The organism is Endozoicomonas sp. ALC013 (assembly GCF_049310205.1).
Classification (GTDB): domain Bacteria; phylum Pseudomonadota; class Gammaproteobacteria; order Pseudomonadales; family Endozoicomonadaceae; genus Endozoicomonas.
Window position 1 is genome coordinate 1 of sequence record NZ_JBLYNS010000006.1, and the last position, 92,775, is coordinate 92,775.

Genomic DNA, 92,775 nt, shown 5'->3' on the forward strand with positions numbered 1-92,775 from the left:
TCAGGAGTCCCGGACAACTCATGGGACTTCTGACTGATTACAGCCAGTAAACACCTCCCGGAACCGGAATTTGCATCCTCAGATTCACAGGGTTGCTTTATCATCTTCCATATAAAGGCGCGGCTCTCTTTCCAGCTGAACACCAAACTTTTCATTTACTTTCTGCTGAACCTGCCTGGAGAAAGACAGCACATCCCGACCAGTGGCTCCACCGTGATTTACCAGAACAAGAGCCTGTTTCTGGTAAGTCCCCACACAACCCTCTCGCTCTCCTTTCAGCCCGGCCTGATCAATCAGCCAACCAGCGGCCAGTTTCCAGTTCTGCCCAAGGGGATAAGCGACGATATTCGGATATTCCTGCTTCAGGCGATCCATCTCTGACTTTGATACCTCCGGGTTTTTGAAAAAGCTGCCAGCATTACCCACCTCAGATGGGTCCGGCAACTTTTCCCGGCGAATATCACAAACAGCCCGACTGATATCCAATGCGGAAGGAGCCTGATCGCCCAGACGTCTGGCAAGCAGATCACCTAACTGGCCATAGCCCAGGTTGGGTTTTAATGTTGCATCAAGATCCAGGGTCACAGCGACAATAATGTACTGATCACGCTTTTCCCTTTTGAATACCGAATCGCGATAACCAAAGCGGCAACTTTGCCGGTCAAAATACTCAACCTGCCCGGATTCCAGGTTCATCGCCTCCAGCGACACGAAAGAATCCGTTAACTCAACACCATAGGCACCAATATTCTGGATAGGTGCAGCGCCAACGTTACCCGGTATCAAGGAGAGGTTTTCCAGTCCATAGGCCTGATTATCCAGAGACCATAAAACAAACTCATGCCAGTTCTCTCCCGCCTCGGCCCTGACCCGAACACAATCCTGATCACGACTCAACACCGTTTTTCCCTTGAGATTAACGTGCACAACCAGGGCATCAAGAAAATCACCAAGCACCACATTACTGCCACCGCCCAGGGGAATAACGGGCAACTGCTTTTGCCTGGCAAAAGCCAGTGCCGACTGCAATTCAGCAACCGTATTTGCCTCAGCGTAGTATCTGGCAGTAGACGGCAACCCCAGGGTATTTCTCTCCACCAGGGAATAGTTGTCGAAAATCTTAACCGGGAAGTTCATTAATAGTTGATTCAATAGAAATTGGAGACAAAACGGAGATACTATTTATGGGTTTTCTGCAAATGATCCAGCAACGCAACCCCACCCAGCTCAACCAGATTAAGTACCCGCTCAAACCCTTCGTTACCACCGTAGTAAGGGTCCGGAACTTCAGAGACTGGCAGGTCAGCAAAATCAAGAAAAAGCTTCAATTTACAGGCATGTTCCTGCGGGCAGATCTTTTGCAGGTTCTTCAGGTTCTCTCTGTCCATAGCCAGAATATAATCCTGCTCAACAAAATCAGCAGAGGTAACCTTGCGGGAGCGAATAAATGAAAGGTCATAACCGTGATCCGCAGCCTGCTGCATGGAACGGCTGTCTGGTAACCCGCCATCATGCCAGCCACTGGTGCCCGCTGAATCAACTCTGATACAGTCTGACAACCCTGCTTCCGCCACTTGATGGGCAAACACACCATGGGCAGTGGGTGACCGACAGATATTTCCCAGGCAGACGAACAGTACTTTTGTCATTCTGTTTATGCTCTGACCATGGTTTCATTGGGCTCAGAACTGTCCAGTTCCTGCTCTCTTTCAAGCAATGCACGAACTGCCTGCAGATCCTGTTCCGTATCGACACCATGGGGCGGCGTTGCCACCGCTTCAGCCACATGAATACGATAGCCATGCCACATCAGTCGAAGCTGCTCAAGAGACTCCATACTCTCAATCGGGCTGACACCCCAGGTCACATAATGATTCAGGAGTCCAACCCGATAGGCATAGATCCCAATGTGACGCTGAAAGCAGGCATCTGCCGACACTCTCTTTTCCTCCGTGGCAAAATCGTCCCGCGCCCAGGGAATGGGCGCACGGCTGAAATAAAGCGCATACCCCCGGACATCAGCAACCACTTTGACAATACCGGGATCGAAAATCTGCTCCACCCGGGTCAACGGGCTGGATAACGTAGCAGCCCCTGCCTCAGACGACAGCTGCAGATTTCTGGCCACCTGATTGATCACAGAGGGGGGGATAAGAGGTTCATCACCCTGCACATTGACAATGATTTCATCATCCTTCAGACCATAGATTCTGGCCACTTCCTGCAACCGGTCAGTGCCAGAAGGATGCCCCGGCAGCGTCATGCATACCTCTGCGCCAAAACCGTCAGCCACCTTCAGGATACGCTCATCATCCGTAGCAATGATGACCTTCCGGGCGGCACTGACCAGTGCCCGCTCATAAACATGCTGCACCATAGGCTTGCCCGCAATATCAGCCAGAGGCTTGCCCGGCAAACGACTGGAAGCAAATCGGGCAGGTATTACAACGGTGAAGTCAGAGCCTTCAGCTGTATGAGAGCCTTCAGTGGAGGGAAAGCCCTCAACCGATAAAAAGCCTTGTGCCATCAGGACGCCTCATCCAAACGTTCATCAACGGTCAATGTGCGCGCCTCACCTTCGAGCATGACAGGAATACCGTCACGAACCGGATAAGCAAGACCGCAGGGTCTGCAAACCAGTTCCTGACGCTCTTTATTTGGCCGCACTTCCCCTTTACACAGTGGGCAGGCCAGAATTTCAAACAGCGTTTTATCCATCATTGTTCCTCTGCCATCAGCCAGCAAATACCGGCTTACGAGCTTCAATCATTGCTACCAGCTGCTCAATACATGAGTCCGATACACGGGTCGTCACCGGCAGATACCAGTGTCGGTGATCGGCAAAACCACTGCATTTAACGGCATCCTTAGCCGTCATAATTACCGGAAGATCGTCGTTAAAACAGATATCTTCCGGTGCAAATACGTGGTGATCCGGATAAGGATGCCCAATAACATCGTATCCCAAAGCGCGCAGTGTATTAAAAAAACGCTCCGGATTACCAATTCCTGCAACACCATGAACCCTGGTTTTATCGGGAATTGGTTGCGAAATCCCCGTCATGCTGACCAGCGCCGAAGGTTCAAGGGAAAAACAATACAGTTTTTCCCGCTCCAGCGTGGTCAGCCCAAGCGAACTTTCTACTTCCTCAGCCTTCGCTGACAGAGAAGCATGGTTGGTGTTGACCAGAATCATATCCACCTGGCTCATTCTTTCCGGTGGTTCCCGAAGCGGGCCTGCGGGCAGACACAGCTGGTTGCCAAGCAACCGGTCACCATCCAGAACCAATACTTCAATATGCCGTTGCAGATTATAGTGCTGCAATCCATCATCTGCGATGATCAGATTGCAGTCTGTCTGATCACAGAGATAGCGGGCCGCCTTTACACGATCAACGTCAACAATCAAAGGGACATGCAGCTGTCGGGCGAGCATCACCGGCTCATCCCCTGCCTTTGCCGGGTCTGAATCCGGCCGCACCGACAGAGGCATACCTCCGGTTTTCGCACCAAATCCACGACTGATAATCCCAGGCCGGTAGCCCCTTCGCTGAAACTCCCGTACAAGGGCGGCAACCAAAGGGGTTTTACCGGTTCCCCCTACCGAAATATTACCCACCACAATGACCGGCACAGGCGAAGACCATCGCGCTGCCTGCAGTAAACGTTGCTTTCTTCTCGCAGCCAGAAAGGAAAATAACCAGCTAAGTGGCTTGAGACAGCGGGTCCAGCCACCGGCAGGAGCATACCAGGAGTCTGTGACCGACTGGCTGAAACGGGGCCAGAGCTTCACTGATCAGACTCGGTATCTTTTCGGGTGGTCATGCTCAGGTTGGTAAAACCCAGCTGCCCGGCAGCATCCATTGCCGTAACAACCGCCTGATAAGGCGTATTGGCGTCAGCGGTAATAATCAGGGGTATCTTGCTGTCTCCCTGGCTTACTTTACCCAGTGCCCGCTTGAGTGTATCCAGCTGACCATTGACCAGTCCCTGACCATCAACGGCAAAATCTCCGGACTTGCTGATGATGATCTCAATCTGCTTTGGCTGCTGCTGCAACACCTCGCCGGAGGATTCCGGCAAGTCAATGACCAGATGCGTCTCCTTGGTGAAGGTGGTTGAGACCATAAAGAAAATCAGCAGCAGGAATACCACATCAATCAGGGGCGTCAGGTTGATCGACACCTCTTCCTGATTTATCTGTCGTCGGAAGTTCATTTTTTCCTGGCCTCACTGCCCGGAGCGGATGAAGAGCCCTTGCGATCACCCTGCAGCACTTCCACCAGCTTGATGGCATCCTGCTCCATGGCAACCACCAGCTCATCAATGCGCCGGGTAAAATAGCGATGGAAAATCAGGGCCGGGATAGCTACGGTAAGACCGGCTGCTGTGGTAATGAGAGCCTTGGAAATCCCGCCAGCAAGAACACCGGCATTACCGGTGCCTTCAACCATCAGCACAGTAAAGACATCAATCATACCGATCACGGTTCCCAGCAAACCCAGCAGCGGAGTAATCGCGGCAATGGTCCCCAGGGTATTGAGATAACGTTCAAGGTCATGGATCACCTTGCCCGCCTGCTCTTCAATACTTTCCTTCATGATTTCCCGGCCGCTGCGGGCATTGGTCAGACCAGCGGCCAGAATCTCTCCCAGGGGCGACCCGGCTTTCAGCTGGTCAAGCTTGCGATTGTCCAATCCATTACTTTTGATCCACCTCCATACTTGAGACAGGGTATTTTTCGGTGCAATGCGTGAGGGTCTCAACGTCCAGAGCCGCTCGAAGATGATTGCCATGGCAATGACTGAAGACAACAGGATAGGCACCATCAGCCAACCACCGGATTTCACCAGTTCGAACACAATAATCTTCCCTTATAATGACAAATTCATGATATCTGGCCCGGTTAATGTCAGGCATATCAGTTCCCGGCCAGTATGACTGTATCACAGAGATTAGCGCCATTTAAGCAGTAACTGATCGCTTTGGCAGAGCGTCAGCGCCACCAATAGCGGGTGTGTGTTTTGCGGTAGGCTGAAACGGTCATATCACCGCTACCGAGCGTAAAGGAAAGTGAGCCGTCCGCAGCGGTATTAAAAATTTTCGCCCCCGAGCTTTGCGCACGGGCTAATGTTTCAGCGGCCGGATGACCGAAGCGATTGGCAAAGCCGGAGGAAAAAATAACCGCCCCGGGCTGAACCGCAGAGAGAAAGTCAGAACTACTGGAAAACCGGCTACCATGGTGAGCGGCCACCAGCACACTGGATTCGAGCTCAGCGCCCTGCTCAATTAACCGTTTCTCAACCCGTCCACTAATGTCTCCGGGCAGTAAAAGACTGTCTGACCCTGCTGTCACTTTCAGGACACAGGATGCATCATTGCTGCGCCGATATTCACCACCGGCCAGCACCTGAAAATAAACCCCATCCCACTCCCAATGATCTCCGGATTGGCATTTCACCCACTCTTGCTCAAAACCGGGCAGCCTGGTACCACTGATAACCGGTACATTCGGGTATCTGGACAACAGTGATGGCAAACCACCTGAATGATCCTGATCACCATGAGAAATGATAATGCGATCAATTTGGGTCACGCCGGATTTGGACAGCGCCGGAAGAATCACGCTTTCTGCCGCTGACAATTTTTCCGAGAACCGGTCACCAGTGTCGTATACCAGAAGGTGCTGACGTGTTCTGATAAACACAGACAACCCTTGCCCTACATCCAAAACAGTGACCTCAGCCTGACCTGCCAGTACCTCAGGTGTTTTCGGGAACAACGAAGGCATCAGCATCACCGGGGCAAGCCAGCGCAAACGCAGAGTTGCTGGAGCGATCAGCAACAACATACCGGCCACAGCGAACAACAGGTTAAGCCAGGTCAGGGCCTGCTGTGGTGGAATAAGCACCATCAAACCGGACACCCACTGCAGCCCCCATTGAAACCCTGTCACCAGATAATCCAGCCCGGCCATAATGAAACCGGCAGCTTCAGGCAACACAAACTGCACAATGGCGCTGAACAGCAGCAAGGGAACGACGGCAATGCCAATTAATGGAATGGCCAGAAGATTCACCAGGGGAGACAGTGGTGATACCGGCTGACCATTAAACAGCAGCAAAGGCATCAACATTGCAAACACCAGCCATTGCGGCTTAAACAGGGTTACCGGCCAGCCAGCCCTCTCTTTTCGGCCAACCATACCGAACAGCAGTGCGCCTGCGGCAATAAACGAGTACCAGAATCCATTGCTGGTTATGGCCAGGGGGTCAATGGCAAGCACTGCCGCCAAAGCCAACAACCAAAGTGTTGCGGGAGAGGCTCTGATACCCAGCAAGGGTGCCAGTAATGCAGCAAATGTCATAACCAGGGCCCGTTGCACCGGCACACTAAAACCGGCCAACAGGGCATAAAACAACGCAAACAGCATACCTGTCAGCGCCTTGACCACGGGTAAGGGTACGCTCCGAAGTGGAATCCCCCCCAAGCGCCCAACAATGGTGGCAAGGGAAAAGCCCAACCAGGCCATAAGACCGATATGCAGGCCGGAAATCACCATCAAATGAGTGGTTCCCGTCTCATTCAACATCTGCCATTGCTGAGTGTTGATTGCGGTTTTATCACCCAGCAGCAGTGCCGAGAAGATTCCTCTGTTGTTATCCGATACCGTGGAGTACAACCACTCTCTTAAAAGCGCCCTTACCTGATGAAGGCGATATATCCCGGTAACACTATTGTCGAGCAGTGATCCGGACTTCACATACCCCGTGGCCTGTATCCCCTGACGCAGCGCCCAGGCTTCATAATCGAACGCACCCGGGCTTGAAAAACCATGGGGCTGTCGCAACCTGACCGTTAACTGCCAGGTCTCTCCAGCCTGCAAATCCGGCGGTTCATACCAGCTGAGCCTGACCTTTTTGGCGTACAGACCAACCCCTGCATGACTGACTGCGAAATCAAAGCGCGCTGCCATGCCGTCTATCACCGGCAGACTGGCAATCTTTCCTTCGATTTTGATATCCCGCCCATGTATATAGCCATCAAGGCGAGTGACAACGTAATGCGATGCATACCATGAGCTGACAAGAATACCCGCCAGCAGAGGCAGCAGCCACCAGCGGACCCGGGAAGCTCCGGCTGTCGATAATCCCCACAGAAACAGAATGAACAGCGGCAGGCTGATCGACAGCAGTACTGACATGCCAAATGTCAATGAAACAAAACCACTGGCAAGTACGAAGATAAGTAATCCCCTTGCCGGTTTTATGGTCGTGTGCGTGTTATCCACGTAGTCTTGCCTACCATTTCAGTGCATAATCCAAGGCTTTACCTCATTCAAGGCACTGTTCTGCCCTGCCTTGAATGACCGCAATTGTGCTGTGGCATAATCAACCATTCTTTATTTGAAAAGTGGCATGCTATGGCCGATGAAAATCAGCAAGCATAGATGAATTTCAGTCTGGAAAAGCCAATCCCGAATCGATTGAAGGCAACTGGCAAGACTTCCATACTGGAAAACTGGCAACCTCTGCAAACCATGAACTAAAGTCATAGCTCAGAGCATAATGAGTTGATGTCATGATAGCGGTAAGATAGTGAAAGGATATGGCGAAAAAACTGATTAAAAGGTATTTGCCGGAACCAAAAACCATCAAGGAACATCGCCACCTGCGGTTTCTGGGTTCTGCATTATATGATGCAAACCTGTGGCAACTGAATCGCCGCTCCGCTGCTGCCGCATTTTTTGTCGGCATATTTGTTGCGTTTATTCCCATGCCTTTCCAAATGATTCTGGCGGCATGTCTGGCCATTGTTTTCCGATGCAATCTGCCTCTTTCTGTGGCACTGGTCTGGATAACCAACCCATTGACCATGCCTGCCATATTCTATTTTACATACAAAATTGGCTGTTTTATCCTTCAGACACCGGTAAGTGAAGCTTCCTTTGAACTCACCGTACAAGGTCTGGGTGCCGGACTTGCCCGTGTGTGGAAGCCTCTTTATCTGGGATCGCTGGTATCAGGCGTTGTGCTCGGCTTTATCAGTTACCTGCTGATTCGGGCGGCCTGGCGCTGGAATGTTGTCATCCACTGGCGCCAGAGAAACAAACGTCGCTCCCGACCCGGTCCTTTCAACTAACCGCTATTCAAAAGTCTCTAGAGATAACAGCCCCATGCAAAGAAGTTTTCAAAAACGCCAGCCAAAACTGGAAGGTCGTGGTCTGCTTGAAGCTATCAGCACCGATGGCCCTCACAGCGACTGGCTGGGGATGCCGGATTACTATATCCATACCCTGACGGTTGCTGGTGAGGATTACAAATACCTGGCGGCCGACAAGCAACTGGATGTCAATGTTGGTGATACGGTGGTCTTCAGATATCAGGAAGTCGGCAAGACTGAAAACAAGGAAAAGCGCATTGATAAGCGCTCCCTTGGTCTCTACATTGACCCAAGCCAATACCTTCAGGAAACGCCCTGAAGCCTGCCTGCCGGGCCGTCTGACCGGGTAAACCCTGTGTCCGGACGGCTGGTAACTGCCAGCAAAATCACTCTGAATTGGAATATCACCTCTGGTGCATCAAGCCGCTGCTTTCCAGACTAAAAACCACTTTTGAATGGTTGACTGAAACCAATTTCAGCAACATGCGGAACTATATGACTCAAAAAGCAGACTAAGTGTTTATTGACGATGTTTTATGAGTACCTGACAGCAGCAAATCCCTGACAATATACAATTTCGAAATATCAATTTTAAAAAATAAAATTCATAACATTTAAATCAATCTGTGGTTGACCAGATCTCCGGTAAAAGTGACCATTAACCATGTTATTTAATAGAAAACACACAGGCAGCCATAAGCAAAAGCATACAGGCCCTCGTTATATTAAGTTGATTGTCGGGCTCGCCATTGCCATTGCCGTTTTAGCCACAAAAATGGCCTACTGTGACATTGAGCATCCGCAAAACAATAGCCTGAGATATTCTGTCGCCAAGCGTGCAGTCCCCATATTAACCGAGACGCTGTTTTCAATTGAGAGGCTTCATGAACAATCACCGATGCTGTCATGGGTGTTTAAAAGCAGTCTGCTACAGGCATTTCAGGCAGCATCTCGAATCAACAATTTGTATATCATCTCTTACCGGGATATCAAGGCACTTAACGATTATGCCAAAACCACTAAACACGGTTATTACGAGTTATCCTTCAAAGGCAAAAGAATTTATTTCATCGCTAATGCAGATATCGCCAATCAGATCATCGCTCTTGAAGGACAAGAGCACAACGTTCATACCCACAGAAGACTGTTGAGTGCACAAAACTGGTTTCTGCTGGAAAACAATCCTGTAGCTGCAAGGGATATGCATCACCATAGCTATGGAAGCAAGCAGGCAGCACTCTTTCAGCAGGCGTTTGAAAGGCTGCAACAGCTGCCCGATACTTCTGTGTTATTAACAAACCAGCAAACCTCGGACTTCGTATATGGCGAGAAAGCTGCCGATCTGATCAGCAATCTGCTAACCCAGATATATTTTCAAATACTGTTTTCCAATGTCTCTCCACAATACCCCGTTAACAGAAACATTCAGCAGCAGGTTAATCAACATTATTACCCGATAAAGCGGCTTTACGACCAGCTTGAAGTGCATACCGGAAAATACGATTTAAAAGCCAATCATTTCATTCATGGCAACAGCTCATTTGTAAAAGATCACCCGTACACCAATATTCAAACATTAGAACAGTTTTACAAAGTGCTCTGTTATTTATATGACGAGCCCCTGATGCCGAGCATTCACTCTGGCAACCACCAGTCCACCAGAGAAACTGTGGCAACAAGAACAGTCGAGCTATTAAGAAAAAATAATGCAGCCGTGCTACCCGTATTTGCCCCCTCCCTGACTCTGGACCTTGAAGAGGTGTCACCAGAGGAAGCCATCAACATTATTTTCAATTTATTATCCTGGATTGATAATTCATTGAACATCAGCAATACAGCGACAAATTTTGTTATTCACATCGCTGAACATCATCAAAACCAGCACCTTATTGATATGCATCAGCTATTTGCTGATGAAGTCCACAACCTGCGCGCCCTGGCAACGCTGTTTCCCAGAAAAGTGAACCGCCCCTTCCGGGTAACAACCAGATCAGAAACAGAAAGCCACCAGATACATTTTCAACCGGATGATATGATACTGATAACCAACGCCATCAAAGGGCACGCCTTTGGCTATGAGCCCAGAAAATGCCCATCAAAGCCCTACAGTGTTTATATTCTTCCTGAGTTTCTCCAGTATTTTTTTGCGAATTATCACGCCCGATATGCTGCCCGCTCAAAACTGATTCCAAACAGTACAAGCTGGTTCTGGAATAAACTGGATGTTGCTCCATTAGTTCTGGAACCAGCGTTTAATGTAACTGAGCAGTAATTTATCAGGCTGTCTCAGTTACTATCCATGCAAACTAACCTGAGCCAGATCCATTAACTCACGATTGGCAACGGCAAACATGGCCAGGTCGGCCTGTGGCGCACTGCGTATTTCGGCCAGCATGCTCTGCCAGCGGGCTACCAGGGCATGGTTATCCATAATCCATTTATCGATGGTTTGCTCAATGGGTACGCCATCCTGCGCCATGGTGATGAGCCCTTCGGATAATTTACGCTGTTGCCAGCTCAACTCGTCCCTGGCGCTGTCCCGTGCCAGAGACTGCCAGTGATTAGTCACTTCCAGTTGCGACAGGGCATTACCATACCAGTTCAGCTCCAGGCGAGAACCTATGGTAAAGAAAGTCCTGATGGCCACCTCCAGGGGAACCCCGGTTTCGTCGGCTACCCTGATCACGGGCAACACACTCAACAGATAACGCTGCCCGGCAACCACCAGAGCCAGCGCCTGTGGAACGCCTTGTGCAACCATACTGTCAACGGCCTTGTCCAACTCTGCCTTTTCTTCTTCACCGAGGGATTCGGTAAAACAGGAGAGGAATTTCTCCACCCTGGGCCCATAATGTTCAACACACTCGGCCGGTATCAGGTCCTGACGCTTCAGGCGGATAAACCAGCGGGTAGTCCGCCTCGCCAGCTTGATCAATGCGCCCATCATCCGGTACTGCAATGCACTGGAAACCTTATGATCCAATTGCTCAATCATCATCCAGTAACGGGAAACATTAAACACATCACGACTGGCACTGAAGGCACGGGCGATCTCGGCCGATGACGCACCCGTGGTCATTTGCAGCCGATAAACAAAGGTAATCCCCATCATATCAATCAGATGATTGGCAATCTGGGTAGAGATAATCTCCTTGCGCAGACGATGTTTTCTGATCTCCTCCGGAAAGCGGTCCACCAGAATCCGGGGAAAGGCACTGTATAATTCCCGGGTAAGATATCGATCATCAATCACTGTCGAGTTCAGTAACGCTTCTTTCAGGTCAGCTTTACTGTATGAAATCAACAGGGACAATTCCGGCCGGGTTAACCCCTGCCCATTAGCGGCCCGTTCGGCCATCGCTTCATTATCTGGCAAAAACTCAATGGTTCTGTCCAGCTTACCCTGCTCCTCAAGGTGCTGCATAAAACGACGATACTCGCCCATTCTTGAGGCAACGTCCGATTCAACCACAGAAATCGCCTGGGTCTGACGGTAGTTATTGGTCAATACCAGGGCGGCCACTTCATCGGTCATGCTTTCCAGCAGCTGGTTTCGCTGTTTAATGGTCATATCGCCATTGGCGACCATATCATTCAGCAGAATCTTGATATTGACCTCGTGATCAGAACAGTCAACGCCACCGGAATTATCGATAAAGTCGGTATTCAAGCCACCGCCCTGCAGCGCATATTCCATACGCCCCAGTTGACTCAGCCCAAGATTCCCCCCTTCCCCGACCACACTGGCCTGAACTTCACAACCATTAATTCTCAGTGGATCATTGGCCTTATCCCCCACGTCGCTGTGGGTTTCGTTCATTGACTTGATGTAGGTACCGATACCGCCATTCCATAACAGATCAACCGGGGCCCGTAACATACAGCGAATCAACTCATTGGGTGGCAGATGACTGGCGGTAATACCAAAGCGTTCCTTCATTTCAGGACTGATGGCGATTGACTTTGCCTGGCGGGAAAAAACGCCCCCGCCCTTAGAAATAAGACTGGTGTCGTAGTCTGCCCAGCTGGAACGAGGCAAATCAAACAGACGACGGCGCTCGGCAAAACTCTGATAAACATCCGGATTGGGATCAACAAAAATATGCAGATGATTGAATGCACCAATTAAAGCAATGGTTTCGGAGCACAACATACCATTGCCAAAAACATCTCCGCCCATATCGCCAATACCAATGGTAGAGATCACATCCTGCTGGACATGTATCCCTTTTTCCCGGAAGTGTCTCTGCACCGAAACCCAGGCACCTCTGGCGGTAATCCCCATCTTCTTGTGGTCATAACCCACACTGCCCCCGGAAGCAAAGGCATCCCCCAGCCAGAAGTTGTAATCCTGTGCAATGCCGTTGGCGATATCGGAAAACGTTGCCGTGCCTTTATCCGCGGCCACCACCAGATAACTGTCACTGTCGTCATACATCACCACGCCATCCGGATGAACCACGTCACCTTCCACCAGGTTATCGGTGATATCCAACAGTCCTCTGATAAAGGTTTTATAACAGCGAATCCCCTCTGCCATTATCGCTTCCCGGCTGCCATCAACCGGTAACTGTTTGGGCACAAAACCGCCTTTGGCACCAACGGGGACAATAAGCGCATTTTTCACCTGCTGGGCCTTGACCAGTCCAAGAATTTCCGTTCTGAAATCTTCCACCCGGTCAGACCAGCGCAAACCGCCTCGGGCCACTTTGCCCCCTCTCAGGTGAACACCTTCGACAATGGGCGAGTAGACAAAAATTTCATACAGTGGCACCGGTTTGGGAATGTCCGGTATCTCCCTTGCCGCCATTTTCAGGGAGATATACCACTTGGCACTGCCTTCGTCATCCTGCTGATAAAAGTTGGTTCGCTGTGTTGCCTTGATCACATCCTGATAACACCGGATAAGCTTGTCTTCACTCAACACTTCCACCTGATCAAGCCCATGGAGAATTTGCTGCTGAATATGCTGCTGGCGAGCAAGCCGCTGGGTTATGGACAGCTTCAGCATGGGGTTGAAGCGAACCTCAAACAACGCCACCAACAACCGGGCAATCTCAATGTTATTGCACAACGTTTCGGCAATATAAGTCTGACTGAAACCGACACGAATCTGCTTCATATAACGGGCATAAGCCCGCAGCATGGCAACCTGCCGCCAACTCAGGCCAGCAGATAATACCAGCCGGTTGAACCGGTCATTTTCCGCCTCCCCGAACCAGATTTTTTCAAACGCTTCCCGGAAGGTAGGACCCACTTTTTGCAGATCAATGGTAATTCGTGAATCGAAACTTAATTGAAAGTCATGAATCCAGATGGTCTCACCGGAAGCGGTGTTAATCAGATAGGGATACTCACCGAGCACTCTCAGCCCCAGGTTTTCAATAATTGGAATCTGGTCAGCTAACGGCAGGGGCTCGATAAAATGGTACAGTTTCAGGTGAACCAGCCCGGCGGCATCGTCCAGTGACTGGTAAAATCCCATGGCCAGCGGCCGGTCATTGTCCATTTTTTCGAAATGGCGAATATCCGTCACCGCAGACTGAGGCTTGAACGCTTCCTGATAGGCGGCACTGAACCCATCGGAGAACCTTGCCAGCAGTTTATTCCCTCGCACCTCCCCAAAGGTTTCCAGCACCTCTGTCCTGAGGTCATCATTCCAGGATGATCCCGCAAGCATAATCTCCCGGGTAATCACATCCAGATTGTAATCAATCCGCCCTTTCAACTTGAACACAAAATGAACCCTGGCCAGGATCGACTCGGAAAAATAGGTGGTAAACTCGCTGTCTTCTGCCTCCAGCCGGTGACAGAGAATGTTTTCCACCCGCCGACGGAAGCGGGTACTGTAGATATCCCTTGGCACATAGACCAGCGCTGAACAGAATGGCCCGTAGGGATCCTGGCGGATAAAGACTTTTATCTGTTTCCGCTCCTGCATTCGCAGGATTGACATGGCGGTCTGAAAAAGTTCGTCCTGACTGGTCTGAAACAGTTCATCCCTGGGGAAAATCTCCAGTATCTGCACCAGGTCTTTGCCATGATGGCTTTTGGGGTCCAGACCAGAGCGTTGCAGGATTGCCGACACCTTATTACGGATATAGGGAATGGCGTAGGGCGTCTTGCGATACACCGGAGAGGTGTAGAGACCAACAATACGCGCCTCACCCACAATGCGCCCCTGCTCATCAAAGCGTCGCACAGTAATAAAGTCAGGATAGGCTGGCCGGTGAACACTGGAACGGACAGAAGCTTTGGAGAACGAGAGCCGTTCGGTCAGCTCAAACAGATCATGTTCAATAAAGGGTTCCAGTGACAGCTGACCGGGCTGACCTTCATTGACAGGTTTCAACAACCCAAACAGTGACTCCGACGGTCTTCTCAGACGACGACTGCCTTCATGTTCTGTGACAATCAGTTCTTCGTAACCCAGGAAGGTGAAATTATCATCCAGCAGCCATTCCAGAAAGGCCTGAACCTCATCGTCTTTTTTCAGCAAGCCTCCCGGCATAGCCCCCGGCTCTCCGGCCATAGCCGCCAGCCTTTTCACCCGTCCGGTCATTTCACCGAAGTCATCGACAACACGACTGACATCTCTCAGCACCGCATTTAATTGGCTTTCCAGCTGGTCCAGTTGACTCTGGTCTTCACAACGGTCGATTTCGAGATAAACAAAGGCCTCCTGGCAAACAAATTCACCCTCACCCCGTTCATCCCCAAACTGCAGGGTCATGTCTGCGGCACGCCGGGAATAGAAGACGCCATTGCGCAATAAATGAATGGTCGAGCCATAATCGTTCAGCTTCATCCTGAGCGAGTCCACCACAAAAGGCATATCCCGATGGAGGATTCGGATGACGGTATGGGTTGAGTGCCAGCCGTGCATGTTATATTCCGGATTGATCACCTCAATGCGCGGCTGGCCCGGATTATGGTATTGAATAAACTTCCAGAATGAATGAGTAGCGCCCAGCAGTTCCTGCCAGTTGCCGGATACCAGATCCTCATGGGTATCCAGTGAGTAATACCGGTAGACAAACTCATGAAAGCTATCCAGCTGCTCTACCGGAATATGGGCAGCCAGATCACTGATCAGTTTATCCAGAGTTTCTTCACGCTCCTGACTATTTAACTGCCCCATCCCTGGCCTCTCCATTTTGAATAGATATCTGTTTTAAAATCCATGTACTAGACCATCGGCCCTGGCAAACCTATATTGAAGGGCACTGTCGAAAATAAGGTCTTTAGTTAGTTAACCGTAAAGCATTCGACAAGACAAAGGGGTGGGGCTTATCAATAGCGCAAATGACTTGTAGAATTTCCAGACTGAAAAGTGGTGCCATGCACTCTTTTTAAAGACGCAGACAGATTGCCAGGTTGAAAAAATGTCATCAAGCCACTGTTTTACCCAATTCAGTCAGCTGAAAAACTACCTTTCCAGCACCATCATTGGCCAGGAGCATCTGGTTAACCGCCTGTTAATCACCCTGCTGGCTGACGGACACCTGCTGGTTGAAGGTGCGCCCGGCCTGGCCAAGACCAGGGCGGTTAAAGCACTGTCCGATGGCCTGGATGCCGACTTTCACAGAATCCAGTTTACCCCTGACCTGCTGCCTGCCGATGTCACCGGCACCGACATCTATCTGCCGGAAGATGGCAGCTTCCGGTTTCAGCCCGGCCCGATTTTTCACAACCTGATTCTGGCGGACGAGATCAACCGCGCACCGGCCAAAGTTCAGTCTTCATTATTGGAAGCCATGGCCGAGCGGCAGGTCAGTGTTGGCCAGAAAACCTACCCATTGCCTGAGGTCTTTATGGTGATGGCCACCCAGAACCCCATTGAGCAGGAAGGCACTTACCCATTGCCGGAAGCCCAGCTGGATCGCTTTATCATGCATGTCCGGGTGGGCTATCCCGATGTGGCAGCAGAGCGGGCGATTCTGAAACTGGCCAGGGGAGAAGCCATGCAGACACCGGTTGAGCGCCCCCAATCCCCGCTTACCCAGGAAGAAATTCTGCAGGCCCGCCAGGCAGTGCTGACCGTGCACATGGAACCATCGGTTGAGGAATACATTGTCCAGTTAATTAATGCCAGCCGCCACCCGGAACGTTACAGCGATCAACTCTCAGGATGGCTGGATTACGGTGCCAGCCCCAGGGGTACCATTGCTCTTGATCGCTGCGCCCGCGCTTATGCCTGGCTGGATGGCCGTGATTATGTCACCCCTGATGATGTCCAGTCGATCGCCCACGACGTGCTGCGCCATCGCCTGCTGCTGACCTTTGAAGCAGAAGCCGAGGGTAAGGATGCAGACCAGATCATCAACCAGCTATTAGACATCGTTCCCATCGCCTGAACTGATTCACACATGCATATAAAGGGCTATCAGAGACAAGCCATGAGTGGAGCCTACTGTACATTACAGAGCCTGGTTAATCTGCGGTTGTCGGCCAGGGACCTGCCTTTGTTTCGCCAGGGACGCAGCCAGCGGCAGATGCTGGGTAACTCCCGCTCCCCGTTCAAGGGCCGTGGTATCGACTTTGAAGAAGTCAGGGCCTATCAGTTCGGGGATGATATCCGTTCCATCGACTGGCGGGTCACGGCCCGGAGAATGAAGCCGCACACCAAAGTATTTCAGGAAGAGCGGGAGCGGCCGGTGATGATTTTGCTCGACCAGAGCCATGCCATGTTCTTTGGCAGTCAATTGAACTTCAAATCCGTCACTGCGGCGGAAATCTCCGCCCTGATTGCCTGGGCCACCCTTAACCATGGTGACCGGATTGGCGGTGTTATTTTCAATGAACATGAGCTGAATGAAACACGACCAAAGCGTTCCAGAAAAACGCTGATGCACTGGCTTAATCAGATGGAACGGATGAACCGAAAACTCCGCCTTGCCTCCATAGCCAGTATGGATGCAGAACATGGGCTGGCCAGAACCCTCAGGCACACCCGGCGAGTGGCACACCCCGGCACCCAGATATTTCTGATCAGCGATTTCAGTCATGTTAATAAAGAGTCCGAACAGCATCTGGCTCAGCTGGCCCGGCACAATGAACTGATGGCGATTAAAGTGAACGACCCTCTGGAACAGCATCTGCCAGCTCCGGATCAATACCGGATAACCGATGGCATGCACAACCTGTCAGTGAACACCGGCCACCCTCAGCTGCGCCAGCAGTTCCATCAGCAGTATCTGGTGCACCATGAACAGCTGAAGCAGATGCTGGCACGGTATCGTATCCCGCTGCTGGAGATTAATTGCGCCACACCCTCCGCGCAGCAGTTGTTGGGGCTGTATGGTGTCAGGACGAACAACAGGGAGCTGGCTCAGTGAAGAGATATTTGGTGGTTAACGCCTGTTTTGAGCTTACGGCACCTCAGGGGACTTAGTTATGGACCTGCAAAATCCTCTGGACCAACTCCGGCCGAACCATCTCCCGGACCCTGTTGGATTATGGCCACCCGCCATTGGCTGGTGGCTTCTGGCGTTGATTGGTATTGCCCTGATGGTTCTGGTCACCGTCTATGGCTGGCGTCGCTGGCAGAAAAACCGTTATCGCTCAGAGGCACTGCTGCAAGCCAGGAAAATTCACGCTGACTATCAGGTTCATCAGTCGCTGCACAGACTGGCCAATGAATCCAATGAACTGTTAAAACGGGTAGCCCTGCACGCGTTTCCTGCAAACAAGGTTGCCGGGCTGAGCGGGGCTTCCTGGTGCCAGTTTCTGGCGGATACCGGCGACATGCCCGACTTCCTCAACCACAGCGCCTTCAATAACCACCGCTATAACCCGCAGATAGCGCTAACGCCAACCCACGGCACTCCTGACGAGATGCCAGCAAACGTGTATAAACTCACCCGGCAATGGATAAAGAAACACCATGCTTGAGCTTGAATGGCCCTGGATACTGATTGCCCTGCCCTTACCTCTGCTGGTTTATCGATGGGTCAAACCAGCCAGCAGCAATAATGATGCCGCGCTGTATACCCCTTTTTATGGCAAGCTGTCGTCCATAGTGGGGGAGCAACGGGCAGAACAGGAAACGCCTTCTGGCAAACGAATCATTCTACCCGGTGTGATTTGGCTACTGCTGCTTGTTGCTGCCAGCAAACCGGTCTGGCTGGGAGACCCCGTTGAGATACAAGACAGTGGTCGTGACCTGATGATGGCCGTTGATCTCTCAGGCAGCATGGAGATCAAAGATATGGTGCTCAATGGCCGTCAGGTTGATCGGCTGAGCGCCACCAAAGCGGTGATGAATGACTTTATCCAGCGACGTCGTGGCGACCGGCTTGGACTTATCCTGTTTGGTACCCAGGCCTATCTGCAAACTCCGCTGACCTTTGACCGGGAAACGGTCAGAACACTGATGAATGAGTCGGCTATCGGGATGGCGGGCAACAAGACAGCGATCGGAGATGCCCTGGGTCTTACCGTTAAACATCTTCGTAAGCGCCCTGAAGACAGTCGGGTGCTTATCTTGCTGACCGATGGTGCCAATACTGCCGGAGAGATCTCGCCACTGCAGGCTGCCCAGATTGCCCGGGAAGAAGGCATCAAAATCTACGCCATTGGCCTCGGGGCTGAAGAGATGGTGGAGCGCAGTTTCTTTGGCTCCCGCCGGGTTAATCCATCGGCGGACCTGGACGAGCAAACCTTACAGGAAATGGCAGAACTGACAGGCGGTCAGTATTTCCGGGCCCGCAACATTGATGAACTGAATAAGATTTATGCGCTGCTGGATCAGCTTGAACCTGTCGTTCAGGAAGAAGAGGTGTTTCGCCCCAGCAAGAACCTGTTTTTCTGGCCACTGGGGCTGGCGCTACTGCTAAGCCTGATCCCGGCAATGATAAGTATCAATTTCCCCAGCGCTCTTAACCACTGGAAAGCTGACAAAGGGAAGGCTCACCATGATTGAATTTTTCTCTTTGTTTATGGATCAATTCCATTTTCTCAGACCACTCTGGCTGCTGATGCTACTGCCCTGCATCACCCTGGTATTCCTGCTCTGGCGACAACATCGGGATCGGGGCAGCTGGTCTAAAGTCATTGCCCCTGCTCTCCTGCCCTGGTTATTGGAAGGAGAGCAGCAGAAACCGGCTCGCTGGCCGCTGATGCTGGTATGGACTGGCTGGGTAATCGCCTCTCTGGCCCTTGCCGGGCCTGCCTGGCAGAAGGAGCCGGTACCCGTCAGTAAACATCAACAGCCCTGGGTGGTTGCCGTTGATCTCTCCTATCACATGTACGCGGCGGATCTTTCCCCCAACCGCCTGACCCGGGTGCGTTTCAAGCTGCAGGATTTGTTCAACCAGCGCAGTGAAGGGCTCTCTGCCCTGGTCGCCTACGCTGGCTCTGCCCATACCGTAGCGCCACTGACAGACGATAGTCGTACATTAAACAACCTGACCAAAGCCCTTGGCCCTGACATTATGCCCGTACAGGGTAACGACCCTGTAGCAGCAGTGCGCCTGGCAAAACAGCTCCTGACTCAGGGCAGCAGTGAGTCCGGCGATATTTTGCTGGTTACCGGCTCCATGACCGCAGCACAGGCGGAGGAGATTTCCAGTCTGCTGCAGAACAGCGGTATCCGTTTATCCATTCTTGGTACCGGAACGGAACAGGGAGCACCGATTCCCTTGCCTGATGGCGGTTATCTGAAAAATCAACAGGGAGCCATTGTCGTCCCTCAACTGGAACAGTCCCGTCTGCAGTCACTGACTCGGGCCAATGGCGGTGGATACCAGACCATGACCGTTGCAGCTACCGACCTGCAAGCCCTCCTGCCAACAGGCAACATCAATCCACTATTCGGTGAACAGATATCAACTGAGCGTGAGTTTGATCAGTGGTATGACGCCGGTTACTGGCTGGTATGGCTGCTATTACCTGCTGCCCTGCTGGGCTTTCGCCAGGGTTGGTTAGTACTGCTCATGATCTCCCTGCTGCCGGTCCCCCGGGATGCCATGGCATTGAGCTGGAATGACCTTTGGCAGACACGGGATCAGCAGGGGCAAAAAGCGCTTCAGGAGGGGAATCCGGAGCTGGCAGCCAGCCTGTTCAATGATCCGGCCTGGAAAGCGGAAGCTTTATTCCGGAATCAGCAGTTTGAGGAATCTGCAACAACCCTGAACTCTCCTGATGATCAGACGATTGAGCCCATATCGGCTTACAACCGGGGCAATGCACTGGCCAGGGCAGGCAAACTTCAGGAAGCCATTGACGCTTATGACCAGGCAATATCCCAACAACCCGATATGGAGGATGCCAGGTTCAACCGTCATCTGGTTGAACAGTTATTGCAGCAGCAGTCCGATCAATCGCAGCAAAATCAGGGAAACGACAGTCAGCAAAATAGCACCCGACAAGAAAGTGGCCAGGGTGAAAATAGCCAGCAGCAGTCCCGGAGCGATAATAACCAATCCAGAAACAACAACCGGGATGACGCTGCTCCTGAAAATGACCAGACCGGTGAAAACACCAGCGCGCAGGAATCTTCAGCGCAACAGCGCCCACAGAACAACCCACCCGTTGATCAGAACCAGCAGCAAGATCAACAACAAGCCCAATCTGAACCGTCTGAAGATAAGGACAGCACCAGTCCATCGCAACAGTCTGCTCAGGCCGAAAAAAATAAAGTTGATGATAAAGCTCCGGAAACAACGGCCAGTGCTTCGGATGAAGGGGAAGATGAGCAGCCACTTTCTGCCGAACAGCAGGCTATTGAAAGCTGGTTGAGAACCATTCCGGATGACCCGGGTGGTTTATTACGCAGAAAGTTTCTGCATCAGCAAAAGTCTCAACAACTATCTCAACAACAGCAAAACAGAACGGAGGAGGCATCATGGTAAACCGAAAGTCATTTTATTTGATGTTGACCGCATTGATCAGTCTTTCGGTTTCCATGATAGCCAATGCCGCATTTACCGCCAGTGTTAACAGAACATCACTGGCCAGCCATGAAACCCTGGAACTCACCCTGCGCACGGATGAAAGTTCCAGTGACGCTCCAGACCTGAAACCCCTGGAGTGGAGTTTTGACATACTGGGCACCCGGCAACAGAACAAGACCAGTATCATTAACGGCAAAAGGGAGTTTACCCGCGACTGGGTGGTTACCCTGGCTCCGAAACAGCAGGGAACACTGGTGATTCCACCGATCCAACTGGGTGACCGGCAATCTGAAGCGGTTACCATCACCGTCCGCGATAACCGACCCGATGACGCAACAACGGATACCGGCCCAATCCTGATGAACGCCGAGGTCAGCAGTAACAGTATTTATGTCCAGCAGGAGCTGATCTTCACCCTGACCATTCTCTCCAGAGTCCAGCTGTATGATGATAACCGGCTGAGTGCCCTGGATATCAGTGATGCGTTGATTCAGCAGCTGGGGGAAACACGGAAACTGGATACCATTATTGAGGGTATCCGCTACCGGGGATTTGAGTTGAAGTACTCGATTCATCCCCAATCGGTGGGCGAAATAATCATACCATCACTGACCTTTACCGGGGTGGCGGCCGAGCCCCGGGATCCATTTGGCAGTTTCTTTTCCAGTGGTGGCAAACCCGTACTTGCCCGCTCCAGGGAGATACAAATTGAGGTAAAACCCAGACCTGAAAACTACCCTGCCAGTGACACCTGGTTACCCGCGCGAAAGATAACGATTCAGGAGCAATGGAGTCAGCCACCGGACAGTTTGCAGGTGGGGGATGCCATTACCCGAACCATCACCGTCAATGCCGACGGTCTCAGTGCCGCACAACTGCCACCTATTCTGATGACTCAACCAAAGGGAGTGAACAGCTACCCGGATAAATCCGGGACAGCAGACCGGGAAACGGCCAATGGCGTTCAAGGGCAGCGCACAGATTCCATAGCCATGATTCCAACCCGCCCCGGAAAAATCACGTTACCCGCGATTGAATACACCTGGTTTGATACAGCAAGTGGCGAGACTAAAACCTCCAGACTGCCTGCAACAGAGATAAAGGTATCCGCCAATCCAAACGCGAATGCCTTAACCGTGGCCTCCCCGACCACATTGCCAACAGACAAGCCTGCTGAATGTCCGGATCCTGCGAGAGTCAGCGATACGACACCGCTGGAGCCTGCCAGCATCTGGCAGACACCTGTCTTCTGGCAGTGGTTAACCGCTTTTTTTGCACTGTTATGGCTGGTGACCCTGGGGCTCTGGCGGTTCAAATCCAGTGCCGCAACAAAGTCAGATCAACCCATCATTAACATGGGTGGTCGTCATCAATCCGGGAAACACGCATCTGAAGCAGAAGCATTCCGGCAACTGGAAGCTGCCTGCCTGCAGAACGATGTTCGGTTGACGCTGAGTGAACTGAAAAACTGGTGTCGTATATATCTTAACAACAACCTTAACAACGAGAACCGGACTTCATTGACCGACTGTCTCAACCAGCTTGGCTCAGAGGAACTGAGCGATATCTGCAACCAACTGACCGCCAGTCTTTATCAAACTCAGGCAGGAGGGGCTGCCACAGCTGCTCAAGAAGAGCAGTTGACAGCATTGCTGGCAGTGTGCAAAAAGCTCAAAGGTACAAAGTCTGGTCGGAAAAAAGATCAGCAGCTCGGTGAGCTGTATCCCGAATAGATCCGCTTAACTTGCTGGGAGCATCCTCTCAGCAAATTCATTTTATGTCATTTTGCCCCTGGCCCAATACGTTCTGCCTAACCGTCTAACAATAAATTGCAATCAGGTATATTTAACAAAAGCCGTCACTCCCGCCTGACCAACTGAAACTGAAACTGAAACTGATCGCATTTAAAATGGAAAATTTTTCTATAATACAGTTTAAAAAAATCAGGATAAATTAATTAAGAGAACTTTTAGAATGCCATTGCCTCCTATGAACATTGATGAACGGGTACATTATCCAGAGCCAGAAGTTTCAGGATTGCCTGTCACTCCTCATGTCAAAAGCGGCTATGTACAAAACCCGGCTCCATTAAATTGCGAAGCATTGATGCCCTGTTGTCCTAATTCATATCCTTTTCAAACTACAGATATTTCTTCAAGGGGCATCCTTCCCGTTTCAACAGTTCCAGTTCAATTTCTGGCAACAACCCAAATGACCGGTCAGCCGGTTGCTGCCGTATATTGTGGAAATCAACCTGTCATTCCATTTCCGCAACAACAACCAATCAGTATGAACACACTGCCATTGGCAATAGAGCCAGACACTTACGATGCAACATTCCGTCCATTTCCCGGGCAGGATTTTGTGGCAGTAACTTCTGATCAAGTGTCAGGCTGGCCACCTTCTTGCCCGGTTGAGAGCCTTACGCATGATAAAGCGCTTCGCCAGGGATTTGAGAGCAAGACTGCTCAGCCTGAGGCAACCATGGTGAAAGCGGATAGACAAATAGCAATAACGACAAAGGTTAATCTGGATCCGGAAGCAAACGAGTTCGTGCCAAAAACACTGCAATGTTCTAAGGAACAGGTATCCCGGAGGGATGACAGACAACCGGCAAACGCTTTTGCCAGCAACAATGAAAAAGCATGCCCATCCCAACAGCTGCAGGCAGAGGATGAAGTACCAGTGGGAGCTATACCACTCCCGCAGGTTACAGGTACGAAATCTAATGAGGCCGGTGCTGAGTTAACGCCTTCATCAGCCCCGGATTACGCGAATAGTCCCGGGACATATTTTTCAGTCCAACAAGTCCTGCAACTCAGGCACCCCGGGGCTGCCAGAAAAACACCCTGGGCACTCAGGCTGCTTTACCTCGAATGCTTCGATTTTCATCAGAAAATGCGCACCGATAATAGCTTTGATAAACAGGGGAACAGGATAAAGCTTTCCAGGAGCGAGTTAAAAAAACAGCACAAGACACTACAAAACCAGCTGAGGGAAAATAACAGCACGGTAAAACTACCTCCGTTACATAAAATAAAAAAACTGCCATCGACTGATATACTTTTGGTCAGACCAACAACCCATGCAAATATTCACCCACTGAGCAGTCAATTAAACCATACTGCTGCTTCATTAGACCCGGATAAGTTTACTCAGAGGGAAAAAGTAAGAAACAGTCTGGCCGCGCATTTGGCATTTTATAAGTGTTCTGGCAAAGAGATGAACCAGCTGAAAGAAATGGCCAAAACCGAAGAGGTAAGAGGATACGTGGAAAAAATAGAAACAGATGATCTATGGAATCTGGATTTTACCAGCATGTACTACTACCCCTATTTTGACCAAAAGGTTTTTACACTCAAAGCCCCATTCATCAGGTCGGCAGAGACGATTTACTGCCATCCACGTTTGTCCAGTCAACCATTGTTACAATATGGAAAAAAACTTTTTGCTATCAGTGAAACACAGCAAGCCATTAATGAAAGCCATGATAAACAATCAGCGGACATTATCAATACCATCACGTCATTAGCAAAAACCCTGAGTATCAAGCTGAACCAGCAGGCGGATAACAATACACCTGCCAAGGTGCCAGAAACTTTTTCCAGGCAGTGCATTCAGTGGCATATACAATTTACCTCTGATCTTGTTTACAAAATGATTAAATTGGGTGAGGAAAATACACAGGAAATTGGAGATGCTACTGCCTACTCAATGGATGCTCTTCTTGTGAGTATTAACACACTGTCTGACTATTCTTCAATATTTACCGAAGAGTTCATAATGCTTACTGAATCACTGTGCCTCTTGCTGCAAAGTCGCCCGCTTCAGCATTTACTGGTGCAACAGGTAGCACAAGTACCCGGCAACGTTAAAAGCGCTTGGCTTAAATCTATAGAACAACTGGAAAGTACGACCCTGATGATTCTGGTAAAATCATTGCAGCACCCGGGGCTGTTAAACACCACCATGTGCCTCCTTAAAACGCTATCTGACCATGAAATATTTCGAACGGGACAAGCTGGCAATAACAAAATATCCATGATTCGATTAGCCAGAGTAGCAACAGAGATTACTAATAGTTTATTAACAACACTGACTAATAATTTCCTGGATGACCTTTCGACACATAATCAATTTATACAACAACTGAACAGTTGCTGCTCGATACTCAATCAAGTGCATCAAAAAGTCATTCAGAAATCCAACCTTGTTCACACTGAGTCACAAAATCTGGAAGCTTGTATAAAGACTCTCCATGAAGCGTGTAAAATTCGACTCACTGAAATTGACAGGGTACGTCAGGATTATCTTAATGAATTTGAGAGTGAGAAAAAAAGCAATCATGACATATTACGAGAAAATATGAAAAAAAGGGAGCGGGCAAAACAGAAACAGGAAATAAGAAACAAAAGAAAACAGCAGCTTCAACAGGAGATTACCAGAGTAAAATCTGAGCCACAGGAGAAAGAACAACCGGAATCAGATCATGCAAAGCTGGTTAATAGCATGAGTAAGCGACTGCAACTGTTTAATAAAAATCTTGAGTACGGTGAAAACTATGTTAACGAACTGACGACAGTCGATTCTGTATTTCCTGAAATACAGCAATCCCCCGTATTGGCTGTCTGGGTTTATGGTGATCTTGCCTACAACCTATGCAATAAGTGTACGGATAAATTTAACCGGGCCACACTTTTTGTCGAGAAGTTCGACAAAATGAGAGCCTTCTGTGATGATGCTCTTAAGGAAGCTGCTCAACATCCATGGCAGTATGACGCCCAGTGGCTATATGATAGAAATCCAAATCAGCCAATCAGCATCAGCAGCATCAATTTCCTTACGCGGTTATCTGATCCAGAGCAGATTCAGGTCCTGATCAAACGTGCATTCACCAGCGCTTCCCTGTATCAGTCAGCCCTTGATCGAGGCAGAGATGCCGCCCATCAACTGACTCAGGATATGATGGTCGGCCTGGCAAGTGAGGAAAATGATCTGCAAATGTATCACCTGCAGCAAAGGGTAGCGTTTATCATTGAAGAAATGAACGATGTAAAGCAGTACCTGAAAGACCTGCAACCGGTGCCTGACATATCTCATCTTTTAGCTACAAGAAAGCAGCTTTTTAAAACACTTAAAACAAAAGAGGTTACCAGTGTGCCAGACGTCGGTAAAGCAGATCAGGGCAAAGAAGCAAAGGACGCCGTTTATAAAGCACTGCTGGAGAAATCAAAAAGGGAGTGGAAAGTTGACAGCTCAGTTTGTGATATGCGCAATTCTGCCGAACAGCAGCTTGAGCAAGTCATTAAAGGTTTTACAGAACTTAAAACACAGCTGGGAGTCGTACAATAGTCTTTTTCAACTAACCAATATCCGGATTAATAGCCTTAGCCAATCTTTATAATTGGCTGACGTAAATATCAAATGGGCTGTATCAGAGTTGAACTTTCATAATGAAGGAGTGGTCTCAGGGTGTAATTCAATAGTTCAGTAATGTAATGTACAGGTTTAGCCCGGACTCAACTGTCTTTTATGGATCTCCTTGTTTACAGGAGTTGCAAAAAAATCCCTTGCTATTACTGGCGGAGGTTTCAAGCTCACAACTCAGCGGGTTCGGTTATCCTGTACAGATACTTAGGCAGTCCCATTCTGGATATTTAAAACAACAATTACCGAATCAGGATACACCCGGTTCTTCACGTGCTCTGAGTATTTTTTCAACGTTCCATTTACCTCCCTCTGTACATTCAACAGTTACTTTTTCCCAGCCACCACCACGCTCCATTGCGGCAGTCAGTCCGTTGATCAGGTACACTCAACAGCAGGCTCCTGCCAACACTGTTGAGTTTAAAGCAACTGAATCTTCCGGTTACGGCGAACTTCTGCCCCCCACTCCTGATCTGCCCCAGGCACTTAAGACACTGAAAGAGGTGAGTGAGTCCGATAAACGCAACGCGACCAGAGCCAGATATGCTGCATCCGAAAAAGGCAGGAAGGCCATAGCCAGGGCCAAAGCTAAATATCAGGCATCCAATAAAGGCAAAGAGATCATGGCCAGGGCCAGGGCTAAATACATGGCATCCGATAAAGGCAAAGAGACCATAGCCAAATACACCGCATCTGATAAACGCAAGACGTCAAGGGCCAAATATGCTGCATCCGAAAAAGGCAGGAAGGCCATAGCCAGGGCCAGGGCTAAATACATGGCATCCGATAAATGCAAAGAGGCCAGCGCCAGAAGGTGGGCCAAATTCGCTGCATCTGATAAAGGTAAGGCAGACCAGCCCATAAGGTATACAAGGACAACAACCTATCGATTGGCTATAAAACAAGGCTTGAGTGAAGAGTTGGCGAGGGAAAAAGCAGAGCTGGCAGCTGAGGCAAAAAAAGCAGAATTAACATCAGTCCCCCCCACTTTTCAGTCAACAGACTGAAGGAGCATTACCAATCCGGAAGCAAAGTGCATCTGATGTAACGCCCTGTTCGTTATGTGAGTTTATTTACTCAACCAAATCTGTGAGATGGTTGGATTGGAATGCAGGCATGTTTCCCTAACCTTCAATTGCACATCAGAATTGGTGGCAAATGCTGAAAGCACCATAGATCGGACGATATTGTTTGAAATCACCTCAGCCTGTGAATCATAATCATTGTATAAATCCACTTTTACCAAATCGCTTCGGCAACCATACGGACCAATAGTACGGTCAACTTTGAAGTAAAAAGTTCTGCTTCCCTGGGCATGGGCACCAACACTGATTATCTTCAATCCGGTTTCCGTACCGGCCACAACAGTCGTTGATATAATTGATAACAATAGTCCAAGTATGCTAATGAATATGCGCATTTTTTTCCCCTTTTCAGTCAACCTTCCGGCCGCTATTCAGTACCTGTGTAGTTGTCCCCATGATTTTACGTCCGAGTAAAATAGAAGGTCTGTATGGATGCAGTACCGCAGACAAGCCTGAAGGGTTATAGTCATCATCCGCAGGTTTCTGGTGACCTGTGCCTCCGGCATCGCCACAACTGTGATAACAGCAGGGGGTATGTATCCATACGTGGCTGTTGCCATCTCCTGCCACGATTGCCACGATTGCCAGGACAGTTACCGCAGCGACAGCTACACCGGAGAAGATCAATTCAGATCCATGTCTTGGCAGCTCATAGTACAGGCGTGAAATACAGTTGAAAGTCTCTCGGGCGGGTTTGATGGTATATTCCAGCAGGCTTTTGTGTGGTTTTCCACGGATCGCATCTGTGGCCATTTTCCCAATACCATAGACAGCACCTCCGGTGGCAGCGAGCCCGGTAACAGCCACAGCGGTAACGTAATAGGCAGCAAAAACACCGCCATTTACCACCGTTGAGGCAATGCGAAATGGCATGACACAAGCCTTTGCAGCAGCTTTGCCGATACTTGACCATACGGAACGACGACCGCTTCCCTCCATGGCAGGAGCATGAAATTGGGTCTGACTGACATTAGTCGAAACTGGAGCAACACCTGGATAGCTCATAAAACCACCTCCCTGTTGATATAAAAATTAAGGTAATGCTTTATCAGACCCGGAATTTACCAGGGTATTCAGTTTGATTGACTAACAAGATGGTTAGGAATAGTGTCATTCAGCCTGATTAAAGTGCCTGAAAGTAAATGTAAAGCACCATAAGCACCAGTTGGCGACAAAAGAGACAACCAGCGCTGGGAATAACACACTCTGGAGAGTGATAGCCCGATTTGACTCTGGAAAAACCATCACCCTCGACAACAGAAAGGGCTGGTAACCTGATGCCATGCTTACCCGGCAGAAGAACCACATGGCTGAGGGCCAGAAACTTGGCCACATGTTTTCGGGTTTCAGCTGGCAAATCAAGGCTCCAGAAACCCGCATCTGAATATTCTCCCGACGCTTCAGCCTGAGCAATGCTTTGTTTCACCCGGTAAAGGCCTGCGTTATAAGCAGCAATGGTTAACATCCAGTCACTGGTTCTTTTATAGAGGTACTCAATATAGGTCAATGCGGCATCAGTGGCTTTTTCCAGGTCAGTTCTTTCATCACACTTTTTCGACACCTTAAGTCCGTAAGCCCTGGCTGTTCGGGGCATCAACTGCCACAGCCCCATCGCCCTTGCCGATGAACGTGCTTTGAGGTCAAGCTCGCTTTCAATCAGCGGTAGCAGGGCCAGCTCTGCCGGCAGACCTTTTTCCTGAATCTTCCTGTTCAAATAAAATTGATACACCAGGATTCGTTCGGACAGACGGTTAAAATAATATTGGGGAAATGCTTTCAGCTGCTCTTTGACCTTCGCATTGTGATAGTAGGCCATTAACCGAAAACCATGGCGTAACGACTGCCAGCCATCTTTTGGGTCATGAATGCAGACCGGCCGGTAGGGCTTATCCATTTGACGCTTTTCCGTCTCTGCCATGTCCCCCTGTCCATGGCATGGCACAGGAGAAAAGCCCATGAAGACAACAACAGCTGCCAACGCCAGAAAATACCAGCCCGTCCGACAACCCGCCAAAAGTGGCCCGTCTTTTACTGCACTTTTATTGCACAAGGGTGTCTCAGGCTGCTTTCCGGACTGAATAAAAACGGTAGTGCTAACAGCAGACTCCAAGCGACGGCTCCAAAGCAAACAATGGCGACGAAAAACTCTATAAATTGAAACTAGAGATTTAAACTGGGACAAAAAGACAAAGATCATAAAAATATAGCGTATTTTACACCGGAAATTCGAGGCATGCTGTTAAAGACCGACTGACAGAATCCCCCCAGACAACCTTTTATCCCCGGTAAATAGTTGGTCAAATGGAATTGAATCGTGATTCGTGGAATTGATATCTTCACGCTCCTGTAATAATTGATGGCTCTTTCTATCAACGCCTCAATTGATAGCTTAAGCAGACCAGCATAACGTCGCCCCATTAAATTCAGAGAGAATTGATTTTGTATAAACCGGTAATGATATACCGTAAGGTAATAATGTGATTTTTTTGAAAAATTATTGTTATTTGGTTCAACTGACGTAAAGGCTGTGCCATTATTGATAGGTTTTTTTTTACTTTCATCCTGATACAGGCAAGATCGTCCTGGCCAATACGGCATTTCTGGCCAAAAACAACGGAAACTGATATGAAGAAGGTTATTAAGATATCTGCTCTGGCAGCCGCTGTACTCTTGGCATCAGGCTGTCAGGAAAAGACCACCCAGGCTCCTGAAGTTGAGTTAAACACGGATGATCAGAAAGCCGCCTATGCCATTGGTGCCTCTGTTGGTAACTTTGCCAGTCAGACACTGAAGCAGCAGGATGAGCTTGGTGTTGTGCTTGACCGTGCGCTGGTTCAGCAGGGCTTGCTGGACGCCCTTGCCGATCAGGTCAAAATGAACGAGGAGGAGATGGGTGCAGCGCTTAGGGCTCATGAGCAGAAGATGAACACCGTCGTTCAGGAGAACGCTACCAAAAAGCGTGAGGAGACCCGTAAAACCGGTGCCAAATACCTGGAAGATAACGCCGTGAAAGAAGGAGTTTCCGTGACTGAGTCCGGTCTGCAATATGAAGTTATCAAGCAGGGAGACGGCCCAAAACCAACCGCAGCGGATACTGTTACCGTTCATTATACCGGTACGCTGACTGACGGCACTGTTTTCGACAGCAGCAAGCAGAGAGGCCAGCCAGCGACTTTCCCCCTGGCAAACGTGATCAAGGGCTGGACTGAGGGTGTTGCCCTGATGTCTGTTGGCTCTGAATATCGCCTGACGATTCCCGCTGAGCTGGCTTACGGCGACCAGGAAGTTGGTTCCATTCCAGCAGGCTCCGTGCTGGTATTTGAGGTTGAGCTGATCAGCATTGAAGGCAAAGAAGAAGCCGCCAGCGAATAAACCACGAAATAAATCCTCAGGCTGGGTACAATAACGGGCAGTACGACGACTGCCCGTTATTTTTGGTGAAATATGAACCTGATCTCTATTTTAGTACTTTTGTTCATCACCCTGTTTGTTGTGGTTAAGCTGACGGAGCGCCATGGCAAACCGCTGACTAATGAACAGCAGGGCAAGCTTGCCAAAATCGCCATGGTATTAATTTTTGTTATGTTAGTGGCAGCTCTGATCAAATCTCTGATGTGATCAAAATTGAAACAGCTCACCGATGATGACCATCAACAGCAATGCAGGGCTGACCCAGCGGATCAGGAGCTGCCAGGTTTTCAGGGATTTACCCTGCATTCCCAACTGTTCAATCAGCACTTTTCTTTCCATGATATAACCGCAAAAATAAAGTACCAGAAGCCCAACGGCTGGCAGCATAACCTGGGTAGCAAAGGCGGTATAAAGGTCAAACAACGTTTTACCATCAACAGCAACCTGCTTCCAGACACTGAAAGAGAGCCCGGGTATTAACCCGACCAGAAATATCATAACACCGGCTATGGTGGCTCCTGTTGCGCGGAAGCCTGAACACAGGCGACTCATCATCACCACCAGCGGCTCCGCCAGATTGACTGCCGATGTCCAAACCGCCATGACCAGAAGAAGAAAGAATAAGGGTAAAACCAGCGAGCCAAAGGGCATTTGAGCCAGGGCAACCGGCAGGGTGATAAACATCAGCCCGGGACCTTCCGCCACCGACAGCCCTTCACTGAATACCACGGCAAAGGTGGCAATACCGACCATCACCGCCACCAGCACATCAAGCAAGGCGACCACCAATACCGCCTTAACCACCGACTGCCTCTCCGGCATATAAGCCCCATAGGCCATCAGACAACAGGCACCAATGGCCAGGGTGAAAAAGGCATGGCCCATTGCCTCCAGCACCACACCGCCGCTGACCGCCTCAAACCGGAAAGCAAACAGGTAATCAAGGGCTGGCGCAAAACCACTGAACTGACTGGCATATATCAGTAGAACCACCAGAATCAGGTACATCAGGGGCATCAGCCAGTTATTCAGCTGTTCAATGCCTTTGGAAACGGCTCGACCACTGATGGCCACGGTCATAACAATAAACAGACCGTGGTATAAAACCACCTGCCAGGGTGATTCCAGCAGCTGTTGAAAATGTATCGAAGTCGCTTGAATGCTGTTGGCTGGAAGCCCCCCCGAGAGCGACTGGAAGAAAAAGTGCAGCACCCAGCCGGACACCACACTGTAGAATGAGAGAATCATTGTGGCCGCCAGCGCTCCCATCCAGGCCAGCTTACTCCAGTGCCTGGTATGGCCAGCACTCACCGCCAGCTGCCGCAGACTGCTGGCAGGTGAAGCCCGCCCTGCCCGGCCAACCACAATCTCGGCAACCATGACTGGCAACCCCAGTAACCCCACAAAAATAATATAAAGAAGGAAAAACAGGCTTCCTCCGTTTTCACCGGCTACATAAGGGAAACGCCAGATATTTCCCAAACCGATGGCAGCCCCGGCAATAGCGAAAATAAACGCGCGATTGGAAGTGATTCTGTTTTCAGGTGGCATGGACTGTCCATTTTCTACTGGTATGTACTGACCAACAGGTCATTATCAGCATAGACGCAAACGCATACTTATATCATCGGACGGGCTCGATTTCAGTGGATCAAATATTGATCCAGATCGATAACACTCCCCATGGATGCGTCTATGATGGATGCTAAGAGGTAAAGTTCAATGATCCAGGGGACGTTCCCAGAGGCATATATGAGCAGTAGCGAAGTTTTTCATCTCGGCCTGAGCCAGAAGGTTCTGAATGGTGCCACACTGGCCATTGTCCCTGGCGATCCGGAGCGGGTCGAACGTATTGCTGAACTGATGGATAACCCGATCAAGCTGGCCAGCCTCCGGGAGTTCACCTCATGGCGAGGGGAGCTGGAGGGTCAGTCTGTCGTGGTTTGTTCAACCGGTATCGGTGGACCCTCCACATCTATTGCCGTAGAAGAGCTGGCACAACTGGGCATCCGGACTTTTCTGAGAGTTGGCACCACAGGTGCCATCCAGCCCCATATCAATGTGGGTGATGTCATTATCACCACCGGTTCCGTCCGCCTGGACGGTGCCAGCCGACATTTTGCCCCCATCAGCTATCCTGCCGTTGCTGACTTTCAGTGTACCCGGGCACTGGTAGATACCGCTGAACAAGGCGGGCTTAACTTCTGGACAGGTATTACCGCCTCCAGCGACACCTTCTACCCCGGTCAGGAACGTTATGACACCTTCACCCAGCGGGTCAGAAAAGAGCTACAGGGCTCTATGGCAGAGTGGCAGTCGATGGGGGTGCTTAACTATGAAATGGAGTCCGCAACCCTTCTGACCATGTGTTCTGCCATGGGGCTTAAGGCCGGGTGCGTTGCCGGGGTCATTGTTAACCGTACCTGCAATGAAACGCCAGATACTGAAAAGCTGGCCAGTGTTGAGCCCAACGCGATTAACACCGTGATCGGAGCAGCCAGGAGGCTTCTGGGCAGCATTGGCTGAATATTAAACCAGGCCCCGGATGGGCATGGAAATAAGATTGGGAATGATACAACGTTCCGGTGAGACTCCTTTGATACAATCGTTACTAACACCTTTATCCAACGGTCCTGTGGATCGATCCGGAGATGCGCCTCCGACAGATCAACCACAGGCCAGCTGGAAGCGCTGGGCAGTGTGTATATTCCCAGCGGCTTCTACCATTGTGTCTGCAGCATTTACCTTGAGTGCGATCTCTTCAGGATGCTTCGTCGCAGCAGCAGTTTTTGGAGTGCTTACCGTCATGTCTACGGACTGTGCTATCAATGCCTGCTCACCAAACAATACCCTTTCTACCAATCCTTCTAAATTTTCCCGTGACATCGATAGACTGAGTGACATACTCAGCAGTTTATCTGAAAGCACCTCCAACATTGTGTACAATCAGGGGTACGAAGTTGTCGATGTCCCCGGCGATGGCAATTGTTTTTTCCATGCTGCCCTTGTGTCATGCGCGCAACGCCCCGGCCGGGATGCTCACAGCTTACGTCAACAGGTGTATGAAGAAGCAAAAGAATGGCTACAGGATTACGAAAACAATCATTCACGTTTCAATGAAGACGAAAGCTGGCGGGATTCTGATTCTGTGCCGGAAGAAGACCTTTACTTCTATTTAACGAATGATTTCGAGCACGATGGCATGACCGGTATGGACGCCATCAAATGTGATGGCAAATGGATGTATACAGTCATCGTCCCCCTGGTTGCCAGAGTGTTGCAAAAGCCAGTCATTACAGTAAATAACAAGGGCACCATTATGAGCGCTGTTGATGCTTATGGTTTCTACTTCCCCGTAACTGACGATCAGTTGAAAAACTTTGATTTAAATGGGATTGGCGACTTTGTATTACTTGAGAACACTGACAATAATCACTTCAGAGGCTGCCGAAAGCGCAACATCATGCCTGAAGATCAACACAGGAAGGTGTCCGAAGATACCATCCCCGAACCACCTGCCGGGGAGATTGCCTCACGTGCGCCCTTAGTTGCCAAGCCCGGGAAAACCCTGAAGCATATCGTTGGCAACCCCCCCCCAGACCTGGCTTAATGTCTGAACGAGAGCTTGTGTAGAAACATCACTCGCCAGCGGCAGGGTATAGACTCTCTCCTGCCGGGCAATGACCTGCTGATCCTGCCCTTCCAGGGACCAGGCCACGTTCATCTGTAACTGCCGGTTCACCAGCGCTATAGACTGAACATCAACAAATGCGACCACTTCCGGGCGTTTATTGCGGACCCAGGGGCCGGAGCTTATCCAAGTGCCAGAGTGAACCTGTTGACGCAGATTCTGCACCATAGCCTGTGTCAGCAGCTCTGGCAAGGGCTCCCCCCAGTGATCATTCGCAGAGGACTGTAAACGAACACCACCATCGCTCCAGGTAATTGTTTTCTTATCCAGCCAACCGGCAACACTCACCGGAAAAACCCCCAGTGTAGCGGTGTCCGGCAGCACAGTCTGCTCTTGTGAAACCGTTGCCGCCACCAGCGTATAATCATGATAGTTGGGGTTCCTGGCGGAACAGCCCGAGAGCAATATGATCAGGAAAAAAGCCTTTGCAGCAGCGTTCTGACCCATAACAAGGTTCAATATACGAAGGTAACGGCTCACCGTACGTCTCCTGACTGTCTACCAAAGATAATCGAATCGGGTTGGCGTTGCAGCAAGTCCGCCAGATCGTCCACCGCCCTGGAAGCACGACTGATGTCTTTTGAACTCTGCGTCAGCTGGTACATCAATGGTGAGTCAGGTGCCAGTGTCTCTTCCGCTGCGGACATGGTCTGCTGGAGTTGCAGCATGGTTTCATTCAACTGCTGCGTGGCGGCAGGCAGATGGGTTTTCAGCAATGCGGTCACTTCCCCGGAATCCTGTGACATGGCAGCAAATTCTTTGCGAATGCCCGCCATGCTTGAGGTCATCTCATCGGACATCGCTGCCATACTGACAAATGCCTTATCAACATTATCAATCAGTTTGTTCAGGCGATCATCTCCGGTCAGCCGGGACAGATTATCAAGAACTTCCGTTAAACTGCTGGCCATTTCCGCAATATTAATGCTCTCAAACCGCTCAATAAACTCTTCCAGGTTATTGGGCACCGTGGGAATCTGTGGATACTCGGTGGCCACAGGCTGCATTTCCGGCACAGAGTCAAAAAAATCCACCTCGATATACAGCATCCCGGTCAATACACTCTGCAGCCCAACCTGGGCACTGAGCCCCTGCTGCAGCAACTGTCCCAGCACATTTTGGTCACTGCTATCATGCTCACTGATGGCATCCGGGTACATATCAATGGTGACCACATTCAAGACCTTCTGATGATTGTGATACAACTTGGTCTTGATGGTGACCACTTCACCAATTTTCACACCGCGAAGAGTCACGGGAGCACCAACATTCAGGCCTTTGATCGAGCTGTCAAACAGGATCTGATAACGCTGGACAGCCTTCCTCGAAAAACCATCCGCATTAAGAAACAACACCAGGGCAAACGTCATGGTGATGATCAGGATGACAAAAAGGCCAACGGATACTGACAAGGATTTTCTATTCATAGGCTTCTCTCGGAAAAGCGAGCCTCACTGATTGATTCGTAGAGTCGCTTTTAAATTCCCCCATCCTTAACACTCACCTCTGGACAGAAACGCTCTGACCAGATCGTGTTTACTGTGGTTAAGCATATAGTCGGGAGACCCGGTATCCAGCTGGGTTTTGCTGTTGGCATCGAGGTAGACCCCATTACTGCCAATGGCAAAAATACTGGCCAGCTCATGGGTGACAATAACGACCGTGGCACCGGTGGAATCTCTTAATTGCAGAATCAGGTCATCCAGTCGTCTGGCACTGAGAGGGTCCAGTCCAGCCGAGGGTTCATCAAAAAACAGGATATCCGGGTCCAGGGCAATGGCCCTGGCCAGCCCTGCACGCTTACACATACCACCACTGATCCGGGATGGGTAAAAGTCTTCAAAACCGGCCAAACCCACCAGTGCCAGTTTATAACGCACCATATCCTGAATATCTTTACTAGACAGTGTCGTATACTGTGCCAGTGGCAGGGCAACATTCTCAGCCAGTGTCTTATCACTGAACAACGCGCCCCCCTGATAGGTAACGCCCCAGCGTTTACGCATCGCCAACTGTTGCTCCGGGGATGCGGCAAAGTAACTCTGCCCGCCAAACAGGATATCGCCCTCTGTCGGCTGGTAGAGCCCAATCATATGTTTCAGGAGCGTGCTTTTACCGCAGCCACTGCCCCCCATAATGACAAACACATCACCTTTGCTGATTTGAAAATGCAGGTTGGACTGAATCAGGTTGCTACCATACTTCATGGTCAAGCCACGGGCTTCAATCACCACCTCCTGACCTTCCTGCTGCAGTTGCCCCATGCTCAAATTCCCAGGTGATAAAAAAGGATATTCAGTCCAGCATCGGCCACCACCAGATAAATAATGGCGGTCACTACCGCGTTGGTCGTCGCCTGCCCTACCGCAGCGGAGGAACGACCACAAGCCAGGCCGGCACGACACCCGGCCATGGCAATCATCAGGGCAAACAGAAAGCTCTTGGCAACGCCGGTCATGATATCACCAAAAGAAATAGCATCCTGGAGCTGGTAAAGGAACATCAACCAGCTAATATCCATACTGGTAGCCACCAGCCCACCCCCGAGCATGCCCAGAATATTACTGTACAGACAGAGCAGAGGAATGGTCAGAATCAGGGCCAGGGTTCTGGGTAACACCAGATAATCCATGGGTTTTATGCCCAGAGTTGTCAATGCATCAATCTCTTCATTAACCTGCATGGTGCCCAGCTGGGCGGCATAGGCGGCACCGGTTCGACCGGACATAATCACCGCCGTCATCAATGCTCCCATCTCACGCACCATGCCAACCCCCACCAGATTGGCGACATACACCTCGGCACCAAACTGTCGGAGCTGGACCATACCCAGATAAGCAAGAATCATCCCGATCAGAACACTTTGCAGCGTGATAATCGGCAAGGCAGAAGGCCCGGATTGATGGCAAAAGCTGATAATATCGGACCAGCGGGCGGATCCTTTCCGGGACAACCAGCGGCACAGGGACAGTGCCAGTTCGCCAATAAACGCCAACAGCTCCATCGCCTCATCACCCAGGCGGGCAACCCGGTCGACCAGCCGATGCAACAGGGATGGGTTTCTATCCGGCAAGGCCTTATTGGGCGGTACGGTATTGGCAAGCCTGAACAGATCTTTTACGTCCTCAGGCAGGCCACTGAGATCAAGCTGGCAATGGGAAGGCTCCAGCATGCGCTGGCAGGCCAATAGCCAGGCCAGCAGTCTGGAGTCCCACGAGAAGTCATCACCGGTAATAAAGGCAACGGTTTTTAATTGATCATAATCCGGTAAAGCAGAAAGCTGATCCAGGGCTGGCAAAACACCACTAACCGTCCAGCTGCCCTGAAGAGTGATCACAACCTTTGGGTCAGACACTTTATCAAAGGTCAGTGTCGCCTGGTTCATGCTGGTTAATGCCTTGAAAAAATGGTCAATAATAACAGAAAAACACCACCAGCAGGCAAGCGTGAGAAATACTTACCAGGCATCAAAACGGCTAAAGCGGGAACTATTTACCAGATTTGCTTTCTTAATAAGGGATTGTCCCGAAATAGTTTCCAGATTTCTGAGTTTCAAAGTTACGTTCGTCCTGATTGCTGTGCTTGTCGAAACTATTTTGGGACAGGCTCCAGGGAGGCTATTCTCGGTCAGCCTCCCAGCTCCTACATTCTTGAAGTAACCTCAACCAGGTAATGTTCGCCATTATGAACCAGACATTGAGGGTGATTCACCCATGTGGGTCACAATATCTACAACCCCTGATCCCTACCACACGCTTGTTATGGTTGGGACGTGAGACGGGGAGTATCGATTCACTGGAAACAAAACTATGTCCCGTTACCACCCTGCCACTGCCTCCCCCCACCTCTTCAGTGTGGACCCCTACCTCTTCAGAGGTAAAAAAAATGGGCACAGCAGCCTTTCATAACCCGTTTGCAGTTCCAAACTACAGTCCCAGATATGAAGAAAATCCTATATGCGAAGCGTTACTGCAAATAGTGGAAGGCAGAAGGTATATTGATCCATCAGATACCGATAAACCACCTGCTCCCAGCACTTTAAGGGGAGAGCCCATCTTTGCAAACACCACGCTCTCTGATGGGAAGGGAACTGGCAGGCAAAACGGCACACTGACGCAAACCGCTTCCTTGTGCAAAAAGGAAAAATCGAAATCAGGTATCATCGTTGCTGGTAAGACGACTGTTGATCAGGCAACTTCAGCCAAAGCACTACCTGAGATACCTTCTGTTAACCACTATGCCATTATAAACACGCTCAGAGCATGGAACGGAAAAGTAATAACCGCTAACTTTGGATATATCAATAAAGAACTTAGCGCAGGTTTTGCCAGCTTTTCCCCCGGGGGAAGTAGACTGCGCATTCAGGTACACTTCAAAAAGGATTTATCAAACAGCGGATTACCGCTGCACACACTGCAAAAAAAGTACGCTATATCAGGTAATTTGTTATTTGATGACGAGGCGATGGTAAAGAAAGTTATCTCAATGCCTGCCCGATGCTTTTTGAAGGAAGCGCAGCAGCATACCCCACCCAACCCCATTCACCTTGCTAAAAACAGCATAAAAATTTTTAAAAAAGATTCAACGACACAACATTTACTACGTATTCCCATCTTAACGAAAGGTCAGCAGAAAGTTTACAATACAATTACGTCGCTTTTTAACAAACTGCTCGATACCGATATTGTCAGCCTGAAAGGTACACCCAGAGCGAAATCCACACTTCAGGGGCAGGCATGCTGTCACCTCAAATCCGGCCAATTACTGTTTATCAGCTTTAAAATCCCTGCTACTGAAATAGACCAGAGAGTAGATCCATCGGTTTACCTGGAACAGGGTAAAATTCGTGGCAGATTGAGATACGACCCAAAATGGTTATTCTCGAAAATATCAAGTAATTCAACATTACTTCACTCATCACATCCCGGCATCCTGCCAGGTGAAAACAAGATTTTTTTTCCTGCCAACACCATTACATTGTATTTTGAAGATCCCTCCCGCTCGTCAACGTCTTAACCCGGATATTTTATCAACGTGCACCAGTCTGAACCACTCATCGGATCACTGGTAAAGCATTGCTACCAACTGCTCCGGACACAAAAAGTGTTCCTGCAAAAACAGGAACACTCAGTTAACCCGGATATTTCATAAACTGCCCCGAATATCGCGAAGGACTTTGTCGCTCTAAGGGATTTTGTGAAGGAGCGCCGTACCGGGGGTACGGTCGACTGAGCAAAACTCCCTTAGAGCGGCAAAGGACAAGCGAGATCGGGAGCACGTTTATGAAATATCCGGGTTAAACATCCCGGCAATACTCAGCGTAATCTCTTTAATCTCCTGCACACTGGCAGGTACCACAAGAATGGTGTCATCCCCCGCCACACACCCCATAATCCCACCTTTTACGCCAATAGAGTCCAGGAGCCTGGCGATCATCTGGGCGGCACCCGGGCTGGTTTTGATCACAATCATGGACTCATTATGGCTAACGTCTTCTACCAGATCTTTTACCGCAATACTGGAATCCATCTTGCCCAGCTCAGGAGGCAGGCAGTAAACCAGCTCATTCAATGCATTGCGCGCCCGGACCGCACCAAAACGGCTGAGCATGCGCGATACCTTGGACTGACTGATATTGTCAAACCCCTGCTCCTGCAGAAGAGTCACCATCTGGCCCTGGGAGCCGCAGCGCTCTTCTTTAAGCAACTGACGGAAAGAGCGAACCAGGGCATCCTGTTTTTGGCTAGTCATAGTCGTCAAATAACCTTCCAGAAAAAATGCTGTTTTCAGGGTTATCCGTTATCGGAAAATTCTGAGTAATGCAGCATTTTTAATCAATCATATATCCAAAAACCAGCACAACCTTCGATTTTCCACTTGCTGGATGTGTTCGAAGGGTGAGCGTTATAAATTGGCGTCAATTATAGACCCTTACCTTTGCAATATGCATTTTTATTCATTTTTTTGTTGATTTTACCCAATCAGTACAGGACAATTCAGCCATAAATTTCAACCGGCAATAAGAAGATTCAGGCAATGGGCATCGCAGTACAGAGCCTTAGCAAATCCTTTGGTGTCCATCAGGTTCTGAGGGACATCAGCTTCAGCATCAGTAAAGGTGAAACAACGGTATTACTGGGTTCCAGCGGAGCAGGAAAAAGTACGCTATTACGCATGCTGAACCTTCTTGAGAGTCCGGATCAGGGCACTCTCAACATAGCCGATATGGAATTCAGTTTTCCACAAAAAAAACACCAGAAACCATCATCCTCGACTACATCAGCAAAAGCCTGCCAGCTGCGACGCAAAGTCGGCATGGTTTTCCAGCAGTATCATCTGTGGCCCCATATGACGGTTCTGGAGAACCTGGTGGAAGCTCCTGTTCAACAGGGTATGCCCAAAGCAGGGGCCAGAGACAAGGCCATGGGACTGCTGCAACGGATGGGGCTGGCGGATAAAGCCAATGCCTGGCCCGCTTCCCTGTCCGGTGGCCAGCAGCAGCGGGTAGCCATTGCCCGGGCGCTGATGCTCTCTCCGGAAGTATTATTGTTTGATGAACCCACCGCTGCCCTGGACCCGGCCATTACCAATCAGGTGGTGGCCATTATCAACGAGCTGCAGGCGTCTGGCATTACCATGGTGGTGGTCACCCACGAAGTGGACTTTGCCCGGAAAATCGCCAGCCGCGTAGTCTATCTGGAAAACGGAGAAATTGTCGAGGAAGGGACTGCTGAACGATTCACTGCCCCACAAACCCGTGCATTTAAACGTTACCTGCAACATTAATTCAATCGCAACCAACAACCCACTGCTTGCAAGAACCAGCTGTCATTAAGGAAAGCCCGATGAAAAAAATAATTGCCACTGTCGCCCTGGCCAGTACTGCCTTCGCCTCCCTGTCTTTTTCCGGGATAAGCCAGGCGCAGGACACCATTCGTTTTGGTATGGAGGCGACCTATCCTCCTTTCGAGTTCTTTAATGAACAGAATGAGCTGACGGGTTTTGACGTTGAACTGGCCAATGCCATCTGCGCCGAACTGGATGCCACCTGCGAGTTCAACAACCAGCCGTTTGACAGTTTGATCCCCGGCCTGAAATTCCGTCGCTTTGATGCCATCATTTCCGGCATGGATATCACCCCGAAACGACTGGAACAGGTCGCCTTTACCCAGCCCTATTATGAAAACTCAGCCATCTTTGTGGCTGGCATCAACAGTGATGTTAAAGAAGCCAAAGATCTGAAGGGTAAAACCGTCGGAGTACAAAATGGTAGTACCCACCAGGCCTATCTGATCGACAAACTGGAAAAACAGGGCGTGAAAACCCGCCCATACGACAGCTACCAGAACGCCTTGCTGGATATGACCAATGGTCGGGTTGATGCCGTGTTTGCCGATACGGCGGTTGCCCGTGAGTGGCTGGTTCAGCAGGGCAAAGATCAATACCAGAGCGTGGGTGAAGAAGTGAAGGATGCCAATTACTTTGGCATCGGCATGGGCATCGCGGCCCGTCAAGGTGACCCCCTGGTGGAAAAACTGAACACGGCGCTCACTCAGGTAAAAGAGAGCGGTGTTTACCAGCAGCTGCATGCCAAATATTTCAACTCTGCACAGGTGAGATAACTGTGGGCCTGACCACTCTCTTCGCCAAAGCAACCGTGATGACCCTGGGCCTTGCCCTGTCATCACTGGTTCTGGGCCTGTTAATGGCCGTCGCTTTTTCCCTGGCCGAACTCAGCCGCTGCAAACCCCTTGCCCTCGCCACCAGCACCCTGGTTGCCATATTGCGTGGGCTACCGGAAATCCTGGTGGTGTTTTTCGTCTACTTTGGCTCAACCCATGCCCTGTTCCTGCTAACGGATGAGTTTATTGAAGTCAGCCCGTTTGTTGCCGGTACCCTTGCCCTGTCGTTAATTTATTCGGCCTACGCCTCACAAACCCTGCGCGGCGCTTTTATGGCGGTCCCCAAAGGACAGACCGAAGCAGCGGTAGCACTGGGGATCAGCCGCAGCCATTGCTTTTTCCGCATTATCCTGCCGCAAACCTGGCGTCACGCCCTGCCCGGTCTGGGTAACCAGTGGCTGGTACTGCTGAAAGATACGGCGCTGGTTGCCCTGATTGGTGTCAACGATTTACTGCTCCAGGCCAGGATGACTGCCGCCAGTACCTATGAACCATTTACCTGGTATGGTGTTGCCGCCCTTATTTACCTGGCAATTACCCTGGTCAGCCAGCATATACTGGAACGCATGAAATCCCGATTTAATAGACACCTGACGTCCAGTAACGGCGTGACAGAAATGCCCGTTGACAAACCAGTCAACCCCGGTGAGGCCACCGCATGAATATGGACTATTTACCCGAGCTGCTGAAAGGTCTTGGCACCACACTGGAACTGACCCTGGTCAGCCTGTTTACCGGGCTGGTGCTGGCCATCCTGTTCACCCTGGTGCTTGCCCTGAAAGTGAGGCCGCTGACCTGGCTGGTCAAACTGCAGATTCTGCTGTTTACCGGCACGCCATTGCTGATCCAGATATTTCTGATTTATTACGGTCCGGCTCAGTTTGACGCCATCAGAAACAGCGTTCTCCGGCCCTGGTTAAGCCAACCCTGGTTCTGCGCCATGTTGGCCCTGGCACTGAACTCAGCCGCCTATTCTACCTTGTTATTCAAGGGAGCCATTGATGCCGTGCCAAACAGTGACCGGGAAGCCTGTATGGCGCTGGGCATGACCAACAGACAGGCACTGCTGCGGGTCATCCTGCCCCATGCCGTGCGCCGGGCACTGCCCGCCTATGGCAACGAGGTCATTCTGGTTATGAAAGGTTCGTCCCTGGCCAGTACCATTACCCTGATGGACTTAATGGGCTATGCGGCCAGACTGAACGCACAAACTTACGACACATTAACGGTGTTCACCATGGCTGGCCTGATCTATCTGGCCATGACGGGCGTTTTGACAGTGCTGATCCGGTTTATGGAACACAAAGTTCTGGCGTTTAGCCGCTGATTCTTTGTGTAAAACGCCAATTCCGACAACCCCTGTTTGATTTTTTTGCAGATCCCGGCCTGCTGGCTACACTTGTCGGTGGTCATCCAGGCCATGTTTACTTAGGAGGCTGTCCGAGAATAGACTGCCCTACTGCGGCTAAGCGTTATTACCCATACACCACGTTCACCCTGAGCGGAGTCGAAGGGTGCTTGGCACGATCTATCAGAGTCCGGAGTTTCCGCCCTTCGACAAGCTCAGGACGAACGGTATGGGTAACAGCGCTTAGCTGCACTAGGTAATACACGGTTGGCATCCACAGGTAAAACATTACGACAACGTCGCACAGCCTGACTGATAACGTTCATTTATAAAACAGTCAGGCACACCGGATACATAATTGAGCAATGATCAAATTATTGAGCTGTCTGGTACCGTTTATCGTTATCATCAGCCATGAGCTGTCCGCCGATGGCAATCAAACTGACATTGAAAGTCATATTGAAAACCAGATTGACAGCATCGACACCTTTTACGGAACAATATCGTTTAAGGCCATGGCAAATGATCAATCCCGGCTACTCTCTTCCCTTCTGGCCCACCCGGCAGTCAACAGGCTGAAACACATCAACCAGTATGGCCCCATACAGATGGTGGACTCACAGGGCAGTAACAATGAACCCTACTCCCGTTACGACCATTCTCTGGGTGTCTTCTATTTACTCAACCGTTTCGGTGCCCCCTTCCCGGAACAGGTCAGCGGCCTGCTCCATGACCTGCCCCACAGCACCTTCAGCCATGTGTCTGACTACCTGTTTTCTGACAGCTCAGCAGGCAACCCGGACTATCACGATTCACAGTTCACCAACTTTGTGGACAGGCACAGCATTACTCCAATCCTGAACAGACATCAACTGTCGTCTGAAACCGTCCACCCCAAAAAAAATCCCTCGTTTACCCGGCTGGAACGGCCACTGCCGGACCTTGCTGCTGATCGGCTTGATTATATAGTGCAGGGCGCTGCCAGACGGAAAAAGCTCACCAGTCAACAGGTCGATGCCATCCTGGCAGACCTGTTCTTTGACCCGCTGTCGCAACACTGGTATGCCAAAAGCCTGGAATCCGCGCGGCTGACCGCCGATGCCAGTATTGAACTGAACCGGCATATTTTTGTTACCGCCTGGGGACGGGTTCTCTATCTCTGGACAGCCGATGCCCTGAAACAGCTGGTCAGGGCAGGAGAACTCGGGGCCGATGATCTGTTTTTTACCATGGGTGACGATCAGGTCTGGCAGAAAATACACCAAAGCGCCTTGCCCGGTGTACGCACATTAGCCGGGCAAATGTTGACCGCCTGGCATAAAGTGCATGAGGTCACCCATCCCGGGGCAAACACCATAACGTTTGAAAATGTCCGCTGTCGTATTGTTGACCCAAGAGTGGCAACCATCCGTTCCGACAATACCGTAGCCAGCTGGCTGCGTGTTTCCGATATCGACCCGTTATTCAGGGACCGTTACCTTACCGAACTTAAGAGATGCCAGCTTTTTTATGCTGAGGTCGAGCCATAATCAAAAGCAGCATGATGCTTATTCCATATGCTTCTGCTCAGTGATTTCTGTGAACCGCCTGCCCAGCGACCGGGCAGATGCAATCCAGATTGCGAAGAAACAGAGAACAATCACCGCAACATAGGGTGCAATGGCAGACAGTGACCCCAGCATCACCATCAATATCTGCTGTATCAATGAACCCGTGGATTTTCCGGTGGGATTGCCAATAATATCCACTGCCGCCTTGCCCTTTACCTTCTGTTCCGGCGTCAGGGGGATATAACTCATCTCCTTGGTGGGGTCGAACAGGGCGTATTTGGTCGATTTACTCAGAATATTCTGAATTGCCCCCAAAATCACCGTCAGCATTAACGGGGCAATCCCCAGGGAGAGTATCAGGCTTTCAGGCAACCAGTCCCGGAACAGGACAAAACAGAAAAACAGGGACCCGGTGACCAATAATATGACCGGCGTACACAGCGCCGCAAATGTCCAGCCGAAATACCGGATCACATTATTGGTGAGAAACAGCATCATAAAGATCGTCACCAACCCGGTGCAGGTTGAAAACAGCCCCATAAACTGGTTGTAATTATTCGGGTCCGGAAACTGCATACGAAGCTGATTTTTCCAGGTAACCTCCACCATGTTGATGCACACCCCATAGCTGATCACCAGCAGGGCAATGCACAGGAGATATCTGGAATGAATAATCATTTTCAGGCTGTCGCGCAGGGACAGGCTCAGTTTTTCATTGGCTGGCTCATGGGCACCCAGCTGATGGTATAAGCTGGGATCACTCAGGACATAACGGTTTATCCACCAGTAAATCAAAATAATCAACGCCCCGCCCAGCGTCAGAACCGTGGTCATCAGATTAAGGGAATACCCCCAGCAATCCACACCTTCGGGCAGGTTCTCCCTGACTCCGGAGGCAATATAGACAAAATAACCTGCCGTGGGCAGCGCCAGATTGCCCATCATGCCAAACAGGGCATAAAACCGTTTTGACTCGGCAATGGTATTGATATGGTTGGCAAATCCCCAGAACAGCATCGACAGGCAAACACTGCCCCACAACTCCGACATGACATAGAACAGGGAGAAGGTCCAATTACGCATCACCGCAATCAGCCCCTTGAACCCCGGTGGTAAAACACTTTGCAGATAGTCCGATGTATCATGAAAGTGCAGGGTATCACGGTTGGGGTAGAGCCAGAGCGCAAAGAAAACAAAGAACAGAATAAATGTGGTAATCACCAGGTAAAAAAGTGTATTCCTTCTCACCAGGTTACTCATGCGCGAATAAATCAGGGTAAACCCGATAGCAAAAGGGACATTAACCCAAAGCTTCAGAAATGGGATAATCTCGGCACCGGAACCGGCACCGGTGACCACCAGGGTATCTTTGGTGTCCCTGAGAATCGTATAGTTAAAAAGAATAAGGTAGAACATCAAAATCATGGGGATAAGCTTTTTCAGCTCATGACTGTGAACCGGCCAGAACCGTTCCCGCCATTTGCTGAACTCAGGATCAGAACTCATTCAGAAACCTCCGAAACAGATAACCTCGCCCCTTTAATACGGCCTAAAATAAGCCGAAGTAACAAACACGGAAGTCCACTATCAGTCTGAAAACCTGTTCACGAGCCAGATGCAGCCCATTACCGGCGGGAGGTTGTCAAAGAGAATTGACTCCCTGACCTCTCTGTTCAACCCTGAAACAACAATAGAAAAATAATGGTTATTTCATTCAATTACCAGTTTCAAAAAAAGAACGAAATAAAAAACTTTATAAGTTGTTACATTCGGACAAACAAATCAACAAAACCCTAAATTCAGGAGAAAAAACTCCCATTGAATCATCATTCGCTCTTATAAAAAAATCTCTTATAAAAAAAATCAAAACATAAATAACAAATATTTCTCACCAGCATGCGCATTACAGCCTATTTTGAGTGGTTAGGTATTTATCACTCCGGTTTCTTATCTCAATGAAAACAGGTTATTGCTACTACCGTATTCTTCTTATGTTTTTATGCCTGTTAATGGCAAGTTTGCTGCCATATTCCGGTACTAGCGTCTTTGCAGCGGTTCATCAGGCTGAAACTGACCGGCAGAAGCAAGCGGAGCAAAGCAAAAACGGGGAGATCAGTCGTCTGGTGAACACTCTGAAAACGGCGGTTGCCTGGGGCCTGGTGCCATTAAGTTCAGAAATTGCCCTGAACATCAGTAAAAATTATTTAAAACAGCATAATTACACCTTTCTCCAAACCTTACTGAAAATCCACGGCAGTAATATCCGGCGTTCAACCAGCCAGCATTTGACCGACAATCTCAGCGCCCGGCTGGAGAGCCTCAGTTACAAAACGCTGTCGGACGAACATCTGAAAAAGCAGACCGATGATCTGCAAACCGATCTCCTGTTCCGTTCTCTGTTTACCTTTTCCATTCTCAGCATGAATGCCCAGAAAGCGAGAAAAACCTATTTCCGTCTGCAGGACATTCTGGACAACATCGCCTCCACCGCCAGACTCGCTTTGACTGATGGAGATTATGACCGGGCCAGTGCCATGATCGCCCTCGCCGTACAGACCATGGTTTACATTCATCCCGAAGCCAGGGCCAGTGACGGAGCTGACAGCATCAGGACCCATTTCAATTACCATATTGACTGGTCCGATATTCCGGAGTTTCGCAACGACATCCAGCGCCATCTGCAGACCATGGATCCACTGGTCCGACGCTCAACATTGATTAACCTGCGTTACTGCGATCTCCTGAACCAGTGGCAGATCAGTTATCAGGACTGCAGCGACTTTGAAAACGGTGCCATAGAGGAACTGGAGGGCATGGCCATCATGTCCGAAAAGGGAACCAGGCCCGGGGTCATCCAGTCCGTCCTCAAGGGGGTTCCTGAGCACTACATCAGAAACGCCATTTTCATTATGGGGGTCTCTGTGCCGGCGGTACTGCTCCATTTCCTGGACAAAAAGAAGACACCGGTGGTCTACACCGTGGTGGACCATTTTGCCAGGGTAACCGGGATGGCAACCACCAAAGCAAACATTGAACGGTTCTCCTCCAATTCCCGCCGCAGCCTGGAAAACTGGGGGGCCATTGATACCGGCAAAGGCAGTTCGACATCGCCCACCGGGGAATTCGCCAACCATTACTTCAACACCCTGCAAAAAAATGCCACCGCCATTCTGGCCGAACAGCCCAACTTTGCCCGCTCCAATGCCCAGCGCGCCCTGGAGGCCCTGGTGGTCAACCTGGCAGAAGCTTTCAACCTGCAGCGGGTCGATGACGACCAGGCCAGCGCCGGTTTGCTGGCCGCAGCGCTGGTTCAGCATTACCGGGAAAACGTTGAAGTTACCAATGATGACAGCCTGATCCGTTCAACCCTGCTGGCCTTCCGGCCACTGTATCGTCAGGAACTGATCCCTGAAGTCGTGGCAGCCCTGGAAATACTGGAACCTGAATACAAAACAAGTTCAAAGGTGAGGCGTTGGTATCAGCAGCAACTGACCACCTGGTTCAGGCTTTCCTCCCCGGATGGTTCAGCACAGGATCTGCCGGAATTCCCCGATATACCATGGATCAGCCAGATTCCCCAACTGCCTTCCGGGAAACCACGGCCACGGGCCCCGAGCAAATCCTGGTATCAGAGCTACCTTCCGGACAAGGAAACCATATCCACGATCACCATCCAGGGTACTGCCCTGGGCTATTCAATACTGGTGGCCATCCTTGAACCCCTGACTGTCAAGCGGCTAGTGGCTGGCAATCCTCCCTACTGGAATCTGGCGTCTTACTACCTGTTGACCTCCATGTTCGAATTTGGCCTGCGTTCCCTGGGCGAACCGGCCATTGTGCACCTGCAAACGGTGATCAAAAACGGGATTGGCAGCACCACGGGCATTCTGTCTTCAGAGGATAAACAGATCCAGGACGAGCTGGCCAACAAAGTCAATGCCCTTAACCGCAAGCTCAGCATTGAAGCCCAGACCAGCCGCTCATACCGTGCCACACTGGAAGGCCTGCTCACCCGTTACTGGAGCCTGTCCAGTCATCTGCTGGCTCACCCGGAACATTATCCACAGTCCCGGGCGGCGGCCACACTGGCCCTGGCTGCTTATACCCAGCGTTATTTTCACGCCGAATTTACGGAAGACAACCTGGTGATGAAAACCCTGGCAGTAGCACGACTGAACCCAGCCTTTGAGATACTCAGGGAGCAGGGTGACATTGAACACTTTACCCGGCAGGTTTTCGCTGCCCTGAAAGCCCTGGATCCGGCATTTGCCAAACAGGACATCAGCAATATCTACCTGAAAATGCTGCAAGGCTGGGGCCTTAAACATGACATACAGATGACAGCCAAATCACAAGATGTGCTGGACACGTGGGCATCTTATGGTGATTACCTGCTGGCAGCCGTGGGATTCTCAACCCAGGCCATGGTGAAAGCACTGGTCCATGACGAAAAAACGGTGGATGTGATCAGCCAGTCGATGGCGCATTTTTTTGTCAATATTTTTGAATATGGTACTACTGACTCATTAAGAAAGAAGATTTACGCCTGGTCCCGGCTGAAGATGCTCAATGTCGTCTCCTTCTACCCGGAGGAAGAGATGGTTGGTGTCAATTTTGCCAACCAGGAAATGACCGACTCTTTTCGCCGCCAGAAATTCTATTTTGGCAAACCGGAACTGGATATGCGGACGCAACTGATCCAGATCATTACCTCTATCGCCAACAGCTATTATCAGGCAATCATAGCAATCGATGCTGACCGCCAGAGTGATAATGTGATCGATCAGGAAACACTGGATAATGTGGAAAACCTGGTGACCCTTACCGTTCTCCGGCTGGTTCTGTTTGCGCCGGACCTGGCAGCCGATGACCTGTATATCCTGCAATCGATCAGCATACTTTCCCTGCCCATCAGGGATGAGCTGCTTGCCATGCGTGAGCCAATCATTGCCAAAATAAAAACAGCCCTTGATTCACTGAAGGTTGATGACAAAAGCGTGATAGAAGACTGTAAGAATAAAGCTATATTGATTATCGATAACTGGCTTCAGCCGCCTCTGCAGAGTACCTTCCCGGACATTGCATCTGAATAACACCTTGTTTAGCTGCAAAGCCCCTGCGGTAACCTGTTTTTTTGTTTGAGCCCCGGCTTTTCCTGACAAGGCACAACGAAAAAACGTAAGTTGTTACCACTTTCCATAATCGGCACTGTTACTAAAAAAATGGTTCACCCAATGTTCACCAGCGACCTGTCTACCGAATCAACTCTCAGCCCCAACATTACCAGGCATAGCCTGAATGGCCTGACCATTCTGAAAATTCAGAGCCGTGAATGTGAGGCGGCAATATCCCTCCACGGGGGCCATCTGCTTCAGTACAAACCGACCGGGCATCAGGACGTTATCTGGCTCAGTAAGAAAGCAATCTTCTCACAAGGCAAAGCGATACGTGGTGGCGTTCCTGTCTGCTGGCCCTGGTTTGGCCCGGCCAGTGCGCCTTCGCACGGGTTTGCCCGAATCAGCCCCTGGCAGTTGCTGGATCATGGGGAAAATGAACAGACCGTTACCATTCGCCTGAAACTCTGTACCTCCGAACAGACCCGAGAGATCTGGCCCCATGATTTCAGTGCCGTTCTCACCTTTACCCTGGGAGCAACCCTGCGCATAGACCTGGAAATGATCAACACCGGTGAGCGCCCCTGGCAATGGAGTGGTGCTTTGCACAGCTACTTCAATATTGCCGCAACCACCGAAACCTGGATTACCGGTGTCGGCACTTCCTACCTTGATAGCCTGCAAAATGGTCTGCCCTGCGAAACCTCAGAAGCCCTGATCATCAATCAACCCATTGACCGGATTTATAACGCCCCGGATGCCAGCATCGCAATCCACGACCGGGGTAATCAACGCATTATCCATGTTGTTAATGCCGGTCATAACTCCGCCGTTATCTGGAACCCATGGAAAGAAACCAGCAGAAATATGGGTGATATGAACGACGATGGTTATGAGACAATGGTTTGCGTTGAGGCAACCCGCTATGCGAAGGATCAGGCATCGGGTGCATTGTTGATGCCCGGTGAAAAAAATATATTGAGCACTGAAATCAGTGTTACTTCTGATAAATAACCATCCGAAAAGTGAAACCTTATTCAGAGTATTTCCCGGATTGAGCGCTATGTTGTTTCCGGTATTAAGGTATCGTGGGAACCGGTAGGCGATCAGGAGTCAGGGCAACGACGCATCGATAATAATTCTGCTTTTTTTGCATCAGCTGCTGACTCTCCTTTTTTCCTCGCTTCTTTTTCACTAAAGCCTTTGTTTAGCGCTGATCTATAGGCGTTTGACTTGGCATTTGAAATGGCCCTGGTCACCTTGCCTTTAACGGTTGCGGCGTATCTGGCATCTTTTTTGGCTCTGGCCGCCTTGCCTTTATCGGATGCGAAGTATTTGGCTCTGGCCGCTTTGCCTTTATCGGATGCGAAGTATTTGGTATTGTATTCGCGCTTGGCCGCCCGGCCTTTCCCGCACTCACGGTAAGCCTTCTGGACAGCCCTTCCTTTCACAGTCTTACGGTAAGCCTTCTGGGCAGACCTTCTTTTTCCTGGCGCAAAGGAAGCCTTCTTTTCATCGGTCTGCTGGTGAGCTACTGAGAGCGTGAGGGGCAAAGGCTCAACAGAACCGGACGATTCAGGCGCGTTAAACTCAGTGGTTTCCGTTGTAATTTGCTCATGTGTGTCTTTAATTAAAGGATCAATCATAGCAACTGGACGTGATGATGGCTGAGAACAACTCAACAATGAATTGCTCAGGGGAAATTTCTGAGCTATTGGCTGAACGTTTGTCAAGGTTAAATCTGTGAATGCAGAGTCATCATCTACAGGTTCACGGGAAAAATCACAAGATAAAGCTTGGTCAAAGTCTTCCAGAGACAGTTGAGGTAACACTGACTCATTTTCAGGGGATGGTAATTGAGAAATTGAAAAATCATCAAGCGAACGAAGAGAAGATGGCATGCCCTGATTCATCATACCCTTCCTTAAATATTCATAATGTAATGAATGACGTGTCTGGATAGAACAGCCCGTCAAACCTGGCTTTGAACTGGAAGAGCCAGAGGGTACTAAAGGTGATTCTGGAGGCTCCTGTAAACAGGAAGAAACAGAAAAGAAGTTTGAGCCAGCGTTACATCTGTCCATTGGATTATTGCATTATTGAATTATTGAATTATTGAATTACCGCTTAAGACCGACCCTTGATTATAAAAGTTCCTCCTTGACCCCAAAAGTAGATTAAAGGTCAGTGATTTAAACTTCATCATAAATCAATATCTATTAAATAATCCATTGAAAAACAGTGTTTTATTGATTTGAGCACACTCTATGCATAAAAACTCAAACCGCTTTCTCCTGCAAGATATTTCATAAGCATTTACTATGACCACAAACAACAACGTCAGCAATCTCTTTCAGGATATTTCCCGGATTGAGTGCTATGTGGTTTCCGGCATTTAAGGTATCCTGAGAACCTGCAGGCGATCAGCGGTGTGGACAAAGACCCATTGATAATAATTCTGCTTTTTTTGCATTTGCTGCTGACTCTCCTTTTTTCCTCGCTTCTTTTTCACTAAAGCCTTTGTTTAGCGCTACTCTATAGGCGTTTGACTTGGCATTTGAAATGGCCCTGGTCACCTTGCCTTTAACAGTTGCGCTGTATTTGGCATCGTTTTTGGATCTGTTCGCCTTGCCTTTATCGGATGCGAAGTATTTGGCTCTGGCCGCCTTGCCTTTATCGGATGCGAAGTATTTGGCTCTGGCTGCCTTGCCTTTATCGGATGCGAAGTATTTGGCTCTGGTCACATGGCCTTTATCGGATGCGAAGTATTTGGCTCTGGCCGCCTTGCCTTTATCGGATGCGAAGTATTTGGCTCTGGTCGCCTGGCCTTTATCGGATGCGAAGTATTTGGCTCTGGCCGCCTTGCCTTTCCCGCGCTCACAGTAAGCCTTCTGGACAGCCCTTCCTTTCTCAGTCTCACGGTAAGTCTTCTTGACAGACCTTCTTTTCCCTGGCGCAAAGGAAGCCTTCTTTTCATCGGTCTGCTGGCAAGCTACTGAGAACGTGAGGGGCTGAGGTTCAACAGAACCGGACGATTCAGGCGCGTTAAACTCAGTGGTTTTCGTTGTAATTTGCTCATGCGTGTCTTTAATTAAAGGATCAATCATAGCAACTGGACGTGATGACGCCTGAGAAAAACTCAACAATGGATTTATCGGGGGTAATTTCTGCGCTATTGGCTGAACGTTTGTCAAGGTTAAATCTGTGAATGCAAAGTCATCATCAGCAGTTTCACGGGAAAAATCACATGATAAAATTTGGTCAATGTCTTCCAGAGACAGTTGAGGTAACACTGACTCATTTTCAGGGGATGGTAATTGAGAAATTGAAAAATCATCAAGCGGACGCCGAGAAGATGGCATGCCCTGATTCATCATACCCTGTCTCAAATATGCATAATGTAGTGAATGACGTGTCTGAATAGAACAGCCCGTCACACCTGGCCATGAACTGGAAGTGCCAGAGGGTACTAAAGATGATTCTGGAGGATTCTGTAAACAGAAAGAAACAGAAAAACAATTTGAGCCTGCGTTACATCTGTCCATTGGATTATTGAGTTATTGAATTATTGAATTATTGAATCATCGCTTGAGACCACTCCTTGATTACAAAAGTTCCTCCTTGAACCCAAAAGTAGTTAAAGGTCAGTAATTTATGAAAAAGCAGATGACCAACTACCAAAATAAGCTCTCATTACAAAATAAACTTCTACAGGAGTTGAATATATGAACCCCATAATTGAGCTTGCATCCTGCACAAAAGCTGTAAGTGACATCGCACTACCATACAACCTTATCTTAGAGGCCAGGTTTAAAGGCTATAAGATAAGCGTTGTACCCAATGTATCCGACATATCATATATCCGAGAATATTTTTACTCCAAAAATCTAAAAGTCTCACCTATTAAAGGTGCGAAGAAAGCATTAAAAAAAATAGATACAGCTAACAATTCCAACAAAAGAGTTATTGAACTTATTGAAATCAGGACTGCTACTACAGCTGCTTATCTGTCATTTAAAATTAATCAAGAATCAATATCTATTGAACTTTTATCGGTAAAAAAGTCTTATCAAGGTAATGGACTTGGAAAGTTGTTGATGAAATCCATTATTGAAGTTGCTGCGTCCAGGAAAGTCCCTGGCATAGTCTTGAATAGTGACTACGATGCTATTTCATTTTATGAGAAATTTGGCTTTGAAAAAGTTAAAACAGGAGAATCAGAACCACTGATGAAATTAGCAACGCCTGTGCGAGACTATTTACGGCAAAAGAGCCTGGAACACTATGGTCTGATCTGCCTGGATAAGCAGTTGTTATCGCCAGTTCCATATAAAAAGGTTTAACAAAACCGGGGGCGGAAAGAAAACCGACACTGGACCGTCTTACACCTCATACTGCGCCAGATCGGACTTTAATCTCCACTGCCAGGATAACCGTCATAATGCACATTTCCTGGTGCATCATGGAAATGTACTTTTTTATACCGTTGCCGCTGCCAGTATCATCTCTACTGCACTGTCCGACATGACATCAATGGAGCTTCTATCCAGGTAAATACCATCATTCAATAAGCGACTCATACCGTGCAACATGCTCCAGCTCACCTGGGCAAGGCGCAGACCATCAATATCTTTTGAAAACTTACCCTTGTCCTGCCAGCTGCGGATCAGATCAACATAGTGCTGAAAGCAGGCAAAAGAGGCCGCTCTCAGACTCTCTGTTGGTTCACCATTTTTCCAGACCGGACGACCGAACATCAGGTCATACTCCTCAGGATACTTCCAGGAAAGATCCAGATAGGCATGGACAAAAGCCTTTAACCAGCCATTCATGTCCCCTGACTGCTCATGCATCTGTTGTGCAAAGTGTGCCTGCCACTTCTCAAACCCCTGCTCGGCGATGGCACAGAGCAGCGCATTCTTATCTTTAAAATGATGATAAGCCGCCGTTCTGGAGACCCCTACCCGCTCCGCCAGCGCGCGCATGGAAATGCCATCCACCCCCTGCTCCCCGATCATCCGGGTTGCCTCTTCAAGCAGCTCCTGGTGAAGATTGCCGTGGTGGTAGGATTTTCTGCCAGTCATATGTCGTTTAATGCCCGTGCGCTGTCTGGTACAAAATGGTGCAGTCCAGAGACAATACAAATTATCTTGACAGTGTCAAATTACCATTTTATCTTGACAGCGTCTAGCCCGGATATTTCATAAACGTGCTCCCGCTCTCGCTTGTCCTTTGTCGCTCTAAGGGAGTTTTGCTCGGTCGACCGTACTCCCCGGTACGGCGCTCCCTCACAAAATCCCTTAGAGCGACAAAGTCCTGCGCGAGATTCGGGGCAGTTTATGAAATACCCGGGCTTGATGAGGCGTCGAATCACAAGAAGGATTATAAAAATGACTACCCCCTACCCACATCTTCTGGCACCGCTGGATCTGGGTTTCACCACACTGAAAAACCGGGTTTTGATGGGCTCCATGCATACTGGCCTGGAAGAACGGCCCAACGGTTTTGAACGACTGGCGGCTTATTTTGCCGAACGCGCAGTCGGCGGTGTAGGACTCATTGTGACCGGCGGTATTGCGCCGAATCAGGAGAGCGGGGGTATGCCCGGTGCTGCCACCATGGAAACCATGGATGATGTAAAGCACCACCAGTTGGTGACAGACGCCGTGCATAAGGCTGGCGGAAAAATCTGTATGCAGATCCTGCATACCGGCCGTTATGCCTACCACCCAAAATGCATTGCTCCCAGTGCCATTCAGGCACCTATCAATCCTTTCAAACCTAAAGAACTGACCTCCGAAGAGGTGGACGAGCAGATCGAGAGCTTTGTCAACTCTGCGGCCCTGGCAAAAGAAGCAGGCTATGATGGCGTGGAAATCATGGGGTCTGAAGGGTACTTCATCAACCAGTTCATTGCTAATCGTACCAACCAGCGACAGGACGAATGGGGTGGAGAATACCGTCAGCGCATTCGCCTGCCGGTAGCCATGGTGAGACAGACCCGGGAAAGAGTAGGCCCGGACTTCATCATTATTTACCGCCTCTCCATGCTGGATCTGGTTGAAGGCGGCAGTAGCTGGGATGAAATTGTTGAACTGGCCAAAGAGATTGAACAGGCGGGTGCCACCATTCTTAATACCGGCATTGGCTGGCACGAGGCCCGTGTCCCCACCATCGCGACAATGGTGCCAAGAGCGGCCTTTACCTGGGTAACGGCAAAAATTCGTAACGAAATCAGTATTCCGGTCATCACCTCCAACCGGATCAACATGCCGGAAACCGCAGAAGAAGTTCTGGCCCGTGGTGATGCCGACATGGTGTCCATGGCCCGCCCTATGCTGGCAGATGCCGAATGGGTGAACAAGGCGGCGGAAGGCAGAACCGATGAAATCAATACCTGCATTGGCTGCAACCAGGCCTGCCTTGATCATGTCTTTTATATGAAACCCGTCAGCTGTCTGGTAAACCCCAGAGCATGCCATGAAACCGAGCTGAACTATCTGCCAACCAGCAAACCCAAGAAGCTGGCCGTGGTGGGCGCAGGTCCTGCCGGCATGGCATTTGCCGCCACAGCCGCCTATCGTGGTCACAACGTCACACTGTTTGATGCGGCAGACAAAATTGGTGGACAGTTCAATATCGCGAAAACCGTACCTGGCAAGGAAGAGTTTGAAGAGACCCTGCGCTACTTCAAACGACAGATCGAGTTGACCGGCGTCGAGCTGAAGCTCAACCACAGAGTAACGGCAGAAGAGCTGGAAAACAGTGACTTTGACGAAGTCATCGTCGCCACGGGTATCACCCCCAGAAGTCTGGAGCTGGAAGGTATTGATCACGCCAAGGTACTGAGTTATCTGGATGTGTTCAAGGGAGCACCTGTGGGCAACAAGGTCGCCGTTATCGGCGCTGGCGGTATCGGTTTTGATTTGTGCGAACTGATTACCCAGGAAGGCCCATCCAGCAGCCTTGATATTCCCGCCTTTATGAAAGAGTGGGGGGTGGATATGGCCTTGGAAAATCGCGGTGGCCTGCTGACCGAAAGTGAGCACCCAAAATCCTCCAGAGAAGTCTTTCTGCTGCAGAGGAAAAAGAGCAAGCCCGGTAAAAACCTCGGCAAGACCACCGGCTGGATTCACCGCTCATCACTGGCTAACCGGGGGGTGCGCATGGTACCAGCCTGTGAGTACCACAAGGTGGATGATCAGGGTCTGCACCTGTCCATTGCCGGGGAGCCTCAGGTGCTGGATGTGGATAGCGTCGTTATCTGCGCAGGCCAGGAGCCCATGCGCGAACTCGCTGATAGCATCAGCGGCAAGACCGTGCACCTGATTGGCGGAGCGGATGTGGCTGCTGAGCTGGATGCCAAGCGGGCAATCAACCAGGGCTGCCGACTGGCTGCTGATATTTGATACTGCCGCTTAACCAGTAAAGGGGGCTCGCCCCCCTTTATCATTCCGGCCTCAAGTAAACCTCGCCAAATAGCCCGAATTGCTATTATTTCTATGTGTGTTTGACATAAATATTGAATGGGTTGTAGTGGGAAGGAACTTTTATGATAAAGGGTGGTCTTAAACTTTAATGCTGTAATTTTATAATTCAATGCATCACTCTAGTAAATTACCACCCTTCCATATTGCGTTTTCCGGACTCAATTCGAATTCACTTCAACAAACGTACCAGCATGACAAAAATGAACAGCAACCCACCTATCAAGGCATGCCTGTCCAAACACTGAAATCTCCTTTTCCTGTTTATGTCAGGCTAGAATCAACGGAATCTTATGATTTTGGTGAAGCTCTGCCCCTTCCCAATGAAGGGGCATGCACTCCTGGAATGGGCAAAACGAGCAAAACCAAATACGCCGCATCCAAAAAAGGCAAGGCGGCCAGGGCCAGATACAATGCATCCGATAATCGCAAGGTGAGTCAGGCCAAATACGAAGTATCCGAAAAGGGCCAGGCGGCCAAGGCCAGAAAACTGGCCAGATACGCCTTATCCAGGGAAAAAAGGATTTCCCAGTCCAGAAAAAATGCAAAATCATACGCCTATCGATCAGCCATACATAAATAAAGGCTTTAGTGAACAAGTAGCGAGGGAAAAAGAAGAGTCAGCCGCTACGACAAAAAAAGCAGAGTTATCATCAACTTCCTTCATCACTGCTCAGTTATCAGACTGAAGGAATATTTACAATTCCATTCGAACCCTTTTATCCTGAGTGGTTAACAGGCAAAGTAAAAAGTTAGTTTCAGTTAACTAACTGATGACTGGATTGCGAAAGGCTGGGAACTTCTATAAAAAATAGCGGTCTTGAAATATATTTAAATGCTAAAATTCTTCAATGCACAATTCAGCAATCATAAATAATGCTTCTTTTTGTTCGAGCGCTTGCGATCCGATACGGCGGTTAGATTTAGCTCCCAGCCCAGCTGCACCTTTAATTCCTGAGCCAAGCATATCTGGTTATTCCGTGAAAACGGCATTTGATAAAACCATTCCTATATATCTTACTAAGGATACAACAAACCAGGCTATATTAACTCCTCAACACTCATCAACTGAATTTTCTATTTCTCATATTCCACCTAATATCGATGAATTATTTCCTGAATTATCTCAGAGCACTGCCAATCAATTTTTATTCAATTCTAATGACAAACCTATCAATGACGGATTGACAACCACAGATCCAACATCATTGAACCATAGTCAATTATCTCATAATTTAATATCTGTAAAACCACAAACTCCCATTAACCAATTAACTCATACAGAGGCTTCCGAAAATAAAATTTCAGACATGACGATATATAAAATTTGGAGAATAAATAATAGAAAGAAATTAAATAGGATATCCGCAAAAAGAAGTCGAGACAATATAGAAAGCCATATACAAGAAATGGAATCAAAGCTGAGTTTACGACAAATTGCATCAATCAAGTCAATTTGTAGAAAAAACATTAACAATATCAAAGAATTTGATACAATTAGAGATTATCTTGACCGCAATCAGAAAGACAACAAACTGGTAAAAAAATACGGCATTGATAAATTATCCAATTTAATTATTGAGACTAAAAGAAGAAAAACCAACTCAATTGATATAGATGATTTAGATAGTTTTAAATTTTTAAAAAAGAAGGCTAGCAATTCATACTCTTCAACAAAATCAAGATTCTTCAAATCTGAATACATAAAAAAATTGAAATCTGCCATTAAAACCAATCCCATTTCCCCATCTGGATTTCAAACACCAGGCTAAAAAAACTGACTGGTTTCATCCGCTAAATCCATGCCCTCATAGATTTAATTACCAATGATCCGACGACCACCATTCTTCATCACTGTAGAGTTCTGGATTTTACATTACCACGGTTAATAACTATAGCGAATATTTATTCTTATTTGATATAAAATAGGATGAATTATTTAAAGAAGGAACTTTTATAAAAGTAGAAGATCAAGGGTTACAGTTCAATAATTCAATAATTCGATGAATCACCTCAATAACTGTTCTCCATTCAACTTTGATCTTTCTGACTCCTACTCACTGAATTTAACAGAACAAACGTATCAGTTTGATAGCAAACAACAACCAATGCATTTAGGTATGTCTATACAGGCAGTGCCCCCCCTTTTTTCTGTTTGCAATTATGATAGCCAGTCAGAAAACCAACAAAGTAATGCTGAACCTCTTAACTTATTTCATAAATATAGTATTTCTGCTCTGACACCAACTAATCCAGAAGACTCTTTCGGATCCGATATTTTCGGAACACAACTGCCAGATCTTGATGAATATCTACTCTCGTATTCTGATAATGAGCACGATAATGATGCGATATCATCCATATTAAATACCCCATTGACGCAGCAGATATGTTCATCAGGGAGTGAGACTGAAACCGGGGAGTCAACACCAGCAAGCCTATCGAATCCCGAAGACCATTTAACTGATCTTCCTGTTGGACTCTCAAACCTACAAAATATACAACCAGCTGCTGCGGATATCCCACTCAACCTTTACCACACCACAAGTAATAACCAACCGACAGAAAAAGTTACTGTTGGTAACTCTTCAAGAATCGTGCAACAAAAGAGTTTCTGCAAGAATATCCGCGATGCCACAGAGCGCCAAAAGCAACGCCAAAGGCAGCGCTACCAAAATGATCCCGACTATGCAGAGCGTAAAAAGAAAATACCAAGAGAGCGCCAGAGAGAGCTTCGCAAAAATCCCGCTTACATGAAACGTCGAAGGGCGCAACAAATGGAGCGATACTACAATAAGCTCGCCTGCGCCGAGCGCAAAAGAAAGCCTGACAATAATCCCGCTTCTGCAGAGCGCGACAGGGTTCGCCCAAAAAAAATGCAAACAGAATGATCTTGCTTCAAGCCTGCTTTAAGAGAGGAACTTTATATCGGTGGAATAGGTCTTAAACTGTAATTCAATGACTCAAAGGATATTCCTGCTCATTTCGTTCAGTTAAGTACAGTTTCAGGCAGCTTTCATAACTTTCCTGAACCAGACATATCAGTTCAGGCCTTTTCCCGGGATGTTGGCGAAGCTTACAATGTTCTGCGTGCTATCCGTTGCTATGAAGCTACTGAAGACAACCATCAACAGACAGCGGCACCTTTTCATAATCCATTTAATGATCCCCGGTTTGAAAAAAGATCAATAGTCATCGTTGATAGACATACTAAAAAAGATCGACAACCTGACGTAACAATTAGAGAAAAACGCCAGGATAATCATCCTGCCCCCTCATATAAGCCTGGCAATCAACCTTTTACGATCCAGTCTATTTCAGGTTCAGGGCATCCAGCTTCACAAAACTCGTTGGTTGTGGATAACAATATTTATCAACCTGCAGAAATTTTTAATACAACAGAATCCGTTGCGATTGTTCAACCCCAAATGGCTACGAACTCATCCAGTGCTCCCACGGTCGAAGGTACTCTTCAGGTGTCTGATGCCAGAGTTAAATGCGAAGCATCCGATAAACGCAAGGAGGCCAAAGCCAGGGCTTCAGCTAAATACAGGGCATCCGAAAAATGCAGGCAGGCCAGTGCCAGATTAGAAGCATCCCCTAAACGAAAGGCATACAAAGCCCAATACAACAGATTCGCTCAAGCCAAGGAGGCCAGAGCCAAATACGCAGCATCCCCTAGAGGCTAGGAGACCATAGCCAGAGCCAGAGCTAAATACGAAGCATCCCGTAAAGGCAAGGAGACCAGAGCCAGAGCCAAAGTCAGGGCCAGAGCCAACTACAAAGCATCCAGTAAAGGCATGCAGGCCAGAGCCAAATACGAAACATCCGATAAACACAAGGAGGCCATAATCAAAATGGATACAAGATCAAACCTTCAAACCGTTATCCCCTGCTGCGCTTCAACGATAGCTCCATTCAAGCAATCAGAAAGGTCCGGGAGGATTTCTGAGCTGCTGTTCAAGGGCTCTAATGTATACACATGCCTGTCTTAATATCTGTACTTTTGTTAATGACTGTTCAGCCCCTCCGGGAATTTTATTTTTAAGTGCTAAGAAGGCGTCGTTAATTTTACTGACACGATGTTTTACTCTAAGGCTAGCCATTCGCCTATGCTGATCATAGGTCATACGCGGTCTATTTCTTTTGGTGAGATAGTTACATTTCCTTGCAGTTGATGTGGAAGAAACGTCTCGGTGATCAACTTGATGAACATCGAACTGCTTGAACGTTATATCTTTAGCAGGATTTATTCCAATAGCGCCAGATGATTCATCTGATGGAGTCTGATTTGGCTGTATTTTTGTTGTATTAATATTCATCTGATTTATTACCTTCTTCATTTTGAATGAAAAAGTACTCGATATTGAGCTTTTTAGTTCATGTTACTGGCGCTGGCATGGTACCTTCAGAAACCTCAAAGTTATCGAAGTATGCTGTACGTCCATACTCCGTTTTCAGAAATAGGCCAATACGGCTTCTGTCTACTGCGAAGCCATAAGATGTGAGCTTCTGCATGCCATTACCATCCAAAAGATCATAGAAGAATGTGTACCTGTCAACCCCGAAGCCATTACCATTTTCAATCACTTCCATACGCAGTTTGACCTTGCCAGAAGCGTTGGCACTGACGTTAATAAGCGGGCTATTGGTACCGAGGCCTTGAAGGTTAATAAGTCCATCACGGCCACTCCAGTAGTCCAGGCCATAGGAGAATACCGGTTGTGCACCATCTTCATCCGCATAGACAGTAAGGCCTGCAATTTGACGATTTTGTGCGGTGTTCAGTTCGAGCTCTGTTTCCACTGCCCAGGACTCAGAGGCGGGTGCTGTAAAATAAGCAATAGGGCCATTGTTACGTGCCTTCCACATATCCGTGTTGCCCATAGTGGTAATGTCGAGACGATCATTAACCTCATCGATGGTAATAGAAGCCAGTGAGCTATCAGGGATATCCGCAGATAAGCCAGAGTCGGTCAGCGTAGCGCCTGCAAAAGACGTCGAATGAGTAGTAAGCAGCGGCAGCCCCACGGTGTTGCCAATTGAAATGGTAAAGGTCTGTTCAGAAGAGTAACCATGTTCATCGGTTGCACTGACAACAAGGCTGTATGAAGGTTTCAGGTCAAAGTCCAAAGCCGCTATTAAGGTCACAGTTCCATCAGGGGCAACTGCGAAATGACTGAGTCCATCACCGCCCACTGCAGAATAGATGACGGTTGTGTCGCCACGGTTAGCATCCGTTGCAGTGAGCGTCATAACGACAGTGTTGACCGCCGTATCCTCCATTACCAGAAAAGCATTGCTGGTGAATTTCGGAGCCTGCTCAACCTGGTAATTCAAGTCAAAGAATGTTTCCTGACCCCGGTCATCGACAACCTTGAGGTTTATGGTCTGTGCATCAGCATTCGTTACCCCCTCATTAGAGTAGACCTGACCACTACCATGAACGTTCAAACCCGCTGAAAAGGCACCACCCCATGGCCCATAAGTACCAGTGGCCGTATTTTTATGGAAGACGAGGAGTTCACCTCCCTCAGGATCGCTGTAGTATTGGCTGAGATCAACAGGTCCAAAGGGTTTACTTCCCTCAATCGTACCAAGGTCAATGGTTGACTGAGTGATCACCGGAGCCTGGTTGGTATGAGCCACATAGCCAGAAGCCACTTTTCGGAAGCTGGAGGTATCGCCCCGGATACGACTGGCGTCAGCCATAATTGCATCCACACGCCAGAAAACCTGGTCGTTGTCGTTAACTGTCTGTACAACTTCAGTAGGGCTGCCAGTCCAGGCCGCTATCAAGCCACTGTCCGGGTTATCAACATCCGTTTTGTTTGAACTGACAAAGAGTTCGTAGCCTGCCGCATCGTGTACGCTTGTCCAGTCAAATTGAACATCTCCCGCAGCAACAATACCGTTATAAGCCGGAGCAATCGGGACTGGTTTGGTCCGTTGATAATTGGCAGTGACCTGAGCGTCATTCAGGGCATAGTTAAAGCTTTGAATCTCATCGATGAGCCCGTTAAAGCCCTTACCAAAAGTCAGACTGTTAAAGTTATAGGTATAGCCCACGTGGGTGGCGGAATCGACGAGCTGACCATCGAAGAAGAGTTTGTTGATACCACCATATTCATGGACCATGGTTACCTGATGCCAGGTTCCTGTTGCAATGTCTACGGCCCCTTCATTGGTGTATTTGGCATTGATCTCATTCCACTCGATGGCACCGGCCAATTGTGAAGACGGCCAGTGCATTTTAATGCCAGCGCCATGGTTGAAGATATCAATGTTGAGCGACTCTTTACCATAAGAACCGTGGAGCAAATTGACGTTAGCAGTGATCGCATTCGCAGGATTAAACCAAAAAGAGAGTGTCATGCTGTGATGGCGTACAGAAGGTATTACATCATTGCCGATCACCAGGCCATGGGTGTCGATAGATGTGTCGTACGCCTTGCCACTGACGCCACCGGAAACGACAGCGGCCTCATTGACTGCTACTGTAGTGCCACCAGAACCCAGGGTTTGTGACTGGCCTGAAGCAACATGATCGAAGTCAATTAAGCCATCGACGTGCGGTGTTCGTTTAAAGAAATTGAATTTCCGGGTTGTGGTATAACCACCGGTTTCCTTGATATCGATATGAGCGACTGACTGACCTTCATCGAGGTTCACGGCGGCAGTATTCGCTGTAGCAGTGACAGTGATTGTCTCGTCTGCTGCCAATGAAGCAGATGTCCTGTCAAGGCTTAACCACGGACTGTCTGTTTGAATTACCAGTGTCTGATTTACATCTGTGTTGTTGGTAATGTCGTATTCCTGATGTGGTAATTTGCCATTACCATCCCAGTCATAGACGACTTCCTGCGTCGGGCGGGCGATGATCGGGTACGTTGGCTTCATCGCCTGTGGAATCACCTGGATGGACGGATCGCCATTGAGTGTCCAGAGAATATCACTTCCTGTGAGACTCCGATGACCATCACACATTCTATGCCAATGTGCCAGTCCCATGGGCTCACCTTTGGTGAAAATATCGAAGCGGCTATGACGGTAGAACGGTTCACCAACACCATTATTTTTGCCAAGTGACGCCACCGGGCGAGTCCCTCCCATGACACCAATGGAACCATAACGCAACTGGGAGGCACAAAGGTTATTGTCGAAACCAACTTCACACGCTTCACAGGAGCCGATCTCAGATAAGTACGGGCGGACATTGTTACCATGGTTGCGTGAGAGATCGACACTGAGGCCGCCTTGTGTCCAGGTGGGTGTACCATGGCCACCGGTACGGATATAGCCAATATCGTAGTTGGTCAGGAAGTGATCATTCTGCCACTGTTGGAAATCCGTCGGCACATGACCATCGCCAACAACACCTCCGCGAACCCGATACTCAACGCCTGCAAATTCGTAGAGAGCGGCATTGATATTCCAGGTTGTGTCATTGATATCCGGTCTGTAGCGCCAGGTGGTATCGGCCTCGTTTTCGTAGTCGATAAACTTCTGCAAGATCGCATCCACATCACTGTATTTGCCAAACTGACTGCCTTCACCCGCCACCTGGATACGACCAACGAGGACATTCCACTGCCCTGAATGCCCTTTACCCCAATCGCCATTACTGTAAAGAATGCCATCGCCATCGGCATCAATCGTTTCATTCACCAGGTCCACGTAGTAATGATCAGTAGCCGCTACCCCATAGGTATACTCGTACCAATCTGTGACTTCACCCGCATCGACTTTGGCCTGGCGTTCAAAGCGTGAGATACCGCCTTTGGCAATGGCCATCGGCACATCGCCCCGGTAAATATCGGGATCACCGACCATAAGGACATACAGAATATCCTTGCTCTGATAGTTATTACGCAACCAGGTACGTATGTTATCCGCCGCATAGGCACCATGACCGCCACCGTGATCTTTTTCAGTGACAACATGTACAGTAAAGCCGATGGCTTCTTTATGGGCGATAAAGTCATTTAACTTTGTCAGATTTTTTCTAAGTTTCTCGGTGGTTACAATTGCATAGCCTTTACGGTTAAGACGGACATCATCCACATCTTTCATTGGCGATGGCGTGTCGAAGTTACCATTGCCGGTATACCATTGGGCTCCGAGCATTAAAGGGGGCCTCTTCGTCTCCCACGTCTGGCCAAGGGGATTCCACCACCGCTGGATGTTAACTGGAGTCAAGACGATACGATAGACTTCCATCAAGCTGTCATTGTAGTCGTCTAATCCTTTTAAAAATGCTGTGTGCTCTCCTTCGCCAGGCGTAGCTGTACCTAATTTGATACTGGTTAGATCACCACTTGTCTGGGCCAGAGTAAATTGAAGCGCTTCCGGGCCGATTTGTAACTGAACGCTCTTACCTGCAGAGCTGGCAGGGACATTTCTGAGCAAAAGGTTCACATCGTAAGAAATGTTCTCCAGACCTTTGATTGTCCATTCTGCTTGAGAACCAGCGGAACTTCCGCTGAACAATAAGTACTTTGCGCTTGCTTCCCAGGTGATACCTGCCCCCAGTTTGGCGTCCCAGCCGCGCAGGGTGACCACACCTGCGGCGTTAGGCTGAGGGTTGCCTTTGGGAATATCTGCAAAAGTGAGCTGTAGGGATAGTAGAGATATCAATAGAACCAGCCACACCTGTCGTTGAGCCATTGTTTCTCGCAGGCTGGTAGCGAGGTCCCGGTAAATGTTGAAAGCCGGGGTCACGAAAGCTGGGGGCAAGTCTTTCATGGTTCACAACTCTGGTCGTTTACGGTGATAAGAGAAAAAGGCGGCAAAAAGAGAAGGCGGGAAGCAGTGGCAGGTCTTTGCATAAAAGCAAAATTCAAGTCCTGCCTCAGAAACGTTCTTAGTATAACAAACAGAATCACCCTCTGTTTGGATGGTCAGGCTAAAAAGAGTGTTCCGGAATTTCAGCAGCGCCCGGAAGCAGCCGTACTCCGGGCACTGCTGAGATGAGAAGCCAATTAAGCAGGATCAAAACAATCGGTTCAGCCCATCCAGGGCAGCAACACGGTAGGCTTCCGCCATGGTCGGATAGTTAAATGTGGTATTCAGGAAATAACGGAGTGAATTGGCCTTGCCCTCTTGCCGCATCACCGCCTGACCGATATGGATAATCTCCGAAGCCTGGTCACCAAAACAGTGAATGCCCAACACTTCCAGGGTATCCCGGTGGAAAAGAATCTTCAGCATGCCGACCACCTCGCCAGTGATTTGAGCCCTGGCCAGCCTGGAGAAAAACGCCTTGCCCACTTCATAGGGAATGGCATCTGCCGTCAGTTCTTCTTCGGTGCAACCCACAGAGCTGATTTCCGGGATGGTGTAGATTCCCGTAGGCACTTCATTGACAAAGTGCCAGTCCTCACTGTTACAAAGGTGTGCCGCCGCCGAGCGTCCCTGGTCATAAGCGGCACTGGCTAGGCTGGGCCAGCCAATGACGTCACCCGCCGCATAAATATGGGGTAATGAGGTCTGATAGCTTTCATTAACACTTAACTGCCCACGGCCATCGGGCTTAAGGCCGATCATTTCCAGCCCCATTGCCTGGGTATTGCCTGTCCGGCCATTGGCCCAGAGCAACATGTCGGCTTTGAGTTTCTTGCCCGACTTGAGGTGCAGCACCACGCAATCATCCATGGTCTCAAGTTTCTGGAACTCTTCATTATGACGGATAATGACGTTCATTTTGCGCAGCTGATAGCTCAGGGCATCGGAAATCTCTTTATCAAGAAACGACAGCAGCCGCTCACGGGTATCAATCAAATCCACCAGCACACCCAGACCAGAGAATATCGAGGCATATTCAGAGCCGATAACACCGGCACCGTAGATAATCATGCGTCGTGGCGTAGAAGACAGCTCCAAAATGGAATCACTATCAAAAACCCTGGGATGGTGAAAGTCGACACCGGGTGGATGGTAGGGACGGGACCCGGTGGCAATCAGAAAGTTGGACCCGAACAGACGTTCCGTATTCCCACTGGGCTCAGTCACCTCCAGGGTGTGCTCATCAATAAAGACACCACGGCCAAAGTAGAGATCAATGCGATTCCGGGCATAGTACATGGTCCGGGACTGTACCTGCTTCTGAATCACCGATTCCGCTCTTTTCAATACTTTGGGAAAGCTGAACCAGCGGGGATCACCAATCTCACGAAACATGGAGTTGGTATTGAAATCCATGATCTGTTTGACAGAGTGGCGCAGAGCCTTGGATGGAATCGTACCCAGATGAGTACAGCTGCCACCGACAAAGTTAAACTGCTCAACGACAGCGACCTTTTTACCAAGCTTGACGGCATTCATGGCCGCCCCCTCACCCGCAGGCCCCGACCCAAGGATGACCAAATCGTATTTACTGACACCCATTTATTCGATTCCCCCGGTTCCAAAACATTATCCGTTTATTCTTTTTTACAGCTTATACTTTGAGTGTCCAAAAAGCTTTACACCAGGAGGCTGTCACTGGTGCCTACAACCAACAAAAAAACAAACGTAACCAGAAACGATTACGCCTTTTTACTCTGATTTGCAGACGTCGCGTCATAAAACAGGTCATCATTCACCTCGGAAAGAGGATCTGTTTTGTCTCCGCCGCCACAAATGACACAGCTGTCCTTCAGGCCAAGATTACTAAGGCCACCACAGGAGCCTTTAATCGGCTTATTGGCAAAAATCACACCCACCGCCATAGCCGCAATGAGCACCAGAAAAGTACAAAATGTAATCAGCATAATGGTCATGACTGATTCCTCCATTATTTACCATGAAAGGGTTCAGGTGATACACGGAACCTGTTTATTGAAGCGCTATTTCCCGCTCAAGGTTGTTCATGGCTGTTGAACCAGGTAAGGCTTAAAGGCCTCACTGGTTACCGTTGCAAATCCTTCATCCGTATAATAGGCAAAACGTGCCGCAATACCCAGCCTGTTCGCCAGTTCCAGCCCTTTCTCATCCCCCAGCACCATAAACATGGTGGCCAGGGCATCGGCCCGGGCCGAGGTATCGGCAATGACAGCCACTTCCGCTACCCGCTTGGCTTCAGGCCAGCCGGTAACGGGATTAATGGTATGCGAGTAACGCTTGCCATCGACTTCAAAAAAATTCAGATAATCACCAGAGGTTGCCAGTGCCTTGTCCAGAGGCTCAACCAATGCTGATACGCCGTTTTTTCCCATTTCAGGACCGATCACCGCCAATCGCCAGGGGCTGCCATTCGGCTTGACACCCTGAACCAGCACTTCGCCACCAACCTCTACCATAAAGTCCTCAATACCCTGAGCCCTGAGAGCCGCTGCCGCCTGATCAACACCATAGCCCTTGGCGATGGAACTCAGATCAACAAACAACGCCTTTTCACGGGTCAGGGTTGAGCCTTCAGGGTCCGCTTTCAGACTCTGATAACCAACGTTGGCCAGGGCCTCCTGAATAGCGGTTGCCTCGGGAATATGGCCCGGATATTGGTCCTCTATCCATTTGACAAATTCCGGAGCATTGGCCAGCGGGTGGGAGTCACTATCATCGTGACTGTTGTTGACGGCCACCCATTGTGTCGGGCCAAACCCCCACAGGTTCACCAGGGGGCCTACGGTAATATCGTAGGCTCCATCTGACAGATCAGAAATCGCCCTGGCTTGCTGAACCAGCTGAACAATATCACTGGACAGTTTAAACGGCTCCCCTACCGGGGCCCGGTTAAACTGCATCAGCTCAGAGTCAGGCTTATAGGTTGACATCCGTTGATCCACATCAGCCAGGGCATCCTGAACTACAGCGGACACATCCTTTACCGGATGACTGAACAGAGTCGCTACATAACTGACGTTATAGGTCGTTCCCATAACCTGCCCCTGAAAGCTATTCAGCCTGGGCCGCGTACTCAACACCAGAAATACCGCCACCAGCACAATGATGGCAGGTATCAATGATCGCTTCAGAGATCGGGAAAGCAAGTGGAGCTCCTGATAGATAGTGGTTCAATAGGGCGTGGGTCAATCTCAGGTAGCTCTCTTAACACAGTACGGGCAAGGATAACTACCTTATGTCGGTGCGCTGGAAAAGATGCTCTGAGAAAGCTCCCGGCTGCAAGCCTGGCCGGATTCTAGCACCTGCCTGTGGGATAATCATCAGGGATTAAACGGAACGATTCGGGCAGTTACTTAGGAGGCTGACTGAGAATAGACTGCAAGATTCAAGACCCGAGACTGGTTTCTGCTGAAGCTACCGCCAGGACATCGACAGTTTCCGCTGATTGGCAGCACAATCTTTAAGGTAGAGATTAATCAGGCTCTGATAGGGTATCCCCATTTCGTCAGAGAGAGCTTTAAAATAATCAATAACATCCTCATCAATGCGAATGGTCATCTGCTTTTTCAGCTTCTTGGCGTACGGGTTTTTTTCACCCTGACTAAAATCATACTCTTCTCTCATGGCTTCATTCTCGCTGTGTAGATGTCGGTTTCTTTTTTGGTTGCACTCCTCGCGGAAAAAATCCGGATCACCTCATCCATTCGGTAACAGTGACAGACAACTAAAATTTTCAGGCTTGCAGTCATACCAAGAAGGATAAAACGGTCATCCATTCCAGAGTGATCCGGGTCGCCTATGAGCAAGCCATTCTCATCAAAAAAGACAGTTCTGGCTTCATCAAAGCTGATACCGTGCTTTCTGAGATTACTACGGGACTTATCATCATCCCATTCAAAGGTAAGGTGCTTCATTCAACAAAGTGTAACTACAATGTAGTTTATTTCAAGCAGTCAGTTTAGGAAATCGGTGTCTTGAATCTTGAACTTCGTCCCAACATCGCCGCCCCATCAACCACCTGAGAAAGAAGCATTCCTCTCCCGCAGGCTGCTTTCTATAACTCATCAAGCAACTCATTTAAACGTGCTGGTATGTCCATACTGCTGTGCAAAATAGACAGGACGTATAAAACTTCCGATTGCGCACCATCGGAGGATTTTACAAATACAGTTTGTAGGTAAAGAGCCAGATTTCTTCCTGCTGAGCAATGGCTACCGGGTGAAAGCGGTAGAGTTCGCTCACTCATCACCTCCGGAATTGTTCAGTCTCTTTCTGGCTCTTGCCTTGATGTCATCAGCGTTGAGTGATTGAAACTCGTCTTCCGGTGTATTCAAGATGGGCTCCAGATGCCCTTTTAACCATTTGGCCGACTGTTCTTGCTGGCGTTTGTCGTTACGGATCAGGTCCCTCAGATAGTCGCTGGCGCTTGAGTATTCGCCTTGTTTAACCTGCTGGGCAACCCAGTCTCTGAGCTGGTCGGGTAATGAAATATTGAGTGTGGCCATAATTGTCTCCTTTATCATTTTATGACTGAATATTAGCAGATATTGGCAAAATTTGGCATTTTGGCAGGAGAGGGCCTACAAGCAACTTTTTACCATCACCATCAGGTCGCTGTGAAAATTTGTTTCTTATTGAAAACTTGTTTATTGATGTGGGAGGAAGGTATTGTTACGCTTGCCGTCAGGAATTCAGTGATCTGGTCAAAACCCGTTAATAACCCATTGATGCCTGGTTTCAGGCTGCTCTCTGTTAATGGCTCTTTATGACCATCTTCCTTTTGATAAATAACAAAAAAATAGCCCTGAAAGCAGATATCACAAAAATATACCAACAAATGGAGTCATGGCGATGAGCTTAAGTATTCTCGATTTGTTCAAGATTGGTGTAGGCCCTTCCTCATCCCACACGGTGGGTCCAATGGTAGCCGCCAACCGCTTCCTTGACGCCCTGCTCCAACAGGGGCAGCTTGAGAATACCCGTCAGATTCGTATTGAGCTCTACGGTTCCCTGGCCATGACCGGTGCAGGTCATGCCACCGACACGGCCGTGATGCTGGGCCTTATGGGTGAAAAACCGGACCAGCTCGATCCTGACCAGGCTCCGGCATTGATCAACAATGTCCGCAGCACCGGTGAGTTGATACTTGCTAACCAATATCCGATTCCTTTCATTGAAGATCAACACCTTCACTTTTTGCATGGTCACTCGCTTGCCAAGCACCCTAACGGTATGACGCTAAGAGCTTTTGATGCAGCAGGCCTTGAGCTTTTTCATGACAATTATTACTCCGTGGGCGGAGGGTTCGTACTGAATGAAGAGGAAACCGAACAGACAACTTCGGCAACGGACATTCAGATCCCCTTTCCGTTCAATAACGCTCAGGACCTTCTGGATATCGGAGACAGAACCGGACTCTCCATTGGTGAAATTGTCCTGGAGAATGAACAACATCTGGGAAGATCTGACCAGATCCAACCAGCGTTGCTGAATATCTGGCAGGTAATGGACCGCTGCATCAACCGTGGCTGTGAGCAAACCGGGGTACTTCCCGGCGGCCTGAACGTCAATCGTCGTGCACATCAGCTGCATCAGGAACTGTTGAACCGCCCGGAAGACCAGCAGGATCACCTGGAAGTCATGGACTGGGTCAACCTGTTTGCCATCGCTGTCAATGAAGAGAACGCCGTTGGTGGTCGTGTCGTTACCGCGCCAACCAATGGTGCAGCCGGTGTTATTCCGGCGGTTCTGGCCTATTACGATCGTTTTGTTCCGGGCAGCAGTGAAGCGGGTATTGTGACCTTTCTGGCCACCGCTGCTGCCATTGGCATGCTCTATAAAAAGAACGCCTCAATCTCGGCCGCTGAAGTGGGTTGTCAGGGGGAAATCGGGGTGGCCTGTTCCATGGCGGCAGGCGCTCTGTGCGCCGTCATGGGCGGCAATAACCGCCAGATTGAAAATGCCGCTGAAATAGGCATGGAGCACAACCTGGGCCTGACCTGTGACCCGATAGCCGGTCTGGTACAGGTCCCCTGTATTGAGCGCAATACCATGGGCGCTGTCAAGGCCATCAATGCGGCCCGCCTGGCCCTGAAAGGTGACGGGCAGCACCGGGTATCCCTTGATGACGTCATTGAAACCATGCGTCAGACGGGGCTGGATATGCAGGATAAATACAAAGAGACAGCCACCGGTGGCCTGGCTGTCAATGTCGTGATGTGCTGAAAGCCCAAATTGAAAACAACATTTGTCTTTTATTTCCACTACTGACCTTTGTCTTTAACAACAAATCAGTCAGTTCAAAAAATTTTTATTAAAATAACGTAATAGTGAAAACAGGACGACAACATGGCCGTTGAACACACTTCTACTCTGCCGACACTGGCAGAATTGGAACATAACGATGCCTTTACCCATCGTCACACAGGTTCTGACCAGCAGGAGCAGCAGGCCATGCTGGCAAGTCTCGGGCTCAAATCGCTGGCAGAGCTGATCAATGACACCGTTCCGGGCAGCATCCGGTTAAACCGGGAGTTAGCACTTCCTGCGGGAAAAACAGAGCAGCAGGCCCTTGCCGGGCTCTATGAGCTGGCCCGGCAAAATACAGTGAATAAGTCGTACATTGGCATGGGTTATTACAACACCGAAGTGCCCAATGTCATTCTGCGTAATCTGCTGGAAAACCCCGGCTGGTATACCGCCTATACCCCTTATCAGCCCGAAATCTCTCAGGGCCGGTTGGAAATGCTGCTGAACTTCCAGCAGATGGTTATGGACCTCACGGGTATGGAAGTTGCCAATGCCTCCCTTCTGGATGAAGCAACTGCCGCTGCCGAAGCCATGACCCTCTGCCTGCGCAGCGTGGGACGCAGCAAAGCGGCCTCACAAACATTCTTTGTGGCCGATGACGTGCACCCACAAACCATTGATGTGATGAAAACCCGCGCCGACTGGCTGGGCATCAACGTTATCGTTGGCAACCCCCATACCGAACTGAGCAATCACGATGTATTTGGTGTGCAGCTTCAGTATCCGGGCACCTACGGTAACATCACAGATATTGAGAGTATTGCCGCCATGGCGCGGCAACAGGGAGCCATGGTTTCGGTAGCCACGGATCTGCTGGCCCTGACATTACTGAAATCCCCCGGGGAGCTTGGAGCTGATATTGTTCTGGGTAACACCCAGCGCTTTGGCGTGCCCATGGGCTTTGGCGGCCCTCACGCTGCCTTTTTTGCCACCACCGGTAAACTGAAACGCTCAATCCCCGGCCGGGTTATCGGGGTATCCAAAGACAGCCGTGGCAATACCGCCCTGCGTATGGCCATGCAGACCCGTGAGCAACATATTCGCCGGGAAAAAGCCACTTCCAACATCTGTACTGCCCAGGCTCTGTTGGCCAACATGGCGGCCGCTTATGGGGTCTACCACGGTCCGGAAGGGTTAAAAACCATTGCAGAACGCGTACACCGCCTGACCCGAATCCTTCATCATGGACTCACTGAAATGGGTTTCCAGTGCAACCAAACCTTCTTTGATACCCTGACCTTCAAGGTTGGCAGTGAGCAGGAAACCATTATCCAGCGGGCGCTGAAATATGGTTGCAACCTGCGCCGAATTGGTTCTGACCGCCTGGGTGTCAGCCTTGATGAAACCACCCGCTCTGAAGACATTATTGAACTGTTCAATATCTTTATGGGTGACGGCAAAGAGCTGAATATTGCCTCTATTGACCGCCAGATCTCGGCCAATAACAGTCAGCTGCCTCATACCCGGAGCACCATCGGACTCTCACCGGAACTGCGACGTTCAGACAGCATCCTGAGTCACCCGGTATTCAACAGCCATCACTCAGAAACCGATATGATGCGTTATCTGAAGCGGCTGGAAAACAAGGATTACTCACTGGTTCATGGCATGATTCCACTGGGTTCATGCACCATGAAACTCAATGCTGCAGCAGAAATGCTGCCGGTTTCCTGGCCGGAATTTTCCAGTATTCACCCTTTCACGCCCAAAGATCAGGTTCCGGGTTACCTGACCATGATCCGGCAACTGGAACAGGCTCTGGTGGAGATTACCGGTTATGACGCCATCTCCATGCAGCCAAACTCCGGAGCCCAGGGGGAATATACTGGCCTGCTGGCTATCCGTAATTATCAACGGGCAAACCGGCAGGAGCACCGCGATGTATGCCTGATCCCCTCTTCCGCTCACGGCACCAATCCCGCTTCAGCGGCGATGCTCGGGATGAAAATTGTGATTGTCGCCTGTGATGACAGCGGTAACGTGGATGTCAATGACCTGAGAGCCAAAGCTGAAGAGTACAGTGAACGCCTCTGTGCTCTGATGGTCACCTACCCTTCCACCCACGGGGTATACGAAGAAGAGATTCGTACCATCTGCCAGATCATTCATGATCATGGCGGCCAGGTCTATATGGATGGTGCCAATATGAACGCCATGGTCGGTGTCTCCCGCCCGGGTGATATCGGCTCCGATGTCTCCCATCTCAATCTGCACAAGACCTTTGCCATTCCCCACGGTGGTGGCGGTCCGGGTATGGGCCCCATTGGTGTCAAGAGCCATCTGGCACCTTACCTGCCCAACCATTCGATAAGCCCGGTCGAAGGCCGCAATGAAGGCCGCAATCAAAGCATTGTCGCCGTATCTGCTGCGCCTTACGGCAGCTCGTCCATACTGCCCATCAGCTGGATGTACATCACCATGCTGGGCAGCCAGGGTCTACGGGAGTCAACAGAGCTGGCCATCCTGCATGCCAACTACATGGCAAAACGGCTGGGTGATCATTACCCGATTCTCTATCAGGGCAGAAACAACCACGTTGCCCACGAATGCATCCTTGATATTCGCCCGATCAAAGAAGCCTGCGGTATTACCGAGGAAGATATTGCCAAACGCCTGATGGACTATGGTTTCCACGCCCCGACCATGTCTTTCCCCGTGGCCGGAACCCTGATGATCGAGCCAACCGAGTCTGAATCCAGGGAAGAAATAGACCGCTTTATTGATGCGATGATCTCAATCAAGCAGGAAATTGATCAGGTCGCCAACGGCACATGGCCAAAGGACAACAACCCTCTGGTCAACGCCCCCCACACCATGGCAGACCTGGCGGACGATGAATGGCAACGCCCATACAGCAGGAAGGTCGCGGCATTTCCGTCAGCTGCCGGTCATAAGTCGAAATACTGGCCTGCGGCCAATCGCATCGACAACGTTTATGGCGACCGCAATTTTATCTGTTCATGCCCCGGCATTGATAATTATCAATAAATGGAGATGAGGTATGTCTGAAGCGTCTTCTGAAAGTCTGAAAAGAACCCCGTTATATGGTCTTCATCTGGCCCGGGGAGCAAAAATGGTGCCTTTTGCCGGTTATGAAATGCCGGTGCAGTACCCATCCGGGGTTAAGAACGAGCATATCCACACACGCAGTAAGGCCGGACTTTTTGATGTCTCCCATATGGGGCAGCTGAAACTGTCCGGTGAAGGGGCTGACCATTTCCTGGAATCCCTGGTGCCGGTTGATATAGCAGGCCTTGCCATTGGCAGGCAGCGTTACGCCCTGTTTACCGATGAGGCTGGGGGTATCCTTGATGACCTGATGGTCACCCGTTACCACGACTGCCTCTACCTGGTGGTTAATGCGGCGTGCAAGGCGCAGGATATTCAGCATATCCGGTCCAGACTGCCGGAAGGTATCAAGCTGGACGTTCTCGATAACCGGGCACTGGTTGCTCTTCAGGGACCCATGGCCGCAAAGGTTATGGCAAAGGTTTTTCCGGAGGTGGCTGACATGGTCTTTATGGACTCCCGCCAGCTATCCATCGATGAGGCACCCTGTTTTGTCAGCCGTTCCGGGTATACCGGGGAAGATGGCTTTGAGATTTCCATCCCGGAAAAAGACGCTGAACGCATCACCCGGCTACTGCTCGACCATCCGGAGGTTGAATTAATTGGCCTGGGTGCCAGAGACTCCCTCCGGCTGGAATCGGGCCTCTGTCTTTACGGCCATGATATGGATGTCAATACCACCCCTATTGAAGCGAGCCTGATGTGGGCCATCAGTAAAAATCGTCGTCATGATGGTGAGCGGGCAGGCGGCTTCCCCGGAGCCGAAAAAATTCTGCAGCAGATTGAGAACCGACAGGTGGCCACCAAACGCATTGGTTTGGTTGGCAGTAGTCGAGCCCCGGTTCGTGAAGGGGCAGAACTGGTTGATGATCTTGGTCAGCCTATTGGTCGGGTAACCTCCGGCACCTTTGGCCCAACAGTTGGGGCACCGGTTGCGATGGCTCTGATCAACGCTGATTATGCGGCATTGGGAACTGGAGTGTATGCACTGGTCAGAGGTAAAAAGTTGCCAATGACCGTCAGTAAAATGCCATTTATCGAACAGCGTTATTACCGGGGCTGATTGATATCTCATAATGACTGCCGACTTACAGTTGGCAGCTTTGTTGATTCATTATCCCTTCTGGTTCCCATATCAATATCACCATCCTCATTTCTATCGTTAGCCAATGCAATGAGTATCACTAATCCTTGATATTTAATAAAAAATCAATGAGATAGGTCTTTTCCGGGGTAGAAAGTTAATATTTATTAGGAAATAATGCATAATCAACCTAAACAGAGTGCAATCAACAGCTGGCAACCTACTGGCTGCGATATGCACTGATTCATTTAGACCATGACCACACTCCTGACTCATTTATTTGCTGGGCAGGAAATTTGAGGTTTTTGGATCATACTTTCGTGCATGGCTGAGTTTGAGGAGCCCAGGGCTTGTTATGAAGCAGTTTACAGCCGTAAAAAAGAGAGAGACCAGCCTGCGTCACTGGTTAACGTTTTTAATTCCATCACTGATTGGTCTGTTGCTATTTGTCACTCCGGTCAGTATTAATGATGAATTTACCATCCCTGTTGCCCTGCTGGCCGGCGGGTTAAAAGCGCTGCTCAAAGACCAGCTGACCACCATCATTACTATTATTGTCAGCTTTACCGGATGCATCACCATCATTACCAAGCTGTTTCAGCCAAAAGCAATAATGACGCGCCCATTTCTTAACTCTCTGTTTGATATTACCCCACTCTGGTGCCTGGTAAGGGTTGCTGGCATGGTCTTTGTGCTTTCCAGCTTTTTCGAGTTTGGTCCGCAAGCCATCTGGTCAGGAGCCACTGGTGGCATGGTTTTAAATGACCTGATGCCGACCCTGTTTTCGGTCTTTATCTTTGCCGGACTTTTGCTGCCACTGTTAATGAACTTTGGCTTGCTGGAACTGCTGGGCACACTGATGACACGCATAATGCGGCCGGTATTCAATCTGCCCGGCCGTTCAGCTATTGACTGTATTGCCTCATGGCTGGGGGATGGCAGCGTTGGTATCCTGATGACCAGTAAGCAATATGAAACCTCCTATTATACTCAGCGTGAAGCTGCGGTGATCGGTACCACTTTCTCTGTTGTTTCAATTACCTTCTCACTGGTGGTGATTGCCCAGGTGGGTCTGGAACACATGTTTACCCGCTTCTACCTGACCGTCTGCTTTGCCGGGCTGGTTGCCGCTTTTATCGTCCCCAAGCTGCCCCCCCTGTCCAGAAAAAAAGACGTGTTCATCTGCGGCAAAACCCGCAGTGATGATGATGAAATTATTCCTCAGGGTACCAGTGCTTTTGCCTGGGGTCTGGAGCAGGCACTGGAGAAAGCCGCAAAAATCACCCATCCCATGAAGATCATTCAGGATGGTTGCAAGAACGCCATCGATATGGTGTTTGGGGTACTGCCAGTGGTGATGGGTATCGGTACCATTGCACTGATCATTGCCGAATACACCCCGGTCTTCCAGTACCTGGGCATGCCTTTTCTGCCGTTGCTGGAGTGGTTACAGATTCCTGAAGCCCAGGCGGCCTCAACCACCATGATGGTGGGCTTCACCGATATGTTCGTGCCCTCTATCCTGGCGGCATCCATTGACAATGATATGACCCGGTTTGTAATTGCGGCATTATCCCTGACTCAGCTGATTTACCTGTCTGAGGTGGGTGCTTTGCTCCTGGGAAGCAAGATTCCGGTCACCTTGTTTGAGCTATTTATTATTTTTATTCTAAGGACGCTGGTCACACTGCCCGTTATTGCCGCGATTGCCCACCTTATCTTCTGATACCGAAAAGTGAGCCTCAGATTGCTGAGGAGCCTGTCGGACGCTTAAGTCCGACAGGCTCCTGAGGCTCAGGTCCAAATCATTTAATCAGCCTGGCGACATCACGAAACTGTGGTGCGTCGGCAGATTTCATCAGTTCAAACAGCGCCATTTCAACGGTTGTCAGATCAGCCCCCTGGGCTGACATTTTATCCAGAGCCACCTCTTTGCTCTGTAATGTTCTTGATGAAACCCCATCAACCAGCACTTCTACCTCATAGCCTCCGGCAAGAAGATCCATCGCCGTCTGATAGACGCAGATATGGGTCTCTATGCCGGTCAACAACACCTGTCTGCCACCTGTCTGTTCAAGTGCTGACATAAAAGCAGGCTCACCACAGGCACTGAAGGATGTTTTTCTCACCGGGCTGAAGTCCGATAACTCATCAGCCAGTTCAGGAATTGTGCCTCCCAGCTTTTCCGGAACCTGCTCCAGCCAGAGAATCGGAATATCAAGCAATCTGGCCCCTTTAACCATGGTCACAATATTATCAAAGAGTGACTCATGTTCATGCATCAGGGTGGCCAGCTTGCCCTGAACATCCACAACCACGAGCACCGTCGTATCAAGATTTAACATACCTGTTTCTCCTGCCCCTTAGATCAATATTATTTTCGAAATCCCTTGGTCCTAGCACATGGTTTCAATGAGGTTGACGTGTACAATCTCCGTTCACCCTGAGCGGAGTCGAAGGGTGCTTGGCACGATCTATCAGAGTCCGGAGTTTCCGCCTTTAGGCCCTATGGGTCCTTCGACAGGCTCAGGACGAGCGGAGTGCGGAGGAGGCGTCAAACTCATTGAAAACATGCATTAGATAATAACCGGAGCCAGCAGAAAACCAAAAATCACACAAAGCAGGATGCAGATCACTCCGGGTACAAAGAAAGGATGATTAAACACCATCTTGCCGATCCGGGTAGAACCTGTTTCATCCATCTCGACGGCTGCAAGCAAGGTAGGGTAGGTTGGCAAAACAAACAGGGCACTGACCGCAGCAAATGACGCGATAGCGGTCACCGGGTCAACAATCATCAGGGCTGCAGGCATCAGAGCCCGGGTCGTTGCGGCCTGGGAATACAGTAACATGGACGCCAGAAACAGTGCCAGGGCAAGCAGCCAGGGATAGTGATCAAGAATATCCCCGGCGGTCTCCTGAACATTCTCAAGGTGGGCACCAACAAATGTATTCCCCAGCCAGGCAACGCCCAGAACACAGATACACGCACTCATACCCGACTTGAAAGTCTGGGCATTCAGAATGTGATTGGTATCTATATGGGTAACCAGGGTAATCAGGCACGCTGCACTGAGCATAAAGGCAAAAATGGCGCTGTCTCTGGGCAGTACGGGATTGTCAATAACACCCACCTTATCGCTGACCAGCGTCGCATATACCACCACCGCCAGGATGCTCAGGCCAAAAATCAGCACGGACATCCTTGCCCCGGGCTTTATTCGATTATCCACAACCTCTGCAGGTTGAATCAGCCCTTCAGAGAGCTTGTGCAGATACACTTCATCTTTGTGCAGTTCACAGCCAAGGTAATTACACACCAGCGACGTCAACATCACGGCAACAAATGTGGTAGGAATGCAGATCAGGAGCAGATCCAGATAATCAACACCAAAGGGTTCCAGCATACCGCTGAATACCACCACAGCGGCGGAGACCGGAGAGGCGGTAATGGCGACCTGAGAGGCAATCACCGAAATACTCAGAGGTCGGGATGGGCGAATCCCATTCTCACGGGCAACAGCAGCAATAACCGGCAATGTTGAATAGGCCGTATGGCCTGTGCCAGCCAGCAACGTCATAAAGTAAGTGATAGCCGGTGCCAGGAACGTCACGTACTGCGGCCGCCTTCTAAGCAATTTATCCGCAATATATACCAGATAATCAAGCCCGCCAGCGACCTGCATGGCTGCCACAGCACCAATGACAGACATGATGATAAGGATCACATCCACCGGGATGGTGCCAGGATTCATCCCAAGCCCCAGGGTAAGCACCACAACCCCGACAGCACCGGCAAAACCAATACCAATGCTGCCCAACCGGGCTCCCAGGAAAATAAATGCCAGAACAATGATCAACTGCAACCAGGTCATGCCAAATCCCCTGAGAAATTAATCTTAAGTCAATGGATAGATAATTTAAGATAGCCTGAAAACGGCAAAAGACGTTTCAACACCGGTCAGGTGATGCTCAGAATCAGAACCGAAACAACCATCAGGAGGCATTACAACTCGTCCGGGGGAGGGAACTTGATACTGTGCATAGTATCTTCAATGTCAGACTCCCACATTGAGGGAACCACCCAGGACGTCAGAAAAACAGTGGCCATCAGGCCGGCTGTGAGCGGGAAGTAATTATTAATACCAAACTGCCCCATCAGCAGATAAGAAACGGAAGGGGTACCAATAAATGCCAGCCCGGGCACGAACCAGGAAAACAACCTGCGCGTGGTGAAGGTAATGACCTCACTTTTAGAGCGAACGGATGCCTCCGCTGCCAGACATAGGTTTTCGGTGTAAACCCGGAATGTGGTAACATTCGGAACCTGTTTGACCACCTTTTTACGCACCGTTCTGGTTCTCTCCCTGGGAGTCATTCTGTCACCCCGTGCGCCCCATACATAAGTGTCAGAATGCTGATAATAAATTTCGGTTTCATCTTCCTCTTCAACAACCTCAATATCTTTGCTGCCACCTTCGTGTAACATCACTTCACAATAATTCCAGGCGATGGGAACAGGCCCCATGGAAAAATACCCTTTCCTGTCTACCCTGATAATCTGACCACTTCTGAATGCACTTCGCTTTGATATGGTTTTATTCCAGTGATGAAGAAACGTTCGGTCAGACTCCTCATACCGACCTGTTCGTTTGAAAAAATCCGTCTCTTCAAATTCGACAACTTGATAGACGTCAGTTACCAGTTCCTTTGTTGCATAATAGAAATTGTACAGGGACGAAAACAGTGAATTTTCTTCATCCCATATCTCCAGCCTCGGCATAAAAGGTTTTACAACATCAATAACAATCAGTTCATTTTTGTGTTCCTCTGACACTTTGGTTCCCACTTCTGCCGTCTCTGCCCCGAGACGTTCCACCAGAACGGGATGATTATGATATTTATTGTCGGTAATGCCCGGACTGCGTACCTCAGAGCCCAGTTTAAAATCAGCAACAACATTCTTTACAACCCAGCCATAAGGCACGCCTGCAATAGCATAAGGCCAGTTTGTAGTCCCGGTATCTTCATTCAAAATATTATCAAAGGTACCGAGCATGACACTGTCCATATACCTCATATAGTGTTTACCACGGCGCACCGGATCTAACACGTGATGGTTGAAAACATCCTGATACTCCGAAGCAAAGTTGATAAAAGGACGGATCAGGAGGTCCATCATCAGGTCATTAAACAGGTAGTTACTATTATCAATGATCGACATGTATAGAGAGGTTGCATTCTTATTTCTGGATCGAATCAGATCCTGGTAATATTCACTGTCTGCATATTGTTTCTCCGGTTCGTTGCCTGCTTCATTTTCTTCAGCATCATCATCCAGATCTTCCTCAATCACATCGTCTTCATCATCCAGATCTCCCTCAATTAAATCGTCTTCATCATCCAGATCTTCCTCAATTAAATCTTCATCATCCAGATACATTGATGATTCTGAGATATTTTCAGTATGCTCATCTACGCCGGCCGTGGTATTAATGGCCAGTAAACTGAACATAAGAACAATTAAAAATGAGAAATCATGAACAACTCGATTCTGCCTCATCATACTCCCCGGAAAGCATTTTATTCTTTTCAGGTATGTCACTATTCAATAATGAAAGACAATTTCATCCCTTAAAAAAAGATAAATAATGTAATCAAATCGTAATAATCCGATTCACAAAAATCTTCAGCCCTTATGGGACAACAAACACGTAAATTTGTTCCATTAAAAAGTCCAAAGGCCGAAAAATACTGAGACACCTGTGCTGGGTGCAAACATTGAGTGGACGACAGCAGTAGTTATGTGCGTGAAAAAAATTTGCTGATAGAATGTCCCGACACGTTTAATAACAAGGCAAGAGGTCGATGGAAGCCACTAATCTTACCCCGGCTCCAGTGTGGAGAAGAGCTGCGGCCATGTTGTACGATTCTCTGTTAATCCTGGCACTGCTGTTTATGGCCGGTTTTATTAATCTGTTCATCCAGATACAGATTTTCGGTGATGAGCAACTGAAAACCATGACTGAAGAGGGCTACCAGCTTGGAGGCCCCTTTTTCTACGCCGCCCTGCTGGTCATCATTTACGGCTTCTTTGGCTTTTTCTGGACCCGGTCAGGACAAACCCTTGGTATGCAGGCCTGGAGAATAAAAGTGGTCAGCAGCGACAATCATTTGATCAGCCCATGGCAAAGCGTGATCCGTTTTCTGATTGCCATTCCGGCATTGTCGCTTGCGGGTATCGGGCTTCTCTGGGCACTGATCGACCATCAGCGGCGAAGCTGGCAGGATCTGGCATCGTCATCCAAAGTCATTCTTCTGGAAAAACCGGTAAAGAAAACATGATCACAGTCTTCTAACATCTCAGTTCAGCTTCATAAATAAGCGGCACTGGTTACACTACCAGCATTAATATTTACAGACGACTGTTCACTGCTGCCTGCCGCTCGATACACATATACCGAAACATTTATTGGTATTTTCACCTATCCGGCATTAGAATGAAACCATCGTCATTCACCGGCAACGGTCTACCAACAAGACTATCGATGGCTTTTCATTGCAGATAGGCTTTCAGCAGGCAGCAAAAAAGGGAGGCTCCAGTATGAACACCCGGCTATTTGAACAGGTTGTATCTCAACTGGCGGAAGTCTTTCGTCGTTTATCAGGCAATCCGGAATCTTTCCACCACTCAGATCAACTGGAAGAGTGCAGGCTCTACTGCCCGATCACACGAACCCCACAAAAGCCTGTAAGAAGAACTCCCGGGCACCCTTTCCAGCGATAATCTCCATCCCCATCGTTCCCACGCTCTGCGTGGGAATGCATAAAGAAGCCTAAAGGATACGAACAATCTCCGTTCACCCTGAGCGGAGTCGAAGGGTGATTGGCACAGTCCTTTATTCAGGGCATGGAGCCTACGCCCTTTAGCCCTTTATGCAGCCCGCCTTAACATCACCGCACCCGCCAGCAGGCAGATGATGACTGGAATCATTACCGATAATACCGGCGGAAACCCGAATACCAGGCTGGATGGTCCCATCAGGTTCTGAACGATCATAAAGACAATGCCAGTGATCACCCCGGAGAAGATCCGCAATCCCATACTGACGGAACGCAAAGGACCAAAGACAAAAGAGATGCCCACAATAACCAGGGAGAGTATGGATAACGGCTGAAGCAGCTTTGTCCACAGTGCCAGATCATACTCTCCGGCATCCAGCCCCTGTGCTTTCAAGTACTTCGTATAAGTGAGCAGGCCGGATATGGGCAATGCTTCAGGTTTGACCACCACCACTTTCAACAGTGTTGTTGTCAGGCTGGTATCCCAGGGTTCAACCAGACTCTGCTCAGTAATAAACTGTTCATTCTTACGGCGTATGGTGGTGACATCCTCCAGCAACCAATGATCACCCTGATAGATTCCCCGTTTGGCAAAAGCGCTTTCCTGAAGCTTCATCTCATCATCAAACACATAACGACTCACGCCGTAAAGCACGCCGTTTGGCTCGACCGCATTGAAGTACATAAATTCATGGCCTTCACGATGCCAGAAGCCTTCTCCGGTGTATGTGCCATCAGCGGAGCGGGCTATCGCTTTTCTGGTCTCGCCAACCTGCTCGGCCATGGGAGCAAGATATTCGCCAAGCATCAATCCGGTAATAATCATGACCAGGGTGGGCTTTATGACTGCCCCCAGAATACGCCACAGCGAAATACCAGCGGCCCTCATAACCACCAGCTCACTGCTGGACGCCATGGAGCCCAGCCCCATAAGGCAGCCAACCAGTGCCGACACGGGAATCAGCTCGTACAGTTTTTTGGGTATCATCAACAGGGTATATATCAAAGCGTCCAGCGACTGATAGTTGCCCCTGACATCATCCAGCTGCCCCAGAAAAGCAAACAACGCTTCCAGAAATACCAGAATCAGCAGGACAATCACCGTTGCCCCCAGAACATTTCTGGATATGTAACGATCCAGCTTACGCATTTCCAGCCCTCCGGCGCGCCAGCCAGAGTTTACCCGGCTCAACAAGGTACAACAGCAAAGCAATCAGCAAGAAAAGAATATGAATCGGCCACAGACCAATATCCGGCGACAGTCGCCCATCCTCAATCGCGCCACGGCCACTCATTAATAAAGCCAGATACAGCAGATACAGCAATATTCCGGGCAACAGCTTCACATAACGCCCCTGTCTGGGATTAACCCGGGCCAGGGGCAATGCCATCAGCACCACGATGGGTATTAACAGTGGCAAAGAGATGCGCCACTGCAGCTCAGCACGATGGCCCGGGGTGTCGGACGCCAAAAGTGTCGCCGTTGGCAGAGCCTGCTCCTTGCTGATCTCTTTTCCGGAGCGGCGCTCTTCCATACGAAGGCCGTAATGTTCAAAGGCAATTTCCCGCAAAGGCAATGCGCCGGGCGTCAGGTCATAGCGGTAACCATCATCCAATATCAGATAGCGCTGCCCACCCTCTGCTGCATTGACTTCAAGGTTTGCCGTTTGCGCCAGCAGCAAGGTCATCGAACCTGTGTTCTTGCTATCCCCGTTACGGTTGGCGATAAAAACCCTGTTCATCTGCTGGCGGTCGTCGGTTAACGTCTCTGCATAAGTCACGCGCTGCCAGCCAAACTTCTGGAAACGTCCGGAAACCAGGGTATCAAACTCGGTCAGAGCGTCCTGCTCGACAAAAATGCTTTCAACTTTCTGTATTCCCCGGGGGGCAACTACCAGGCTTAACAGCGCAACCACCAGCATAACCCCGACCGCAGGCACCATGGTTATGCCTAAAAGTTGATGATGGCTGAGACCACAGGCGCTGAGCACCGTCATTTCGTTATCAACATACAGCCTGCCATAGGCGAGAATAATGCCCAGGAAAAGCCCCAGGGGCAGTATCATGACCAGAAACTCCGGGATCCGGTAAGCCATGATGGCAAAGAGAAAATCCGCTTTCAGTGTCCCGGTGGCCGCCTGTGCCAGATAGTTCACAAAGCGCCCACTCATGATAATGAGCAATACGACAGACGTCACTGCTAACATAACCTGCAGCATCTGTCTGGACAGGTAACGAAATATGATTAAAGGCATGCCTTGGTGAAATTCATCAAATCAAAACGAACAATTATACGTCAGTCGCCTTAAAAAACCGGTATAATCCCGGCCCGTCTGACAGAATCGTAGAATAAACATACAATTAACCCAATGACTTCTACGTTCTGATAGCCGTCTGGATAATGCCTGAATATCCCATATCCGGACTAAAGCGTCTGGTTGAATTGGCTTAACCGTATTATTATCCATGAAATCGGATAACTTGTCCCCTTGGAGAGACCATGGAATTTGTTGTTAAGAGTGGTGCTGCAGAAAAACAGAAAACTGCCTGCCTTATTTTGGGCGTCCACAAGAAAACGCTTCCCCCCTCTGCGACAGCCTTAGACTCGTTAACCGAGGGGTATCTTGCCGACATACTCAAACGTGGTGATCTGGATTTCAAGCCCGGCCACTCACTGATGCTTCTGCACAGCCGACATGCGCCGGTTGAGCGTCTGCTGCTGCTGGCCATGGGTGAAAATGATAAGCCATTAACAGAAGCCGGGTTTAACAAACTGACGGTCAACCTGGCCAGCCAATTGAAATCGCTGAATGCCAGGGAAGCAAGCATTGCCATCGAAGATATCAACGTCGAGGGCAAGTCACTGCACTGGATCACCCGTCAGTTGGTTGAAGCGATTGAATATGCATTTTATCAGTTCAGCCAGTTTAAAAACGACACCGGCAAAGGCGCTCTTTCGAAGATCAGTCTGAAGAAGGTGACACTGCTGGCGGACCGTAAGAATGCCGAAGAAGTGAAAGCCGGTCTGGCCCAGGGGCAGGCCATTGGTAATGGTCGGAATGTGGCCCGAACCCTGGGCAACCTGCCAGGCAATATCTGCCATCCAACCTACCTTGCCGATGAAGCCAAAGCATTAGCGAAACAGCATGCCAAACTGACCACCAAGGTGCTCAATGAAAAACAGATGTCTGACCTTGGCATGAGTTCCCTGCTCTCCGTCAGTGCCGGTTCCGAACAGGAAGCCCGGCTGATCTGTATGGAGTTCAAAAATGGCAAACGCGGTGCCAAACCTCTCGTTCTGCTGGGTAAAGGGATCACCTTTGATACCGGTGGCATCTCCCTGAAACCCGGTGCCGCCATGGATGAAATGAAATTTGATATGTGCGGTGCCGCCAGCGTATTCGGCGTGATGAACGCCATTATTGAGCTGGATCTGCCCATTAATGTCATTGGCATGGTGGCTGCGGCAGAAAACATGCCCAGCGGTAAGGCCACCCGTCCGGGGGATATCGTAACGTCCATGTCCGGCAAGACCATTGAAATTCTCAATACCGATGCCGAAGGTCGTCTGGTGCTTTGTGATGCCCTCACCTACGCAGAACGTTACAAGCCGGAAGCGGTGATCGATATTGCCACCCTGACGGGTGCCTGCATCGTTGCCCTGGGCCATCACACCACCGGCCTGCTCAGTAATAATGAACCGCTGGCTGAAGAGCTGATCAGTGCCTCCAAAGAAGCCATGGACCGGGCATGGCAGCTGCCGATGGGTGAAGAATATACTCGCCAGCTGGACAGCAACTTTGCCGATATGGCCAATATTGGCGGTCCTGCTGCGGGTACCATTACCGCTGCCTGCTTCCTGGCTAAATTTGCCGCAGCCTACCCTTGGGCGCACCTGGATATCGCCGGAACCGCCTGGCAATCAGGCAAGGAAAAAGGGGCTACCGGTCGTCCAGTGCCCATGCTGGTACAATACCTGCTGAATAAAATCTGATTGTTGCCAGTACTGATGACAGGCCCTGATCGATCAGGGCCTTTTTGTTTGCTCAGATTAGTTTATGATTTCCCCATGACCAGAGTGACTTTCTACCTTTTAGACAGCAATCTTGACAATAACGGGCAAAACGAACAGCAGTTTGCCTGCCGCCTTATCGACAAAGCATGGCGTGGAGGCCTGCCCATGCATATCCATACGGCGGATGAAAGCAGCTGCCAGTCCATGGATCAACTGCTCTGGTCATGGCGGGAGGATAGCTTTCTTCCCCATGGGATTATTTCACCCATCCAGGGCAATACCCCGGAAAGTGTACTTTTGGCCAGAGAGTCTCCCATCACCCTGGGGTTTGACCACCCTGCCGTAGCATCAAAGCGGTTGCTGATTAATCTCAGCCCTGAAGTTCCTCCATTCTTCAAAGACTTTGCCCGCGTTTGTGAAGTCGTGGTTCAGAACCCGGACCAGAAAGCGGTTTCCAGGGCGAAGTTCCGGGCCTATCGTCAGGCGGGTATAGAGCCAGAAGTACACAATATGTAGGCCCTGTCACCCCTTGCCAGCAGATACCGTTCACCCATAGTTTGTCTATCCTTTTTAATAAGAAAGCAGACACACATCGCTTTCAAATAAAAATTCTCTAACCATTGAACGGTAAAATAATGATGAAAACATTGAACGCAATGCTGGTCAGTCTGGCGCTGGCTGTACCGGCCACCAGTCAGGCTATGGATATTTATGCTTTTGCCCGGGGTGGGGCGGCTTATACGGCGATTAAAGATACTGAGGCTGTCAATCCTTTCATTGCAGTTGCGGCTGCTAATGCACCTTCTACTACCCCTGATGCATCCCAAGGCAGCATGGGGATAGCCAATCTGAATAACGATCACAGCGTTGCAGTTGGAGCATTTGGTGCCGGGTTTGTAGTTAACCCCAGTTTCCGTCTGGAGCTTGAAGGGTCTTTTCAGAAGGAATCTGATTATCAGATAGACGTAGCGCTCGGTTGGCAAGTAAACACTGGTCCATTCAATACAACACTTCTTGGCACTGCATATAACAAAATCAATATTGAATCTGATGTCTACATGCTGAAAGCCTATTACGACATCCCCCTCAACAAGCATGTAGTTCCCTATCTTATGGCCGGTGCAGGCTATGCAAAGAACAAGACATCCGGTGTACAGACCTTTTCAGACAACGCCAACTGGAATGAAAAATGGGATGACCACAGAAACAATGAAATGGCCTGGACAGTAGGTGCAGGAATTTCCTATATATTCAGTAAACACCTTGCCCTGGATCTTGGGATAGAACATCGCAACCTCGGAGACTGGGAACTGAAAAACCTGCCGACTACCGGTGACGAGTCTCTCAAGGGCAAGCTGGAATCCACCACACTGCTGATGGGCCTGCGTTACCACTTCTAACTATCCCTCACTAATATTTCTGCACAGGCCGCAGTAAGCTCCTGTGCAATACCCCCTCCAAAACACCTTCTTAAGACAAGCCAGGCCAATAAAAGCCAAACTCCCGTCTATAATCATCGTGGCATGCTGAATTTCGGTCATCCCCGTAGTGCAATTTAAGAGGATTGCGCTAATATAGCGCGCTTTTTGGCACATCGGTCATAATCTTCAGGCAAAACACTGCGGGGAAGCGTATGATTGAGATGGCCCGAGTAGCCTGAGAACCTGCTGTTCGATACAGAGGCTCTCTCACCGTAAACCATTTTCAAAATACAGTCCGCCGGTCCATCTCCGGCCTACGCACCGCCCGGGCGGTAACGTATAATGGCGGTCTGTCAGTCAGGCAAGGTTAGTAGTCAAATATGACGAGTTTCGTTTCTGGGCAACGCTGGATTAGTGATACTGAGACCGAACAGGGGCTGGGCACTGTGCTCACCTTTGACAGTCGAATGGTCACCCTGCTGTTTCCTGCCACCGGGGAAACCCGGCTTTACTCCATAAACAACTGCCCTCTGACCCGCGTTGAGTTCAACCCCGGAGATCGTGTCGAAAGCCACGAGGGCTGGATCATACTGGTCACCGAGGTGATTGAGAAAGATGGCCTGCTAACCTACTGCGGAACCCTCCCTGACGGAGAAACACGACAGCTGCCAGAAGCCGAGCTGGGCAACCATATTCGCTTCAACAAGCCACAGGATCGGATGCTGGCGGGACAGATTGACCAGAACAGCAACTTTACCCTGCGTTACAAGACACTCCAGTATAACTACGGTCTGCGCAAGTCCCCGATGCGTGGCCTGATTGGCCCACGCACCAGCCTGATTCCCCACCAGCTGCATATTGCCCGGGAGGTATCCCAGCGTCATGCGCCACGGGTTATGCTGGCCGACGAAGTGGGCATGGGTAAAACCATTGAAGCCGGCCTGATACTGCACCAGCAACTGATTACCGGCCGTGCCAGCCGGGTACTGATTCTCTTGCCGGAAAGCCTGGTACACCAGTGGCTGGTGGAGATGCTGCGCCGTTTCAACCTGCGTTTCAGTGTCTTTGACGAAGAGCGCTGCCGTCAGTCTCCGGATGAAAACCCGTTTAATACCGAGCAGCTGATTATCAGCAGCATCGGTTTTCTCTGTCATGATGACGAGCGCCGCAAACAGGCGCTGGAAGCGGACTTCGACCTGTTGATTGTGGATGAAGCCCATCACCTTATCTGGTCTGAAGAAGAGACCAATGCGGAATACCGCTGTGTTGAAGCGCTGTCCCTGCAGATTCCGGGACTCCTGCTGCTGACCGCGACGCCGGAGCAGATGGGAGCCAAAAGCCACTTTGCCCATCTGCGTCTGCTGGACCCGGACCGCTTCCATGATCTTGCCGTCTTTGCCGCCGAAGAAAGCCGTTATGAGCCGGTGGCAGAGGCTGTTCAGGAACTTCTGAACAATGACAATCAGACGCTCCCTGCCAAGGCAAGGGACCATCTGATCAGTTTCCTTGGAGAAGACAGCAAGTCGCTGATTAATATCCTTGACCAGGGTGATGAAGAGGCTCGAAACACGGCCCGAACCCAGCTGCTGCGCCGCCTGCTGGATCGTCATGGTACCGGCCGCGTGATGTTTCGTAATACCCGGGCAGCCGTTGGCGGATTCTCTGGTCGAGCTGCCCAGGGCTACCCCCAGGTGCTGCCGGAGCTGTACGAAATCGCCCTGGAAGAAGAGTCCAACTACCGCCATAACCTTTATCCGGAGCTGGCTTATCAGGCCCAGATCCGTGTCGATGATATGGATCCCTGGTGGAAAGTCGACCCCCGGGTAGACTGGCTGATGAACCTGCTGAAACTGCTGAAGAAAGAGAAAGTACTGGTTATCTGTGCCAATGCCAATACGGCACTGGACCTGGAAAATGCCCTGCGCATACTGTCCGGCATTCCGGCAGCGGTTTTCCACGAAAACATGAGCATTATTGAGCGGGATCGTGCTGCGGCCTTCTTTGCCGAAGGAGAGCATGGTGCCCAGGTACTGGTGTGTTCAGAAATTGGCAGTGAAGGACGTAACTTCCAGTTTGCCCACCATCTGGTGCTGTTTGATCTGCCCGAACATCCCGATCTGCTGGAACAGCGTATTGGCCGACTGGATCGTATTGGCCAAACAGAAGCCATCAAGATTCACGTGCCCTATCTCTCTGGTACCGGCCAGGAGGCACTGTTCCACTGGTACCAGCTGGGATTGAACGCCTTTGCCGATACCTGCCCTGCCGGTAGTATGGTGCAGATGCAACTGGGTGAAGCGCTGTTGCCTTATCTGCAACCAGGCAGCCAGGCCTCCACAGAAGCCATGGATACCCTGCTGAACCAGGCAGCCCAATTAAACCGGCAACAGATGGAGCACCTTCATAAAGGCAGAGACCGATTGCTGGAGCTGAACTCCCGGGGCCTGATCTCCAATGAAGATATGATCAACGACATCGAAGAGCAGGAACAGCCAAGACAGCTCAAGCGGTTTATGGAGAAGTTGTTCGAAGGCTTTGGTGTTGAGGCGGAAGACTATTCCAAACACTGTCTGGTGATTCGCCCGGGCAGCCACATGATCACCACCTTCCCCGGCCTGCCGGATGATGGCATGACCGTCACCTTTGACCGGGACATGGCACTGTCCAGAGAAGACATGCACTTCCTGACCTGGGAGCATCCCATCGTTTCCGAAGGCATGGACATGGTGTTGACCAGCGAGCTGGGGAATACCTCTGTGGCTTTGCTCAAAAACAAAGCCCTGAAGCCCGGCACCATGCTGCTGGAAGCGATTTACGTGGTAGAAACCAGCGCCGACCGAACTCTGCAGCTGGACCGCTACCTGCCAGCCACACCGATCCGCTGTCTGATCGACCCGGGGTTCAATGACCTGTCCGAAAAAGTGGCGTTTGATACCCTGAACGCCCAGCTTCAGCCTTTGAAACGGGGTGTTGCCAAGAAACTGGTGAATGCCCAGCGGGCACCCTTTCTGGCCATGCTGGATAAAGCCGAAGGGTATGCCAAAGATCGGGTACAACCCATCGTTAATCAGGCCTGCCAGAACCTGCTGACCGATGTCACTGAAGAGATCAAACGACTGGCGGCGCTTAAAGTCGTTAACCCGAACGTCCGTGGTGAAGAGATTGAATATCTGAAAAACCGTGCAGCCCTGGGGCATCAGGCACTGCAGAGAGCGGTTCTTCGACTGGATGCGCTACGGATTATGATTGCTGGTTAATATTTTTCTTTTGGCTTCTATCTAACTTTTTACTCAGTCTGAGGGTCCCGCCTGCTGCCCGCACAAACGTTTCCGGCTTTTCCGGTGGCGGGCAGCACTA

General features: G+C 49.7%; 75 protein-coding genes. 39 read left to right on the forward strand and 36 right to left on the reverse strand.

The annotated features are described in order from the left end of the window. Window positions 1-84: 84 nt before the first annotated feature. The 8 genes from murB to ACO6V1_RS02475 form a co-directional block, all read right to left on the reverse strand. The gene (murB, locus tag ACO6V1_RS02440) at window positions 85-1,137 is read right to left on the reverse strand and encodes a UDP-N-acetylmuramate dehydrogenase (RefSeq protein WP_422465649.1); all 1,053 of its coding nucleotides are present in this window, start codon (window positions 1,135-1,137) and stop codon (window positions 85-87) included. A 41-nt stretch (window positions 1,138-1,178) separates the two neighbouring features. Then, window positions 1,179-1,649: a low molecular weight protein-tyrosine-phosphatase gene (locus ACO6V1_RS02445; RefSeq protein WP_422448811.1), complete on the reverse strand. Its 471-nt coding sequence runs from the start codon at window positions 1,647-1,649 to the stop codon at window positions 1,179-1,181. A 5-nt stretch (window positions 1,650-1,654) separates the two neighbouring features. Then, window positions 1,655-2,527 (reverse strand): 3-deoxy-manno-octulosonate cytidylyltransferase, encoded by an 873-nt coding sequence (gene kdsB, locus ACO6V1_RS02450; protein ID WP_422465651.1) that lies wholly within the window; start codon window positions 2,525-2,527, stop codon window positions 1,655-1,657. Then, window positions 2,527-2,718: a Trm112 family protein gene (locus tag ACO6V1_RS02455; protein WP_066015636.1), complete on the reverse strand. Its 192-nt coding sequence runs from the start codon at window positions 2,716-2,718 to the stop codon at window positions 2,527-2,529. The genes kdsB and ACO6V1_RS02455 overlap by 1 nt, the downstream gene beginning before the upstream one ends. Window positions 2,719-2,734: 16 nt before the next feature. After that, a complete protein-coding gene (gene lpxK / locus ACO6V1_RS02460) occupies window positions 2,735-3,793 on the reverse strand; it encodes a tetraacyldisaccharide 4'-kinase (protein WP_422465652.1) in 1,059 nt (352 codons plus the stop codon). Beyond that, window positions 3,790-4,218 carry an ExbD/TolR family protein gene (locus ACO6V1_RS02465; RefSeq protein WP_422448817.1) on the reverse strand — a complete coding sequence of 143 codons (429 nt, stop codon included), beginning with the start codon at window positions 4,216-4,218 and terminating at the stop codon, window positions 3,790-3,792. The genes lpxK and ACO6V1_RS02465 overlap by 4 nt, the downstream gene beginning before the upstream one ends. Next, on the reverse strand, window positions 4,215-4,862 hold the full coding sequence (locus tag ACO6V1_RS02470) for a MotA/TolQ/ExbB proton channel family protein (protein ID WP_422448819.1): 648 nt from the start codon (window positions 4,860-4,862) through the stop codon (window positions 4,215-4,217). Before ACO6V1_RS02470 ends, ACO6V1_RS02465 begins: the two co-directional genes overlap by 4 nt. Window positions 4,863-4,996: 134 nt before the next feature. Next, entirely contained in the window at window positions 4,997-7,291 is a 2,295-nt protein-coding gene (locus ACO6V1_RS02475; protein ID WP_422465654.1) for a DNA internalization-related competence protein ComEC/Rec2, read from the reverse strand. Between the two features lie 317 nt (window positions 7,292-7,608). On the opposite strand from ACO6V1_RS02475, the gene ACO6V1_RS02480 reads away from it, so the two are divergent. The 3 genes from ACO6V1_RS02480 to ACO6V1_RS02490 all read left to right on the forward strand — a co-directional run bounded on the left by ACO6V1_RS02480 (window position 7,609) and on the right by ACO6V1_RS02490 (window position 10,435). Then, a complete protein-coding gene (locus ACO6V1_RS02480) occupies window positions 7,609-8,142 on the forward strand; it encodes a DUF2062 domain-containing protein (RefSeq protein ID WP_209276541.1) in 534 nt (177 codons plus the stop codon). Between the two features lie 34 nt (window positions 8,143-8,176). Then, window positions 8,177-8,482: a hypothetical protein gene (locus tag ACO6V1_RS02485; protein ID WP_422448823.1), complete on the forward strand. Its 306-nt coding sequence runs from the start codon at window positions 8,177-8,179 to the stop codon at window positions 8,480-8,482. Between the two features lie 345 nt (window positions 8,483-8,827). Beyond that, window positions 8,828-10,435 (forward strand): hypothetical protein, encoded by a 1,608-nt coding sequence (locus ACO6V1_RS02490; RefSeq protein WP_422448825.1) that lies wholly within the window; start codon window positions 8,828-8,830, stop codon window positions 10,433-10,435. A 21-nt stretch (window positions 10,436-10,456) separates the two neighbouring features. Here ACO6V1_RS02490 and ACO6V1_RS02495 read toward each other — a convergent pair whose 3' ends face one another. Next, complete coding sequence (locus ACO6V1_RS02495) at window positions 10,457-15,304, reverse strand: NAD-glutamate dehydrogenase (protein ID WP_422465656.1); 4,848 nt, start codon at window positions 15,302-15,304, stop codon at window positions 10,457-10,459. A gap of 244 nt (window positions 15,305-15,548) precedes the next feature. Between ACO6V1_RS02495 and ACO6V1_RS02500 the strand changes: the two genes are divergently transcribed. From ACO6V1_RS02500 to ACO6V1_RS02535, 8 genes are all read left to right on the forward strand, one after another. Beyond that, a complete protein-coding gene (locus ACO6V1_RS02500; protein WP_422465658.1) occupies window positions 15,549-16,520 on the forward strand; it encodes an AAA family ATPase in 972 nt (323 codons plus the stop codon). A 42-nt stretch (window positions 16,521-16,562) separates the two neighbouring features. Beyond that, window positions 16,563-17,501, forward strand: coding sequence for a DUF58 domain-containing protein (locus ACO6V1_RS02505; RefSeq protein WP_422465660.1), 939 nt, complete (start codon window positions 16,563-16,565; stop codon window positions 17,499-17,501). Between the two features lie 58 nt (window positions 17,502-17,559). After that, window positions 17,560-18,057: a DUF4381 domain-containing protein gene (locus ACO6V1_RS02510; RefSeq protein ID WP_422465662.1), complete on the forward strand. Its 498-nt coding sequence runs from the start codon at window positions 17,560-17,562 to the stop codon at window positions 18,055-18,057. Further along, entirely contained in the window at window positions 18,050-19,087 is a 1,038-nt protein-coding gene (locus tag ACO6V1_RS02515) for a vWA domain-containing protein (protein WP_422465664.1), read from the forward strand. The genes ACO6V1_RS02510 and ACO6V1_RS02515 overlap by 8 nt, the downstream gene beginning before the upstream one ends. Then, on the forward strand, window positions 19,080-21,017 hold the full coding sequence (locus ACO6V1_RS02520; protein WP_422465666.1) for a VWA domain-containing protein: 1,938 nt from the start codon (window positions 19,080-19,082) through the stop codon (window positions 21,015-21,017). Before ACO6V1_RS02515 ends, ACO6V1_RS02520 begins: the two co-directional genes overlap by 8 nt. Beyond that, the gene (locus tag ACO6V1_RS02525; RefSeq protein WP_422465668.1) at window positions 21,011-22,792 is read left to right on the forward strand and encodes a BatD family protein; all 1,782 of its coding nucleotides are present in this window, start codon (window positions 21,011-21,013) and stop codon (window positions 22,790-22,792) included. Before ACO6V1_RS02520 ends, ACO6V1_RS02525 begins: the two co-directional genes overlap by 7 nt. A gap of 478 nt (window positions 22,793-23,270) precedes the next feature. Further along, window positions 23,271-26,411, forward strand: coding sequence for a hypothetical protein (locus ACO6V1_RS02530; protein ID WP_422459907.1), 3,141 nt, complete (start codon window positions 23,271-23,273; stop codon window positions 26,409-26,411). A 449-nt stretch (window positions 26,412-26,860) separates the two neighbouring features. After that, complete coding sequence (locus ACO6V1_RS02535) at window positions 26,861-27,493, forward strand: hypothetical protein (RefSeq protein ID WP_422448843.1); 633 nt, start codon at window positions 26,861-26,863, stop codon at window positions 27,491-27,493. A 62-nt stretch (window positions 27,494-27,555) separates the two neighbouring features. Here ACO6V1_RS02535 and ACO6V1_RS02540 read toward each other — a convergent pair whose 3' ends face one another. The 3 genes from ACO6V1_RS02540 to ACO6V1_RS02550 all read right to left on the reverse strand — a co-directional run bounded on the left by ACO6V1_RS02540 (window position 27,556) and on the right by ACO6V1_RS02550 (window position 29,489). Beyond that, window positions 27,556-27,906 carry a hypothetical protein gene (locus ACO6V1_RS02540; RefSeq protein ID WP_422448845.1) on the reverse strand — a complete coding sequence of 117 codons (351 nt, stop codon included), beginning with the start codon at window positions 27,904-27,906 and terminating at the stop codon, window positions 27,556-27,558. A gap of 13 nt (window positions 27,907-27,919) precedes the next feature. Continuing rightward, complete coding sequence (locus ACO6V1_RS02545) at window positions 27,920-28,576, reverse strand: hypothetical protein (RefSeq protein WP_422448847.1); 657 nt, start codon at window positions 28,574-28,576, stop codon at window positions 27,920-27,922. A gap of 118 nt (window positions 28,577-28,694) precedes the next feature. Continuing rightward, window positions 28,695-29,489: a lytic transglycosylase domain-containing protein gene (locus ACO6V1_RS02550; RefSeq protein WP_422448849.1), complete on the reverse strand. Its 795-nt coding sequence runs from the start codon at window positions 29,487-29,489 to the stop codon at window positions 28,695-28,697. Between the two features lie 37 nt (window positions 29,490-29,526). On the opposite strand from ACO6V1_RS02550, the gene ACO6V1_RS02555 reads away from it, so the two are divergent. From ACO6V1_RS02555 to ACO6V1_RS02565, 3 genes are all read left to right on the forward strand, one after another. Further along, window positions 29,527-29,649: a hypothetical protein gene (locus ACO6V1_RS02555; RefSeq protein WP_422448851.1), complete on the forward strand. Its 123-nt coding sequence runs from the start codon at window positions 29,527-29,529 to the stop codon at window positions 29,647-29,649. A 547-nt stretch (window positions 29,650-30,196) separates the two neighbouring features. Then, window positions 30,197-30,943 (forward strand): FKBP-type peptidyl-prolyl cis-trans isomerase, encoded by a 747-nt coding sequence (fkpA, locus tag ACO6V1_RS02560; protein WP_422448853.1) that lies wholly within the window; start codon window positions 30,197-30,199, stop codon window positions 30,941-30,943. A 72-nt stretch (window positions 30,944-31,015) separates the two neighbouring features. After that, entirely contained in the window at window positions 31,016-31,189 is a 174-nt protein-coding gene (locus ACO6V1_RS02565) for a hypothetical protein (protein ID WP_209203657.1), read from the forward strand. Here ACO6V1_RS02565 and ACO6V1_RS02570 read toward each other — a convergent pair whose 3' ends face one another. Further along, entirely contained in the window at window positions 31,190-32,533 is a 1,344-nt protein-coding gene (locus tag ACO6V1_RS02570; RefSeq protein ID WP_422465670.1) for a sodium-dependent transporter, read from the reverse strand. Between the two features lie 201 nt (window positions 32,534-32,734). On the opposite strand from ACO6V1_RS02570, the gene udp reads away from it, so the two are divergent. Together udp and ACO6V1_RS02580 are read left to right on the forward strand one after the other, a co-directional pair. Beyond that, the gene (gene udp / locus ACO6V1_RS02575) at window positions 32,735-33,508 is read left to right on the forward strand and encodes a uridine phosphorylase (protein ID WP_422448857.1); all 774 of its coding nucleotides are present in this window, start codon (window positions 32,735-32,737) and stop codon (window positions 33,506-33,508) included. A 202-nt stretch (window positions 33,509-33,710) separates the two neighbouring features. Further along, entirely contained in the window at window positions 33,711-34,592 is an 882-nt protein-coding gene (locus ACO6V1_RS02580; RefSeq protein ID WP_422465672.1) for a hypothetical protein, read from the forward strand. On the opposite strand, the gene ACO6V1_RS02585 is transcribed toward ACO6V1_RS02580, so the two are convergent. From ACO6V1_RS02585 to ACO6V1_RS02600, 4 genes are all read right to left on the reverse strand, one after another. After that, window positions 34,527-35,153 (reverse strand): PqiC family protein, encoded by a 627-nt coding sequence (locus ACO6V1_RS02585; RefSeq protein WP_422448861.1) that lies wholly within the window; start codon window positions 35,151-35,153, stop codon window positions 34,527-34,529. The genes ACO6V1_RS02580 and ACO6V1_RS02585 overlap by 66 nt on opposite strands. Continuing rightward, window positions 35,150-36,100: an MlaD family protein gene (locus tag ACO6V1_RS02590; protein WP_422465674.1), complete on the reverse strand. Its 951-nt coding sequence runs from the start codon at window positions 36,098-36,100 to the stop codon at window positions 35,150-35,152. The genes ACO6V1_RS02585 and ACO6V1_RS02590 overlap by 4 nt, the downstream gene beginning before the upstream one ends. Window positions 36,101-36,166: 66 nt before the next feature. Continuing rightward, on the reverse strand, window positions 36,167-36,937 hold the full coding sequence (locus ACO6V1_RS02595; RefSeq protein ID WP_422448865.1) for an ABC transporter ATP-binding protein: 771 nt from the start codon (window positions 36,935-36,937) through the stop codon (window positions 36,167-36,169). A gap of 2 nt (window positions 36,938-36,939) precedes the next feature. Then, a complete protein-coding gene (locus ACO6V1_RS02600) occupies window positions 36,940-38,058 on the reverse strand; it encodes an ABC transporter permease (protein ID WP_422448867.1) in 1,119 nt (372 codons plus the stop codon). Between the two features lie 500 nt (window positions 38,059-38,558). On the opposite strand from ACO6V1_RS02600, the gene ACO6V1_RS02605 reads away from it, so the two are divergent. Then, on the forward strand, window positions 38,559-39,689 hold the full coding sequence (locus tag ACO6V1_RS02605; RefSeq protein ID WP_422459918.1) for a hypothetical protein: 1,131 nt from the start codon (window positions 38,559-38,561) through the stop codon (window positions 39,687-39,689). 264 nt (window positions 39,690-39,953) lie between these two features. Here ACO6V1_RS02605 and argR read toward each other — a convergent pair whose 3' ends face one another. After that, window positions 39,954-40,424 carry a transcriptional regulator ArgR gene (gene argR, locus ACO6V1_RS02610; RefSeq protein ID WP_422448871.1) on the reverse strand — a complete coding sequence of 157 codons (471 nt, stop codon included), beginning with the start codon at window positions 40,422-40,424 and terminating at the stop codon, window positions 39,954-39,956. A 285-nt stretch (window positions 40,425-40,709) separates the two neighbouring features. Between argR and ACO6V1_RS02615 the strand changes: the two genes are divergently transcribed. The 5 genes from ACO6V1_RS02615 to ACO6V1_RS02635 all read left to right on the forward strand — a co-directional run bounded on the left by ACO6V1_RS02615 (window position 40,710) and on the right by ACO6V1_RS02635 (window position 45,232). Next, entirely contained in the window at window positions 40,710-41,459 is a 750-nt protein-coding gene (locus tag ACO6V1_RS02615) for an ATP-binding cassette domain-containing protein (protein WP_422459920.1), read from the forward strand. A 59-nt stretch (window positions 41,460-41,518) separates the two neighbouring features. Then, window positions 41,519-42,295: a transporter substrate-binding domain-containing protein gene (locus ACO6V1_RS02620; protein ID WP_422448875.1), complete on the forward strand. Its 777-nt coding sequence runs from the start codon at window positions 41,519-41,521 to the stop codon at window positions 42,293-42,295. 2 nt (window positions 42,296-42,297) lie between these two features. Then, window positions 42,298-43,017, forward strand: a complete 720-nt coding sequence (gene artQ / locus ACO6V1_RS02625; RefSeq protein WP_422459922.1) for an arginine ABC transporter permease ArtQ — start codon at window positions 42,298-42,300, stop codon at window positions 43,015-43,017. After that, window positions 43,014-43,682: an arginine ABC transporter permease ArtM gene (gene artM / locus ACO6V1_RS02630; protein ID WP_422465676.1), complete on the forward strand. Its 669-nt coding sequence runs from the start codon at window positions 43,014-43,016 to the stop codon at window positions 43,680-43,682. Before artQ ends, artM begins: the two co-directional genes overlap by 4 nt. Window positions 43,683-44,068: 386 nt before the next feature. Further along, on the forward strand, window positions 44,069-45,232 hold the full coding sequence (locus ACO6V1_RS02635) for a hypothetical protein (RefSeq protein WP_422459926.1): 1,164 nt from the start codon (window positions 44,069-44,071) through the stop codon (window positions 45,230-45,232). Window positions 45,233-45,250: 18 nt separating this feature from the next. Here ACO6V1_RS02635 and ACO6V1_RS02640 read toward each other — a convergent pair whose 3' ends face one another. Beyond that, complete coding sequence (locus tag ACO6V1_RS02640; protein WP_422459928.1) at window positions 45,251-46,759, reverse strand: NTP/NDP exchange transporter; 1,509 nt, start codon at window positions 46,757-46,759, stop codon at window positions 45,251-45,253. A gap of 449 nt (window positions 46,760-47,208) precedes the next feature. Here ACO6V1_RS02640 and ACO6V1_RS02645 point away from each other — a divergent pair, with 449 nt between their 5' ends. Then, a complete protein-coding gene (locus tag ACO6V1_RS02645; protein WP_422448885.1) occupies window positions 47,209-50,346 on the forward strand; it encodes a hypothetical protein in 3,138 nt (1,045 codons plus the stop codon). Window positions 50,347-50,487: 141 nt separating this feature from the next. Continuing rightward, window positions 50,488-51,381 carry a D-hexose-6-phosphate mutarotase gene (locus ACO6V1_RS02650; RefSeq protein WP_422448887.1) on the forward strand — a complete coding sequence of 298 codons (894 nt, stop codon included), beginning with the start codon at window positions 50,488-50,490 and terminating at the stop codon, window positions 51,379-51,381. Window positions 51,382-51,473: 92 nt separating this feature from the next. Here ACO6V1_RS02650 and ACO6V1_RS02655 read toward each other — a convergent pair whose 3' ends face one another. Both ACO6V1_RS02655 and ACO6V1_RS02660 read right to left on the reverse strand, forming a co-directional pair. Continuing rightward, on the reverse strand, window positions 51,474-52,013 hold the full coding sequence (locus ACO6V1_RS02655) for a hypothetical protein (RefSeq protein ID WP_422459930.1): 540 nt from the start codon (window positions 52,011-52,013) through the stop codon (window positions 51,474-51,476). A gap of 777 nt (window positions 52,014-52,790) precedes the next feature. Further along, the gene (locus ACO6V1_RS02660; RefSeq protein ID WP_422448891.1) at window positions 52,791-53,744 is read right to left on the reverse strand and encodes a hypothetical protein; all 954 of its coding nucleotides are present in this window, start codon (window positions 53,742-53,744) and stop codon (window positions 52,791-52,793) included. A 348-nt stretch (window positions 53,745-54,092) separates the two neighbouring features. Here ACO6V1_RS02660 and ACO6V1_RS02665 point away from each other — a divergent pair, with 348 nt between their 5' ends. Beyond that, the gene (locus ACO6V1_RS02665; protein ID WP_422465678.1) at window positions 54,093-54,710 is read left to right on the forward strand and encodes a GNAT family N-acetyltransferase; all 618 of its coding nucleotides are present in this window, start codon (window positions 54,093-54,095) and stop codon (window positions 54,708-54,710) included. A gap of 135 nt (window positions 54,711-54,845) precedes the next feature. On the opposite strand, the gene ACO6V1_RS02670 is transcribed toward ACO6V1_RS02665, so the two are convergent. Beyond that, window positions 54,846-55,451, reverse strand: coding sequence for a TetR/AcrR family transcriptional regulator (locus ACO6V1_RS02670; RefSeq protein ID WP_422465680.1), 606 nt, complete (start codon window positions 55,449-55,451; stop codon window positions 54,846-54,848). A 306-nt stretch (window positions 55,452-55,757) separates the two neighbouring features. On the opposite strand from ACO6V1_RS02670, the gene ACO6V1_RS02675 reads away from it, so the two are divergent. Both ACO6V1_RS02675 and ACO6V1_RS02680 read left to right on the forward strand, forming a co-directional pair. Next, entirely contained in the window at window positions 55,758-57,776 is a 2,019-nt protein-coding gene (locus tag ACO6V1_RS02675) for an FAD-dependent oxidoreductase (protein ID WP_422465682.1), read from the forward strand. Between the two features lie 424 nt (window positions 57,777-58,200). Continuing rightward, complete coding sequence (locus ACO6V1_RS02680) at window positions 58,201-58,437, forward strand: hypothetical protein (protein ID WP_422465684.1); 237 nt, start codon at window positions 58,201-58,203, stop codon at window positions 58,435-58,437. Between the two features lie 255 nt (window positions 58,438-58,692). On the opposite strand, the gene ACO6V1_RS02685 is transcribed toward ACO6V1_RS02680, so the two are convergent. Continuing rightward, window positions 58,693-58,821 carry a hypothetical protein gene (locus ACO6V1_RS02685; protein ID WP_422448901.1) on the reverse strand — a complete coding sequence of 43 codons (129 nt, stop codon included), beginning with the start codon at window positions 58,819-58,821 and terminating at the stop codon, window positions 58,693-58,695. Between the two features lie 13 nt (window positions 58,822-58,834). Between ACO6V1_RS02685 and ACO6V1_RS02690 the strand changes: the two genes are divergently transcribed. Continuing rightward, the gene (locus tag ACO6V1_RS02690) at window positions 58,835-59,626 is read left to right on the forward strand and encodes a hypothetical protein (protein ID WP_422448903.1); all 792 of its coding nucleotides are present in this window, start codon (window positions 58,835-58,837) and stop codon (window positions 59,624-59,626) included. 231 nt (window positions 59,627-59,857) lie between these two features. Continuing rightward, on the forward strand, window positions 59,858-60,745 hold the full coding sequence (locus ACO6V1_RS02695) for a hypothetical protein (RefSeq protein WP_422465686.1): 888 nt from the start codon (window positions 59,858-59,860) through the stop codon (window positions 60,743-60,745). A 1,035-nt stretch (window positions 60,746-61,780) separates the two neighbouring features. Here the strand turns inward: ACO6V1_RS02695 and ACO6V1_RS02700 are convergent. The 8 genes from ACO6V1_RS02700 to ACO6V1_RS02735 form a co-directional block, all read right to left on the reverse strand. After that, the gene (locus tag ACO6V1_RS02700) at window positions 61,781-62,176 is read right to left on the reverse strand and encodes a helix-loop-helix domain-containing protein (RefSeq protein ID WP_422465688.1); all 396 of its coding nucleotides are present in this window, start codon (window positions 62,174-62,176) and stop codon (window positions 61,781-61,783) included. A 58-nt stretch (window positions 62,177-62,234) separates the two neighbouring features. After that, the gene (locus ACO6V1_RS02705) at window positions 62,235-66,599 is read right to left on the reverse strand and encodes a LamG-like jellyroll fold domain-containing protein (protein ID WP_422465690.1); all 4,365 of its coding nucleotides are present in this window, start codon (window positions 66,597-66,599) and stop codon (window positions 62,235-62,237) included. A 246-nt stretch (window positions 66,600-66,845) separates the two neighbouring features. Then, window positions 66,846-68,240 carry a Si-specific NAD(P)(+) transhydrogenase gene (sthA, locus tag ACO6V1_RS02710; RefSeq protein WP_422448911.1) on the reverse strand — a complete coding sequence of 465 codons (1,395 nt, stop codon included), beginning with the start codon at window positions 68,238-68,240 and terminating at the stop codon, window positions 66,846-66,848. 140 nt (window positions 68,241-68,380) lie between these two features. Continuing rightward, window positions 68,381-68,614, reverse strand: a complete 234-nt coding sequence (gene nqrM, locus ACO6V1_RS02715; RefSeq protein ID WP_422448913.1) for a (Na+)-NQR maturation NqrM — start codon at window positions 68,612-68,614, stop codon at window positions 68,381-68,383. 87 nt (window positions 68,615-68,701) lie between these two features. Further along, entirely contained in the window at window positions 68,702-69,823 is a 1,122-nt protein-coding gene (locus ACO6V1_RS02720; protein ID WP_422448915.1) for an FAD:protein FMN transferase, read from the reverse strand. A gap of 268 nt (window positions 69,824-70,091) precedes the next feature. After that, the gene (locus ACO6V1_RS02725; protein ID WP_209201584.1) at window positions 70,092-70,301 is read right to left on the reverse strand and encodes a BrnA antitoxin family protein; all 210 of its coding nucleotides are present in this window, start codon (window positions 70,299-70,301) and stop codon (window positions 70,092-70,094) included. Further along, the gene (locus tag ACO6V1_RS02730; RefSeq protein ID WP_422448917.1) at window positions 70,298-70,591 is read right to left on the reverse strand and encodes a BrnT family toxin; all 294 of its coding nucleotides are present in this window, start codon (window positions 70,589-70,591) and stop codon (window positions 70,298-70,300) included. The genes ACO6V1_RS02725 and ACO6V1_RS02730 overlap by 4 nt, the downstream gene beginning before the upstream one ends. A gap of 324 nt (window positions 70,592-70,915) precedes the next feature. Beyond that, window positions 70,916-71,182 (reverse strand): type II toxin-antitoxin system ParD family antitoxin, encoded by a 267-nt coding sequence (locus tag ACO6V1_RS02735; protein ID WP_209202371.1) that lies wholly within the window; start codon window positions 71,180-71,182, stop codon window positions 70,916-70,918. Between the two features lie 346 nt (window positions 71,183-71,528). Here ACO6V1_RS02735 and ACO6V1_RS02740 point away from each other — a divergent pair, with 346 nt between their 5' ends. From ACO6V1_RS02740 to ACO6V1_RS02755, 4 genes are all read left to right on the forward strand, one after another. Further along, window positions 71,529-72,902 (forward strand): L-serine ammonia-lyase, encoded by a 1,374-nt coding sequence (locus tag ACO6V1_RS02740; protein WP_422459955.1) that lies wholly within the window; start codon window positions 71,529-71,531, stop codon window positions 72,900-72,902. 123 nt (window positions 72,903-73,025) lie between these two features. Next, complete coding sequence (gene gcvP, locus ACO6V1_RS02745) at window positions 73,026-75,974, forward strand: aminomethyl-transferring glycine dehydrogenase (protein WP_422465692.1); 2,949 nt, start codon at window positions 73,026-73,028, stop codon at window positions 75,972-75,974. A gap of 13 nt (window positions 75,975-75,987) precedes the next feature. Further along, window positions 75,988-77,118: a glycine cleavage system aminomethyltransferase GcvT gene (gene gcvT, locus ACO6V1_RS02750; RefSeq protein ID WP_422465694.1), complete on the forward strand. Its 1,131-nt coding sequence runs from the start codon at window positions 75,988-75,990 to the stop codon at window positions 77,116-77,118. 376 nt (window positions 77,119-77,494) lie between these two features. Further along, complete coding sequence (locus ACO6V1_RS02755; RefSeq protein WP_422448927.1) at window positions 77,495-78,865, forward strand: YjiH family protein; 1,371 nt, start codon at window positions 77,495-77,497, stop codon at window positions 78,863-78,865. Window positions 78,866-78,944: 79 nt separating this feature from the next. Here the strand turns inward: ACO6V1_RS02755 and ACO6V1_RS02760 are convergent, their stop codons facing one another. From ACO6V1_RS02760 to ACO6V1_RS02770, 3 genes are all read right to left on the reverse strand, one after another. After that, complete coding sequence (locus ACO6V1_RS02760; RefSeq protein WP_422448929.1) at window positions 78,945-79,484, reverse strand: hydrolase; 540 nt, start codon at window positions 79,482-79,484, stop codon at window positions 78,945-78,947. A 231-nt stretch (window positions 79,485-79,715) separates the two neighbouring features. Further along, a complete protein-coding gene (locus ACO6V1_RS02765) occupies window positions 79,716-81,014 on the reverse strand; it encodes an anaerobic C4-dicarboxylate transporter (RefSeq protein ID WP_422448931.1) in 1,299 nt (432 codons plus the stop codon). A 131-nt stretch (window positions 81,015-81,145) separates the two neighbouring features. Then, window positions 81,146-82,654: a hypothetical protein gene (locus ACO6V1_RS02770; protein ID WP_422465696.1), complete on the reverse strand. Its 1,509-nt coding sequence runs from the start codon at window positions 82,652-82,654 to the stop codon at window positions 81,146-81,148. A gap of 353 nt (window positions 82,655-83,007) precedes the next feature. On the opposite strand from ACO6V1_RS02770, the gene ACO6V1_RS02775 reads away from it, so the two are divergent. Further along, a complete protein-coding gene (locus tag ACO6V1_RS02775; protein WP_422465698.1) occupies window positions 83,008-83,484 on the forward strand; it encodes an RDD family protein in 477 nt (158 codons plus the stop codon). A gap of 259 nt (window positions 83,485-83,743) precedes the next feature. After that, window positions 83,744-83,926, forward strand: a complete 183-nt coding sequence (locus tag ACO6V1_RS02780) for a hypothetical protein (RefSeq protein WP_422465700.1) — start codon at window positions 83,744-83,746, stop codon at window positions 83,924-83,926. A gap of 147 nt (window positions 83,927-84,073) precedes the next feature. On the opposite strand, the gene lptG is transcribed toward ACO6V1_RS02780, so the two are convergent. Next, window positions 84,074-85,132 carry an LPS export ABC transporter permease LptG gene (gene lptG / locus ACO6V1_RS02785; protein WP_422465702.1) on the reverse strand — a complete coding sequence of 353 codons (1,059 nt, stop codon included), beginning with the start codon at window positions 85,130-85,132 and terminating at the stop codon, window positions 84,074-84,076. Further along, window positions 85,125-86,237, reverse strand: coding sequence for an LPS export ABC transporter permease LptF (gene lptF, locus ACO6V1_RS02790; RefSeq protein WP_422448941.1), 1,113 nt, complete (start codon window positions 86,235-86,237; stop codon window positions 85,125-85,127). The genes lptG and lptF overlap by 8 nt, the downstream gene beginning before the upstream one ends. A gap of 245 nt (window positions 86,238-86,482) precedes the next feature. Here lptF and ACO6V1_RS02795 point away from each other — a divergent pair, with 245 nt between their 5' ends. From ACO6V1_RS02795 to rapA, 4 genes are all read left to right on the forward strand, one after another. Next, window positions 86,483-87,976: a leucyl aminopeptidase gene (locus tag ACO6V1_RS02795; protein WP_422465704.1), complete on the forward strand. Its 1,494-nt coding sequence runs from the start codon at window positions 86,483-86,485 to the stop codon at window positions 87,974-87,976. A gap of 75 nt (window positions 87,977-88,051) precedes the next feature. Then, on the forward strand, window positions 88,052-88,513 hold the full coding sequence (locus ACO6V1_RS02800; protein ID WP_422448945.1) for a DNA polymerase III subunit chi: 462 nt from the start codon (window positions 88,052-88,054) through the stop codon (window positions 88,511-88,513). Window positions 88,514-88,632: 119 nt separating this feature from the next. Further along, a complete protein-coding gene (locus ACO6V1_RS02805) occupies window positions 88,633-89,397 on the forward strand; it encodes an outer membrane protein (protein WP_422465706.1) in 765 nt (254 codons plus the stop codon). 401 nt (window positions 89,398-89,798) lie between these two features. Next, window positions 89,799-92,675, forward strand: a complete 2,877-nt coding sequence (gene rapA / locus ACO6V1_RS02810) for an RNA polymerase-associated protein RapA (protein ID WP_422465708.1) — start codon at window positions 89,799-89,801, stop codon at window positions 92,673-92,675. Window positions 92,676-92,775 lie beyond the last annotated feature (100 nt).

Coding starts and splice junctions, on each gene's coding strand:
- murB (WP_422465649.1), bottom strand. CDS start 1,137: ATGAACTTCCCGGTTAAGATTTTCGACAACTATTCCCTGGTGGAGAGA.
- ACO6V1_RS02445 (WP_422448811.1), bottom strand. CDS start 1,649: ATGACAAAAGTACTGTTCGTCTGCCTGGGAAATATCTGTCGGTCACCC.
- kdsB (WP_422465651.1), bottom strand. CDS start 2,527: ATGGCACAAGGCTTTTTATCGGTTGAGGGCTTTCCCTCCACTGAAGGC.
- ACO6V1_RS02455 (WP_066015636.1), bottom strand. CDS start 2,718: ATGGATAAAACGCTGTTTGAAATTCTGGCCTGCCCACTGTGTAAAGGG.
- ACO6V1_RS02465 (WP_422448817.1), bottom strand. CDS start 4,218: ATGAACTTCCGACGACAGATAAATCAGGAAGAGGTGTCGATCAACCTG.
- ACO6V1_RS02480 (WP_209276541.1), top strand. CDS start 7,609: ATGGCGAAAAAACTGATTAAAAGGTATTTGCCGGAACCAAAAACCATC.
- ACO6V1_RS02485 (WP_422448823.1), top strand. CDS start 8,177: ATGCAAAGAAGTTTTCAAAAACGCCAGCCAAAACTGGAAGGTCGTGGT.
- ACO6V1_RS02490 (WP_422448825.1), top strand. CDS start 8,828: ATGTTATTTAATAGAAAACACACAGGCAGCCATAAGCAAAAGCATACA.
- ACO6V1_RS02495 (WP_422465656.1), bottom strand. CDS start 15,304: ATGGGGCAGTTAAATAGTCAGGAGCGTGAAGAAACTCTGGATAAACTG.
- ACO6V1_RS02500 (WP_422465658.1), top strand. CDS start 15,549: ATGTCATCAAGCCACTGTTTTACCCAATTCAGTCAGCTGAAAAACTAC.
- ACO6V1_RS02505 (WP_422465660.1), top strand. CDS start 16,563: ATGAGTGGAGCCTACTGTACATTACAGAGCCTGGTTAATCTGCGGTTG.
- ACO6V1_RS02510 (WP_422465662.1), top strand. CDS start 17,560: ATGGACCTGCAAAATCCTCTGGACCAACTCCGGCCGAACCATCTCCCG.
- ACO6V1_RS02515 (WP_422465664.1), top strand. CDS start 18,050: ATGCTTGAGCTTGAATGGCCCTGGATACTGATTGCCCTGCCCTTACCT.
- ACO6V1_RS02520 (WP_422465666.1), top strand. CDS start 19,080: ATGATTGAATTTTTCTCTTTGTTTATGGATCAATTCCATTTTCTCAGA.
- ACO6V1_RS02525 (WP_422465668.1), top strand. CDS start 21,011: ATGGTAAACCGAAAGTCATTTTATTTGATGTTGACCGCATTGATCAGT.
- ACO6V1_RS02530 (WP_422459907.1), top strand. CDS start 23,271: ATGACCGGTCAGCCGGTTGCTGCCGTATATTGTGGAAATCAACCTGTC.
- ACO6V1_RS02540 (WP_422448845.1), bottom strand. CDS start 27,906: ATGCGCATATTCATTAGCATACTTGGACTATTGTTATCAATTATATCA.
- ACO6V1_RS02545 (WP_422448847.1), bottom strand. CDS start 28,576: ATGAGCTATCCAGGTGTTGCTCCAGTTTCGACTAATGTCAGTCAGACC.
- ACO6V1_RS02550 (WP_422448849.1), bottom strand. CDS start 29,489: ATGGCAGAGACGGAAAAGCGTCAAATGGATAAGCCCTACCGGCCGGTC.
- ACO6V1_RS02555 (WP_422448851.1), top strand. CDS start 29,527: ATGAAGACAACAACAGCTGCCAACGCCAGAAAATACCAGCCCGTCCGA.
- fkpA (WP_422448853.1), top strand. CDS start 30,197: ATGAAGAAGGTTATTAAGATATCTGCTCTGGCAGCCGCTGTACTCTTG.
- ACO6V1_RS02565 (WP_209203657.1), top strand. CDS start 31,016: ATGAACCTGATCTCTATTTTAGTACTTTTGTTCATCACCCTGTTTGTT.
- ACO6V1_RS02570 (WP_422465670.1), bottom strand. CDS start 32,533: ATGCCACCTGAAAACAGAATCACTTCCAATCGCGCGTTTATTTTCGCT.
- udp (WP_422448857.1), top strand. CDS start 32,735: ATGAGCAGTAGCGAAGTTTTTCATCTCGGCCTGAGCCAGAAGGTTCTG.
- ACO6V1_RS02590 (WP_422465674.1), bottom strand. CDS start 36,100: ATGAATAGAAAATCCTTGTCAGTATCCGTTGGCCTTTTTGTCATCCTG.
- ACO6V1_RS02595 (WP_422448865.1), bottom strand. CDS start 36,937: ATGGGGCAACTGCAGCAGGAAGGTCAGGAGGTGGTGATTGAAGCCCGT.
- ACO6V1_RS02600 (WP_422448867.1), bottom strand. CDS start 38,058: ATGAACCAGGCGACACTGACCTTTGATAAAGTGTCTGACCCAAAGGTT.
- ACO6V1_RS02605 (WP_422459918.1), top strand. CDS start 38,559: ATGGGCACAGCAGCCTTTCATAACCCGTTTGCAGTTCCAAACTACAGT.
- argR (WP_422448871.1), bottom strand. CDS start 40,424: ATGACTAGCCAAAAACAGGATGCCCTGGTTCGCTCTTTCCGTCAGTTG.
- ACO6V1_RS02615 (WP_422459920.1), top strand. CDS start 40,710: ATGGGCATCGCAGTACAGAGCCTTAGCAAATCCTTTGGTGTCCATCAG.
- ACO6V1_RS02620 (WP_422448875.1), top strand. CDS start 41,519: ATGAAAAAAATAATTGCCACTGTCGCCCTGGCCAGTACTGCCTTCGCC.
- artM (WP_422465676.1), top strand. CDS start 43,014: ATGAATATGGACTATTTACCCGAGCTGCTGAAAGGTCTTGGCACCACA.
- ACO6V1_RS02635 (WP_422459926.1), top strand. CDS start 44,069: ATGATCAAATTATTGAGCTGTCTGGTACCGTTTATCGTTATCATCAGC.
- ACO6V1_RS02640 (WP_422459928.1), bottom strand. CDS start 46,759: ATGAGTTCTGATCCTGAGTTCAGCAAATGGCGGGAACGGTTCTGGCCG.
- ACO6V1_RS02645 (WP_422448885.1), top strand. CDS start 47,209: ATGAAAACAGGTTATTGCTACTACCGTATTCTTCTTATGTTTTTATGC.
- ACO6V1_RS02650 (WP_422448887.1), top strand. CDS start 50,488: ATGTTCACCAGCGACCTGTCTACCGAATCAACTCTCAGCCCCAACATT.
- ACO6V1_RS02655 (WP_422459930.1), bottom strand. CDS start 52,013: ATGATTGATCCTTTAATTAAAGACACACATGAGCAAATTACAACGGAA.
- ACO6V1_RS02660 (WP_422448891.1), bottom strand. CDS start 53,744: ATGATGAATCAGGGCATGCCATCTTCTCGGCGTCCGCTTGATGATTTT.
- ACO6V1_RS02665 (WP_422465678.1), top strand. CDS start 54,093: ATGAACCCCATAATTGAGCTTGCATCCTGCACAAAAGCTGTAAGTGAC.
- ACO6V1_RS02670 (WP_422465680.1), bottom strand. CDS start 55,451: ATGACTGGCAGAAAATCCTACCACCACGGCAATCTTCACCAGGAGCTG.
- ACO6V1_RS02675 (WP_422465682.1), top strand. CDS start 55,758: ATGACTACCCCCTACCCACATCTTCTGGCACCGCTGGATCTGGGTTTC.
- ACO6V1_RS02680 (WP_422465684.1), top strand. CDS start 58,201: ATGGGCAAAACGAGCAAAACCAAATACGCCGCATCCAAAAAAGGCAAG.
- ACO6V1_RS02685 (WP_422448901.1), bottom strand. CDS start 58,821: ATGCTTGGCTCAGGAATTAAAGGTGCAGCTGGGCTGGGAGCTAAATCT.
- ACO6V1_RS02695 (WP_422465686.1), top strand. CDS start 59,858: ATGAATCACCTCAATAACTGTTCTCCATTCAACTTTGATCTTTCTGAC.
- ACO6V1_RS02700 (WP_422465688.1), bottom strand. CDS start 62,176: ATGAATATTAATACAACAAAAATACAGCCAAATCAGACTCCATCAGAT.
- ACO6V1_RS02705 (WP_422465690.1), bottom strand. CDS start 66,599: ATGAAAGACTTGCCCCCAGCTTTCGTGACCCCGGCTTTCAACATTTAC.
- sthA (WP_422448911.1), bottom strand. CDS start 68,240: ATGGGTGTCAGTAAATACGATTTGGTCATCCTTGGGTCGGGGCCTGCG.
- nqrM (WP_422448913.1), bottom strand. CDS start 68,614: ATGACCATTATGCTGATTACATTTTGTACTTTTCTGGTGCTCATTGCG.
- ACO6V1_RS02725 (WP_209201584.1), bottom strand. CDS start 70,301: ATGAGAGAAGAGTATGATTTTAGTCAGGGTGAAAAAAACCCGTACGCC.
- ACO6V1_RS02730 (WP_422448917.1), bottom strand. CDS start 70,591: ATGAAGCACCTTACCTTTGAATGGGATGATGATAAGTCCCGTAGTAAT.
- ACO6V1_RS02735 (WP_209202371.1), bottom strand. CDS start 71,182: ATGGCCACACTCAATATTTCATTACCCGACCAGCTCAGAGACTGGGTT.
- ACO6V1_RS02740 (WP_422459955.1), top strand. CDS start 71,529: ATGAGCTTAAGTATTCTCGATTTGTTCAAGATTGGTGTAGGCCCTTCC.
- gcvP (WP_422465692.1), top strand. CDS start 73,026: ATGGCCGTTGAACACACTTCTACTCTGCCGACACTGGCAGAATTGGAA.
- gcvT (WP_422465694.1), top strand. CDS start 75,988: ATGTCTGAAGCGTCTTCTGAAAGTCTGAAAAGAACCCCGTTATATGGT.
- ACO6V1_RS02755 (WP_422448927.1), top strand. CDS start 77,495: ATGAAGCAGTTTACAGCCGTAAAAAAGAGAGAGACCAGCCTGCGTCAC.
- ACO6V1_RS02760 (WP_422448929.1), bottom strand. CDS start 79,484: ATGTTAAATCTTGATACGACGGTGCTCGTGGTTGTGGATGTTCAGGGC.
- ACO6V1_RS02765 (WP_422448931.1), bottom strand. CDS start 81,014: ATGACCTGGTTGCAGTTGATCATTGTTCTGGCATTTATTTTCCTGGGA.
- ACO6V1_RS02770 (WP_422465696.1), bottom strand. CDS start 82,654: ATGTTCAGTTTACTGGCCATTAATACCACGGCCGGCGTAGATGAGCAT.
- ACO6V1_RS02775 (WP_422465698.1), top strand. CDS start 83,008: ATGGAAGCCACTAATCTTACCCCGGCTCCAGTGTGGAGAAGAGCTGCG.
- ACO6V1_RS02780 (WP_422465700.1), top strand. CDS start 83,744: ATGAACACCCGGCTATTTGAACAGGTTGTATCTCAACTGGCGGAAGTC.
- lptG (WP_422465702.1), bottom strand. CDS start 85,132: ATGCGTAAGCTGGATCGTTACATATCCAGAAATGTTCTGGGGGCAACG.
- lptF (WP_422448941.1), bottom strand. CDS start 86,237: ATGCCTTTAATCATATTTCGTTACCTGTCCAGACAGATGCTGCAGGTT.
- ACO6V1_RS02795 (WP_422465704.1), top strand. CDS start 86,483: ATGGAATTTGTTGTTAAGAGTGGTGCTGCAGAAAAACAGAAAACTGCC.
- ACO6V1_RS02800 (WP_422448945.1), top strand. CDS start 88,052: ATGACCAGAGTGACTTTCTACCTTTTAGACAGCAATCTTGACAATAAC.
- ACO6V1_RS02805 (WP_422465706.1), top strand. CDS start 88,633: ATGATGAAAACATTGAACGCAATGCTGGTCAGTCTGGCGCTGGCTGTA.
- rapA (WP_422465708.1), top strand. CDS start 89,799: ATGACGAGTTTCGTTTCTGGGCAACGCTGGATTAGTGATACTGAGACC.